Origin of the sequence: Sulfitobacter sp. M85, assembly GCF_029285915.1 — a bacterium.
Taxonomy (GTDB): domain Bacteria; phylum Pseudomonadota; class Alphaproteobacteria; order Rhodobacterales; family Rhodobacteraceae; genus Sulfitobacter; species Sulfitobacter faviae.
The window spans coordinates 332,489-418,566 of sequence record NZ_JABECQ010000004.1; the positions used below are offsets into that span (position 1 = coordinate 332,489).

General features: G+C 63.7%; 84 protein-coding genes, 1 tRNA gene, 1 pseudogene and 1 riboswitch (1 of these 87 cut by a window edge). Of the genes and pseudogenes, 48 read left to right on the forward strand and 38 right to left on the reverse strand.

Annotated elements, in window-relative coordinates; genetic code table 11:
* Positions 1 to 333: the end of a UTRA domain-containing protein gene (locus HKX24_RS10325; protein WP_271691885.1), read on the forward strand. Its footprint begins 357 nt before the window's first position; 333 of the gene's 690 nt are visible here — the last part of the coding sequence; its start codon lies beyond the left edge, outside the window; its stop codon occupies positions 331 to 333.
* A gap of 37 nt (positions 334 to 370) precedes the next feature.
* Here the strand turns inward: HKX24_RS10325 and hutU are convergent, their stop codons facing one another.
* From hutU to hutI, 4 genes are read right to left on the reverse strand one after another with little or no spacing between them, the layout of a single operon-like run.
* A complete protein-coding gene (gene hutU / locus HKX24_RS10330; protein WP_271691883.1) occupies positions 371 to 2,038 on the reverse strand; it encodes a urocanate hydratase in 1,668 nt (555 codons plus the stop codon).
* Positions 2,035 to 2,835, reverse strand: coding sequence for an N-formylglutamate deformylase (gene hutG / locus HKX24_RS10335; RefSeq protein WP_271693843.1), 801 nt, complete (start codon positions 2,833 to 2,835; stop codon positions 2,035 to 2,037). Before hutG ends, hutU begins: the two co-directional genes overlap by 4 nt.
* A gap of 11 nt (positions 2,836 to 2,846) precedes the next feature.
* On the reverse strand, positions 2,847 to 4,385 hold the full coding sequence (hutH, locus tag HKX24_RS10340) for a histidine ammonia-lyase (protein ID WP_271691882.1): 1,539 nt from the start codon (positions 4,383 to 4,385) through the stop codon (positions 2,847 to 2,849).
* A complete protein-coding gene (hutI, locus tag HKX24_RS10345; RefSeq protein ID WP_271691881.1) occupies positions 4,382 to 5,590 on the reverse strand; it encodes an imidazolonepropionase in 1,209 nt (402 codons plus the stop codon). The genes hutH and hutI overlap by 4 nt, the downstream gene beginning before the upstream one ends.
* A gap of 85 nt (positions 5,591 to 5,675) precedes the next feature.
* On the opposite strand from hutI, the gene HKX24_RS10350 reads away from it, so the two are divergent.
* The 4 genes from HKX24_RS10350 (at position 5,676) to HKX24_RS10365 (ending at position 9,791) form a co-directional block, all read left to right on the forward strand.
* Positions 5,676 to 7,034: a formimidoylglutamate deiminase gene (locus tag HKX24_RS10350; RefSeq protein WP_271691880.1), complete on the forward strand. Its 1,359-nt coding sequence runs from the start codon at positions 5,676 to 5,678 to the stop codon at positions 7,032 to 7,034.
* Between the two features lie 109 nt (positions 7,035 to 7,143).
* Positions 7,144 to 7,362 (forward strand): hypothetical protein, encoded by a 219-nt coding sequence (locus tag HKX24_RS10355; protein WP_271691879.1) that lies wholly within the window; start codon positions 7,144 to 7,146, stop codon positions 7,360 to 7,362.
* A 120-nt stretch (positions 7,363 to 7,482) separates the two neighbouring features.
* Complete coding sequence (locus HKX24_RS10360; RefSeq protein WP_271691878.1) at positions 7,483 to 8,472, forward strand: ROK family protein; 990 nt, start codon at positions 7,483 to 7,485, stop codon at positions 8,470 to 8,472.
* 47 nt (positions 8,473 to 8,519) lie between these two features.
* Positions 8,520 to 9,791 (forward strand): glycerate kinase, encoded by a 1,272-nt coding sequence (locus HKX24_RS10365; RefSeq protein WP_271691877.1) that lies wholly within the window; start codon positions 8,520 to 8,522, stop codon positions 9,789 to 9,791.
* Positions 9,792 to 9,814: 23 nt separating this feature from the next.
* Here the strand turns inward: HKX24_RS10365 and HKX24_RS10370 are convergent, their stop codons facing one another.
* The 6 genes from HKX24_RS10370 to HKX24_RS10395 all read right to left on the reverse strand — a co-directional run bounded on the left by HKX24_RS10370 (position 9,815) and on the right by HKX24_RS10395 (position 15,766).
* Positions 9,815 to 10,903 carry an alcohol dehydrogenase catalytic domain-containing protein gene (locus tag HKX24_RS10370; RefSeq protein WP_271691876.1) on the reverse strand — a complete coding sequence of 363 codons (1,089 nt, stop codon included), beginning with the start codon at positions 10,901 to 10,903 and terminating at the stop codon, positions 9,815 to 9,817.
* Between the two features lie 72 nt (positions 10,904 to 10,975).
* Positions 10,976 to 12,196 (reverse strand): TCR/Tet family MFS transporter, encoded by a 1,221-nt coding sequence (locus HKX24_RS10375; RefSeq protein ID WP_271691875.1) that lies wholly within the window; start codon positions 12,194 to 12,196, stop codon positions 10,976 to 10,978.
* Positions 12,197 to 12,316: 120 nt separating this feature from the next.
* Positions 12,317 to 13,120 carry a 3-oxoadipate enol-lactonase gene (gene pcaD, locus HKX24_RS10380; protein WP_271691874.1) on the reverse strand — a complete coding sequence of 268 codons (804 nt, stop codon included), beginning with the start codon at positions 13,118 to 13,120 and terminating at the stop codon, positions 12,317 to 12,319.
* A gap of 170 nt (positions 13,121 to 13,290) precedes the next feature.
* Complete coding sequence (locus HKX24_RS10385; RefSeq protein ID WP_271691873.1) at positions 13,291 to 14,262, reverse strand: threonine/serine dehydratase; 972 nt, start codon at positions 14,260 to 14,262, stop codon at positions 13,291 to 13,293.
* Complete coding sequence (locus tag HKX24_RS10390) at positions 14,259 to 15,080, reverse strand: alpha/beta hydrolase (protein WP_271691872.1); 822 nt, start codon at positions 15,078 to 15,080, stop codon at positions 14,259 to 14,261. The genes HKX24_RS10385 and HKX24_RS10390 overlap by 4 nt, the downstream gene beginning before the upstream one ends.
* The gene (locus HKX24_RS10395; RefSeq protein WP_271691871.1) at positions 15,080 to 15,766 is read right to left on the reverse strand and encodes a haloacid dehalogenase type II; all 687 of its coding nucleotides are present in this window, start codon (positions 15,764 to 15,766) and stop codon (positions 15,080 to 15,082) included. Before HKX24_RS10395 ends, HKX24_RS10390 begins: the two co-directional genes overlap by 1 nt.
* 195 nt (positions 15,767 to 15,961) lie before the next feature.
* Between HKX24_RS10395 and HKX24_RS10400 the strand changes: the two genes are divergently transcribed.
* The gene (locus HKX24_RS10400) at positions 15,962 to 16,399 is read left to right on the forward strand and encodes a peptidylprolyl isomerase (protein ID WP_271691870.1); all 438 of its coding nucleotides are present in this window, start codon (positions 15,962 to 15,964) and stop codon (positions 16,397 to 16,399) included.
* A gap of 97 nt (positions 16,400 to 16,496) precedes the next feature.
* Entirely contained in the window at positions 16,497 to 17,612 is a 1,116-nt protein-coding gene (locus HKX24_RS10405) for a class I SAM-dependent RNA methyltransferase (RefSeq protein ID WP_271691869.1), read from the forward strand.
* A gap of 184 nt (positions 17,613 to 17,796) precedes the next feature.
* On the opposite strand, the gene HKX24_RS10410 is transcribed toward HKX24_RS10405, so the two are convergent.
* A complete protein-coding gene (locus HKX24_RS10410) occupies positions 17,797 to 18,588 on the reverse strand; it encodes an enoyl-ACP reductase (protein ID WP_271691868.1) in 792 nt (263 codons plus the stop codon).
* A gap of 9 nt (positions 18,589 to 18,597) precedes the next feature.
* Positions 18,598 to 19,827 carry a beta-ketoacyl-ACP synthase I gene (gene fabB / locus HKX24_RS10415; RefSeq protein WP_271691867.1) on the reverse strand — a complete coding sequence of 410 codons (1,230 nt, stop codon included), beginning with the start codon at positions 19,825 to 19,827 and terminating at the stop codon, positions 18,598 to 18,600.
* 163 nt (positions 19,828 to 19,990) lie between these two features.
* Between fabB and HKX24_RS10420 the strand changes: the two genes are divergently transcribed.
* Both HKX24_RS10420 and HKX24_RS10425 read left to right on the forward strand, forming a co-directional pair.
* A complete protein-coding gene (locus HKX24_RS10420; protein WP_271691866.1) occupies positions 19,991 to 21,370 on the forward strand; it encodes an NAD-dependent succinate-semialdehyde dehydrogenase in 1,380 nt (459 codons plus the stop codon).
* 72 nt (positions 21,371 to 21,442) lie between these two features.
* Entirely contained in the window at positions 21,443 to 22,039 is a 597-nt protein-coding gene (locus HKX24_RS10425) for an SDR family oxidoreductase (RefSeq protein ID WP_271693842.1), read from the forward strand.
* 59 nt (positions 22,040 to 22,098) lie between these two features.
* Here HKX24_RS10425 and fabA read toward each other — a convergent pair whose 3' ends face one another.
* Entirely contained in the window at positions 22,099 to 22,608 is a 510-nt protein-coding gene (gene fabA / locus HKX24_RS10430) for a bifunctional 3-hydroxydecanoyl-ACP dehydratase/trans-2-decenoyl-ACP isomerase (protein ID WP_067261401.1), read from the reverse strand.
* 163 nt (positions 22,609 to 22,771) lie between these two features.
* Between fabA and irrA the strand changes: the two genes are divergently transcribed.
* Entirely contained in the window at positions 22,772 to 23,191 is a 420-nt protein-coding gene (gene irrA / locus HKX24_RS10435; RefSeq protein WP_271691865.1) for an iron response transcriptional regulator IrrA, read from the forward strand.
* Positions 23,192 to 23,222: 31 nt separating this feature from the next.
* On the opposite strand, the gene HKX24_RS10440 is transcribed toward irrA, so the two are convergent.
* The 4 genes from HKX24_RS10440 to HKX24_RS10455 form a co-directional block, all read right to left on the reverse strand.
* On the reverse strand, positions 23,223 to 23,840 hold the full coding sequence (locus tag HKX24_RS10440) for a class I SAM-dependent methyltransferase (protein ID WP_271691864.1): 618 nt from the start codon (positions 23,838 to 23,840) through the stop codon (positions 23,223 to 23,225).
* A 1-nt stretch (position 23,841) separates the two neighbouring features.
* Positions 23,842 to 24,621 carry a CDP-diacylglycerol--serine O-phosphatidyltransferase gene (pssA, locus tag HKX24_RS10445; RefSeq protein WP_271691863.1) on the reverse strand — a complete coding sequence of 260 codons (780 nt, stop codon included), beginning with the start codon at positions 24,619 to 24,621 and terminating at the stop codon, positions 23,842 to 23,844.
* Positions 24,622 to 24,631: 10 nt separating this feature from the next.
* Positions 24,632 to 25,324 (reverse strand): phosphatidylserine decarboxylase, encoded by a 693-nt coding sequence (locus HKX24_RS10450; protein WP_209217358.1) that lies wholly within the window; start codon positions 25,322 to 25,324, stop codon positions 24,632 to 24,634.
* Positions 25,325 to 25,648: 324 nt separating this feature from the next.
* Positions 25,649 to 26,518 carry a hypothetical protein gene (locus tag HKX24_RS10455; RefSeq protein ID WP_271691862.1) on the reverse strand — a complete coding sequence of 290 codons (870 nt, stop codon included), beginning with the start codon at positions 26,516 to 26,518 and terminating at the stop codon, positions 25,649 to 25,651.
* Between the two features lie 122 nt (positions 26,519 to 26,640).
* On the opposite strand from HKX24_RS10455, the gene miaB reads away from it, so the two are divergent.
* Positions 26,641 to 27,945 carry a tRNA (N6-isopentenyl adenosine(37)-C2)-methylthiotransferase MiaB gene (miaB, locus tag HKX24_RS10460; protein WP_276154002.1) on the forward strand — a complete coding sequence of 435 codons (1,305 nt, stop codon included), beginning with the start codon at positions 26,641 to 26,643 and terminating at the stop codon, positions 27,943 to 27,945.
* A 53-nt stretch (positions 27,946 to 27,998) separates the two neighbouring features.
* Here the strand turns inward: miaB and HKX24_RS10465 are convergent, their stop codons facing one another.
* On the reverse strand, positions 27,999 to 28,340 hold the full coding sequence (locus HKX24_RS10465; RefSeq protein WP_271691860.1) for a hypothetical protein: 342 nt from the start codon (positions 28,338 to 28,340) through the stop codon (positions 27,999 to 28,001).
* Positions 28,341 to 28,767: 427 nt separating this feature from the next.
* Between HKX24_RS10465 and HKX24_RS10470 the strand changes: the two genes are divergently transcribed.
* The 7 genes from HKX24_RS10470 to metK all read left to right on the forward strand — a co-directional run bounded on the left by HKX24_RS10470 (position 28,768) and on the right by metK (position 35,029).
* The gene (locus tag HKX24_RS10470; protein WP_136720426.1) at positions 28,768 to 29,343 is read left to right on the forward strand and encodes an OmpA family protein; all 576 of its coding nucleotides are present in this window, start codon (positions 28,768 to 28,770) and stop codon (positions 29,341 to 29,343) included.
* A 13-nt stretch (positions 29,344 to 29,356) separates the two neighbouring features.
* Entirely contained in the window at positions 29,357 to 29,680 is a 324-nt protein-coding gene (locus HKX24_RS10475) for a hypothetical protein (RefSeq protein ID WP_197470808.1), read from the forward strand.
* A gap of 147 nt (positions 29,681 to 29,827) precedes the next feature.
* Complete coding sequence (locus tag HKX24_RS10480) at positions 29,828 to 30,817, forward strand: PhoH family protein (protein ID WP_067261409.1); 990 nt, start codon at positions 29,828 to 29,830, stop codon at positions 30,815 to 30,817.
* The gene (gene ybeY, locus HKX24_RS10485; protein ID WP_271691859.1) at positions 30,792 to 31,337 is read left to right on the forward strand and encodes an rRNA maturation RNase YbeY; all 546 of its coding nucleotides are present in this window, start codon (positions 30,792 to 30,794) and stop codon (positions 31,335 to 31,337) included. Before HKX24_RS10480 ends, ybeY begins: the two co-directional genes overlap by 26 nt.
* A 27-nt stretch (positions 31,338 to 31,364) precedes the next feature.
* Positions 31,365 to 32,267, forward strand: coding sequence for a hemolysin family protein (locus HKX24_RS10490; RefSeq protein WP_271691858.1), 903 nt, complete (start codon positions 31,365 to 31,367; stop codon positions 32,265 to 32,267).
* Entirely contained in the window at positions 32,264 to 33,763 is a 1,500-nt protein-coding gene (gene lnt, locus HKX24_RS10495; protein WP_271691857.1) for an apolipoprotein N-acyltransferase, read from the forward strand. Before HKX24_RS10490 ends, lnt begins: the two co-directional genes overlap by 4 nt.
* A gap of 31 nt (positions 33,764 to 33,794) precedes the next feature.
* Positions 33,795 to 33,843, forward strand: a riboswitch (SAM-SAH riboswitch).
* Between the two features lie 4 nt (positions 33,844 to 33,847).
* The gene (gene metK, locus HKX24_RS10500) at positions 33,848 to 35,029 is read left to right on the forward strand and encodes a methionine adenosyltransferase (RefSeq protein ID WP_271691856.1); all 1,182 of its coding nucleotides are present in this window, start codon (positions 33,848 to 33,850) and stop codon (positions 35,027 to 35,029) included.
* Between the two features lie 46 nt (positions 35,030 to 35,075).
* Here metK and HKX24_RS10505 read toward each other — a convergent pair whose 3' ends face one another.
* The 4 genes from HKX24_RS10505 to trmB all read right to left on the reverse strand — a co-directional run bounded on the left by HKX24_RS10505 (position 35,076) and on the right by trmB (position 38,347).
* A complete protein-coding gene (locus HKX24_RS10505) occupies positions 35,076 to 35,702 on the reverse strand; it encodes a d(CMP) kinase (RefSeq protein WP_271689435.1) in 627 nt (208 codons plus the stop codon).
* Positions 35,699 to 36,202 carry a hypothetical protein gene (locus HKX24_RS10510; protein WP_271691855.1) on the reverse strand — a complete coding sequence of 168 codons (504 nt, stop codon included), beginning with the start codon at positions 36,200 to 36,202 and terminating at the stop codon, positions 35,699 to 35,701. The genes HKX24_RS10505 and HKX24_RS10510 overlap by 4 nt, the downstream gene beginning before the upstream one ends.
* Entirely contained in the window at positions 36,199 to 37,551 is a 1,353-nt protein-coding gene (gene aroA, locus HKX24_RS10515; RefSeq protein ID WP_209217349.1) for a 3-phosphoshikimate 1-carboxyvinyltransferase, read from the reverse strand. The genes HKX24_RS10510 and aroA overlap by 4 nt, the downstream gene beginning before the upstream one ends.
* 94 nt (positions 37,552 to 37,645) lie before the next feature.
* Positions 37,646 to 38,347, reverse strand: a complete 702-nt coding sequence (gene trmB, locus HKX24_RS10520; RefSeq protein ID WP_067261420.1) for a tRNA (guanosine(46)-N7)-methyltransferase TrmB — start codon at positions 38,345 to 38,347, stop codon at positions 37,646 to 37,648.
* A gap of 130 nt (positions 38,348 to 38,477) precedes the next feature.
* On the opposite strand from trmB, the gene HKX24_RS10525 reads away from it, so the two are divergent.
* The 5 genes and pseudogenes from HKX24_RS10525 to HKX24_RS10545 all read left to right on the forward strand — a co-directional run bounded on the left by HKX24_RS10525 (position 38,478) and on the right by HKX24_RS10545 (position 42,898).
* Complete coding sequence (locus tag HKX24_RS10525) at positions 38,478 to 39,230, forward strand: response regulator (RefSeq protein ID WP_271691854.1); 753 nt, start codon at positions 38,478 to 38,480, stop codon at positions 39,228 to 39,230.
* 397 nt (positions 39,231 to 39,627) lie between these two features.
* Positions 39,628 to 41,322: pseudogene (gene rpsA, locus HKX24_RS10530) on the forward strand (30S ribosomal protein S1); the annotation flags it as partial.
* 284 nt (positions 41,323 to 41,606) lie between these two features.
* Complete coding sequence (gene ihfB / locus HKX24_RS10535; RefSeq protein WP_067261426.1) at positions 41,607 to 41,891, forward strand: integration host factor subunit beta; 285 nt, start codon at positions 41,607 to 41,609, stop codon at positions 41,889 to 41,891.
* Complete coding sequence (locus tag HKX24_RS10540) at positions 41,891 to 42,241, forward strand: lipopolysaccharide assembly protein LapA domain-containing protein (protein ID WP_271691852.1); 351 nt, start codon at positions 41,891 to 41,893, stop codon at positions 42,239 to 42,241. The genes ihfB and HKX24_RS10540 overlap by 1 nt, the downstream gene beginning before the upstream one ends.
* 9 nt (positions 42,242 to 42,250) lie before the next feature.
* Positions 42,251 to 42,898: a phosphoribosylanthranilate isomerase gene (locus HKX24_RS10545; RefSeq protein WP_271691849.1), complete on the forward strand. Its 648-nt coding sequence runs from the start codon at positions 42,251 to 42,253 to the stop codon at positions 42,896 to 42,898.
* 75 nt (positions 42,899 to 42,973) lie between these two features.
* On the opposite strand, the gene HKX24_RS10550 is transcribed toward HKX24_RS10545, so the two are convergent.
* The 5 genes from HKX24_RS10550 to HKX24_RS10570 form a co-directional block, all read right to left on the reverse strand.
* Positions 42,974 to 44,470, reverse strand: coding sequence for a phosphomannomutase/phosphoglucomutase (locus HKX24_RS10550; RefSeq protein ID WP_271691848.1), 1,497 nt, complete (start codon positions 44,468 to 44,470; stop codon positions 42,974 to 42,976).
* Between the two features lie 27 nt (positions 44,471 to 44,497).
* Positions 44,498 to 45,331, reverse strand: coding sequence for a 3-deoxy-8-phosphooctulonate synthase (kdsA, locus tag HKX24_RS10555; protein WP_271691846.1), 834 nt, complete (start codon positions 45,329 to 45,331; stop codon positions 44,498 to 44,500).
* A complete protein-coding gene (locus HKX24_RS10560; RefSeq protein WP_271691844.1) occupies positions 45,328 to 47,064 on the reverse strand; it encodes a capsule biosynthesis protein in 1,737 nt (578 codons plus the stop codon). The genes kdsA and HKX24_RS10560 overlap by 4 nt, the downstream gene beginning before the upstream one ends.
* Entirely contained in the window at positions 47,042 to 47,701 is a 660-nt protein-coding gene (locus HKX24_RS10565; RefSeq protein WP_067261436.1) for an ATP-binding cassette domain-containing protein, read from the reverse strand. The genes HKX24_RS10560 and HKX24_RS10565 overlap by 23 nt, the downstream gene beginning before the upstream one ends.
* A gap of 231 nt (positions 47,702 to 47,932) precedes the next feature.
* The gene (locus HKX24_RS10570; RefSeq protein WP_067261478.1) at positions 47,933 to 48,556 is read right to left on the reverse strand and encodes an acyl-homoserine-lactone synthase; all 624 of its coding nucleotides are present in this window, start codon (positions 48,554 to 48,556) and stop codon (positions 47,933 to 47,935) included.
* A 393-nt stretch (positions 48,557 to 48,949) separates the two neighbouring features.
* Here HKX24_RS10570 and HKX24_RS10575 point away from each other — a divergent pair, with 393 nt between their 5' ends.
* Positions 48,950 to 50,425 carry an ATP-binding protein gene (locus HKX24_RS10575; protein WP_276154003.1) on the forward strand — a complete coding sequence of 492 codons (1,476 nt, stop codon included), beginning with the start codon at positions 48,950 to 48,952 and terminating at the stop codon, positions 50,423 to 50,425.
* A gap of 128 nt (positions 50,426 to 50,553) precedes the next feature.
* Here HKX24_RS10575 and HKX24_RS10580 read toward each other — a convergent pair whose 3' ends face one another.
* Positions 50,554 to 51,585 carry a permease gene (locus HKX24_RS10580; protein WP_271691842.1) on the reverse strand — a complete coding sequence of 344 codons (1,032 nt, stop codon included), beginning with the start codon at positions 51,583 to 51,585 and terminating at the stop codon, positions 50,554 to 50,556.
* Positions 51,578 to 51,919 carry a metalloregulator ArsR/SmtB family transcription factor gene (locus HKX24_RS10585; RefSeq protein ID WP_271691840.1) on the reverse strand — a complete coding sequence of 114 codons (342 nt, stop codon included), beginning with the start codon at positions 51,917 to 51,919 and terminating at the stop codon, positions 51,578 to 51,580. The genes HKX24_RS10580 and HKX24_RS10585 overlap by 8 nt, the downstream gene beginning before the upstream one ends.
* A gap of 109 nt (positions 51,920 to 52,028) precedes the next feature.
* Here HKX24_RS10585 and HKX24_RS10590 point away from each other — a divergent pair, with 109 nt between their 5' ends.
* Entirely contained in the window at positions 52,029 to 52,628 is a 600-nt protein-coding gene (locus HKX24_RS10590) for a uracil-DNA glycosylase family protein (protein WP_271691839.1), read from the forward strand.
* Positions 52,609 to 53,415: an SseB family protein gene (locus HKX24_RS10595; protein WP_271691838.1), complete on the forward strand. Its 807-nt coding sequence runs from the start codon at positions 52,609 to 52,611 to the stop codon at positions 53,413 to 53,415. The genes HKX24_RS10590 and HKX24_RS10595 overlap by 20 nt, the downstream gene beginning before the upstream one ends.
* A gap of 75 nt (positions 53,416 to 53,490) precedes the next feature.
* On the opposite strand, the gene HKX24_RS10600 is transcribed toward HKX24_RS10595, so the two are convergent.
* Entirely contained in the window at positions 53,491 to 54,111 is a 621-nt protein-coding gene (locus tag HKX24_RS10600) for a GcrA family cell cycle regulator (protein WP_067261447.1), read from the reverse strand.
* Between the two features lie 361 nt (positions 54,112 to 54,472).
* Here HKX24_RS10600 and HKX24_RS10605 point away from each other — a divergent pair, with 361 nt between their 5' ends.
* From HKX24_RS10605 to HKX24_RS10615, 3 genes are all read left to right on the forward strand, one after another.
* Positions 54,473 to 55,648 carry an aspartate aminotransferase family protein gene (locus HKX24_RS10605; RefSeq protein ID WP_271691837.1) on the forward strand — a complete coding sequence of 392 codons (1,176 nt, stop codon included), beginning with the start codon at positions 54,473 to 54,475 and terminating at the stop codon, positions 55,646 to 55,648.
* A gap of 73 nt (positions 55,649 to 55,721) precedes the next feature.
* Positions 55,722 to 56,627: an ornithine carbamoyltransferase gene (argF, locus tag HKX24_RS10610; RefSeq protein WP_271691836.1), complete on the forward strand. Its 906-nt coding sequence runs from the start codon at positions 55,722 to 55,724 to the stop codon at positions 56,625 to 56,627.
* Positions 56,624 to 57,658 carry a 2-dehydropantoate 2-reductase gene (locus HKX24_RS10615; protein ID WP_271691835.1) on the forward strand — a complete coding sequence of 345 codons (1,035 nt, stop codon included), beginning with the start codon at positions 56,624 to 56,626 and terminating at the stop codon, positions 57,656 to 57,658. The genes argF and HKX24_RS10615 overlap by 4 nt, the downstream gene beginning before the upstream one ends.
* Before the next feature lie 18 nt (positions 57,659 to 57,676).
* On the opposite strand, the gene HKX24_RS10620 is transcribed toward HKX24_RS10615, so the two are convergent.
* Positions 57,677 to 59,158, reverse strand: coding sequence for an inorganic phosphate transporter (locus tag HKX24_RS10620; protein WP_271691834.1), 1,482 nt, complete (start codon positions 59,156 to 59,158; stop codon positions 57,677 to 57,679).
* 160 nt (positions 59,159 to 59,318) lie between these two features.
* Positions 59,319 to 59,747: an NUDIX hydrolase gene (locus HKX24_RS10625; RefSeq protein ID WP_271691833.1), complete on the reverse strand. Its 429-nt coding sequence runs from the start codon at positions 59,745 to 59,747 to the stop codon at positions 59,319 to 59,321.
* A gap of 169 nt (positions 59,748 to 59,916) precedes the next feature.
* Here HKX24_RS10625 and gndA point away from each other — a divergent pair, with 169 nt between their 5' ends.
* Positions 59,917 to 61,365, forward strand: a complete 1,449-nt coding sequence (gene gndA, locus HKX24_RS10630) for an NADP-dependent phosphogluconate dehydrogenase (protein WP_271693840.1) — start codon at positions 59,917 to 59,919, stop codon at positions 61,363 to 61,365.
* Positions 61,366 to 61,541: 176 nt separating this feature from the next.
* On the opposite strand, the gene truA is transcribed toward gndA, so the two are convergent.
* On the reverse strand, positions 61,542 to 62,315 hold the full coding sequence (truA, locus tag HKX24_RS10635; RefSeq protein ID WP_271691832.1) for a tRNA pseudouridine(38-40) synthase TruA: 774 nt from the start codon (positions 62,313 to 62,315) through the stop codon (positions 61,542 to 61,544).
* A gap of 88 nt (positions 62,316 to 62,403) precedes the next feature.
* Between truA and HKX24_RS10640 the strand changes: the two genes are divergently transcribed.
* From HKX24_RS10640 to HKX24_RS10650, 3 genes are read left to right on the forward strand one after another with little or no spacing between them, the layout of a single operon-like run.
* Entirely contained in the window at positions 62,404 to 63,831 is a 1,428-nt protein-coding gene (locus HKX24_RS10640) for a YcjX family protein (RefSeq protein WP_271691831.1), read from the forward strand.
* Positions 63,828 to 64,292, forward strand: coding sequence for a GNAT family N-acetyltransferase (locus HKX24_RS10645; RefSeq protein ID WP_231886446.1), 465 nt, complete (start codon positions 63,828 to 63,830; stop codon positions 64,290 to 64,292). The genes HKX24_RS10640 and HKX24_RS10645 overlap by 4 nt, the downstream gene beginning before the upstream one ends.
* Positions 64,292 to 65,296 carry a TIGR01620 family protein gene (locus HKX24_RS10650; RefSeq protein WP_271691830.1) on the forward strand — a complete coding sequence of 335 codons (1,005 nt, stop codon included), beginning with the start codon at positions 64,292 to 64,294 and terminating at the stop codon, positions 65,294 to 65,296. Before HKX24_RS10645 ends, HKX24_RS10650 begins: the two co-directional genes overlap by 1 nt.
* Before the next feature lie 4 nt (positions 65,297 to 65,300).
* Here the strand turns inward: HKX24_RS10650 and HKX24_RS10655 are convergent, their stop codons facing one another.
* Positions 65,301 to 66,080, reverse strand: a complete 780-nt coding sequence (locus tag HKX24_RS10655; RefSeq protein ID WP_271691828.1) for a sulfotransferase — start codon at positions 66,078 to 66,080, stop codon at positions 65,301 to 65,303.
* Positions 66,081 to 66,232: 152 nt separating this feature from the next.
* On the opposite strand from HKX24_RS10655, the gene HKX24_RS10660 reads away from it, so the two are divergent.
* From HKX24_RS10660 to HKX24_RS10675, 4 genes are read left to right on the forward strand one after another with little or no spacing between them, the layout of a single operon-like run.
* Positions 66,233 to 68,284, forward strand: a complete 2,052-nt coding sequence (locus HKX24_RS10660) for an HAD-IIB family hydrolase (protein WP_271691827.1) — start codon at positions 66,233 to 66,235, stop codon at positions 68,282 to 68,284.
* Positions 68,281 to 69,438 carry a glycosyltransferase gene (locus HKX24_RS10665; protein WP_271691825.1) on the forward strand — a complete coding sequence of 386 codons (1,158 nt, stop codon included), beginning with the start codon at positions 68,281 to 68,283 and terminating at the stop codon, positions 69,436 to 69,438. Before HKX24_RS10660 ends, HKX24_RS10665 begins: the two co-directional genes overlap by 4 nt.
* On the forward strand, positions 69,410 to 70,354 hold the full coding sequence (locus HKX24_RS10670; protein WP_271691824.1) for a galactosyltransferase-related protein: 945 nt from the start codon (positions 69,410 to 69,412) through the stop codon (positions 70,352 to 70,354). The genes HKX24_RS10665 and HKX24_RS10670 overlap by 29 nt, the downstream gene beginning before the upstream one ends.
* The gene (locus tag HKX24_RS10675) at positions 70,351 to 71,508 is read left to right on the forward strand and encodes a glycosyltransferase (RefSeq protein ID WP_271691823.1); all 1,158 of its coding nucleotides are present in this window, start codon (positions 70,351 to 70,353) and stop codon (positions 71,506 to 71,508) included. The genes HKX24_RS10670 and HKX24_RS10675 overlap by 4 nt, the downstream gene beginning before the upstream one ends.
* On the opposite strand, the gene HKX24_RS10680 is transcribed toward HKX24_RS10675, so the two are convergent.
* Positions 71,505 to 72,254 (reverse strand): Crp/Fnr family transcriptional regulator, encoded by a 750-nt coding sequence (locus HKX24_RS10680; protein WP_271691822.1) that lies wholly within the window; start codon positions 72,252 to 72,254, stop codon positions 71,505 to 71,507. The two genes, HKX24_RS10675 and HKX24_RS10680, sit on opposite strands and share 4 nt — an antisense overlap.
* 372 nt (positions 72,255 to 72,626) lie before the next feature.
* Here HKX24_RS10680 and ileS point away from each other — a divergent pair, with 372 nt between their 5' ends.
* Positions 72,627 to 75,614: an isoleucine--tRNA ligase gene (gene ileS, locus HKX24_RS10685; RefSeq protein WP_271691821.1), complete on the forward strand. Its 2,988-nt coding sequence runs from the start codon at positions 72,627 to 72,629 to the stop codon at positions 75,612 to 75,614.
* A 260-nt stretch (positions 75,615 to 75,874) separates the two neighbouring features.
* Positions 75,875 to 76,330 carry a methylated-DNA--[protein]-cysteine S-methyltransferase gene (locus tag HKX24_RS10690; protein ID WP_271691819.1) on the forward strand — a complete coding sequence of 152 codons (456 nt, stop codon included), beginning with the start codon at positions 75,875 to 75,877 and terminating at the stop codon, positions 76,328 to 76,330.
* 15 nt (positions 76,331 to 76,345) lie between these two features.
* On the opposite strand, the gene HKX24_RS10695 is transcribed toward HKX24_RS10690, so the two are convergent.
* Positions 76,346 to 77,041, reverse strand: a complete 696-nt coding sequence (locus tag HKX24_RS10695) for a CDP-alcohol phosphatidyltransferase family protein (RefSeq protein WP_271691817.1) — start codon at positions 77,039 to 77,041, stop codon at positions 76,346 to 76,348.
* Between the two features lie 269 nt (positions 77,042 to 77,310).
* Here HKX24_RS10695 and rpmB point away from each other — a divergent pair, with 269 nt between their 5' ends.
* Positions 77,311 to 77,610, forward strand: a complete 300-nt coding sequence (rpmB, locus tag HKX24_RS10700) for a 50S ribosomal protein L28 (protein WP_067268014.1) — start codon at positions 77,311 to 77,313, stop codon at positions 77,608 to 77,610.
* Positions 77,611 to 77,865: 255 nt separating this feature from the next.
* Positions 77,866 to 79,506, forward strand: coding sequence for a BCCT family transporter (locus HKX24_RS10705; protein WP_271691815.1), 1,641 nt, complete (start codon positions 77,866 to 77,868; stop codon positions 79,504 to 79,506).
* A gap of 21 nt (positions 79,507 to 79,527) precedes the next feature.
* Here the strand turns inward: HKX24_RS10705 and HKX24_RS10710 are convergent, their stop codons facing one another.
* Together HKX24_RS10710 and HKX24_RS10715 are read right to left on the reverse strand one after the other, a co-directional pair.
* Positions 79,528 to 80,226: an NAD-dependent deacylase gene (locus HKX24_RS10710; protein ID WP_276154004.1), complete on the reverse strand. Its 699-nt coding sequence runs from the start codon at positions 80,224 to 80,226 to the stop codon at positions 79,528 to 79,530.
* 6 nt (positions 80,227 to 80,232) lie between these two features.
* The gene (locus HKX24_RS10715) at positions 80,233 to 81,228 is read right to left on the reverse strand and encodes a LysR family transcriptional regulator (protein WP_271691812.1); all 996 of its coding nucleotides are present in this window, start codon (positions 81,226 to 81,228) and stop codon (positions 80,233 to 80,235) included.
* A 163-nt stretch (positions 81,229 to 81,391) separates the two neighbouring features.
* On the opposite strand from HKX24_RS10715, the gene HKX24_RS10720 reads away from it, so the two are divergent.
* The 7 genes from HKX24_RS10720 (at position 81,392) to HKX24_RS10750 (ending at position 85,884) form a co-directional block, all read left to right on the forward strand.
* Positions 81,392 to 82,267: a carbon-nitrogen hydrolase family protein gene (locus HKX24_RS10720; protein ID WP_271691811.1), complete on the forward strand. Its 876-nt coding sequence runs from the start codon at positions 81,392 to 81,394 to the stop codon at positions 82,265 to 82,267.
* Between the two features lie 81 nt (positions 82,268 to 82,348).
* Positions 82,349 to 82,567 carry a translation initiation factor IF-1 gene (infA, locus tag HKX24_RS10725; protein ID WP_005978431.1) on the forward strand — a complete coding sequence of 73 codons (219 nt, stop codon included), beginning with the start codon at positions 82,349 to 82,351 and terminating at the stop codon, positions 82,565 to 82,567.
* An 89-nt stretch (positions 82,568 to 82,656) separates the two neighbouring features.
* Complete coding sequence (locus HKX24_RS10730) at positions 82,657 to 83,235, forward strand: Maf family protein (protein WP_271691809.1); 579 nt, start codon at positions 82,657 to 82,659, stop codon at positions 83,233 to 83,235.
* Positions 83,232 to 84,266 carry a ribonuclease E/G gene (locus HKX24_RS10735; RefSeq protein WP_271691807.1) on the forward strand — a complete coding sequence of 345 codons (1,035 nt, stop codon included), beginning with the start codon at positions 83,232 to 83,234 and terminating at the stop codon, positions 84,264 to 84,266. The genes HKX24_RS10730 and HKX24_RS10735 overlap by 4 nt, the downstream gene beginning before the upstream one ends.
* The gene (gene yacG, locus HKX24_RS10740) at positions 84,263 to 84,454 is read left to right on the forward strand and encodes a DNA gyrase inhibitor YacG (RefSeq protein ID WP_067268003.1); all 192 of its coding nucleotides are present in this window, start codon (positions 84,263 to 84,265) and stop codon (positions 84,452 to 84,454) included. The genes HKX24_RS10735 and yacG overlap by 4 nt, the downstream gene beginning before the upstream one ends.
* A gap of 115 nt (positions 84,455 to 84,569) precedes the next feature.
* Positions 84,570 to 84,644 (forward strand) — tRNA-Phe (locus tag HKX24_RS10745).
* A gap of 61 nt (positions 84,645 to 84,705) precedes the next feature.
* Positions 84,706 to 85,884: a DUF6538 domain-containing protein gene (locus tag HKX24_RS10750; protein ID WP_271691804.1), complete on the forward strand. Its 1,179-nt coding sequence runs from the start codon at positions 84,706 to 84,708 to the stop codon at positions 85,882 to 85,884.
* The last annotated feature ends 194 nt before the right edge of the window (positions 85,885 to 86,078 follow it).

Consider the following 86,078-nt stretch of genomic DNA (forward strand, 5'->3'; position numbering starts at 1 on the left):
GAGGCATTGCATCTGGTTTGCATGCATTACGCCGATGGCGACCCCTATCAATTTGAGGACCGTTGGATCAACCTCGCCACCCTGCCGCAGGCGCGGGAGGAGAGTTTCACCGAGGTCGGACCGAACGAATGGCTGATCTCGGCCATTCCCTTTTCGGATGTGGAGATCAGCCTCTCCGCCGGACTGGCCGATCAGCGGCTGAGCGAATACCTCGCCTGCGGCTTGGGCGATCCGGTTTTTACCGTCGAGCGGTCGACGTGGTGGGAGGGGCAGGCGGTGACCTATGTGCGGCTGTCCTACCGTCCCGGCCACCGCCTGACCACGCGCTATTAAACTGCCGCCGCCGCGGGTGGGCGGCGGCGCTCAGCGCTTAAAGGATACCCGGCAGGTTCAGCCCGTGTTCGCGGGCGCAATCGCGCGCTTCGTCATAGCCCGCATCCGCATGGCGCATCACGCCCGTCGCCGGGTCGTTCCAGAGCACCCGCTCGATCCGGCGGTCGGCGTCTTCGGACCCGTCACAGCAGATCACCATGCCGGAGTGCTGTGAGAAGCCCATGCCAACCCCGCCGCCGTGGTGCAGCGAGACCCATGTGGCCCCCGAAGCGGTGTTGAGCAGTGCGTTCAGCAGCGGCCAATCCGACACGGCGTCGGAGCCGTCTTTCATCGCCTCCGTCTCGCGGTTGGGCGAGGCGACGGAGCCGCTGTCGAGGTGGTCGCGGCCAATGACCACCGGCGCGCTTAACTCGCCAGTACGGACCATTTCATTGAAGGCTAGCCCCAGCTTGTGGCGCACGCCCAGACCCACCCAGCAGATCCGTGCAGGCAGACCTTGGAAGGAAATACGCTCCCGCGCCATGTCGAGCCAGTTGAGCAGGTGTGTATCTTCGGAGAGGATCTCCTTCACCTTGGCATCGGTCTTGTAGATGTCTTCAGGATCGCCCGACAGCGCCGCCCAGCGGAAGGGGCCGATGCCGCGGCAGAACAGCGGGCGGATATAGGCGGGCACGAAACCGGGGAAGTCGAAAGCGTTCTGCAACCCTTCCTCCAGCGCCATTTGGCGGATGTTGTTGCCATAGTCGACCGTTGGGATGCCCGCGGTGTGGAAATCGACCATCGCTTGCACCTGCACCTTCATCGAGGCGCGGGCGGCTTTTTCGACCGCTTTGGGATCGCTCTCACGTTTCTCGCGCCATTCGCCCATCGTCCAGCCCTGCGGCAGGTAGCCGTTCACCGGGTCATGGGCCGAGGTCTGGTCGGTCACGATATCGGGGCGGACCCCGCGTTTCACCAGTTCGGGAAAGACATCTGCCGCATTGCCCAGAAGCGCCACGGACTTCGCTTCGCCCGCGGCAGTCCAGCGGTCGATCATCGCCAGCGCCTCATCAAGGCTGTCGGTCTTTTCATCGACGTAGCGGGTGCGCAGGCGGAAATCGATGCTGTCGGGATTGCACTCCACCGCCAGACAACAGGCACCGGCCATGACCGCCGCCAAAGGCTGCGCGCCGCCCATGCCGCCAAGGCCCCCGGTGAGGATCCATTTGCCTTTGAGGTCACCGTCATAATGCTGGCGGCCTGCTTCGACAAAGGTCTCATAGGTGCCCTGCACGATGCCCTGGCTGCCGATGTAAATCCACGATCCGGCGGTCATCTGGCCGTACATCGCCAGACCCTTCTTATCGAGTTCGTTGAAATGGTCCCAATTGGCCCAATGCGGCACGAGGTTGGAGTTGGCGATCAACACGCGCGGGGCGTCCTTATGGGTTTGGAAAACCCCCACGGGCTTGCCCGATTGCACCAGCAGCGTTTGGTCCTCTTCCAGCGCGCGCAGGGAGGCGACGATCTGGTCATAGTCCTCCCACGTCCGCGCCGCGCGCCCGATGCCGCCGTAGACGACCAGCTCATGCGGGTTCTCGGCCACGTCGGGGTGCAGGTTGTTCATCAGCATCCGCAGCGGCGCTTCGGTCAGCCAGCTTTTCGCAGAAAGCTCGGTGCCGGTGGCGGGATAGACGTCACGGGTGTTCTTGCGCGGATCGCTCATGCTGTGCCTTTCAGGGTAGGGGCCATCGCGGCCAGAGTTGTCAGGATATCGGTCAGATGCACGCGCAGCCGCGCGGCCTTGTCGGGGTCATAGGGCCAAGGCGGCGCCTCGGCGCCGAGGTAGCTGCTTTGTGCCAGTTCCATCTGGATCGCGTGGAGCCCTTCGGCGGGGCGGCCATAGTGGCGCGTGGTCCAGCCGCCTTTGAAGCGCCCGTTGCTGACGGCGGTGTAGCCGGGTGCGGCGGCGCAGATCTCGGCGACGGCGGCTTCGATCTCCGGCGCGGAGGTGGTGCCGAGGTTCGTGCCGATGTTGAAATCGGGCAGCGGGCCGTCAAAGAGGAAGGGGATCAGCGAGCGGATCGAGTGGCAGTCATAGAGGATCGCGACCCCATGCAGGTCGCGGACGCGGGCCAGTTCGGCCTCAAGCGCGGCATGATAGGGCGCGTGGTATGCCACGCGGCGGGCCTCAACCTCGGCTGCGTCGGGCGGGGTGGTCCAGATGTCCTGCCCGTCGAAATCCGTCAACGGCACCAGCCCAGTGGTGTTCTGCCCGGGGTAGAGCGATGCGCCCGAAGGGTCGCGGTTGGCGTCGATCACATAGCGGTGGAAGGTCGCGCGCACCGTGGTCGCGCCGGGCAGCAGCCCGTCGTAGAGCCGGTCGATATGCCAATCGGTATCCGCCAATTCCCGCCCGCGCGGGTTCAGGTCGCGCCGGATGGCCTCGGGCAGGTCAGTCCCGGTATGAGGCAGGCCGAGCACGATGGGGCTGTCGCCGCGGGTGATCTCGACGGGTGTGATCTCAGCGGGGGTCATGTGGAAAGCCCCGGCATCTCGCAGGCGGCGGCACGGGTGATCTCACCGCGCGCTACCATCCGTGCCGCGCGTTCCAGATCGGGGGCGAGGTAGCGGTCGTCTTCCAGCGTGGCGACCTCTTCGCGGACCCGCGCGACCACCCGCTGCAACGTCTCGCTGGTGGCAAGCGGCGCGCGAAAGTCGATGCCCTGCGCGGCGCAGAGCAGTTCCACCCCAAGGATGCGGTTCAGGTTCTCGACCATCTGCCCCAGCCGCCTTGCGCCATGGGCGGCCATGCTGACGTGATCTTCTTGGTTGGCCGAGGTCGGCGTGCTGTCGGTGACGCAGGGGTTGGCGAGGTGCTTGTTCTCGCTCATCAACGCGGCGGTTGTGACTTCGGCGATCATATAGCCGCTGTTGAGGCCGGGGGTCGGCGTCAGGAAGGGCGGCAGGTTGAAGCTGAGCACCGGATCGACGATCAGCGCCACGCGGCGCTGCGCGATGGCGCCGATCTCGGCCACGGCGAGGGCGATCATATCGGCGGCGAAACCCACCGGCTCGGCATGGAAATTCCCGCCCGAGACGATGAGGTCTGCCCCCGTCAGCACCAGCGGGTTATCGGTGGCGGCATTGGCTTCGACCTCCAGCGTGGCGGCGGCCATGCGCAGCACGTCCATCGCCGCCCCCGTCACCTGCGGTTGGCAGCGGATGCAATAAGGGTCTTGGACGCGGGCATCATTCGCCACATGGCTCTCCCGGATTTCTGAGCCATTGAGCAGGGCGCGCATGGTCTCGCCCGCCTCGATCTGGCCGCGATGGCCGCGCAGGACGTGGATCTCGGGCTGTAGCGGCGCGGTGGAGCCCATGATCGCATCCGTCGACAGGGCTGAGATCACCAGCGCCGAGTTCGCGGCCTGCCATGCGTCGAAGAGCCCCGCCAGCGCGAAAGCGGTGGAGAATTGTGTGCCATTGATCAGCGCCAGCCCTTCCTTCGGGCCGAACTCCAACGGGGTGAGACCCGCAGCAGTCAGCGCCGCGCCGCCCGTCATGACGCGGCCCTCCAACTCCGCCTCGCCATGGCCCATCATCACGGCGGCCATATGCGCTAAGGGGGCCAGATCGCCCGAGGCGCCGACCGAGCCTTGCGCCGGGATCACCGGGGTCACGCCCCGCTCAAGCATGGCTTCGATCAGGTCCACGACCGCCAGCCGCACGCCCGAGGCACCGCGCCCGAGGCTCAGCAGTTTCAGCGCCATCAGCAGCCGCGCATGGCCGCGCGTGATCGCGGGGCCAACACCGCAGCAGTGCGACAGGATCAGGTTGCGTTGCAGCGCCGCCGTATCCTCCGCCGCGATCTTGACCGAGGCGAGCTTGCCGAAACCGGTGTTCACGCCGTAAACGGCATCTTCGCCCGCCACGGCCCGAGCGATGCGGGCATGGGCGTCTTCGATTGCGGGGCGGCAGGCGGGGTCGAGCCGCACAGATGCCTCTTCGCGGTAGATGCGGGCCAGATCGTCCAACGTGGCCGCGCCGGGGGTGAGGGTCAGGGTGGTCACGATTGGCCTCCGAAAATGCGGGAATTAAGCGGGTTGAAGCCGATGCGATAGGCAAGTTCGGCCGGGTGTTTAATGTCCCAAACGGCGAGGTCGGCGCGCAGGCCGCGGCGGATCATGCCGCAATCGTCCAGCCCGAGCGCGCGGGCGGCATGTTGCGTGGCGCCGCGCAGCGCCTCTTCGGGCGTTATGCGGAACAGGGTGCAGCCCATGTTAAGCGTCAAGAGGAGGGAGTTGAGCGGCGAAGACCCGGGGTTGATATCCGTCGCCAGCGCCATCGGCACGCTGTGTTTGCGCAGCAGGTCGATGGGCGGCGCTTGGGTCTCGCGCAATGTATAGAAGGCACCGGGCAGTAGAACGGCCACGCTGCCCGCTTCGGCCATCGCGCTCACGCCGCTCTCATCAAGGTATTCGATATGATCCGCCGAGAGCGCGCCATAGGAGGCCGCCAGCCGCGCGCCGCCCAAGTTCGACAATTGCTCGGCATGGAGTTTCACCGGCAGGCCCAATTCCCGCGCCACGTCAAAGACCCGCGCGATTTGGGCGGGCTGAAAGGCGATGCCCTCGCAGAACCCGTCGACCGCATCTACCAGCCCTTCGGCATGAGCCGCACGCAGGGCGGGGAGGCAAACATCGTCGATATAGGCATCCGCGCGGCCTGTGTATTCGGCAGGCACCGCATGGGCGCCCAGGAAGGTGGTGGAGACGCGGATCGGGCGCTGCTGGCCAATGGCGCGGGCGGTGCGCAACATGCGCAGCTCGGTCTCGATATCCAGACCGTAGCCGGATTTGACTTCGATGGCCGTGACCCCTTCGGCGATCAGCACGTCGACGCGGCGCAGGGCATCGGCCAGCAACTCTGCCTCATCGGCGGCGCGGGTGGCGGTGACGGTTGAGACGATGCCGCCCCCGGCGCGGGCGATTTCCTCATAGCTGGCGCCCTCGAGCCGCATCTCGAACTCTCGCGCGCGGTCGCCGCCGTGCACGATATGGGTGTGGCAATCGATCAGCCCGGGGGTGACGAGGCGCTGACCCAGCGATTCGGCGGGCAGGTCGCGGTAGCCTTGCGGCAGATCATCGCGCGGGCCGACCCATGCGATCTGGCCCTCGGCAATCGCGATCGCCGCATCTTTGATCAAACCATAGGGCTGTGGGCCATCCATCGTCGCCGCCGTGAGGTCGACCAAGACCCGATCCTGCGCTGTCATCCTATCGCCTCCTCCTCAGGTTTCGCTTTTCTACATCGGTTTTATTTGCTATATGTCTATACATAAAGAAGCAAAGGGCCGTCAAATGATTTTCGCTACACATGCAAAACTGCCGCAGGGATGGGCGCGTGACGTTCGGATCACGGTTGCCGATGGGCGGGTGACGCAGGTTGAGACCGGGCAGGCACCCAAGGCCGATGACACCCGTGTCGACACCCTGCTGCCCGCGCTGGCCAATCTGCACTGCCACAGCTTCCAACGCGCCATGGCCGGGATGACCGAGACGCGCTTGGCCGGGAAGGACAGTTTCTGGACATGGCGCGATTTGATGTATCGCTTCACCGCCCATCTGACGCCCGCGCATATCGAAGCCATCGCGGCCTTCGTCTTCCTAGAGATGCAAGAGGCCGGTTTCGCCAGCGTGGGAGAGTTTCACTACCTCCACCACCAACCCGACGGCACGCCCTATGACAATCTGGGGGAGCTATCGGCCCGGATCGCGGCGGCGGCAGCACAGACGGGGATCGGGCTGACCCATCTGCCGGTGCTCTATACCTATGGCGAGGCGGGGCAGCAGCCCTTGCAGGCGGGGCAGGCGCGTTTTGGCAATGGGGTGGCGCGCTTCGGCGCGCTGGTTGAGCAGGCGCAGCGGGCGGTGCGGGACCTGTCCCCCGATTGCCGCGTCGGCATCGCGCCCCATTCGCTGCGCGCCACCGCACCGGCGGAATTGGCCGAGGTGCTGGCCGACCATCCCGATGTGCCGGTCCATATCCACCTCGCCGAACAGCCCAAAGAGGTCGCGGATGTCTCCGCTTGGCTTGGCGCACGCCCGGTCGAGTGGTTGCTGGCCAATGCCGAGGTGGCCGAGAATTGGTGCCTGATCCACGCCACCCATATGACGGAAGGTGAGACCGCTGCCATGGCCCGCAGCGGCGCGGTGGCAGGGCTTTGCCCGGTGACGGAGGCCAATTTGGGCGATGGGCCGTTCAACGGGCCGGGCTACCTTGCCGCCGGGGGGCGGTTTGGCATCGGGTCTGATTCCAATGTGTTGATTTCGCTGACCGAGGAATTGCGCACGCTGGAATATTCACAGCGTCTGCGGGATTTGGCGCGCAATGTGATGGTGGCGGGGGAAGGTTCGGTCGGGGCGGCGCTTTACACGGGCGCGGCGCGTGGCGGGGCGCAGGCGCTTGGCCGGGGTCGGGGCGAGATTGCCGTGGGCGAGTGGGCCGATCTTGTGGCGATCGACAGCCAAGACCCGGCGCTCTGCGCGCTGCGGCCTGACCAATTGCTCGACGGTCTGGCCTTTGCCGCCAAGGATCGGGTGGTGACCGATCTGTGGTCGGCGGGCCGCCATGCGGTGACGGGCGGGCGGCACCGGCAGCGGGATCGGATCGTGGCGGGTTACCGTCGCGCCATGGCAGAGGTGATGGCGCTTTTGTGAAACCTTCCCTTTTCGGGAACTTTGGCGCGGCCTGCCGGGTTGGCCCGGTAACGAGGACCGCGCGAAGTGCTGCGCGGCACAGCCCGAAGACAGTGAAAGGGAGCGGATCATGAGTCCACCAGACACGAACCTCAAAAAACAGGAAAGCCGTCACAAATGGCCCCTGATCGGCATGGCGCTTGTGGTAATCTTTGGCGTCGGGATCATCGTCTATTGGACGGGCGAGGAAGTCGCCACCGCGCCCGAGACGGAAGAGGAAGTGATCGTCGACGAGGAAAACGTCATTGAGGGCGACAATGAAGCATCCGTGCCGATCGCCCCTGATTGATCCAAACGGACAGCACCCAAATGCGAAACCCGGAAGCCTCGGCTTTCGGGTTTTGTTGTTTGACCTTGGCCGCGCAGGCGGGCCATCTTGCATCGGTATCGAGGGCAGCGGGGCAGGCACATGTGGTATTTGGTAGGGGACATCGGCGGCACCAATCTGCGCCTCGCAGCGGTAGAGCCGGCGGGGGCGGTGGTAGAACGCCGCAGCCATCCCACTGACGGGCTGACCACTTTGCCTGATGCCTGCGCGACGCTTTGTGCCGAGATGGGCCGCCCGCCCGAAGGGGTCGCCATGGCGGTGGCCGGGGTGGTTGTCGACGGGCAGGTGCGGATGACCAATGCGGCGCGCAGCATCTCGCGGGATGATCTGGCACGGGCCTGCGGTTTGGACCCCGCCAAGGTGCTGTTGCTCAATGATTTCGAGGCGGCGGCTTGGTCCTTGGCCACGCTGGATGCAGACAATGTGACCTATCTTCAGGGCGGGCCCGACCCGCGACCGGGGGCGCGGGTGATCATCGGCCCGGGGACGGGCCTCGGCGTTGGGTCTCTGGTCTGGCAGGGCGCGCGGCCCACGGCGGTGCCGGGCGAAGGAGGGCATCTGCGGCTCACCCCCCATAGCGCCGAGGAAGTGGCCTATTTCGAAGCCCTGATCGCGCTTTGGCCCGAGGTGCAGATGGGCGAAGCGCTGGCGGTCGAGGCCGAGGCGATCCTGTCGGGCACCGGTATGCCCTATTGGTATCGTGCCATCGCCTCCGCACGGGGCGAGGCGGCGCATTCGGAGGGGGCGGCGGCGATTTTCGCGGCGGCTAGGGCTGGGGAGGACGCGAGTGCCTGTCGCGCAGTTGCTTTGATGGTGCAGTATCTTGGCGGGGTCGCGGGGGATCTGGGCTTGGTCATGGGCGCGCGCGGCGGGGTCTTCATCACGGGGGGCGTGGCGCAGCAGAACCCGTGGATGCTGGATGACGACTTCCGCGCCGCCTTCAACGCAGGGGGGCGGCACAGCAAATGGCGCGCGGCAATGCCCTTGGGCCTGTGCAGCGACCCCGACTTTGGCCTGCTCGGCGCGCGCAACTGCCTGTTTGTCCAGCACGAACACCCCCTGCCGGATTGACAGCAGGCAACGGGCCGCCATGATTGCCGCAGCAGTCGGAGTGCCCTATGTCCAACCTCAATGACCCGAAACGCCAGTTCTTGGCCGAACTGTTCGACACCGCCGTCGCCGCCGCCGATCCGCATTTGATCCTGAAAGACCAGCTGCCGCCGCCGCCCAAAGGGCGCACGGTGGTGATCGGTGCGGGCAAGGGGGCCGCGCAGTTGGCGCAGGCGTTCGAGGCCATCTGGCCGCATCCCTATGACGGTATCGTGGTCACCCGTTACGGCTATGGCGCGCCATGCAAGCGGATCAAGGTGCTGGAGGCTGCCCATCCCGTGCCCGATCAGGCCGGGATCGAGGCTGCCCACGCCTTGCAGGAAGCGGTGCAAGGTCTGGGGCCAGAGGATCAGGTGATCGCGCTGGTCTGCGGCGGCGGCTCATCGCTTTTGCCCGCCCCGCCCGAGGGGCTGACGTTGGAGGATTTGCAGGCGTTGAATTCGGCGCTCTTGGCCTCGGGCGCGCCGATTTCGGTCATGAACGACATCCGCAAGCAGTTCAGCACGGTCAACGGCGGACGTCTGGCGGAACTGGCCCATCCCGCGCGGGTGGTGAGCTTTGTCGTCTCGGATGTGCCGGGGGATGATCCGGGGGCCGTGGCCTCTGGCCCCACGGTGCCGGGGCGGCGTACTGCGGCGGCGGTTTTGGAAGAGGTGGCCGCGCGGGGGTTGGAACTGCCGGGGCGCTGCATGGCGTTTCTGGAAAAGGCGGCAACGCAGCCTCAGCAGGACGCGCCGAGCACGACGCAGACCCATGTCATCGCCTCTGCCGGTCTGTCGCTTGCCGCCGCGGCCAAAGCCGCGCAGGCGCGGGGGGTGAACGCGTGGATCCTGTCGGACGCGATCGAGGGCGAGGCACGGGAGGTGGCGCTGGTGCATGCGGCTCTCGCGCGGCAGGCGCAAGAGAGCGGCTTTCCGCATCCCGCGCCGCTGGTGCTGCTCTCGGGTGGTGAGACGACGGTGACCCTGCGCCACAAAGGGCGCGGCGGGCGGAATAGTGAGTTTGCGCTGTCCCTCGCGCTGGCGCTCGAAGGGCAGGAGGGGATCACGGCCTTGGCCGCGGATACCGATGGTATCGACGGGTCAGAGGATAACGCGGGCGCTTTCGTGGAGGCAGGCACAGCGGCTGCCATGCGCGCGGCGGGGGTGGACCCGCGCGGCGCTTTGCAGCGCAACGATGCTTTCGGGGCCTTCGAGGCGATAGATGCACTGTTTCACACCGGCCCCACCGGGACCAATGTGAATGATTTTCGCGCCCTTCTGATCGGCGATCTGCCGTAGCGTCCGCCCGCCTCGGGGCCGATTTAGGACCGGTCGAAGACGATCACATTGCGCCGCGCGGCCCCGGTCTTGGTGTCGGCAATCGCCTCGTTGATCTGATCCAGCCGCCAGCGGCCAGAGATTAGGCTGTCGAGTTGCAGGCGGCCCTGAAGATAGAGGTCGACCATCCACGGAATGTCGCGCTGGATCACCACATCGCCCATTTTGGAGCCGACCATGCCTTGCCCTAGGGCGGCGAGGACCACCGGTTCATAGCTGGCCTCGGCCCCGCTGTGGGGCATGCCGACCATGATCACCCGGCCTCCGGCGGCAAGGTAGCGCGGCGCGGTTTCATAGGCGGGGATCGCGCCCACGGTGACGATCACGGCATCCGCCCCGCGCCCCATGGCCTTGAAGGCCGCGCGCCACGGCTTCGCCTCGGTTGCGAGCACAGTGTCGGTCGCGCCGAATTCGCGGGCGATGGCGAGTTTGTCTTCGGTCATGTCGACCGCCACGATTCGCCGTGCGCCTGCGATGCGCGCGCCTTGGATGGCGTTGAGGCCGACCCCTCCCGCACCGATGACCACCACGTCTTGTCCCGCCCGCAGGCCCGCCGCGTTGACCACGGCGCCGACGCCGGTGATCACGCCGCAGGCGATCAGGCAGGCGGCGTCTTTGGGAATGTCATGCGAGATTTTCACGACCTGCGACCGGTCGACGACGACCATCTCGGCGAAACCGCCGGTGTTCATCGCCTGAACGAGCGGTGCGCCCTCCGCCGTTTGCAGCGGCCCTTCGGGCGCTTGCGGGGTTTCGCAGATCGTCGGCTGACCCGAGGCGCAGTTGGGGCAGCTGCCACAGGCGCGGATCAGGGTGACCACCACGCTGTCGCCCTCGGCCAGACCCTGCACATTCGGCCCCACCGCGCTGACCCGGCCTGCGGCCTCATGCCCATAGACGGCGGGCAGGGTGCCGCCCCAGCTGCCTTCGGCAAACAGAATGTCGGAATGGCAGATCGCCACGGCATCCAAGGTCACCTCGACCTCGCCCGATTGGGGTGCCTTGATGCGGATGTCTTCGACGCTCAGCGGTGTGTCAAAGGCATGGCAGACGGCGGCTTTGATGGTTTGCAATGGCCTGTCCCTTTCTTTCAATTTTCGCCAGCCTGACGCGGATGGGCCGTTGGTGCAAGACGGGGAATGGGCCTACTGCGGCGAAGTTTCACCTTGTGACGTGGGGGTAGGGCGGCTGGCAAAGATCGCCAAGCCGCCAAGGGTCAGCAAGAGCGCCAGTAGGAAGGGCGCGCCGGGCAGGTAAAGCGCAGCTTCCGGCGCGGTGAAATAGGCAAAGACCGCCGTCATCGTCAGCGGTGAGAGGATCATCGCCAGCGCGGTGGAGGAACTGAGCGCGCCGTGCAGTTCCCCTTGGGCATCGGCGCTGACGCGGGCCGACATGATGCCTTGAAGCGCGGGCGGGATCACCCCGGCCAGCGCGGCGAGCGGGGTCATGATCAGCGCCCAAGTGCCCGAGGTCAGCACGGTCAGCGCGGCAAAGGCGGCAAGGGCAAAGACATGGCCCAAGATCACCGTGGCGCGCGCGCCCAGGCGGCGGATCACGGGGCCGATCAAGGCGCCTTGGACAAGCGCCATCAGCACGCCGAAAAGGCCCAGAGACAGGCCGATCATCGTCGGCGACCAGCCAAAACGCTCGACCCCGAAATAGGCCCAGACCGCCGGATAGGCGGCAAAGCCCACATGGTAGATGAAATAGACCGCGAGCAGCCTGCCAACCTCGGGCAGGCGGCCAAGGGCGCGCAGGGCGCCCAGCGGATTGGCCCGCCGCCAGTCGAAGGCGCGGCGTTGCGTCGGGGGCAGGGTTTCGCGCAGCACGGCCCAGCCGAGCGCCGCGTTGCCCGCCGCCAGTACCGCTGCCGCCCAAAAGGGCGCGCGGGTGCCATATTCGCCCAAGACGCCGCCCATCAGCGGCCCCAGAACAAAGCCCGCGCCAAAGGCCGCGCCGATCAGCCCGAAACGCGCCGCGCGGTCCTGCGCCGGAGAGATATCGGCCATATAGGCCGAGGCCGTGGCATGGGTTGCCGCCGTGATGCCCCCCACGAGCCGCCCGATCAGCAGCAGCCAAATGCTGCCCGCGAGTGCCATCACGCCATAGTCCACCGTCATCACGATCAGCGCCAGCAGCAGGACCGGGCGGCGGCCAAAACGGTCGGAGAGCCCCCCCAGCACCGGGCCGAAGAGGAATTGCATCGCGGCAAAGCCCGTGGCCAGCACCCCGCCCCAAAGGGCTGCATCGCTCAGCCCGCCGCCGCGAACTTCGCGGATCAGGTCAGGCATGACGGGCAGGATCAGGCCGACGCCCATGGCATCGATCATCACCGTCACAAGGATAAAGATCAGTGGCAGCGGCATTCGGTCAGATGTGGTCCGCGCGGGGGCCAAAGGCAAGGGCCGACGTCACGATAGGGCGCGAATGCGGCGCGCGTTGCAGGCGTTTGACCCGCTCGCTGCCAGAGACACCTGCCGCCACGCTCAGCCCTGCGCCTTCGGGATATGTCCGACACTGGCGAGGAAATCGTTCAGCGTTTCGGCGTATTCCTGCGGTTGCTCGACACAGGGCAGATGGCCCGCGCGGCGGATCAATTTGAATTTCGAGGCAGGGATCAGGTCCATCAACTCGCGCACCAGATCGGACGGGGTTGAGCCGTCTTCCGTCCCTGCGATGCCAAGTGCGGGCAGGCGTAGGCCGGAGGTCGGGGTCATGAAATCACTGTGCGAAATCGCCGCCGAACAGCCCGCATAGCCCGCGTCGGGCTGCCGCGTCAGCATGTTGCGCCAGAGCGCCAGTTCCGGCGTGGCGCGGAACCCGGTCGAAAACCAACGCTCCATCACCGCATCGGCAAGGCTTTCGATGCCGCCCTTTTCGACCTCCGCGATCCGCGCATCCCAGATGTCGCGGTTGCCGATTTTGGTGGCGGTGTTGCTCAGCACCAGCGCGCGGATCATGTCGAGCCGTTTGACCGCCAGCCCCTGCGCGATCATGCCGCCGATCGAGAGGCCGATGAAGACGCAGTCGCGCACCTGAAGGTGGTCGAGCAGGCGTTCGGTGTCGGTGATGAGCGACCCCATAGAATAAGGCGCGGGCGGGCAGGACGACAGGCCGTGGCCGCGTTTGTCGAAGCGGATGATGCGCAGGCCGGGCGCGAGCAGCGGCAGGATCGGGTCCCACAGGCGCATGTCGGTGCCGAGCGAGTTGGCGAAGACCACGGGCGCGCCGTCCTCGGGGCCGTCGACGCGGTAGTGCAGTTGCACCTCGCCGGTGTCGAAAATCTGCATGGGGGTCTCCTTTGGGCGGCGTTCAGGGTGCAGCATATCGTGCGAACGCGGGAGGTCAAAGACGGGACAGTTCGAATAGGTACCGCCCGGTGGCACACCGGGCAGCGCCGACCCGCCCCCCTGGGGCGGCGCTTTCAGCACCACCCCGCGGGTCGGCGCTGCCCTAATCGTTACCCCAGTGTCTGTAAGGCGCGGGCAAACATATCCGCATCAACGTTCCCGCCGGAGATGGTGACGATCACAGCGTCGCCCTCGATCTCCCCGCCCCGGAACAACGCCGCGGCAAGCGCCACGGCACCGCCCGGCTCGGCCACGAGTTTCAACCGGTTGAAGGCATGACCCATAGCCTGCAACGCCTCCTCGTCGCTCACCACCAGTCCCGGACCCACCAATCGCTGCATGATCGGGAAGGTCAGCTCCCCCGGCGCAGGCGTGACGATGGCATCGCAGATCGAGCCCAAGGCGCTCGGGTTCTGCTCGATCTGGCCGGAAACCAGCGAGCGGGCGGCATCGTCGAAGCCTTCCGGTTCCGCCGGGCGCACACGGAACCCCGGCGCCTCAGCCTCCAGCGCCAGCGCGATGCCGGAGGTCAGCCCGCCGCCGCCGCAGCAGACGATCACCTCGGCCGCTTCGATCCCGGCCTCGGCGGCCTGCTGGGCGATTTCCAGCCCCGTGGTGCCTTGGCCCGCGATCACCTGCGGCTCGTCATAGGGCTTGATCAGCGTAAGGCCGCGTTCTTCGGCCAGCGCGGCGCCGATCTCCTCGCGGCTTTCGTTCGCGCGGTCGTAGAGCACCACCTCGGCGCCATAGGCGCGGGTGTTGGCGATCTTCAGCCGCGGGCTGTCCTCGGGCATGACGATCACGGCAGGCGCGCCTTGCATCTTGGCTGCCAGTGCCACGCCTTGGGCATGGTTGCCGCTGGAATAGGCGATGACGCCCTTAGCGCGCTGCGCGCTTGGCAGGGCCGAAAGGGCCGACCACGCGCCGCGGAACTTGAAGCTGCCGGTATGCTGCAAGCACTCGGGTTTGACCCAGACCCGGCGGCCCGCGATCTCGTCCAGAAAGGGGGAGTTCAAGAGCGGCGTGCGCCGCACATGGCCCTTGGCGCGGTCGACAGCGGCGCGGATCATGTCGATGTTCATTTGATTTGTCCTATCCATTCGTGCAGCGCGGCAAGCGCTTGGGGTTCGTCGAGAAAGGGCACATGGCCGCGATCCGGCACTTCGGCCACGATCATATCGGGGCGGCGGGCCTGCATCTGCATCAGTGTCTCGCGGCTGAACAAGGTGGAATTGGCCCCGCGGATCGTGACCAGCGGCAACCCTTGCAGCGCATCGAAGAACGGCCACAGGTCAACAGCCTGCTGGCCTGCGGCGGCCACGGCATCGCGCAGATGCGGATCATAGGTGATTTTCAGCCCATCGTCGGTCGCCCTGTAGTGACGCTTGACCTCCTCAAGCCAGCGGCTCTCGGGCACGCCGTGAAACTCGGGGAAGGCGCGGGCCATGGCGGCGGCGGCTTCTTCATAGGTTTTGGCGGCGGGGTTGCGACCGAGATAGCCCATGATGAACTCGACGCCCTTGGGGTCAAGCTCGGGGCCCACGTCATTCAGCGCCACGCCCAAAAGGTGATCATGGGCGATCATCGCCAGCGCCATGGCGTTGAGCCCGCCGCGCGACGTGCCGATGATGGCGACCTGTTCCAACCCCAGATGCGCCAGCAGTTCCAACACGTCGCGGCATTCCACAGAGAGCGTATAGTTGCGCCAGTTCTTGTCGAAGTCCGAGCGGCCTCGGCCACGGTAGTCCATGCGGATCAGCCGGTGGTCGGCCAGATGCGGGGCGAGATAGTCGAAATCCGCGCCGGTGCGGGTGAGACCGGCAAGACAGAGGATCGGCAGACCGCTGCCCTCATCCGTGTAATGCAGCGACAGCCCGTCGGAGGTGGTGAAACGCGCCATTACAGCCCCGCCAACGCCGGGATACCGCTCAGCTCGCGCAGCTGATGCGCGGGTTTCCACGGCAGCCGGTCCACCGGATCGCCGTTCCGGTTCACCCATGCGGTGGTGAACCCATAGCCCGTCGCCGCTGCCGCGTCCCAGCCGTTGGAGGACACGAACAGCACCTCGTCCTTGGCACAGCCGAAGTGTGCCCCGACAAGGTCATAGACCGACGCATGCGGTTTGAAGACGCCGACGCTTTCGACCGAAAGCGAGACATCCAAAAGTTCACCGATTCCCGCCGATTGCACCGCCCCGTCCAGCATCGCGGGGGCGCCGTTGGACAGGATCGCAGTGTTCAGGCCCCCGTCTTTCAGCGCGCGCAGCATGGCGGGCACCTCGTCATAGGCGCGAAGCTCCCAGTAAAGCGCCAGCAGGCGCGCGCGCAGGGCAGGGTCATCGGCGAGGTTCATCTTCTCCAGCGTCCAATCCAGCCCCTCTTGGGTGACTTGCCAGAAATCGTCATGCGCCCCGGTTACCGCCCGCAGCCATGAATACTGCAACTGCTTGAGACGCCAGTGTTCTGCCAGTTCCGGCCAAGTCTCGGCGATGGCGGCGAAAGCGGGTTCGGCTGCGGCCTCACGGGCGGCGGCGGCCACGTCGAAGAGGGTTCCATAGGCGTCGAAAACGCAGGTCGTGATGGGCATCTGACAGGCTCTCCCTTTCCGTGTAGCGGCAGAGTGGCACGCAGGCGCGGCGGCGAAAAGGGGCGAATTCCGCGATCGACCCGGACGGGGGGTTTACTCTCGGGGTCACAATCTTCATGCTGTCGCGGAATTTGGAGCACCCGCGCAGATACGCGGCCTCCTTCCCTTTTTTCCCCTACAGATTGGAGACACCCGATGGCTGAGGTCAAATCCGGCGACACAGTACAGATTCACTATACCGGCACGTTGAAAGACGGCACCACATTCGACAGCTCCGAGGGCCGTGACCCGCTGGAGTTCGTCGTGGGCTCGGGCCAGATCATCCCCGGTCTCGACAGCGCGCTGCCCGGCATGACCGAGGGCGACAAGAAGGTCGTTCAGGTGCCCAGCGACGAAGCTTACGGCCCCGTGAACCCCGAGATGCGTCAGGCCGTGCCGCGCGAAGGCATCCCGGCGGACATCCCGCTCGATCCCGGCACGCAGCTGCAGATGCAGACCCCCGAAGGTCAGGCCCTGCCGGTGACCGTGGTCGAGGTTGACGAGACCACCGTCACGCTCGACGCCAACCACCCGCTGGCGGGCAAAGACCTGCGGTTCGACATCGAACTGGTCAAGATCGCTCCGGCGGCATGATATCGGTGGCCGGGGGGCTTCCCCCCGGCACGCCCCAAAGACGTCTCCGGCGTCTTTTCCCCTCGCACGCCCGCGCATTGGCGCTTATGCAGGGGCCATGGATACCCCGGATACATTCGAGATTTTCCTTGTCTGCCCGCCCGGGCTTGAGGATTTGCTCTGCGCCGAAGCGCAGGAAAAAGGTTTTGCAGCAGCGCAGGCCCAGCCCGGTGGCGTGAGCGTGCAGGGCGGCTGGCCCGAGGTCTGGCGCGCCAATCTGGAGCTGCGCGGCGCCGCGCGGGTGCTGGCGCGGATCGGCGGTTTCATGGCCTTCCATCTGGCGCAGTTGGACAAACGCTGTCGTAAATTTCCCTTTACCGATGTGCTGCGCACCGATGTGCCGGTGAAGGTGCAGGTGACGACGAAGGCATCCAAGATTTACCACGCCGGGGCGGCGCAGCAGCGGGTCGAAACGGCGCTGCGCGAAAGCCATGGCATCACGGTGGATGCCGAGGCGGCGCTGGTGCTGAAGGTCCGCATCCACGACAATCAGGTGACCTTCAGCCTCGATACCTCTGGCGAGGCGCTGCACAAGCGCGGCCACAAGGAGGCCGTGGGCAAGGCGCCGATGCGCGAGAACATGGCGGCGCTGATGCTGCGGTCCTGCGGCTATGCGCCCGGCGAGCCGGTGGTCGACCCGATGTGCGGTTCGGGCACGTTCCTGATTGAGGCGGCCGAGATCGCGGCGGGGCTGAAGCCCGGGCGCTCGCGGCGCTTCGCCTTCGAGGACCTGGCGAGTTTCGATGCCGGGGCGTGGGACGAAATGCGCGCTGCGGGGGCGGAGGCCGAGCCTGCCCTGCGGTTCCACGGCTCCGACCGGGACGCGGGCGCGATCCGCATGAGCACGGCCAATGCCGACCGGGCCGGGGTGGGGGCGTGGTGCCACTTCGCCTGCCATGGGGCAGGGGAGGTGCAGCCGCCCGAAGGCCCGCCTGGGCTGGTGATCGTGAACCCGCCCTACGGCGGGCGGATCGGCAACAAGAAGCTGCTTTATCCGCTCTATGGGACGCTGGGCGAGACGCTGAAGGCGCGGTTCCGCGGCTGGCGGGTGGGGCTGGTGACCTCGGAGCCGCCGCTTGCGAAGGCGACCGGGCTGCCGTGGAAGGGGCAGGGGCCGGCGATTGCGCATGGCGGGATGAAGGTGTGGCTCTGGCAGACCGAGGCGTTGCGGTAGAGGCTGCCACTTGGCCCGGAATCAAGCCGCAGGCGCCGGGCCATCGCCTGCCCGCCCGGACGGGTAGGCGATTTGGTGAGGCGTGACGCGACTTGGCGAAGTCACGTCACGGCTGAACCATAAAGTGGCATGAAACACCCTAGGATCGCCCACCCGCGGGCAGGCGATGGCCCTCAGTCTCTGGTTAAAGATGCTCCGCCTGCGGCATTCCCAGCACGTGGAAACCGCCATCCACGCGGATGATTTCGCCGGTCGTGCAGGCGCCTGCGTCGGATGCCAGATAGACCGCCGTGCCGCCCACAGCCTCCAGCGTCGCATTGGACCGCAGCGGCGCGTTCTGATCCGTGTGTTTGTAGGTCTTGCGCGCGCCGCCGATGGCAGCCCCCGCGAGCGTCTTCATTGGACCCGGCGAGATCGCGTTCACCCGGATGCCTTCCGGCCCCAGATCATTCGCCAGATAGCGCGTCGCGCTTTCCAGCGCCGCCTTGGCCACGCCCATCACGTTGTAATTCGGCGTCACCCGGTTCGAGCCCATGTAGGTCAGCGTCATCAGCGTGCCGCCGTTCTCCTTCATCAGCGGATGCGCGCGGCGCGCCACGTCGATGAAGGAATAGGCCGAGATATCCATCGAGTTCTTGAAGTTCGCCCGGCTGGTGTTCAAAAACCGCCCCGTCAGTTCGGATTTGTCCGAAAAGGCAATGGCATGTACGACGAAGTCGATGGTTGGCCAACGCGCGCCAAGCTCCTCGAAGGCGCGGTCGAGCGAGGCGTCGTCGGTCACGTCCACATCGACCATGAAGTTCGAGCCAACGCTCTGCGCCAGCGGCTCCAGCCGCTTGCCAAAGGCTTCGCCCTGGTAGGTGAAGGCCAGTTCCGCCCCGGCCTCGGCCATCGCCTTGGCGATGCCCCAAGCGATGGAGCGTTCATTGGCCACACCCATGACGAGGCCGCGTTTTCCTGCAAGCAATCCAGACATCCCGCGCCCTCAGCCTTGGTATTTCGACAGGATCATCGACCCGTTGGTGCCGCCGAACCCGAAGGAGTTCGTCATCACCGAGTCGAGGCCCGCGTTGTCGACACGCTCCAGCGCGATCTCGGAGGGATCGAGCGCGGGGTCGAGGTTTTGCACGTTGATCGACTTGGCGATGAAATCGTTGTCGAGCATCAGCAGCGAGAAGATCGCCTCGAGCGCGCCGGCAGCGCCTTGTGCGTGGCCGGTCATCGACTTGGTGGAGCTGACGGGCGGGGTGTTGCCCTCACCGAAGACACGGCGCACGGCCTCGATCTCGCCCACGTCGCCCACCGGGGTCGAGGTGCCATGGGCGTTGATGTAGCCCACCTTGCGGCCCTCGGGCAGGGTCTCCAGCGCAAGACGCATCGCGCGCTCGCCGCCTTCACCGGAAGGGGCAACCATGTCGTGGCCGTCGCTGGTGGCGGCATAGCCGGTCACCTCGGCGTAGATTTTCGCGCCGCGCGCCAGCGCGTGGTCGAGGTCTTCCAGCACCAGCATGCCGCCGCCGCCGGAGATCACGAAACCGTCGCGGTCCGCGTCGAAGGCGCGGCTCGCCGTCTCAGGCGCGTCGTTGTATTTGGAGGACATCGCCCCCATCGCGTCGAAGAGGCAGCTCAGCGTCCAGTCCAACTCCTCGCCGCCGCCGGCGAACATCACGTCCTGCTTGCCCAGCATGATCTGCTCGGCCGCGTTGCCGATACAATGCAGCGAGGTGGAGCAGGCGGAAGTGATCGAATAGTTGATGCCCTTGATCTTGAAGGCGGTCGAGAGGTTCGCGCTGACGGTCGAAGACATGCACTTGGGCACGGCGAAGGGCCCGATGCGCTTGGTCGCCCCGGTGTCCTTCACGATGTTATGTGCGGCGAACATGGCGGAGGTCGACGGCCCGCCCGAGCCTGCCACCAGACCGGTGCGCGGGTTGCTGATCTGCGCCTCGTCGAGACCCGCATCCTTGATCGCCTGATCCATGGCGACATAGGCATAGCCCGCGCCCGGCCCCATGAAACGCAAGGTGCGTTTGTCGATGTGATCGGCCAGATTGATCTTAAGCGTCCCTGCCACGCGGCTGCGGAACCCGTGTTCGGCCATCTCCGGGCTGGCTTCGATCCCGGAGGTGCCGTTTTTCAGTGCTTCGAGCACTTCTTCGGCGTTGTTTCCGATGGATGAGACAATCCCCAACCCTGTGACGACGACGCGGCGCATGCGCAGCACTCCTTTGTTTTGGCAGCCCCGGTGTATGCCAGCACGCCCATACGGCGCAAGCGGTTTGCCGATCCTCTGCGCGCGAAGGTCGCGGTCAAGGTTCTGTGATGGAACGGTGCAGTGGCAGGTGGTGTTGGCTTCACGAGACATAAAGGAGATTAGAATGCCCAAGATCAGTACGGTAAATCCCGCCACCGAAGAGGTGCTCCACACCTATAACGTGATGTCCGAAACCGAAGCGACCCAAGCGGTCGAGGCCACGCATGAGGCGTTTAAGGAATGGCGCAAGCTGACCCATGCCGAACGCGCGCCCTATCTGAAAAAGATCGCCGAGAAGCTGCGCGAAAATAAGGAAAGCCTGTCGGAACTGATGACCCGCGAGGTCGGCAAGCTCTACAAAGACGGGCTGACCGAGGTCGAACTCTGCGCCCAGATCTTCGAATATACCGCTGAGAACGGCCCCGACATGCTGAAGGATGAAGAGCGTAAACACGCGGGCGGCAAGAAGCGCGGTGTGGTGACCTATCAGCCCATCGGCGTGATCTATCAGATCCAGCCGTGGAACTTCCCCCTCTACCAGCCCGTGCGCGTGCTGGCCGCGAACCTGATGACCGGCAATGGCTGCGTTCTGAAACACGCGGAAATCTGCACCGGCAGCGGCTTGCGTCTGAAAGAGATCTGCGAAGAAGCGGGCCTGCCCAAAGACCTGTTCAACGTTATCATCATTGACCACGATACCTCCGACAAGCTGATCGGCCATAAGCTGGTGCGCGGCGTGACCATGACCGGTTCTGACAGCGCGGGCAGCCATATCGGGGCCGAGGCCGCGAAACATCTGAAGAAGTCCGTGCTCGAACTGGGCTCGAACGACGCCTACCTCGTGCTGGACGACGCCGATATCGAAACGGCGGTGAAATTCTCGACCATGGGGCGGCTTTATAACAACGGCCAGACCTGCGTCTCGGCCAAGCGTTTCATCGTGACCGAGAAGAATTACGACGCTTTCGTGAGCGCCTATGTCGATGCGATGAAGGCGATCCCGATGGGCGATCCGATGGACGAAGACACCAAGCTCGGGCCGCTGTCGAGCCAAGAGCAGTTCGAATCCGTCCGCGATCAGGTGAAAGAGAGTGTCGAGAAGGGCGCCAAGGTGCTCTGCGGTGGCGAAGTGCCCGACCGCACGGGTGCCTATTATCCCGCGACCGTTCTGGCCGAGGTCAAGCCGGGCATGCCAGCCTATGACGATGAGATCTTCGGACCCGTCGCCTCGGTCATCCGGGCAAAGGATGACGAAGACGCGATGCGGATTGCCAATGACAGCCGCTATGGTCTGGGCGGCGGCATCTTCTGCACGGATGAAGAGCACGCCCTGCGCCTTGCGCGGGATGAGTTCGACACCGGCATGGTGCGGATCAACAACTTTGGCGCCGCCGATCCGAATATGCCCTTCGGCGGGGTGAAGAATTCCGGCTATGGGCGCGAACACGGCGGCTTTGGCATGAAAGAGTTCGTCAACGCCAAGTCGATTTTCCTGCCGTCGTAACCGGCAAAGGGTGGGCGGCGCGAAACGCCGCTCGCCGGTATCAAACTAAATTCCGAGAGGTTCCATATGACCATGAAAGTACTTGTCGCCGGTGCGACCGGCAAAACCGGGCGTCTGCTCGTCAGTGAATTGAAAGATCGCGGGGCCGAGCCCATCGCACTGGTGCGCGACGGTTCTGATACCTCTGTGCTGCCCGAGGGCACCGAAGAGCGGAAGGGTGATCTGACCAACCTGCAAGCGGGTATGTGCGACGGTGTAGACGCCGTTGTTTTCGCCGCCGGGTCGGGCGGCAGCACGGGGCCGGAGATGACTGAGAAGGTCGACCGCGAAGGCGCGCAGCGTCTGGTCGATCTGGCCCGCGAGGCCGAGGTCGACCGCTTTGTGATGCTGAGTTCGGTGGGCGCCGATAATCCGCCGGAGGATCATGAGATGACCCATTACCTGAAGGCGAAGCAGGCGGCGGATGAACATCTGCAAGCATCCGGCCTGACCCATTCGATCCTGCGGCCCGTGGCGCTGACCGATGACCCCAAGACCAATGCGGTCAATCTGGGCGAGGGTGTCGATCAGAAGGGCGAGGCGCGTCGTGCCGATGTGGCAGCCGTATTGGCCGAGGCCGCTGTGACCGGACGTCATGACGGTAAGGTGCAGGAAATGCAGACGCTTTGAGCGACAATGCAAAAGGGGGCCGTGCGGCCCCCTTTTCATATCCGTAAAGTCGCAGCGCTTCAGCTCTCGCTGAGGGCGACTTTCATGTCTTTTACCTGATAGATCACCTCGCCGTCCGCCTCGACGATGCCATCGGCCACGCCCATGGTCAGGCGGCGGGTTTGGATCGCCTTGGTGAAATCAATCTTATAGGTCAGCATCTTGCGGTCCGGGCGTACCATCCCGGTGAGCTTCACCTCACCCACGCCAAGCGCATAGCCGCGCCCCTGCCAGCCACGCCAGCCGAGGTTGAAGCCCGTGAGCTGCCACAGGCCGTCAAGGCCAAGGCAGCCGGGCATGATCGGATTGCCGGGGAAGTGGCACTCAAAGAACCACAGGTCCGGGGTGATATCGAATTCGGCGGTGATATGGCCCTTGCCATGAGCGCCGCCATCGGCCGAGACATCGGTGATCCGGTCCATCATGAGCATCGGCGGGGCGGGAAGCTGTGCGTTGCCGGGGCCGAAAAGCTCACCGCGGGCGCATTTCAGCAGATCTTCCTTGTCGAAACTCGTGGGGTAGTCGGCCATCCTGCGGCTCTCCTGCTGCTCTGTTATAACATCCGGCCCCGTTTAGCACCCCGCCGCCGCGTGCCGCAAGGGCGCGGCAGGGACGCTGCGACGATTGGTGCAAGGTTTTCAATTGAAAACCGGGGATTTCCTCCTTTATATGACCCTGAAAGGCAGGGAACTGATGTGCGCAGAGGTACAAGAGGTCGGAACGCGCTGGTTGGCTCAGGCCGGGCTGCGCCCCACGCGCCAACGTGTCACGCTGGCGAACCTTCTGGTGGGCGATGGGCAAGACCGCCACGTCACCGCCGAAAGCCTGTTTGAGGCTGCGAAGGGGCAGGGCGAGGCTGTCTCGCTGGCCACGGTCTATAACACGCTGCGGGCGTTCTGCGATGCCGGGCTGTTGCAGGAGGTGACCGTGGATGGCTCGAAAAGCTATTTCGACACCAACACCCACGACCACCCGCATTTCTTTTGGGAAGACGACAGCAAGCTGACCGATGCGCCCTCGGAAGAGTTGGTGATCGCGCAGCTTCCCGATGCCCCCGAGGGGGCCGAGATTGCCTCGGTCGATGTGGTGATCCGGCTGCGCCGGAAGACCTGAACCGGCGGGGCAGGCCCCGCCGCCTGCGTGATCAGCCGCGTTTGCGCAACACTAGGAAGGTCATCATGCCCATGGGCGGCAGGGCGCGTTCGTCTTCGACCTCCAGCGCGTCTTGTTGCAGCACGGTTTCCATCTCGAAATCAGAATGCCAGCCGAGCGTATTTGCGAAGGGGGCCGAGACTTTTTCCAGAAAGCCCAGAACCCCCGTGGTGCGCATGAAATGGTTGGCAATAACCACCTGACCGCCGGGCTTCAGCACGCGGGCGATTTCCTCCATCACGCGCTCAGGCTCGGGCACCACGGAGAGCACATGCATCGCAGCGATCGTGTCGAAAGTGGCATCGGGGAAGTCGAGGTGGCGCGCGTCCATCTGGCGCAGGTCAGCTACATGTTGCAGCCCTTCACGGGTGACGCGCTGGCGGGCCTTGGCGAGCATCTCGTCGCTGAAATCAATGCCTGTGACGGAGAGGTGCGGCGCGTAGTGGGGCAGGGACAGGCCGGTGCCGACACCCACTTCGAGGACAGAGCCGCTGCCCTTGTTGATATGGGCCACGACATGGCGGCGACCGCCGCTGGTCAGCGCGCCGAAGGTCTTGTCGTAGATCGGTGCCCAACGGGCATAGGATGTCTCGACCGCCTTGATGTCCATTTCAATTCCTTTTGGTTAAACTCGTTTTCCGTGCTCTCAAAAGCCCCCAGATCACCATGCCGATATAGGCCACGCAGAGCACGACCAGAGTGGTCCATGCATAGGTGGCAAGGGCGGCGGCGAAAATTGCCACGCCCACCAGCAGGTATTTCACATGGCGTCGGGAGACTTTGGTGGTTTTGAAAGACCATGTGGGGATGCGGCTGATCATCAGAAATCCGATCAGCACCATATGCAGGCAGATCATCCAATCCGGCAGAATGGGCCGGTTGTGAAAGGCAAAAGACAGGGTCATCGGCAAGAGCACCAGCAGCGCGCCTGCGGGCGAGGGGATGCCGGTGAAAAAGGAACCGGATTCGCCCACCGCATCGCCATTCTTGGCCTTGGCCGCTTCGGCCTTGTCGTTGACGTTGAACCGCGCCAGCCGCACCACGCAGCAGACCGCGTAGACGAGCACGGAAATCCACGCCGCGCTGCGCATGTCTTGCAGCGCCCAGAAATAGAGGATCAGCGGCGGGGCCACGCCGAAGTTCAAAAAATCGGCCAGCGAGTCCAATTCCGCCCCCATCGGGCTGGAAGACCGCAAGAGCCGCGCAAGCCGCCCGTCCAACCCATCCAGCACGCAGGCCAAAAGGATCAGTTGCACCGCCAGCACATAGTTGCCCTGCACCCCAAAGCGGATCGCTGAAAGCCCTGCGCAAATCGCGGTGATCGTCAGCGCATTGGGCAGAAGCTGGATCAGCGCAAGGTCCGCGCCGGTCTTTTCAGAAGGGGGGCGCATGGGGTGTTTCCTAAAGCGGGGCGGTCTCTATGACCGGCTGTTTCAACTCGGCCAGCACGGTTTCCCCGGCGACCATGGTCTGCCCGATGCGCACCATCGGGTCGACGCCTTCGGGCAGGTAAACATCTAGCCGGGAGCCGAAGCGGATCAAGCCGAAGCGTTCGCCGGTCTCAAGCCCGTCGCCGGATTTCACGAAACAGACGATGCGCCGCGCCACGAGGCCCGCGATCTGCACCACGGCGATGTCGCGCCCGTCGTCCATGCGGATGCACAGGCTGTTGCGCTCATTGTCGGCGCTGGCCTTGTCGAGCGAGGCGTTGAAGAATTTGCCCGGACGGTAGGCCACGGCCTGCACCTTGCCCGCGACGGGGGCGCGGTTGATGTGGCAGTTAAAGACGCTCATGAAGACGCTGACGCGGGTCAGCGGCACATCCGGCATCCCCAGTTCGGCGGGCGGCACCGCAGGCTCGATGAGTGAGACGATGCCGTCGGCGGGGCTGACGATCAGGTCGGGCCGGTCGGGGGTCACGCGCTCGGGATCGCGGAAGAAGTAGTAGCACCAGATCGTCAGGCCGACGCCGATCCAGCCGAGGACTTCTTCGATGGCGAAGAGCACAAGCGTGACAGCGGCGAAGATCGCCACGAATTTGATGCCCTCGCGGTGCATCGGTTTGATGAATGTGTCGAGCAAGTTGACGGCCATCGGACCCTCCCGTTCAGGCTGTCTTCCGTCATAGGTGCATAGCGGGTGAGTGCAAGGAGGTTTTAGGTGGGCGCGTTTTTTGGGCGGTTGCGGGCTGAGTGTAGCGGATACCGGCGGCGTCTTTTCCGGGCATCGAAAATGTTAGCCGCCATGCGCTGAGGGTGTCGCCCTCCCTGGGGGGCGATGAGCGCTTGCGTGATGTAGGGACAGTCATTCTGGACCCTGACTGGCCCGTCCACCGAAACGTTGCAAGATCGCCCTCCGGGGGGAGGGAGGGCGATGCCCGGTGTGCCACCGGGCGGGTCAGTTAAAAGGGGGAGCCTGTCAAAACCACTGCCCCGGCTCCATCAAACCCAGATCCATCAGCTGCCGGGAATGCCACTCGAACGGCTCGGAGTTGTGCCACTGGAATGTGGGGATGTCATAGCGGCTGCCGGGATTGCGCTTCAGCGCCTTGGCCGTGCGGAACGAGCAGATCGCCGACGTGACGTTGTGATGCCATTCGCAGGCGTAGGTGTTGTATTCCTCGTCGTTGAACGTGTGGTCGCCGCGCAGCTTCAGCCCCGGTTTGGCGCGAAACAGCGGAATACGGTCGATCTTGCGGCTGTGCGGCGGCACATGTTCCTCGAACCGCCAGCGCAGCCCACCAAAGAAATCAAGCTGCCGTTCCTTGGGGTGCCCCTGCCGGGCCGCATCCTTGCGCGCCAGCGCGTAATAGCCCGAGCGGTCCAAATGCGCCTGATCCAGTGAGACGGCATTGGGGTGTTGCTTGAGGTCCAGCGCATAGAGGTCCACCACATAGGCCAGCATGGCATCGCGCCGCTCTTCGCTGTGAAAGGCCAGCAATTCTTTGACGTTGCGTGTCTCGCTGAAGGGGTGGAACAGGTATTCGGCGTTGTAGCAGTAATAAAGCCATTGCCCCGGCACCGCCGCGATCATGCGGTTCACGGCCCGCTCCAACGCGGCTTCGGCAGTGGTGTCATAGTCGACCCGCAGCACGCTTTCTTGCAAGTCGCGGGGCAGCTCGAAACCGGGGGGCATCAGCGCTACGACGCTGTCGAACCCCGCCTGCTGGTGGTGGCGCAGGGTGGTGTCGACCTCAACCTCATCCTCGACCAAGATCATGGCGATAGGGCCTGCGTTCAGCGCCGTGCGGGCCTCTTTGATAAGCTGGTCGAGATCGCGATACCGCATAGGCCCCCGCTGGAATTTGCCGCCGGTAAAGTCGGCCAATTCCGGGTGCATTGCAAGACGCGGCCACCGCTGTTAGACGACGCCATCTGCCCGAAATCCGTCAAAACCCTTGGATGCCCGCCATGACCCAACCGAAAAAGCTGTTCATCAAGACCTATGGTTGCCAGATGAACGTCTATGACAGCGAACGCATGGCCGAGAGCCTGGGCGGGCAGGGCTATGTCACCACCGACCGCGCCGATGACGCGGATATGATCCTGCTCAACACCTGCCACATTCGCGAGAAGGCGGCGGAGAAGGTCTATTCCGAACTGGGCCGTCTGAAGCCGCTGAAAGACGCGCGGCCCGATCTGAAGATCGGCGTGGCGGGCTGTGTGGCCCAAGCCGAGGGCGAAGAGATCATGCGCCGCCAGCCCGCCGTCGATCTGGTGGTCGGCCCGCAAAGCTATCACCGCCTGCCGGAGATGGAGGCGAAGGTGCAGGGCGGGCAAAGCGCGCTCGACACTGATTTCCCGGCAGAAGACAAATTCGACCACCTCAAGGGCCGCCCCAAGGCGAAACGCGCCCCCGCCGCCTTTCTGACCGTGCAAGAGGGCTGCGACAAGTTCTGCGCCTTCTGCGTGGTGCCCTATACCCGCGGCGCCGAAGTCTCCCGCCCCGCCGAGAAGGTGTTAGAGGAGGCCCGTAATTTGGTCGAGCGCGGCGTGCGCGAGGTCACCTTGCTGGGCCAGAACGTCAACGCCTACCACGGCGGCGTGACGCTGGCCGGGTTGATCCGGGCGCTGGCCAAGATCGACGGGCTGGAGCGTATCCGCTACACCACCAGCCACCCCAACGACATGGGCGATGATCTGATCGCGGCCCATGGCGAAGTGCCTGAACTGATGCCCTATCTGCATCTGCCGGTGCAGTCGGGCAGCGACCATATCCTGAAACGGATGAACCGCAGCCACACCGCCGAGAGCTACCTCAAACTGCTCGAGCGCATCCGCGAAGCGCGGCCCGACATCGTGCTGTCAGGCGACTTCATCGTCGGTTTCCCGGAAGAGACCGAAGCGGATTTCGAGGCCACGATGGAACTCGTTCGGCAGGTGCGCTACGGATATGCCTATTCCTTCAAATACTCCACCCGCCCCGGCACGCCCGCCGCCGAACGCCCGCTGGTCGATGCAGCCGTGGCCGATGACCGTTTGCAGCGTCTGCAAGGGCTGATCACCCAGCACCAGCAGGAAATCCAGCAGTCGATGGTGGGGCGCGAAGTCTCGGTTCTGGTTGAGAAAAAGGGCCGTCTACCCGGTCAGATGCTGGGCAAGTCGGAGTATCTGCATGCGGTGCATATCGAGGATAGCACGGCACAGATCGGTGATATCCAGCGCGTGCGGGTGACCGAGGCCAAGACGAACTCTCTGGCCGCTGTTCTGGTCTGATCGGCATCCCCTAAAGCTGCATCGGGTGCGCGTCGCCGCGCACCCTTGGCTTGTCAGTAGTTGTGTTTGCGGTGCGATGCGGCGTCCGCAAAGATCCGTTTCATCGTCGCTTTCAGCCCCTCGGGGTTGCCGACGAGTGTGTGATCCCGGCAGACCCGTTCTGCCACGGCATGGGCGGTGGCAAAGTCATAGCCCACGGCCACGAGGCTATCCACAAAAACCGAGTTTGGCCGGTCCCAGATTACGTCGTTCCACGGGCCGCGGTAGCAGCTGACGTGGATCACATTGCCCGTGGGATGGGCCACACCTTGGTTGTGATAGGCGTATTTCACACCCCCCGCGAAAGCGGGCAGGGCAAGCAGGCCGGTGACGGCGGTGGCGAGTAGCGTTTTCATCATAAGTTGGTCCCCCAGTTTTTATTGCAGAAATCAAGATCGGCAAAGCCGCGCGAAGTCCCACCCTCGCGATCCGATGGAAAGAGGTTTAGGTCTAAAGGTGCGGTTTTCAAGAAGATTCAATGGCAGGGGCTGCTCTTTGCGAACAATCCCAAGGGCTTGCGCGGGATTGTCGCCAAGCCATCTCCAATGGCCTGTTTTCGGCGGTTCGGGGCAGGGAGAAATGGCCGCGCTCCGAAGCCGTTTCGCCGCTACCCCGCGGTGGATTCGTTGTAAGCCGCCAAGGTTCGGCCACAAAATGTTGATTTCACAGCTTCACAGCGAGACCGTTTTTACCTAACCTGACCCTATGCTCAAAAGGCGCGGGTCCGGGGAGGGGTCGCATTTGCCAAAGATAAGAACCAGAAATTAGAATAGGACAAACGCTGTGGGACCCACTATTTCCAAAGCACTGCGCGCCATGGCCAGCCTGACGATGGCGGCGGCGCTGACCGTGGCCAGCACCTCGGTCGATGCGCAGACACCCTCGCAACAGGGCCGTGACAAGGGCGTTTACACGCCGACCATCTGGGTTGACCCGGATGGCTGTGAACATTGGGTTATGGATGACGGGGCCGAGGGCTATATGACCCCCCATGTCACCCGGCAGGGCATTCCGGTGTGCCGCCGCGGCGATGTCTGCGGCGTGATGGAGGCGGATCAGTTCTTCGCCACCGACAAATACAGCATCTCGCCGCAAGGCCGGGCGCGTCTGGCGAATTTTTTCCAATCGACCGGGGCGGTATCCTACATCATCACCGGCCATACCGACAGCCGCGCGTCGGACGCCTATAACATGCGCCTGTCCTACAACCGGGCCAATGCCGTGGCGCGCATCGCCAATCAAGTGGGTGCCAAGATCGCCGATGTGCGGGGCTATGGCGAACGGATGCCCGCCGTGCCGAACAATTCCGCTGCGAACATGGCCAAGAACCGCCGTGTCGAAATCATCTGCATTCGCTGAAGGGACCGTAAAAGTGATTAAGACAAAACTTCTCATGGTCACAGCCTGTGCCGTCGGCCTGTCGGCCTGTACCGATTACGAAGGCGGTCTGGGCCGGGGCTACCCTTCGGACAAGACCTTTGACCGGGGCATCGACAAAAAGCACCTGAGCAACCTTCAGGCGGGCATCTGGGTCGATCCCAACGGTTGCGACCACTGGATCATCGACGACGGGGTCGAGGGCTATCTTTCGGCACGGCTCGATAAATTCGGGAAGCCGGTCTGCTCGGGCGTGGCGCCACCGACACATACCGCGGGCCACTTCAAGGGTGGCTCCAACATCAAAGACCCGAACTGACCTTGGCGGGCCATATCACAGACCCCGGGCCGGAGCGCGTTGCGCTTCGGCCCTTTTTGTCGCGACGGGTTGGTAATTCGGTCCGGTCTGACTATTTCAACATTTAGTGCTTCACAAAGGATACGCGCATTGCCTTCAACTGATCTGATGACACCGGAAACCGCGGCCGAACGGGTGGTGGAATTTCCCGACAACCGCCTTTTGATCGACCTCTGCGGCGCCTATGACGCGCATCTGGCTGCCATCGAGAAATCGCTTGAGGTGCAGATCATCCGGCGCGGCAATCACCTGCAAATTCTGGGCGAGGGCGAGGCCGTGGAGAAGGCCGAGAGCCTGCTCAATGCACTCTATGTCCGGCTTGAAAGTGGCCGCGCGGTTGAACCTGCGGATGTGGACGGTCTGCTGCGTATGGGCAACTCCGGCGCAGGCACCGGCGTGCGTCAGGGTGACCAGCTTGAAATGCCGATCTCGGATGCGATCGAAATCCAGACCCGCAAGAAACGGGTGGAGCCGCGCACCGATGCGCAGAAAGCCTATGTGCAATCGCTCTTCGACAACGAGCTGGCCTTTGGTATCGGCCCTGCGGGCACTGGCAAGACCTATCTGGCCGTGGCAGTGGGCGTGTCGATGTTCATTGGCGGCCATGTGGACCGGATCATCCTCAGCCGCCCTGCGGTCGAAGCGGGCGAGAAGCTGGGCTACCTGCCCGGCGACATGAAGGACAAGGTCGACCCCTATATGCAGCCGCTTTATGACGCGCTGAACGACTTTTTGCCGAGCAAGCAACTGGCCAAACTGCTGGAGGAAAAACGCATTGAGATCGCGCCGTTGGCTTTCATGCGGGGCCGCACGCTGTCGAACGCTTTCGTGGTGCTGGACGAGGCGCAAAACGCCACTTCGATGCAGATGAAGATGTTCCTGACACGTCTGGGGCAGAACTCGCGCATGGTGATCACCGGAGACCGGACCCAGATCGACCTGCCGCGCGGGGTGCAGTCGGGGCTTCAGGATGCGGAGCGCTTGCTCAAGCAAATCCCCAGCATCAGCTTCAACTACTTCTCGTCCAAAGACGTGGTGCGCCATCCGTTGGTCGCCGCGATTATCGAAGCTTATGAGGCCGATAGCGGTGCCGCTTGACGTGATGCTGGAAGATTTCGACATCGTGATCGAAGACGACCGTTGGGCGGCGGTCGACCTTGAAGCGCGCGCTCATGCCGCGGCGCGGGCTACCCTGGGCCATCTCGGCCTTGATGCCGAAGCCGCTGAGATGACCCTGCTGGCCTGCGACGACAGCCGCATCGCCGCGCTAAACGAAGACTTTCGCGGCAAAGCGCGGGCGACCAATGTGCTAAGCTGGCCTGCCGAGGAACGCGGGGCGGTCACCCCGGGCGGCGATCCGCTGCCTGTCGCCCCCGGCATTGACGGGATGCTCGAACTGGGCGACATCGCCTTGGCTTATGAGACCTCCGCCGCCGAAGCCGCGGCGGCGGAGAAGCCATTAGATGCCCATGTGACCCATTTAATCGTGCACGGGCTGTTGCATCTTCTGGGCTATGACCATGAAAATGACCCCGACGCGACGTTGATGGAGGGGTTGGAGCGCGAAATACTTGGCAAAATGGGTTATGATGACCCATATAAGGAAAATGGGCCTTGAGGGGCTTTGTAACACAGACGGGACCCAATGGGCGATACAGACGGATCATCTGACGCGGCGCAGAGCGCGCTGACAGATGAAGACAGACATGAGCAGCCGGACGATGGCGCGATGCGCACCGGCAATTTCTTCTCTCGGGTGTTCGAGGCATTAAGCCCATCGGACAGCGAGGAGGACACGCCAGAGACCTCGGCAGAGGCCGAGCGGCCCACGGGCCATGGCATGATGAACCTGCGCCGGATGCGGGTCGATGACGTGGCGATCCCAAAGGCGGATATCACCGCCGTGCCGGTCAGCGCCACGCTGGATGAGCTGGTCTCGGTCTTCAAGGAAAGCGGGATGACCCGCCTGCCGGTCTATGATGGCACGCTCGACACGCCCGTGGGCATGGTCCACCTCAAAGACCTTGCGCTAAACCACGGTTTCAACGGCAAAAACACCAAGTTCGATCTGCGCACCCTGCTGCGGCCACTGGTCTATGTGCCGCCGTCGATGACCATCGGCGTTCTGCTCACCAAGATGCAGGCCGAGCGGCGGCATATGGCGCTGGTGATCGACGAATATGGCGGTGTCGACGGGCTGGTGACCATCGAAGATCTGATCGAGCAGGTCATAGGTGAGATCGAAGACGAACATGACGTCGATGAGGGCACCTATTGGACGGTCGAAAAGCCCGGCACTTATCTCGCGCTCGCCAAGACCCCACTGGGGGATTTCGAGGCTGAGATTGGCCATTCCCTGACCGACCATGAAACCGTCGACGAAGAAGAGATCGATACGCTTGGGGGCTTGGTCTTTATGCTGTCGGGCCGCGTGCCTGCGCGGGGCGAGGTGGTCTTGCACCCTGATGGTCCGGAGTTCGAGGTGATTGACGCCGATCCGCGCCGCATCAAACGGTTGCGGGTCCGCACCCAAGGGGCCGGGGGATGAGGCAACGGCTGGCGATGCGGGGCCGGTTGCTGCTGGCCCCCCTCGCCGGGGCCATCGCAGCCTTCGGGCAAGCGCCTTATGAACTGCCACTTTTGCTCTTCGCCGGGCTGGTGGCGGCGTTTTGGCTTTTTCGCGCGCAATCCGGCGGGCCAATGCGCCCGGCGCTTTTAGGCTGGGGCTTTGGTTTTGGCTATTTCCTGCATGCGCTGCAATGGATCGTTTCGCCCTTCATGGTCGATGTGGCGCAGCATGGGTGGATGGCGCCTTTTGCGCTGATCCTTCTGGCCGCTGGCATGGCGCTGTTCTGGGGGCTGGCCTTTGGCCTCGCCCGTTGGATCGCGCCGAAGCGTGGGCTGGCGCTGGCGCTGACTTGGGCGGCGGTGGAACTGCTGCGCGCCTATATTTTCACCGGCTTCCCATGGGCCATGCCCGCTCAAGGACTGGTTGGCGTGATGGCGGGGCAGGGCCTCGCCTGGGTCGGCCCCTATGCGCTGAACCTCTGGCTATTCGCCATTGCCGCGATCTTGCTGCTGCGCGGCCCTTTGAGCCTGCGGTTGGGGCAGGGGGCGCTGGCCTTGTCGACGGTGCTGCTGTTGCTGTTGCCCCCGCAAGCGCCGCCCGCGGTGCTGACCGAGAACGTGGTCCGTTTGGTGCAGCCTAATGCTGCGCAACGCGATAAGTGGAACCCCGATACCTTTGAATTCTATTTCTCCCGCCAGCTCGACTACACTGCCGCCGCACCGCCAGACGAAGGCACGGCCCCCGATCTGGTGATCTGGCCCGAGACCGCGATCCCATGGTCGTTGGACATGGCAGGCAGCGCTTTGGATGAGATCGGCGCGGCCTCGGACGTGCCGGTGGCGCTGGGCGTGCAGCGCCGGTCGAACATGCGCTACTACAACTCGCTCGTCCTGCTCGACGAAGGCGGCGCGGTCGATCAGCTTTATGACAAACATCACCTCGTGCCCTTTGGCGAATACATGCCCTTGGGGGATCTGATGGCGCGTTTCGGGATCCACGGCCTCGCCGCGCAGGAGGGGAACGGCTTTTCCAGCGGGCCGGGGGCGCAGGTGTTGGATATGGGATCGCTCGGCGCCGCATTGCCGTTGATTTGCTACGAGGCCGTCTTTGCCCATGATGTGAACGCCGCGCCAGCGCGGCCCGCCTTCCTGATGCAGGTGACCAATGACGCATGGTTCGGCAAGGCCGCAGGCCCGCGTCAGCATCTGGCCCAAGCGCGGATGCGCGCGATCGAGCAGGGGCTGCCCATGGCCCGGGCGGCCAATACTGGCATCTCGGCGATGATCGACCCGCAGGGGAGGGTGATCGCTTCGCTGCCGCTCAATTCCGCAGGCTTCATCGACGCGCCGCTGCCAGCGCCACTGGCGCCCACGCTCTATAGCCGCAGCGGTGATTTGCCTTTAATCCTGCTTCTGACCCTCTGCCTTGCCGGGCTTGCCGTGGCCCGCCGTCGCAGCCCGGGGAATGCCGATTGACCATCCACCAGCGGTTGTCTAAGCCGTTGGGAGAGCACCACAACGGCTTCCTGACGTGGTGCGTAATTTTTATTGGAGCACTACATGTCCCGTCAGAACTATACTTTCACTTCGGAATCCGTTTCCGAGGGGCACCCGGATAAGGTCTGCGACCGGATTTCCGATGCCATCCTCGACGCTTTCATCAGCGAGGAACCCGAAGCGCGGGTCGCCGCCGAAACCTTTGCCACCACCAACCGCGTCGTGATCGGGGGCGAGGTCGGGCTGGCCAACAAGACCAAGCTCGATGAATATCTGGCGGGTGTCGAGGATATCGCCCGCGCCTGCATCAAAGACATCGGTTACGAGCAGGATGAGTTCCACCACGCGACATGTGAGATCACCAATCTGCTGCACCCGCAGTCGGCGCATATCGCCCAAGGCGTCGATGCCGCCGATGGCAAGGAAGAGGGCGCAGGCGATCAGGGTATCATGTTCGGTTTCGCCACCGATGAGACGCCCGAGTTGATGCCCGCGCCGATCCACTACGCCCATGCGATCCTGCGCCGTCTGGCCGAGGTGCGCAAAGACGGGACCGAGCCGACCCTGCGGCCCGATGCGAAAAGCCAACTTTCGGTGCGTTACGAGAACGGCAAACCGGTGGGCGTAAGCTCCATCGTGCTGTCGACCCAGCATGAGAGCGAAAGCCAGACCAGCGCCGATATCCGCGAGATCGTGGAGCCCTATATCCGAGAGGTTCTGCCCGAGGGGTGGATCGATGCCGACACCGTTTGGCATGTGAACCCCACCGGCGTTTTCGTGATCGGCGGGCCGGATGGCGACGCGGGGCTCACGGGCCGCAAGATCATCGTGGACACCTATGGCGGGGCCGCACCGCATGGCGGCGGGGCGTTTTCGGGCAAAGACCCGACCAAGGTCGACCGTTCGGCGGCCTATGTGGCGCGCTATCTGGCGAAAAACGTCGTGGCGGCGGGGCTGGCGAACAAATGCACCATCCAGCTGAGCTATGCGATTGGCGTGAGCGAGCCGCTGTCGATCTATTGCGACACCCATGGCACCGGTGACGTGCATGACGCTGCGATCGAAAAAGCGATCCGCCAGATCATTGACCTGACCCCGCGCGGCATTCGTGAGCATTTGCAGTTGAACAAGCCGATCTATCAGCGCACGGCGGCCTATGGCCACTTTGGCCGCGCGCCCGACGCGGATGGCGGTTTCAGCTGGGAGCGCCGCGATCTGGTCGATCAGTTGAAGGCGGCTGTGTAAGTATTCAGGGGGTGGGCGACAGCGCCCCCCACTTTCGCGGCGGAGGTCAGCCCCGTTTCGCCTCGACCAAGGCCACGGCGGCGGCCACTGCATCTTCAATCGCCATTTCCGTCGTGTCGATCTGTTTCGCATCCTCGGCGGGTTTCAGCGGCGCTTGGTCCCGGCTCATGTCGCGTAGATCGCGCTGGCGCACGTCTTCCAACACATCTTCATAGCTGGTCTCGATCCCCTTGCCCGACAGTTCGGCGAAACGGCGCTGTGCGCGCACTTCGGGGCTGGCGGTGATGAAGAGTTTGACCGGCGCGTCGGGGCAGATCACCGTGCCGATGTCGCGCCCGTCAAGCACCGCACCACCTGCGCGGGTGGCAAAGCTGCGCTGGAACCGCACTAGGGCGGCACGCACCGCGGGGATCACCGCCACTTTGCTGGCCTCTTGGGCAACCTCGGGGCTGCGCAGAGTAGGGTCTTCCAGATCGACGGGGGCGAGGGTCTGGGCCGCTTCTTCCGGGTCCATCCCGGTGAGGGTCTTGGCCGCGACCGCGCGGTATAAAAGCCCGGTGTCGAGATGCGCAAAGCCGAAATGTGCCGCCACCGCCTTGGCCACGGTGCCTTTGCCCGCCGCGGCGGGGCCGTCGATGGCAACGGTGATGCCGTTGGTTTTGTTATCCGTCATCGCAAATTCCTTTTGTTCCGGGCCCGCAGGCCAAGCAGCAGGGCCGCCGTGAAACAGCCCGCCAGTATCAACCATTTCGCCTTTGTGAACAGGCTCGCCGTTGCGACGGCCTGTGCGGTGATCCGGTCCGGCCCCAATTCGACCAGCCGCCCGATCAGCATGTTTTCAGTGTAATCCGCCCCCAGATACAGCGCTACGGCCAGCGTCAGCCCCAGCCGCAGCCCGCCCGATGACCAGCGACGGAACCACAGCAGCAGGGCCAGCGCCAAGAGGGCGGGGAAGGCGGTGTCGGCCAGCCGGAACTGGCCCAGATACAGCGCCGTCTGCTCGGGACTGAGTGCTGACAGATAGGCGCGCACCTCGGGCAGATCATAGCCCAGAAGCCGCCCGTCCAAGACGCCGATGCCCGCCGCGCGCAGATGTGTCTCGGCAAAGCCCGCAAGGGCTGCAAAGGCCAGTGCAGCGCAAAGGCTGAGCCAGATCAGCCGGTCGCCTGTCACGCAGGCAACCGTTCGACCTGCGCACCCAAAGAGGCCATCAGCGGCTCGAAAATTGGAAAGGAGGTGGCGATGGGGCCGCCATCGTCCACCTGCACCGGCTGTTGCGCGACCATGCCAAGGATCAGGAACGACATGGCGATACGGTGGTCGAGATGGCTTTGGCAGGTCGCACCCCCGGGGATATTGCCGTGGCCCAGCCCTTTGACAGTCCACCAATCCGGCCCGTCTTCGACCGCGACCCCATTGGCGCGCAGCCCGCTGGCCATGGCCTCGATCCGGTCGCTTTCCTTGACGCGGAGTTCCTTGACGCCGCGCATCACGGTCTCGCCGGTGGCACAGGCTGCCACGACCGAGAGCACGGGGTATTCGTCGATCATGCTCGCCGCACGTTCGGGGGGGACTTCGATGCCCCTGAGGTTGGGCGAGAACTTTGCGCGCAGGTCGGCCACAGGCTCGCCGCCCTCGGTACGTTCGTTTTCATAGGTCAGGTCCGCGCCCATCTCGCGCAGGGTGGTGAACAGCCCCGCGCGGGTCGGGTTCAACCCGATGCCCGGTACCAGCACGTCCGAGCCGGGCACGATCAGCGCGGCACATACGGGGAAGGCGGCGGAGGAGGGGTCGCGCGGCACGTCGATATGCTGCGGCTTCAACTCGGGCTGGCCGGTCAGGGTGATGACGCGGCCCTCGTCGGTCTCTTCAACCGTGATCTCGGCGCCAAAGCCCGCCAGCATCCGCTCGGTATGGTCGCGGGTGGCTTCGGCCTCGATCACCACGGTTTTGCCCGGCGCATTCAGCCCCGCCAGCAGCACCGCGGATTTCACCTGCGCCGAAGGCACGGGCACGGTGTAGCGCACCGGCACAGGCTCGGCGGCACCCACGAGCGTCATCGGCAGGCGGCCCCCGGCGCGGCCCACGGATTGCGTGCCGAACAGCGCCAGCGGATCGGTCACCCGCGCCATCGGGCGGCTGTTGAGGCTGGCATCGCCCGTGAAGGTGACCGAGATCGGAGAGGTCGCCATCGCCCCCATCAACAGCCGCACGCCGGTGCCGGAATTGCCGCAGTCGATCACATTGTCCGGCTCGGCAAAGCCGCCGACACCCACCCCGTGCACGGAATAGGAGCCGCCGCCGTGGTCGACGACCTCGGCCCCGAAAGCGCGCATGGCTTTGGCGGTGTCGAGCACGTCTTGCCCCTCCAAAAGCCCGGTGATCGTGGTCTCGCCCACGGCCATGGCGCCAAGGATCAGGCTGCGGTGCGAGATCGACTTGTCGCCGGGCACTTCGGCGGTGCCGCTAAGCGGCCCGCAGGCGCGCGATGACATAGGAATGGGGCTGCCGTGACTGGACATGAGGTACCTCTGATCTGCTCAAGGTTCCTATTATCGCAGGCGGGCGGCAGCGTCCATCGCCGCGCGTGCGATGGGCGCGATCAGGCGGCGCGGTTCAGCGTTTGCGGAAGGTCAGGTAATGCGGGGTGCGGCCTTCGCGCAGCGCTTTTTGCTCATAGCGGGTCGAAATCCAGTCATCCCAAGGCGCGCGCCAATCGTCCGGCCCTTCGGCCAGCCAATCAAACCCATGCTGCGGCACCTGTTCGAGCGTCTGGCGGACGTAATCCTCGATATCCGTCGCCACGCGGAAGATCGCGCCGGGTTTCAACACGCGGGCCAAGGGCTCCAGATGCTCGGGCGTGACAAAACGGCGGCGGTGGTGGCGGGTTTTCGGCCAAGGATCGGGATAGAGCAGGAACGCCCGGTCGATTGAGGCTTCGGGCAACACGTCGAACATATCGCGCACGTCACCGGGGTGAATGGCGAGGTTGTCCACGCCCGCGCGCCGGATTTTGCCCAGCAACATGGCGACGCCGTTGATGTAAGGCTCGCAGCCGATGATGCCTACATCCGGGTTTTGCCCGGCCTGATGCACCAGATGCTCACCGCCGCCAAAGCCGATTTCCAGCCAGACCTTGCGCCCGCCAAACAGCGTATCAAGGTCAAGGGGCCTACGGTCGGGATTGCTCTCCCAATCGACGGCCCCCGGCGACAATGCGTCGAGGTCTTCGTCGATATAGGTCTTTTGCGACTTCTTCAGCGCTTTGCCTTTGAGGCGGCCATAGAAGTTGCGGCGGGGGCGTGTTGTATCACTCATGGCGGCTCATGTAGCGGCCTCGCCGCGCCACCGCAACATTCCTCTGCAACGCTGGCGGCGAATAGGGGCGGGTTAACCATTTGTTAGGCTCCGTGGGTCTAAATGCCGAGGCAAAGCAGGGGGACGGCTGATGAACGTGGCAAGGCGCGGAAGCGGTGCAGGCGATAGGGCGGATGGCGCGGCGGGGCCTTTGGCGGCGGCGCGTATCCTGATCGTCGATGACCAGCGCTTTGACCGGATGCGGATCAAACGGCTCTGCGGCGGGCTGGACTTTCCTGTCTCTTTGACAGAGGCGGAGAGCCTCGCCGCCCTCGGCCAGCAGTTGGATGAGGGGGCGTTCGACCTGATCTTGCTGGACTACAACCTGCCCGACGGGGATGGCCTGCGCGGCTTGCAGATGATCCGTGCCCACCCGCGCAACGGTGGTGTGGCCACGGTGATGGTCACCGGGACGGAGCAGAGCGACGTCGCAATCGAAGCGCTGCGCGGCGGTTGTAGTGACTACATCGCCAAGGATGAACTCTCGCAAAGCACGCTCAGGCGTTCCGCCTTTCACGCGCTTCACAAGACCGCGCTGCAACTGGGCGTGGCCACGCAGGAGCAAAAACGGTCTGAGCTGCAAAGCGTTCTACGGCGGTTCACCGAGGAATGCGCGCAGGATATTAAGCCGATGGTGAATGAAAGCATGCGCGCGCTATGCGCCTTGGACAGGTCGAACCCCGCCGCCGTGGCGGAGGCGTTAGGAAAGGTTGATTACACTTTCTTGCGTCTGTGGGAGTTTGTTGAGGACCTTGCCAGCTATCAAGGCAGTGACCTTGCCGAAGGCGATCTTGCTGATCCGCCGAAACCCGCGCCGGGGCTGGGCGCGGGCTGGGGCGGGTGAGCGGGAGGCTTGCCGCGGCGAAGGCCGTGCAGATCGCTATGAAGAAGTTGCAGCGCCGCGATGGCTCTGATCAGTTGTGGTGCCCTCTATCCCCGGGCGCACTACGGAACCCTCGCCCGGCAGAACCCCGCATATCCCCCGGCCAGCACGCCATAGCCCTTGCAGGAGCGCCAAAATTCGCCTATACGCGCCTTGTCTAAGGGGCGGTTACAGCTTCGGACGCGATATAGCGGGCAGGGTCGGTACTAACCGGCCCTCTTTTGTTTGCGTTCGGCTGCGGGTCAACCGCTGTGCTATTATGTCGGAGCTTCTCTGACAAGATCGGCACGGTGCCACCACAACGACCAATTGCAACTCCAGACCGGCGGAGACAACCGCGCGGCCAGAAACATTTGATAAGGATACGAAAAGCTACATGACCAAAGCAATGGACGAATTCGAAGCGCTTCTTAACGAAAGCTTTGAAATGGACACGCCCCAAGAGGGCACAGTCGTCAAAGGCAAGGTGATCGCTGTCGAAGCGGGCCAAGCCATCATCGACGTCGGCTACAAAATGGAAGGCCGCGTTGAGCTGAAAGAATTTGCTGATCCCGGCGAATCCCCCAAAATCGAAGTTGGCGACGAAGTCGAAGTTTTCCTTCGCCAAGTCGAAAACGCGCGTGGCGAAGCCGTCATCAGCCGCGAAATGGCCCGCCGTGAGGAAGCCTGGGATCGTCTGGAAAAAGCCTATGCCGCAGAAGAGCGTGTCGAAGGCGCGATCTTTGGCCGTGTCAAAGGTGGCTTCACCGTCGACCTCGGCGGCGCAGTTGCGTTCCTGCCCGGTTCGCAGGTCGACGTGCGCCCCGTGCGCGACGCAGGCCCGCTCATGGGTCTCAAGCAGCCGTTCCAAATCCTCAAGATGGACCGCCGTCGTGGTAACATCGTTGTATCGCGCCGTGCGATCCTCGAAGAGTCCCGCGCCGAACAGCGTGCCGAAGTCATTGGCAACCTGACCGAAGGTCAGACCGTCGATGGTGTGGTCAAGAACATCACCGAATACGGTGCGTTTGTTGACCTTGGCGGTGTCGACGGCTTGCTGCACGTCACCGACATGGCATGGCGTCGCGTGAACCACCCGTCCGAGATCCTGTCGATCGGCGAGACCATCAAGGTTCAGGTCATCAAGATCAACAAAGAGACCCACCGCATCAGCCTCGGCATGAAGCAGCTGCAGGAAGATCCATGGGATTTGGTTGGCGCGAAATACCCGCTGGGTTCCGTGCACAGCGGCCGCGTTACCAACATCACCGATTACGGCGCATTTGTTGAGCTGGAGCCGGGCGTTGAAGGTCTGGTTCACGTGTCCGAGATGTCTTGGACCAAGAAGAACGTGCACCCCGGCAAGATCGTGTCCACCAGCCAAGAAGTCGAAGTCATGGTTCTGGAAATCGACAGCGCCAAGCGTCGTGTTTCCCTTGGTCTCAAGCAGACCATGCGCAACCCATGGGAAGTGTTCGCTGAAACACACCCCGAGGGCACCGAAGTCGAAGGCGAAGTCAAGAACATCACCGAATTCGGTCTGTTCGTTGGCCTGCCCGGCGACATCGACGGCATGGTTCACCTCTCCGACCTCAGCTGGGACCAGCGCGGCGAAGAAGCGATCCAAGACTACCGCAAAGGTGACGTGGTTCAGGCCGTTGTCTCCGAAGTCGACGTTGAGAAAGAGCGCATCTCGCTCTCGATCAAGAACGTTGGCGGTGACAAGTTCGCCGAAGCCGTGGGCGGCGTGAAGCGCGGCTCGATCGTGACCGTGACCGTGACCTCCATCGAAGATGGCGGCATCGAAGTCGAATACGAAGGCATGAAGAGCTTCATCCGTCGTTCCGACCTCAGCCGTGACCGTGCCGAACAGCGCCCCGAGCGTTTCTCGGTCGGTGACAAGGTCGACGTGCGCATCACCAACGTTGATGCGAAAGCACACCGTCTGGGCGTCTCCATCAAGGCGCGTGAAATCGCAGAAGAGAAAGAGGCGGTACAGCAGTACGGTTCCTCCGACTCCGGCGCGAGCTTGGGCGACATCCTTGGCGCGGCGCTGAAAGGCGACGACGAGTAAGCATATTCCACGTTGAATATGTAATCTTAGCGAAGGCCCCGCATGGCGATATGCGGGGCCTTTTGCTGTTCCGGGGGCGGGGTCGAATCGCGAAGCGGGTTTTGGCCCTTATACCCAATCCCTACGCGCCATGGCCTCCAGCGGCGGCAGGCGGCGGAAAAGGGCCGAAATAACAGGGGTTTCGCTGCGAAAAATCTATCGCGGCGCTGGTGGAACACCTTCCCGTGTGGGGCGTTATTTCCTATAGTCGGGTAAGACATCAATAAATTCTCGGGGGACGTGCCATGATCCGGTCGGAACTGATCCAGAAGATCGCTGACGACAATCCGCATCTTTATCAACGTGATGTTGAGCGGATCGTAAACACGGTCTTTGATGAGATCACGGGCGCCATGGCGCGTGGGGACCGGGTCGAATTGCGAGGCTTCGGTGCTTTTTCTGTCAAGAAACGCGATGCCCGTGTGGGGCGCAACCCGCGCACCGGTGAGACGGTGAATGTCGAAGAAAAGCATGTGCCCTTCTTCAAGACGGGCAAACTCTTGCGTGACCGGCTGAACGGGAAAAGCTGATGCGTTACATTCGTTATGCCTGCATCGCGCTTTTCGCGATTGCGCTGGTTTCCGTTGCTCTGGCGAACCGGAATATCGTGACACTTCAAGTGCTTCCGACCGAGATTTCAGGTTGGTTTGCCGTGAACCCCTCTATTGAACTGCCGCTCTTTGTCGTGATCCTTGGCGGGATCATCGCAGGGCTTTTGGTGGGCTTCGTTTGGGAATGGATCCGCGAACACGGCCACCGGGCCGAACTGGCGCGGCAAGCGCGTGAACGTCGTCGGTTGGAGCGGGAGGTGATCCGCCTCAAGGAAGAGAAGCATCAGGGCAAGGATGAGGTGCTGGCGCTGCTCGACGAAGCAGGCTAGACCCCACCCATGCCTGAGAACGTTAACGTAAAAATCTGCGGTCTGACCGACCCTGCCGATGTGCCCGCTGCCCTCTTGGCGGGCGCACGGACACTGGGATTTGTCTTTTTCGAAAAATCCCCGCGCCATCTGTCACTGGAGGCCGCGGCGCATATGACCGAGGCCGTGCCGGACGGCATTTGCAAAGTCGCGCTGACCGTCAATGCGGATGATGCGGCGCTGGATGCGCTGCTGGCCGCGGTGCCCTTTTTGGACATGCTACAGCTGCACGGCAGCGAAAGCCCGGCGCGGGTGGCCGAGGTCAAGGCGCGCTATGGGCTGCCGGTGATGAAGGCCATCGGCGTGGCGGATCGCGATGATCTGGCGCTGCTGAACGACTATGTCACCGTCGCGGATCAGCTTTTGGTCGATGCCAAGCCGCCCAAGGATGCGGTGCTGCCGGGCGGCAATGGGCTGGCCTTTGACTGGCGGCTGATCGCCGGGCGGCGCTGGCCGAAGCCTTGGATGCTCGCCGGGGGGCTGAACGCCGAGAATGTGGGGGAGGCGATTGCCCTCACCGGGGCGCGACAGGTTGATGTCTCTTCGGGTGTCGAGAGCGCGCCGGGGGTGAAGGATGCCGAGCGCATTCGCGCCTTCTGCGAAGCGGCGCTGAAGTAAGCTCTTTTAGTTCAAAGAAAAAGGGCCCGATGGCGATGTCCCGGGCCATTGTCGTTCTGGTGCCGTAAATGGCGATCAGATCGATTGATCGTAATCGCCCACGCCCGGCTCGGTGCGGATCACCGCATCGATATCGGCGAAGATCGCACGCATTTCAGCGTCAGATTCGGGGCTTTCACACACCACGACAAGGTTCGGCGTGTTGGAGGAGGCCCGCACGAGGCCCCAGCCGCCGTTGTCGAGCATGACGCGTGCGCCGTTGACGGTGATGACCTCGGCAATCGCGCGGCCGCCGATCTTGTCCCCGGCTTCGGCCTTGGCGGTGAGCTTCTCCACGATCCGGTCGAGGATGTCGTATTTCTCGGTGTCCGAGGCATAGGGCGACATGGTGGGCGTCGAATAGGTCTGGGGCAGGGCGCGGCGCAGGTCCGACATGGATTTGTCGGGGTTGCGGTCCATCAGCTTGCAGATTTCCACCGCAACGCGCATGCCGCAGTCATAGCCACGGCCAATCGGCTCGGCCAAGAAATAGTGGCCGGACTTTTCGAACCCCGCCAGCGCGCCCAGTTCTTTAACACGGCGTTTCATGTGGCTGTGGCCGGTTTTCCAATAGTCCGCCTTGGCCCCGTGTTTCTGCAACTCAGGGTCCGAGGCAAAGAGGCCGGTGGATTTCACATCCGCGACGAAGGTGCTGTTTGGGTGCAGTTTGGCCAGATCGCGGGCCATGATGACGCCCATCTTGTCGGCGAAGATCTCTTCGCCTTCGTCATCCACCACGCCGCAGCGGTCCCCGTCACCGTCGAAACCGAGCGCCAGATCAGCGCCGGAGGCGCGGACGCTGTCGGCCATGTCGTGCAGCATCTCCATGGCTTCGGGGTTTGGGTTGTAATGGGGGAAGGTGTAGTCGAGCGTGTTGTGGCTATCGACGACCTCGACCCCCAAGCGGCGGAACAATTCGGGCGCGAAGGCCGATGCGGTGCCATTGCCGGTGGCGCAGACGACCTTCAGTTTGCGGGTCATTTTGAAGTCACCGACGAGGTCATCCAGATAGGCTTCGCGCACGCCGTCGACGAACTCGTAAGCCCCGCCCGGACGCCGTTCGCCGCGGCCATTCAACACGATGTCGCGCAGCTCGGCCATCTCGTCCGGGCCGTGGGTGAGGGGGCGCTGAAAGCCCATTTTGACGCCGGTCCAGCCGTTCGGGTTGTGGCTCGCCGTGACCATGGCAACGGCAGGGGCATCGAGGTGGAACTGAGCGAAATAGGCCATGGGAGAAAGCGCCGGGCCGATATCCTTGACCGTGATCCCGGCCTGCATCAGCCCCAGCATCAGCGCGTTTTTGATCGAGAGCGAATAGTCGCGATAGTCATTGCCCACGGCGATGACAGGCTCAATCCCACGCGCATGCATCTGCGTGCCAAGCCCAAGGCCGAGGGCGGTGATGCCGGGCAGATTGATATCGTCGGGGTATTTCCAACGCGCGTCATATTCGCGAAAGCCCGTCGGGGTGATCATCGCATCGCGCAGGAATTCCCAAGTGTTCGGGGTCACGGTGGAGGCCGGTTTACTCACGTCAAATACTCGCTTTTTGGGATAAATTTAGAAAGTCAGCGGATGGCTTTTGGCCAGCGCGTCGAATTGCATCAACAGGTTGATCAGCCCCGGCATCTGGTCGAGGTAGATCATATTGGGCCCATCGCTGGGCGCGCGGTCTGGGTCTTCGTGGGTTTCCATGAAGATCGCGGCCACGCCAATCGCCGCCGCCGCGCGCGCCATGACGGGAGCAAACTCACGCTGGCCGCCCGAAGAGCCGCCCTTGCCGCCGGGCTGGGCGACGGAATGGGTCGCGTCCATCACCACCGGGTAGCCGGTTTGGGCCATCTGCGGCAGGCTGCGCATGTCGGCGACCAGCGTGTTGTAGCCGAAGGTGGTGCCGCGTTCGGTCAGCAGGATGTTGCGGTTCCCGGTGCTTTCGATCTTATCGACGATGTTCTGCATCTCCCAAGGGGCGAGGAACTGCCCCTTCTTCACATTAACCGCCTTTCCGGTCTCCCCGGCGGCGAGCAGCAGGTCGGTTTGGCGGCAGAGGAAGGCGGGGATTTGCAGCACGTCGACCACGTCACCGGCCTGTGCGCATTGCGCTTCATTATGCACATCCGTCAGCACCGGCACGTCATTGGCGCGGGCCACAGATTGCAGGACTTGCAGCCCCTTTTCGATGCCCAAACCGCGCTTGCCCGAGAGGGAGGTGCGGTTGGCCTTGTCATAGCTGCCCTTGAAGATGAACTGCGCGCCGGCGGCGTCACATGCCTCTTTCAACACCCCCGCGACCATCTGCGCGTGGTCTTCGCTCTCCAACTGGCAGGGGCCAGCGATCACGGTGAGGGGACGATCATTGCCGACGGTCAGATTGCCAATGCGCAGCTGGGTCATGAAGTTACCTGTTCTCTTAGAATGGACGCTGTCAGAGACAACATCAGGTAGATGCCTGCAAAGATAAGGAAAGCCAATATCGTGTTTTCGAACTTGCGAGGGTAGGTCGCCTCGTCCGGGGCCACGGGGTTGACCGCCACGGTGAGGTAGCGAACCTGCCGCCCGGCCTCGGTTCGGGCCTGTTCCATGGCGGTTTGCGCGCTTTGCAGCACCATGTCGGCAGAGGCCAGATCGGCCTGCGCAAGCTGTGCGGCGACGGCCTGTTGCGCCAGCGAGTTTTCGCCTTCGTTGGCGGCGGTCATCCGCTCGCGCAGTTTGGTGAGCTGCTCGCGTAGCCGTCGCACATCCCCGCGCGCGCCATCGACCTTGGCTTGGTTCGGGCGCTGGTTGTCGAGCAGGGCGGCGAGTTCGAGTTCCTTTTCGATCAACAGGGTCTCGTAATTGGTGATCTGCGTGCGGATCGAGGCGATCATCGCCTCAGGGTCGACGTTGTTGTCGACCTGCAGTTTGATCAGCGCCTCTTGCGCCGCCCGGCGGTTTTCCAATGCGGTTTCATAGCCCTCGAGCGCGTCGCGCATCCCGTCTTCGCGCTTTTGCTTGCTTAGGTCATTCACCCGCTCTTCGGCATAGGTGAGCAGACGTTTAGAGAATTCTTCCGAGACCTCGGGATCGGCGGCAATCACCTCCATCCGGATCACGCCTTCGGTCGGGTCGTAGCCGATTTTGACGTTCTTCTTGTAGGTCTTATAGGCTTCTTCGTTGCTGGGGTCTTCGGAAAGCCGTTGAATCGCGTCAATCTCAGGATCGGCGAAATGGGCGCGAAACCCTGCGTCTTCGTCGAGCCGCAGCATCGCGTCTTTCGATTGCAGATAGGCCTGCGTGGCGATGCTGTCGGCGCTATTGGCGAATTGGGTGGGCAGAAGCCCGCCAAAGGGGCTGGAGCCGCCGCCACCTTCGTTCTGAATGATCAGAAACTGGCTTTCGGTGGCATACATCGGTGTGGCGATTTTGTAGAAATAGTAACCCGCGGCGATGGTGGGCAGCATGACGAAAAAGGCCAGCCGGACCAGCAGCATGGCCGCTTTGCGGCGGCGGCGGCGGGTGATGTCACGCTGAATGTCCGAGATCTCGCGCTGGCGACGTTCGGCGGGGCTGACATCGGTCGAGGGCAGGCCGCGCGGGCCGCGGGGCGTGGTCTGGGGCAGTTGCACCTTCGGGTCGCCGGGCTGGCCGCGGGTGGCGGGCAGGCCGCTGTCCGCCGGATCACCCGCCTGCGGCACCACGAGTTCCAGCATGTTGGACCGCTGAAACGGGTCGATCCCCTTGGCCCGCAAAAGGCGCACCGCGTCGAAATCCGAGGTCGGCGCCAGCCCGTGTTTCTGCGCCACCCGCCGCGCCATGCGCAATTGGCGGCCTGTCAGCCCCTCGCGGCGGATCGCGTCGATGTCCTGCTCGGCCGAGACTTCATTGGGGGAAGACACCTCGCCCGAGCGGGCGCTTTCGGAATGGGGCGCTTTGCCGCTGCGGGCGGCATGTTCCAAGGCTTCCTTGCTGTGCGAGGGTTCCACCTCGGTCGCATCCGCGACGGCGCGCAGCTTGGCCTTGCGCGCAGCCTTTTCGGCATCGCTTTGGCCCGCCTGCGCCTTCTCGGCGCTGCTCGGCGCGGTGCTGCTGCCCGAGGGGGGCGGCGCCTTGCGGATGCGGAATTTTCTAGCCTTGGGTTTCGTAGTCATAGAGCTGTTTCGCTTCTTCCAAGGTGTCGAACATATGTAGCTTGCCGTCCAAAAGGACAGCGGCGGAGCGGGCAAATTTCTCAAGCGTATGGGCCTGATGCGAGACGATGATGATCGTCGTGGTGCGCAGCCGTTCTTTCAGAATATCGCCCGCCTTGCGGTTGAATTCCACGTCTGTCGTGCCGGGCATGCCTTCGTCAATCAGATAGATATCAAAATCCAGCGCCAACATCAGCGCGAAAGAGAAGCGCGCCCGCATCCCGGCGGAATAGGTGCCGAGCGGCTGATCGAAATACTCCCCCAGACCGCAGAGCCAGCGGCAAAAGCTTTCCACGTAATCGGGGTCGAGCCCATAGAGCCGCGCGATATAGCGGGCGTTCTCCATGGCCGAGACCTTATTGACCACGCCGCCCATAAATCCCAATGGAAACGAGATGTTACAGCCGCGCCTGATCTCTCCTTCGTCGGGTTTTTCCAGCCCCGCCATCATGTTGATCAGGGTCGTTTTGCCGGTGCCGTTGGGGGCCAGAATGCCCAAAGAATTGCCAAGCTCCACGCGAAAAGACACCCGGTCAAGAATGACCTTGTGCTGCGATCCCGTCCAAAAGGACTTGGACACATTTTCAAATTCCAGCATTCGCTGCTCCGGTTGGTGCTAAGCGGGGCGTCGCGGCGCCTCTGGTATCAGAGGTATCATAACCGTTTATTCACGGAATTTGACCACAATATGTCGAAACGCAGGCGTTCACTGGGACAGGCTGGCGCGCGGGGGCCGTGCAGCGGCGGCAAAAACTGTTGCCCGCAGGACGGGAATCCTGCGGGGGTAGGGGCATGGCGCCAGGGCATGTCGCCCCGCGCCCGCGCGGGGTCAGTGCAGCGTATGGGTGCTCTCGGTCGGGGCCATCTCGCCGATGTAGCTGACGTTCATCAAGGCCGCCTGCGTGCGGTCACCGTCGATGTTTTGCACCGGGCCGACGGGCACGGCGCTCATCAGCCCAAGCCGTGTCATCCAGCGGCTGAAGGTGGCGGGCACGATGCCCAGAACATGGCTTGCGCCCATGGCATAGGCGGCACCGGCCATCTGGTTCATCAGCATACGCTGCACGGCGATGCGGCGCTGCGCGGGGACCGCGCTGGTCAGGAAAAGACGCGTCGCTTCCCAGATGTCGTCGCGCACGGGGGCTTTGAAGAACAGCACATCCTGCGGAATGTCCGGCAGCATCCCCAATTGGGCATCGCGCAGCATATAGCTGTATTGCGCGCAGGTCGAAGTGGTGGGCATCAGGCGCACGCCGCCCATGACCTCGCCATATTCGTGCAGAACGATCCAGCGGGCGCGGGGCGTGTCGTATTGGTCAAACTCCATCCCATCAACCTGAGGGAGATCCCATTGCTTGTCGTCGATGAAGATTCGGCGCCGCGCCCGGAGGAAATTAACGAACAATTCCCCATGCTGGTGCATGTTCAAAAATGACAAAGTTGTGGCGCGCATATAGGGGTTGGCCCGCGCAAGGGCTTCGGGGCTATAGGGGTCAGTCTCTGTCGATTTGCTGCCAAGCAGCTTTCGCGGAAAGCGGTTGTTCTTTACTTCCAACGCCTTAGCGTCCTGTGGGGTCAGTTCGGGAAGAACATCCTGCCAAGATTTTCCACTGAAGCTCCGTCCTTGCAGACTCATGTTGGACCTCAAAAATTCGCTGTAAAAATACCTCTTATCAAGAGGCTAACCTCTAGTTGCATGAAATGGCCATACTTATGTCCCATTTCCGGGTGTAGAAAGGAAGATGATCGCGTCTAACATGTGCTTCGATGCCGAAATGCAACATGTTAAGAGCGTTTGTCGGCAGAATGCCGGCATTCGAGCAGCCGACCGAAGAAAACGAGAGCGATGTCGCAGGAAAAAGTAACATACGGCCCGATTCATACGCCGCATCTGGCAGACGCGACAAAGGTGCAGCAGATGCGGGACTACTCCCAAGTCGGCGTCAACCTGTTTTGGCAGCGGCAGATGATCTTTGCGGCGGCCATTTGCCTATCTGCGTTCTACTATGATCTGTGGCTGTCGATCTCGACCGTGATCCTGATCGCGATTTCCGAGACTTTCGACTATCTGCTTTTCCTGCGCATCACCCGCTGGCGGGGGCGCAGCCCACGTTTGGCGCGTTTGTTCATGAACCGGATCTATATCGGCACGGTGCTGAGCGCCGGGGTGATCAGCTATTTCGCTCTTGGGATTGCGCTGCAGCAGGGGGCGACGACGCATTTCCTGCCGCTGTTCTTCCTTTTCGCGGCGGCGCTCTTCGCCTCGATGAACAACCATCATATCCTGCCGGTGTTGATGCTGCGGCTTGCGATCTATGGTGTGACATTCCTTTTCATCCCGATCTGGGACATCGTGCGCACGGGGGCAAGCATCGAATCCGAGCTTTGGACCCAGTTGTTCACCGTGGTCTTCGTGCTCTATTTCATCGTCGATTGCTCTCGCATCTTTTTGAAGATGTACCGCACCAACCTGCGCCAACTCGAAGAGTTGAAGGTCGAGCATGAGAAAACTAAAATCGCCTTTAAGGTGAAGACCGAATTCGTCTCGACCATCAGCCATGAGCTGCGCACGCCGATGACCTCGATCAAAGGGTCGCTCGACATGGCCTGCGCCGGAGTTTTGGGCGAGATGACCCCACAGATGGAGAAGGTTCTGAAGATCGCGCAGCGCAATTCGGCGCGGCTGACGTCGATCATTAACGAGATCCTCGACCTGCAGAAGTTTGAGGCGGGCAAGGTCAGCTTTGATATCGAGCCGCTTGAGGTGCAGACCATCATCGAAGACGCGATCGAGCTGAACCAGTCCTTTGCGGGCAACCTTGGCGTGACGTTGCGCTATGCCAAACCGTCGGAGCCTGCGGGGATCGCCACCGACGAAAAGCGGCTGCAACAGGTGATGTCCAACCTTCTGTCGAACGCGGCCAAATTCTCGCCCGCGGGGTCGACGGTCAAGGTGACCTCGGTCAACCTCGGCGACAAGGTGCGGATTAGCGTGATCGACGAGGGGATCGGCCTTGCCGAATCCGAGCGCGAGAAAGTCTTTGACGAATTCTCGCAGATCGATTCCTCTGACCAGCGGGCCGTGGGCGGCACCGGGCTGGGGATGAACATCTCCAAACGGATCATCGAAGCCTTGGGTGGGCAGATCGACTATTTCAAGAACGACGGCCCCGGCACGACCTTCTATATCGATATGCCCTTGGGCAACGGTACGGGGAAGGAACTGGCCCATGGGATGCACGTCAAGGACATGGTGAATGGTGAGGGGCCGATTGGGGATGAGACCTCTGAGAAGCCACGCGGGGAGCGCGCGGCGGCCTAAGTCAGGCGCGTTTCGCTGCCCGGCCTCTCGGCGCGGGCGACATCGGCCTTCGCCCCAGTGACAATCTCAAACGGAAAAGGGGGCGGCATTTCTACCGCCCCCGCATTCGGATCGTCCGTCCGACGCGGTCACGCCACCAATTGCCAGATCACACCCGCAAAGATCGCCCCGACGAAGGCAAAGCCGATATAGGCGGCGAAAACATGCGGTTTCACCAGTGCCCAGACCGCGACGGCCGCTGGAATGCAGCTTACCCCGCCCGCCACGACAAAGGACATGGCCGCGCCTTGGGTCATCCCTTGCGCCAGCAGCGCGTCGATCAGGGGCACGGCGGCATAGCCATTCAGGTAGGCCGGTGCGCCCACGAATGCGCCCAGAATGATCGGCATGATCCCGGTGCCGCCCAAGACATTGGCGATCCATTCGGCGGGCACATAGGTCAGCATGAGGGCTTCGACCACATAGGCGAGGGTCAGCCATTTGACGAGGAACAGCGCATTGGTCAGCGCCGTGTCGGCAAAGCTCGCGCGGCGCTCGGCCTCTTGCCAGAACTTCCAGACCGGCGCGCCGGAGAAGGGTTTGGCCGAAGAACAGCAGCTGCTTTTCGCGGGCTGGGGGCGCAGGGGGTCATTGAAAATCGGCGTGCGGGACAGGGCCATGACGGTGAAGCCCCCGAACATGCCCACGCCAAGCGCCGCGATGGTTTTCGCCAAGGCGAAGTCGAAGCCGAGCGTGCCCGAGGTGATCGCGAACATCGCCGGGTCCATCAGCGGGGAGGCCAGCCAAAAGGCCATCACCGCGCCGAGCGGGGCACCCACCGCCAGCAGCGCGGCGATGAAGGGGATCACCTCGCAACTGCAAAAGGGGGACAGGCCGCCAAGCGCCGCCGCCATTATCACCATCCGCGCCGGGTTGCCCTCAAACGCGCGGGCAAGCAGGCTCTCCGCCCCGCTGGCTTTGAGATAGGCCACCGCCAGCACCGCGAAGGCGATGAAGGGGGCGGTGTGCAAAAGCGCCTCGGACGCGAAGATGACCGTCGGCACGACCTGCGGTGGATCCAGCAGCGCGATCAGCGCCAAGAGCGCCAGCGTGATGCCCCAAGCGCCTTTCAGAAAGGCCAAGCGGTGCAGCGCGGGGAGGGTTTGTGTGGTATCAGTCATGGTTATGCTCCGTGCAGCCGTCGATTGCATCCGCGCAGCATTCGGTCAGCAAGAAATTCGCCAAGGCTTGAACTTCTTCATAGGCGACGGCGGCGCAGATGGTGCTGCGGCCTTGTTTTTCCTGTTTCACCAGACCGGCAGAGGCCAAGAGTTTCAGATGATGTGTCAGGGTCGAGCCGGTCACGCCGGTGCGTTCGCCCAGCGTGCCGATGTTCAGCCCCTCTGATCCGGCGCGCACCAGCGTGCGCAGCACCAGGAGGCGTTGTTCCGATCCAAGCGCCGCAAAGCTGCTGGCGGCGAGGGTGAGGGCGGGGGTTGCGGATTCTTGTTTCATGATTCTAGAAATATCGAAACGTCAGCGCGATGCAAGGTTTATTTCGATAATTCTCGAAGTGATGGCCCGCCGCCCTTTATCTTTTGGTCCTATCGCTTATCTCCTGCTCATGAAGGATATCCGAGATGATCTGGCGGCCTGCCGCCTTTGTGCCGAGCGTTTCGCCGTGACCGCCACCCAGCATCGCCCGCGGCCCATCGTCTGGTTCAAACCCGGCGCACGGCTGCTGATCGCCAGCCAAGCGCCCGGCAAGCGGGTGCATGAGGCGGGCAAGCCGTTCTGGGATGTGTCCGGCACCCGCCTGCGCGACTGGCTGGGGCTGGATGAGGCGACATTCTATGATCGCGACAGGGTCGCCATCGTGCCGATGGGCTTTTGCTTTCCGGGCTATGACGCCAAGGGCAGTGACCTGCCACCGCCGCGTATCTGTGCGCAGACTTGGCGCAAACCGGTGCTGGAGATGCTGCCCGATCTGCGGCTAACGGTGTTGATTGGGGCCTATGCGATGAAATATCACCTCCCCGGATTTCGCAATGTGACCGAGGCCGTGGCGGGCTGGCGGGATCATCCGCCGGGGGTCTTTGCCTTGCCTCATCCGTCGTGGCGCAATACCGGATGGTTGAACAAGAATCCCTGGTTCGCGGAAGAGGTCTTGCCCCGTCTGCGCGCCGCCGTGTCCGAGGTGATGAATGACCGACCGCCAAACTGACCCCAAGACCGAGCTGACCCCGCTCGACCAAGCCCATACTGCGATGACCTCCGCCCCCGACGACGACGCGGCGCGTCTGCGTTTTTACGAGCGTATCGCGGATGTCGAGCTGTTCATGCTGCTTGAGGATGAGCCGCAGGGCGATCAGATCAGCCCGGTGCTGCTTGATGATAGCTATGTCATGGTCTTCGACCGCGCGGCGCGGCTTTCGGCCCATGTGGGGGAGGCGTCTCCTTATGTGGCGCTCTCGGGGCGTGCGATTGCCGCGATGTTGGCGGGGCAGCCCTTGGGCATGGCGGTGAATATCGGTGTGGCCCCGTCCGAGATCCTGCTGCCTGCCGAGGCGATGGACTGGCTGCGCAGCACATTGGCCCATGCGCCGGGCGAGGTCGAGGCGGGGATCGACCGCGTTTTCCCGCCGCAGGGGTTGCCCGAGACGTTGATCGCCGCGATTGACGCGAAGCTTGCCACGGCCACGGGCATGGCGGCGGGGGCCTTCCTTGTCGGTGTCGAATACAGCGGCGGCGGGCGCGGGCATCTGCTGGCCTTCGTCGGTGCGATCCCCCGGGCGCAAGACGCGCTGGTGCGGGCGGCGTCCGAGGCGTTGACCTTTTCGGGGATCGAGGCGGGGGCGATGGATGTGGGCTTCTTCGGTCCCAATGACGCGGTGGTCGAGAAGCTGGCCCGCGTCGGCCTGCGCTTTGATCTGCCTCAGATGGAGCCTTTGCAGAACACGCCCCGGATGGCCCCCGGCAGCGATCCGGCGAAACCGCCGAAACTGCGCTGATCTTGACCTCAGGCAAAGAAAAAGGCGGGCAGGGCACTCAAGCCCGCCCGCCTTTTTCGTTTCATCGCGCCGGTCTTAGCGGCGGCGGTCGCGCCGCGCGCTCATTGGTTGGAAGGCGACGCCAACATGGGCTTCGCAATAGGGTTTGCCCTGTTGCACCGGCAAGCCGCAGAACCAGAAATCATCGGTCGCCGGGTCGCCCACAGGCCATTTGCAGGTGCGTTCGGTCAGTTCCATCAGGCCGATCTTCTTGGCCTTCTTCTCAACTTCGCTGACCTTGGCCAGCGCCTCTGGGCTGATCTCATTCGCCGACGGCTGCGGCGGCAGGGGTTGGCCTGCGGGGATGATCTGTTTGCGCGCGGGCAGGTTGGGCTTGGGCGCCGGGGCTGCGGCGGGCTCTTCGGCTTCGGGCGCGGGGGCGGCTTCGGCCTCCGGCTCGGGCGCGGCTTTGGCGGCGGGCTTTGCCTTGGCCTCGGCCTTGGGGGCTGCGGGCTTGGCCTTGGGCTCCGGCTTGGCAGTCGCCGCCGCCGCGGCGGCGGGCGCCCCGGCGGTGCGGTTCGACAGGCCCAGACGGTGCACCTTGCCGATCACGGCATTGCGCGTCACCCCACCCAGTTCCTTCGCGATCTGGCTGGCGGACTGGCCTTCGCCCCACATCTTTTTCAGTGTCTCTACGCGCTCATCAGTCCAGGACATACGGGGTTCCCCAGTTAAAAAGCGGCCCCCTAGCCCGGACCGCTTTGTCAGTGTATCGGCCCCCATTTTATCTTCTGGGGCCGCAGGTGCAAGCGCCGATGCCCTCTGGGCACGGGGCGCTGCGATTGGGGCTTTACGTGGGGGATGAAGGGCGGCTATGCAAGAGCCATGATCAAATCTGCCGCATATTCCATCCGACGACGCTTCGTCCGATAACATGGTGCCCCTTTGGGGCGGCGTGATGGCCTGATCTCGCAGCATGCGTGCTGCATCCTTTCAAAAACAAGCAAATCCCATTGACCCTGCGCCAGCCCCATGCCCTTTTACCGGCGTGACACGGCCCTCTTTCAAGGACAAACAGATGATCCCTTCCGTTCTGCCAACCTATAATCGCGCTCCTTTGACCTTCGTCAAAGGCGAAGGCACTTGGCTGATCGAGGCGGATGGGCGACGTTTTCTTGATCTGGGCGCGGGGATCGCGGTGAACGCGCTTGGCCATGCGCATCCGGCGCTGGTGAAGGCGCTGACCGATCAGGCGCAGGCGCTGTGGCATACGTCGAACCTCTACCACATTCCGCAGCAAGAGGCGCTGGCCGACCGGCTGGTGGCCGAGACCTTTGCCGACACCGCCTTCTTTTGCAATTCGGGGACCGAGGCCTGCGAATTGGCGGTGAAGATGGCGCGCAAGTATTTCTATGAGGCGGGCCAGCCCGAGCGGGTCGAGATCATCGCCTTCAACGGGGCCTTTCACGGCCGCTCTTCCGCCGGGATCGCGGCGGCGGGGTCTGAGAAGATGACCAAAGGCTTCGGCCCGCAACTGCCGGGTTTCGTGCATCTCGACCTCGGCGACAGCGCCGCACTTGAGGCTGCCATCACCGACAAGACCGCCGCCATCATGGTCGAGCCGGTACAGGGCGAAGGCGGTATCCGCGCCGTGCCGGATGCCGAGTTGCAACAGATGCGCGCGCTTTGCGACGCCCACGGGCTCTTGCTGATTTGCGATGAGGTGCAATGCGGCGTGGGCCGGACCGGGCGGCTTTTTGCCCATGAATGGGCAGGGGTAGCTCCCGACATCATGATGGTGGCCAAGGGCATCGGCGGGGGCTTCCCGCTGGGCGCCGTACTGGCCACGGAAAAGGCGGCCTCGGGCATGACGGCAGGCACCCATGGTTCAACCTATGGGGGCAACCCGCTGGGCTGTGCCGTGGGCTGCGCGGTGCTGGATGTGGTGGCCGACGCGGCCTTTCTGGCCGAGGTGAGCCGCAAGGCGGGGCTGCTGCGTCAGCGTCTCGAAGGGCTGGTGGCTGAGCATCCGGAGGTTTTTGAAGAGGTGCGCGGCGCGGGGCTGATGTTGGGGCTGAAATGCAAAGTGGCGAATGCCGATGTGGTCGCCTCGGGCTATGCTCATGAGCTGATCACCGTGCCCGCCGCCGACAATGTGATCCGCCTGCTGCCGCCGCTGACCATTTCCGACGATGAGATTGCCGAGGCGGTGACCCGCCTTGACGCTATCGCGCGTGACCTGACCCCGGCCTAAGCGCCATTCACCCCAAAACATTCCTCGGGCTTTCAAGGCCGTGGCCTTCGACCCCGCAAGACAGAGACGACAGATGAACCATTTCCTCGATATCCACCAAACCGACCCCGCCGATCTGCGGCAGATCATCGACAATGCCGCCGCCATGAAAGCCGCGCGCAATGGCCGCCCGCGCGGCGCGCCGGATGATGACCAGCCGTTGAAGGATCACATGGTCGCGCTGATTTTCGAGAAGCCCTCGACCCGGACACGTGTCTCCTTCGACGTGGGCGTGCGTCAGATGGGCGGGCAGACCATGGTGCTTTCGGGCGCCGATATGCAGCTTGGCCATGGTGAGACCATCGCCGACACCGCCCGCGTGCTGTCGCGCTACGTCGATATGATCATGATCCGCACTTTTGAGGAGCAGACCCTGCTGGAGATGGCGGAATATGCCACCGTTCCGGTGATCAACGGGCTGACCAACCGCACGCATCCCTGTCAGATCATGGCCGACATTCAGACCTTTGAGGAACACCGCGGCCCGATCAAAGGGCGCAAGGTGGTCTGGTCGGGCGATGGCAACAATGTCTTTGCAAGCTTCGCCCATGCGGCCAAGCAGTTCGACTTCGATCTTGTCTTCACCGGGCCGGAGCCGCTCGACCCCGAGCGCGCGCTCGACGGGCTTTATACCACCGAGCGCGACCCCCAGAAGGCCGTGGAGGGTGCCGATCTGGTGGTCACGGACACGTGGGTCAGCATGCATGATCCGCAATCGGCGCGGGAGCGGCGGCACAATCAGCTGCGCGGCTATCAGGTGAACGATGCGCTGATGGCGCTGGCCAAGCCCGACGCGCTCTTCATGCACTGCCTGCCTGCGCACCGCGATGACGAGGCGACAAGCTCGGTCATGGACGGGCCGCATTCGGTGATCTTTGACGAGGCCGAAAACCGTCTGCATGCACAGAAAGCCGTCATGCGCTGGTGTCTGGGCGCATGAGCGACGGCCCCCGCATCGTTGTTGCGGGCGCGGGGGCGGTGGGCTGCTTTGTCGGCGGGCTGCTGGCCAGTGCGGGGCATGCTGTGACCCTGCTGGCGCGGCCCCGCATTCAAGCCGAAATCCGCACCCATGGGCTGACCCTGACGGATTTCGGCGGCATGGCGCGCTACCTGTCGGCCGATGATCTGAGTCTTGCGGGCGATGAGACCTGTCTGCGCGATGCGGATATCGTGTTGGTCACGGTCAAGTCGCGCGACACCGAAGACATGGCCCGTCTGATCGCCCGCCACAGCGCGCCCGGCGTGCAGGTCATCAGCCTGCAAAACGGCATGGGCAATCGCGCGGTTCTGGCGCAGCACCTGCCGCAGCATGACCTGCGCGCGGGGCTGGTGCCGTTCAATGTCGTGGCCATGGGGCAGGGTTGCTACCACAGGGCAAGTTCGGGCGATCTGGTGATCGAGGGTGGCCCCGCCGATCTGGCCGCGCGGTTGTCGCTGCCGGATCTGAAGGTTGTGGAGCACGCCGATATCACCGCCTTGCAATGGGGCAAGTTTCTGATGAACCTCAATAACGCGCTGAATGCGCTGAGCGGCCTGCCGTTGCAGGCCCAGTTGCAGGATCGCGCATGGCGCCGTCTGATGGCTGATCAATGGGCCGAGGCGCTGGCGGTCCTGCGCGCAGGCAAGATCCGCCCCGCCATGACCACACCGATCCCGGCGCGACTGGTCCCGATGCTCTTGCGCCTGCCGACGCCGATATTCACCCGCGTCGCTGCAGCCATGTTGCAGATCGACCCGCAGGCGCGGACCTCCATGGCGCAAGACCTTGCCGCCCGCCGCCCGACCGAGATCGACGCGCTTCAGGGCGAGGTGCAGCGCCGCGCAAGGGCGCTTGGCCGGGCGACGCCGGTGACGGATATGGTGCTGCGGGTGATGGGCTGGGCAGAGCTTGCAGGCGAAGGGTTGCCGCATTTGCCGGTCGCCGCGCTGCGGGCCGAAATGGCGGCAGGGCAGGACCGGCAAGAAGGGTAAGGCGCGCCCGCGCCTGACCTAGTTCACAAAGGCGTTGAGCACCCAAAAGACGATGCCAGAGAGCAGCGCCGCAGCAGGCACGGTGATCACCCAAGCCGCAACGATGGTCATGAAATGCGAGCGGCGTACGAGCTTGCGGCGGCGGCGTTCTTCCTTGGCGATGCGCTTGACCTCACCGCTCTTGGCTCCGATCCGGCGCAGGCGCCGTTCCATGTGCCATTCACGGTAAAAGCCCACGCCAAAGACCCCGCCCACGGCGATATGGGTCGAAGACACGGGCAGGCCCAGCCAGCTTGCCACGATTACGGTGATGGCGGCTGAGAGTGCTACGCAATAGGCGCGCATCGGGTTCAGCTTGGTGATCTGGCTGCCGACCATGCGGATCAGTTTCGGCCCGAATAGGAACAGACCGAAGGAGATGCCGAAGGCCCCGATGATCATCACCCATGTGGGGATGCTCACCTTATCCTCGAAACCGCCGAACTCAGTCGCATGGACGATCGCCGCCAGCGGGCCGACCGCATTGGCCACGTCATTGGCCCCATGGGCAAAGCTGAGCAGCGCGGCGGAGAGGACCAGCGGCAGGCCAAAGAGCGTTTTGACTGAGCGGTTGCGGTTCTCCATCCCTTCCGAGGCGCGGCGGATCAGCGGGGCGGAGATGGCATAGACCACCAGCCCCGTCACCAGCCCAATGATCAGGGCGACCGGCATGTCGATGCTGATGATCTTTTTCAGCCCCTTGAGCGCCAGATAGGCGGCAAAGACCCCGGCCATCAGCCCCACCAGCACCGGCACCCAGGTGCGCGAAGCGGCGATCTTGTCGTCTTGGTAGAGGATGCGCGCCTTGATGAAGGCCAAGAACATCGCCGCCACCGCACCGCCCAGCACGGGCGAGATCACCCAGCTTGCGGCGATCATGCTCATTGAACTCCAGTTGACCGCGCCAAGGCCCGCAGCCGCGATGCCCGCGCCCATGACCCCGCCGACGACCGAATGGGTGGTCGAGACCGGCGCGCCGACCCATGTGGCAAGGTTGACCCAGAGCGCGGAGGAGACCAGCGCCGCCATCATCGCCCAGATGAAGATGCGCGTGTCCGCGACACTCGCCGGGTCGATGATGCCCTTGGAAATGGTCGAGACGACATCGCCCCCCGCCAGCAAGGCCCCGGCGGATTCGCACAAGGCCGCGATGACGATGGCGCCGCCCATGGTCAGCGCATTGGCGCCCACGGCGGGGCCCATGTTGTTGGCCACGTCATTCGCGCCGATGTTCACCGCCATATAGGCGCCAAAGACCGCCGCGGCGATCACGACAAAGCTGGAGGGCTGTTGCCCGAAGATTACCGCCGCAACGGCACCTGCCACCACGATAAAGGCCAGCGCGATGCCCGGCGCCACAAGGGGGCGGGCGACATAGGTCGCGGCCAGTTCGACTTGCGAAATACGGTTGAGGTCCTTGTCCAGTGTCTTCCACTGGCTGCCCTGCGGTTCCGTTGCCATTCCTGTATGATCTCCGATCCTAACGTTCAGCGGGGGGTGACATAAGGCTACCGAGGGCGCAAGTCACCCTGTCACAAAATTGTAACATCCCGAAACGGGCAGGGGCGGCAATGGGGCAGGGGGGAAATGGCACCGGACAGCGGCCCGGCGCCGAAGGGGCTTAATGGAAGGCAGATAAGATTGCTTTAAGATCAGGCTCATCCACGAGTTCCGATGCCTCTTGCGGGGTGAACCACGCGCGTTTGCGCATGCCCGCTTCGGGGTATTCCTCGCTCAGATCGCGGACGCGGGTGAGGTAGACCTGTGTGGTCACGGGCACGGTCAGGCCTTCGCCGAGACCCTTGTCATAGTCGAAAATACCCATTGGATCGGATTCGATATCCGCTTTGGTCACCCCGGCCTCTTCCCATGCTTCCTGCAAGGCGGCTCCGGCACCGTCCAACCCGTCGATCGGCCAGCCCTTGGGCAAAATCCAGCGGCCCGTGTCGCGGCTGGTGATCAGCAGGACCTTTTTGCCCGTCTCGGTGTCGCGGTAGCACAGGGCGGCAACCTGCACACGGCGGGGACGTTTGAAAATAGGAAGGACCATATCCTCCCATGCGCGTCTAAATACTTGTGTCATTACAGAACTATGCCTCGGTCGGGTGTTTTTCTTGTTATCCGCACATTATATAGTCTTCCCGAACGCAAATCAAACTGCGGCCTGCCGGATAGGCGGGCTAGGCAGTATGACAGGCTAGAAATGAGGCATGATCGTTATGGCAACTGGCACGCAGGCGGACGGGGGCGCGGCACGGGGCGCGGGCGCCGATATCGGGGTATACGGTCTGGGCACCATGGGCTCGGCACTGGCGCTGAACTTGGCCGACAGTGGCTTTACCGTCGCCGTCAGCAACCGAGAGACCGACTGGATCGCGCCGTTCCTTGACGAGGCCGGGCCGCTGGCCGAGCGCCTGATCGGGACCGCGCAGTTGGAGGATTTCGTCGCCGCCATTGCCCGCCCGCGCAGCATTCTTTTCATGATCCCCTCCGGCGCGCCGGTCGATGCGATGATCGAGGCCATCAAACCGCTGCTGGACGAGGGCGACACTTTGATCGACGGCGGCAACGCCGATTTCCACGATACCCGCCGCCGCAGTGCCGAACTCGAAGGCACGGGGCTGCATTTCGTCGGCATGGGCGTGTCGGGTGGCGAGGCCGGGGCGCGCAATGGCCCGTCGATGATGGTCGGCGGCAACGCGCATTCCTGGACCCAGTTCAAACCGATGGCCGAGAAGATTGCCGCGCAATTCGAGGGCACGCCTTGCGTGGCGCATCTCGGCCCCGACGGGGCGGGGCATTTTGTCAAAACGGTGCATAACGGCATCGAATATGCCGACATGCAGATGATCGCCGAAGTCTACGGCCTGCTGCGCGATGCGGGCGGGCAGGGCGCGGTGGAAATTGGCAATCTCTTTGCCGACTGGCGTAAGGGACCGCTGAACTCCTATCTGATCGAAGTCTCGGCCGCGGCGCTCTTGTCGGTCGACACCCAGACCGGGACGCCGATGGTCGATGTGATCCGCGATCAGGCTGGGCAAAAGGGCACCGGGCGCTGGACCTTGATCGAAGCGCTCAAGATGGGGCAATCGGCCAATACCATCGAAGCCGCCGTCGGCGCGCGCGGTTGGTCGAGCGAGAAGTCTGTGCGCGAAATGGCCGAGCCGCTGTTGTCCGAAGGCGTGCAGGACGCGCCGCTGCCCGAAGAGGCGGATCTTGAGATGGCGCTTTTGGCGGGACGGATCATCGGCCACGCGCAGGGCTTTCGCATCCTTTCCGCCGCGTCGGAGGAGTTTGGCTGGTCTCTCGACATGGCGCGGATCTCCGAGATTTGGCGGGCAGGCTGCATCATCCGCTCGGCGCTGCTGGACGAGTTTGCCGATGCCTTCCGGGGCGAATTGCCCGGTGGGCATCTGATTCTCGCCCCCGCCATGCGCAAACGCTTGGAAGGGAGCATTCCGGCGCTGCGCCGGGTGGTGGCAGCGGGTGCATTGCTCGGTGTCGCGCTGCCCGCGCTGTCGGCGGCGCTGGCGTGGTATGACAGCATGCGCCGGGCGCGGGGCACGGCGAATATGATCCAAGCGCAGCGCGATTTCTTTGGTGCGCATGGGTTTGAGCGGATCAGCGAAGAGGGGAAATTCCACGGGACGTGGACGCCTCTGCCGTAAGAGGGCTTATAGGTCCGCAAACAAGCTGAAGACGCCGGACCATCGCCTGCCCGCCCGGTCGGGGAGGCGATTTCGCCAAGGGCGGTGTCCTCTAGGTAACGCGCCCCTAGGCTGCAGGATAAAGTGGCATGAACCGACTGAAGCATCGCCACCCCGCGGGCAGGCGATGGTCCGCGTCACGCCTTAGCGAACGGGTCCACCGGATAGCTCACATGCGCCAAGTATAACCCCTGCGGCGGGCAGACTGGCCCGCAGGCGGCCCGATCCTTCGCCGCAAGTGCTGCACCCATATCCGCCACGCTCCATGACCCCGCGCCGACCCGCTCCAGCGAACCGACGAAACTGCGCACCTGATTGTGCAGAAAGGACCGCGCGCGCACGTCGAAGTGATACTCCGTCCCGGTCATGGTCTCGACCTGCGAGACCTGTAACCGGTCGAGCGTTTTCACCGGGCTTTCCGCCTGACAAACGGTCGAGCGGAAGGTGGTGAAATCATGCTTGCCCACCAAAAGATCCGCCGCCGCCTGCATCGCCTCTACATCCAGCCGATGTTTGATCTGCCAGACCAGCCCCGCTTGATGCACCGCCGGGGCGCGGCGGCTGAGGATGCGGAAGTGGTAGCGCCGCTCAAGCGCCGAAAAGCGGGCGTGAAAATCCTCGGGCGCCAGCACGCAATCGGTGATCGCGATGGGCTGCGGCTTGAGGTGATAGTTCAGCGCCTCGCCCAGCCGAAAGGGCGACCAATCGCGGGCCATGTCGCAATGCGCAACCTGCGCCAGCCCATGCACCCCTGTATCGGTGCGCCCGGCGGCGGCGATGGTGTGGTCACCGGGTTCCAGCTTAGCCAAAGCGGCCTCGATCGCGCCTTGCACCGTGGGTTGGTCAACCTGACGCTGCCACCCGTTGAAGGGCGCGCCGTGGTATTCGATTTTCAGGGCATATCTGGGCATGACCGGGCCTTAGCGCGGGCGGGCGCTTCTGGCAATCCCTGCCTGCCGGCCCTATGTTGAGGCCAAAGAAAGAAGGACGGGCGCAGCTTTGGGTATCACAGGCATTGCCGACGGGATTTGGCGGCAGTTTGAGAATGTCACCGACACGGTGGGCGAGACGTTTTTCGAGCCGGTGATCCGGCTTGGGGTCACGGGGCTTGCGCGCTCGGGCAAGACGGTTTTCATAACCTCGCTGGTGGCCAACCTGCTGGACCGAGGCCGGATGCCGGGGCTGCTCGCGGCCTCTGAGGGGCGGATCGAGGCGGCGTTTCTGCAGCCCCAGCCCGACGATACCGTGCCCCGGTTCGAGTATGAGACCCACCTCGCCGCGCTGACCGGAAAGACGCCCCATTGGCCCGAAAGCACGCGCGCGATTTCGGAACTGCGGCTCTCGCTCAAGGTGCGGCCCAATGGGTTGCTGGCAGGTCTGCAAGGGTCGCGCACCTTGCATCTGGATATCGTGGATTACCCCGGCGAATGGCTGCTGGATCTGGCGCTGATGGATGTCACCTATGCCGAATGGTCGGCGCAAGTCATTGAACGCATCGCGTCGCGTGAAGAGGCGGCGGGCTACCGCGCACTGGCCGAGCAGACCGATCCTCATGCCGAGTTGGAGGAGACCACCGCCCGCAGGCTTGCCGATAGCTTTGCCGACTATCTGCAAACCGCCCGCGCCAATGGCTATTCCGACTGCACGCCGGGGCGCTTCCTGCTGCCGGGCGATCTCGCCGGATCGCCGGTGCTGACCTTCGCGCCGCTGCCCCGCTCGGACGGCGCGCCGCGCAAATCGCTGATCCGCGAAATGGCGCGGCGGTTCGAGGCCTATAAGAAACAGGTGGTGCAGCCCTTCTTCCGCGATCACTTTTCGCGGATCGATCGGCAGGTGGTGCTGGTTGACGCGCTTGGCGCGATCCACCAAGGGCCGCAGGCGGTCGAAGACCTGCGCGGCGCCATGGCCGATATTCTGGGCGCGTTCCGGCCGGGAACGAACAACTTTCTGACCACCCTCCTGCGGGGCAAACGGGTCGAGAAAATCCTCTTTGCCGCGACCAAGGCCGACCATCTGCACCACAGCCAGCATCCCCGACTGAGCGGTATCATGCAGGCGCTGATCCGCGAGGCGCGGGATCGGGCGCAATATGCGGGGGCGGGCACGCGGGCCATGGCCATCGCGAGCCTGCGCGCCACGACCGAAGACGTAATGACCCATGGGGGAGAGCCGCTCGACGTGGTGCGCGGCACCCTTTTGAACGAGGATGAGACGCGCGGGCGGCAGGCGGCATTCTATCCCGGTGAACTGCCCGAAGACCCGGCCCATCTGCTGACCCCCGCACGGCAGGGTGCGCAGGAGTGGCTGGGGGCGGACTATCAGATTATGCGCTTCGCCCCGGCGGTGCTGGACCTGCGCCCCGGCGACGGGCCGCCACATATCCGGCTTGACCGCGCGGCGGAATTCCTGATCGGGGACCGGCTGTGAGCGCGGTTGTGACAGGCCCGGCCACCCTGCGCCCGGCCCAGCCCCTCGACGCAGGCGCTGTGGGCGGCATCATGAGCGATTTCGCCCGTGACACCGCTTGGTTGCCGCGCATTCATACCGGTGCCGAGGATATCGCCCATGCGGATGCGATGATCGCCCGGGGCTGGGTCACGGTGGCCGAGCGGGAGGGCCGCGTGGCTGGTTTCGCGGCCTGCGAGGGCGGCGCGTTGGATGCGCTATTTGTGGCCCAATCGGCGCGGGGGCAGGGCATCGGCTCGGCCCTTCTGGGAGCGTTAAAGACACGGCATAAGTCGCTGACCTGCTGGACCTTTCAGGCCAATGCGCGGGCCATCGCATTCTACCGCCAACACGGGTTCGCCGAGACCGCGCGCAGCGATGGCAGCGCCAATGACGAAGGGCTGCCCGATTTGACATTGCACTGGCAAAGGGAGGCCGCCTGATGGCCCGCGGACCGATCCTGTTCGACCTTGAAGAAGACGCCAAGCCGCAGCCCTCGGTCGCCGATGCGCCCGCCGTGCCCGAGTTGGACGTCGAGGCTCCGCCGCCCAAGGGCCAAGCGATGCAGATCGCCGCCCGGCTTGCGGCGCGCAAACCGTCGCGCTTGGTGCGGCTGTTCTGGGCGCTGGCGGGGGCATTGGTCACGGCGCTGGTGTCGATCGCGGCTTGGACTTTTGTCACAGACCTGATGGCGCGCTACCCGCTGCTGGGCTGGGCGATGACGCTGCTGATCGGGGCGTTTCTGCTGGTCCTCTTGTTGCTGTCGCTGCGCGAGATGGCGGCCTTTGGACGGCTCGCGCGGCTCGACGGGCTGCGCCATGACGCGGGCGAGGCGCTGGCGCAGCGGGATCTGACCGCCGCGCGCAGCGTCACGAACCGGCTTGAGGCGCTTTACAAACACCGTGAGGATACCCGCTGGGGCCGCGACCGGCTGACGGAGCTGCGGGGCGATCAATTCGATGCCGAAGCGCTGTTAGGGCTGGCCGAGAGCGAGGTTCTGGCCCCGCTGGACCGTGCCGCCACCCGCGAGGTCGAAGCCGCGGCCCGGCAGGTCGCCGCCGTGACCGCATTGGTGCCTCTGGCGCTGGCCGATGTTGCCGCCGCCCTCAGCAGCAACCTGCGGATGATCCGACGCATCGCGGAAATCTACGGCGGGCGCTCGGGCTTTTTCGGCTCGTGGCGGCTGACCCGCGCGGTGCTGTCGCATCTGGTGGCGACGGGCGCCGTGGCCGTGGGGGATGATCTGATCGAGCCGCTCTTGGGCGGGTCCATCGTCGCCAAGCTGAGCCGCCGTTTCGGCGAGGGGCTGGTGAACGGGGCGCTGACCGCGCGCGTTGGCGTGGCCGCGATCGAGGTTTGTCGCCCGCTGCCCTTTGCCCGCGGAAAACGCCCCGGCGTGCGGGGCATCATCAAACGCGCGCTGACCGGGGTGCTCGGCGAGGGCTGACCGATCAGGCTGCCTCGACCGCTTCGCGCACGGCGCGCAGCGGGTGCCGGATCAGGCCGGGCCAAGGCGAGACCTGCAACCCGGGGGCATAGCCCCACCGCGCGGCCTCGGCCGCCTGTGCCTTCGTCATCTGCGTGGCCCCGGCGTAGGTTTGATTTCCATCCGCAATGCCTTCGGGCAATGCCGCCTCGGGCAGATCGGTGAAACGCGCGATGCGGCGCAAGGCGCGGGGGGCGTCGGCGACGATATCCTCGTAGCGCAGAACCATCACCGCATGCAGATAGGGCAGGTCATCCAGCATCTGCGCCTGCGCCGCGATCCAATGATCGATCAACGCCTGCGCCGGCGCATCTACCCATGACGCGACCGAGGCGGCGACGGCCTCGGGGTGGCGCAGGACGACGATGAATTGCGACATGGGAAAGAGGTGTTGCATCAGCCGCATGCGGGTCAGGTTCAGCGGTGACTTCTCAACCCGCCACTGCAGGTCCGGAGCAAACCACGGCGCCCAGTCCTGCGCCAGCCGGGTCTTCGTCTCCAAACTGTTGAGCGGATGCGCCTCGGTCAGATGTTCCTCAGGGTTGGTCGCGAAATGCATGGGCCGCCCGGATTGCGCCGTATGGGGAATGGCCCCTTGCAGGTAGACCCCCTCATTCTCGGGCGCCGCCGATCCGGTAATGCCGCCCGCGCCGGGCAGGGCATTGGCCAAGCGGTTGACCAGCGAGGTGCCAGAGCGGTGCAGCCCGCCGATGAACAGGTAGCGCGGGGGGATTTCTGAGGGCATCACGACGGCTCTGATTGGGGGAGAGAGAGGCGGGGTTCAATGGCAGGCAGCTAGGACGTCCAACCGCGCTGTCCAGCGATGTATGCATTAACATTTGTTATCGGAACGGATGGGCCGTGAGAGGGGTCACCCCCCCATAAGGAGACCCATTCATGTTCATTTGCCACATTGCCCTCGGGGGCTGCCTCACGGCGCCGTCTGTCAACTATGGCGTGACCGAAGATACCGGCGGTCACATCGCCTATATCTTGGGGGCGGCCCGCGCGCAGGCGGCGCGGGGCGACGTGGATGCGGTGCAGATCGTGACCCGTGCTTTCGATGAACCAAGCCTTGGCGCTGTGCATGCCCAGACCGAGCAGCAGGTCAGCCGCAGCCTGTCGATCCGGCGTCTTTGGACGGCGGAGCGGGGGTATCTGAGTAAGGAAAACCTCGCCGCGGAAATCCCCGCACTGGTCGAGGCGTTTCTTGAGGATCTGGCGCAGGCCAAACGGCTGCCGGATGTGATCCACGCGCATTTCGCCGATGCGGCGCAATTGGCGCTGGCGGCGCGTGCGCGGTTCGGCATTCCGGTGATCTATACCCCCCATTCGCTGGCCTTGAGCAAGTCAGGGGCTAAGGTGGATGCCGCGCGCGTGTCGGCGGAGCGGCGCGCGCTGTTGGAGGCCGATGCGGTGGTGCTTTCCTCGCGCGATGAGGCCGAGGTGCAGGTCGCGGCCTATGGGGCGGATGCGCAGGCGCGGGTGCACCGCGTCTCTCCGGGCGTATCGCTGCGCCGCCCGGCTGAGGCCGGGGCGGGCCGTGCGCTCTTGGCCGGTCAGTTGAGCGACCCCGACCGCCCCACGCTGCTCGCCGTGGCGCGCCCCGTGGCCCGCAAGAACCTTGCGACCTTGGCGCGGGTCTATGCGCAAAGCCCCGCTTTGCAGGCGCGGGCGAACCTTGTGATCCTCGCCGGCCAGCATGGCGATGCGCTACAGGCGAATGCAGAAGCCCGTGCGGAGCTGATCCGCCTGCGGGAGACGTTGGAGGTGCCGGAATTGCGCGGCAAAGTAGCGCTGCCGCCGAGGCATACGCAGGGCGATGTGGCGGCCCTCTACGACCGCGCAGCGCAGACCGGTGGGGTTTTTGTTAACCTCGCACTGCATGAGCCCTTTGGCCTCACCATGTTGGAGGCGGCATCGCATGGCCTGCCGGTGGTGGCCACGCGTGAAGGCGGGCCTGCCGATATCGTGGCGGACCTCGGTCATGGGCTCTGTGTGCCGCCCTGCGATGGCGCGGCCATCGAGGCGGCGCTGTTGAAGCTGTTGGACGATCGCGCATTCTGGACTGAGGCATCGGAAGCCGGGCGTGCCAATGTTGGGCGCTACGACTGGTCGAAATGGGCCGAAGAGGTGCAGCATATCTGCGAAGATATCCGCCACGTCGCGCCACTGCCGACGCAAGCGCCCGTCCTGTTGGCGAGCGATATCGACAACACGCTCACGGGCTGCGCGCCATCCGCCGCCCTGTTCAACGCTTGGATCGCCCGGGACCGACCGCTTTTTGCCGTGGCCACGGGGCGCAGCCTGCCGGAAGCCCGCCGCATCCTGCGCGATTGGAACCTGCCCAGCCCGCGCGTCTTTATCACCTCTGTCGGCACCGAGGTCTATCTGCCCGATGCCGAAGGGCGGCTGTGTCTGGATGAGCGTTTCGCCCAAAAGCTTGACGCCGGATGGGACCGGGCCCGGGTGGAGCGCGCCCTGAAGGACTTTGGCTTTAACTGGCAAGCGCCGGTCGAGCAGCGGCGGTGGAAGCTCAGCGGTTTTGGTGACATGCGCACCGCGCGCCGGTTGGAGCGGCATCTGGCCCGGCGCGGTGCTGCAGCGCAGATCGTGGCCTCGCATGGGCGGCTGATCGATGTTCTACCCTTGGCGGCGGGCAAGGGGCCTGCGGTCTGTGCCGCCGCGCGGCGGTTGGGCATGCCGATGGACCGGGTTGTCGTGGCCGGGGACAGCGGCAATGATTTCGACATGTTGCAGGCGGTGGAGGATGGCCCGGGCCGGGGCATCTTGGTGGGCAATGCGATGGACGGGCTGCGCGAACGCCTGAGCGGCAGACGGCTCTACCACGCCCGCGCGGCCCATGCGGCTGGGGTCTTGGAGGGGTTGGAAACCTTCGGCTTCGCCCTCAACGCGATGGAGTCGCCGGTGAAGATGGTGGCGCAATGACACGGCCCATCGGTTACTTCGTCCATCATCAGGGGCGCGGCCATGCGGAGCGCTGCGCGGCGGTCGTCAACGCGCTGCCCGAGAGCCAGCCGGTGACCGTCTTCTGCGCGAAACCGGACATTTTCCCCGCCTTCACCCGGGCGGTGGAAGTCATCACCCTGCCATCGCTTTTCGAGGCGACGGGGGCCGAGGACATCAACGACACCACCAGCGCGCCGGATATGGTGCATTGCGCGCCGCTTGGCTGGCCCGGCATCCGGCAGGCCATGGCGCAACTTGCCGCTTGGTTCGCCAGCGCCAATCCGGTGTTGATGATCAGCGACGTCTCGGCTGAGGTGGCGCAGCTTGCCCGGCTTTGTTCGGTGCCGCATGTGAAAGTGCTGCAACATGGTCAGCGCGGTGATCCGGGGCATCAGGCGGCCTATGACGGGGCGGTCGGGTTGCTTTGTCCCGCCGCCAAGGCGCTGGCGCAGCCGGACTGGCCCGCGCGGCATATGGCCAAGACGCATTTCGCCGGGGGCTTGGGCGTCGATGTGAAACGCCCCGATCCCGCGCGGCGGGACAGGTTGCGCGAGAGGCTTGGCGTCGGGCCAGAGCAGCGCATGGTGCTGGTCATGTCGGGCGGGGGCGGCACGGGTTTCGCCTCCGCCCCCTTCGGCATCGCGGCGCGGGCGATGCCCGAGACGGCTTTCATCACCATCGGGCGCATGGCACGCGATTGGCATGCCACCGAGCCTGCCAACCTGCGCCATCACGGCTGGGTCGAAAACGCGGCGGATTATCTGGCGGCGGCGGATATGGTCGTGGCCTCGACCGGGAACACCACCTGCCACCAGATCCTAGCGGCAGAGACCCCGTGGCTCGCCGTGCCGGAGTGGCGCTATTTCGACGAACAGGTCGAAAAGGCCGAGGCGCTGGCGCGGGCGGGGGCAGCGCATCACCTGCCGCATTTCCCGTCTTCCGCCGCAGCATGGCGCCGCGCGATCCAAGATACCTTCGATGCCCATGACCCCGTCCTGCAGCGGGCCTTGGTCAACGAGGATGCCGCCGTAGAGACGGCCAATTGGCTGATCGGCCTCACCGATCAGTTGCTATCTGAAACACCCAGAATTACCGGAGAGTTACATGACGTCGTTCACCCCATCCGTGCCTGAAAATACCACAGTTAGCGCGCTGACGCTCGCGCGGGGGCGGGCGGCGCATCTGCGCAATGTGATCCTTGGCCTGACCCGACAGACCCGGCAGCCGGATGAGCTGGTGATCGGGGTCATGCAGGACACGCTTTACGACGACCTGCCGCAGACCGATTTCCCGATCCGGCAGGTTCAGGTGACGGGCAGCGAATTGCCCCTCTCACGCGCGCGCAATACCGTCGCGGCAGAGGCCAAGGGCGACTGTCTGGTCTTTCTCGACGTGGATTGCATCCCGGCGCCGGAACTGATCGCCGACTATATGGGCTATGCGGTGCCGGGCAACGGGTTGATCATGGGCGAGGTCAACTACCTCCCCGCAGGCACGGCCACCGAAGGTTGGAGCTATCCGAAGTTGGAAGCCGTCGCCGTGCGCCATTCCGACCGTCAGGGGCCGCCCGCCGAGGGGCTGAAACGCTGCAACGATTACCGCTGCTTCTGGTCGCTCAACTTTGCCATCCACCGCGAAGATTGGGACCGCTCCGGCGGGTTTGACGAGCGTTTCACCGGCTACGGAGGTGAGGATACCGACTTTGGCCGAGAGTTAGACGAACGCGGCGTGCCGATCCACTGGGCGAAGGGGGCGAAGGTCTTTCACCAGCATCACCCGCATTGCATGCCGCCGATCCACCACATCCCATCGATCCTGCGCAATACCGAGATTTTTGCTGACAAATGGGGGCACCGCACCATGAACCACTGGCTCACCGCCTTTCGCCTGATGGGGCTGGTGGGGAGCGACGGCGACGCGCTGGTGCAGCTGCGCGAGCCGGATGCAGATGATTTCGCGCTTTGCGAGCAGCAGTCGGACCAGCCTTACGCCAATACCGCGCGGGTGCTGCGCTATCTGCGCGGCGAAGAGCGGATCGCGGCGGAATGACCCTGCGCATCGCCATCGTCGGCCATATTCGCCACCCCATCGCCGCCCCCTTCAAGGGCGGGATGGAGGCTTTTACCCACGGTCTTGCCCGGATCTTGGCCGAACGCGGCCATGAGGTGACCCTATTGGCCAGCGGGGACAGTGCTGCGAGCCTGCCGCCGGGGGTGAAGCTGCTGCCCATCTGTGACGCGCATTATGATGCGCGCTATCCTTGGCATGACTTTCACGGCACCGATGCGCTGAACGACCACCTCGACGCCTGCTATGCCCGCGCCGCGCGGCTCTTGCTGGAAGGTGGCTTTGACGTGGTGCACAACAACGCGCTGCACCGCTTCCTGCCGCGCCTGTCGCGGGCGGAGCGGCTGCCGATGGTGACCTCGCTGCACATCCCGCCCTTCAAAGTGTTGCGCGGCGCGCTGATGGATGGGGCGGCGCCTTGGCATCTGTCCTCCGTCGTCTCGGCCCGGCAACGCGGCATCTGGTGGCCCGAGGGCGCGCCCGACACGGCGCATGTGGTGCACAACGGGATCGACCTTGCCGAATGGCCCCAAGGCGGGCCGGGGGATGGCAGCGCCGTTTGGGCGGGGCGGATCACCCCGACCAAGGGCACCCATCTGGCGGCAGAGGCGGCGCAGATCGCAGGGGTGCCCCTGCGCATCTACGGCGTCGTCGAGCATCGGGATTACTTTAACGATCTGGTAAGACCGCATCTTTATGGCGATGTGGCCTATGTCGGGCATCTGGAAACGGCGGCGCTTGGGGCGGCCTATGGGCGGGCCTCGGTGGCGCTCTTCACCCCGCAGTGGGAGGAACCCTTTGGCCTTGCCGCGGTGGAGGCGATGGCAACGGGCCTACCTGTTGCCGCGACCCCGCATGGCGCAGTTGAGGAGGTGCTTGGCGAGGCGGGTGTCATCGCGGCTGAGGATAGCGCGGATGCCTTGGCGCAGGCCCTGCTACAGGCGCGCGATATCCACGCCGAAGTGCCCCGCGCCCGTGTGGCACGGCTCTTTGATGCGCAGGCAATGGTGACGAAGTTCGAACGGCTCTATCACGCGGCCCGGGCGCAGAGGGATGTCGCGCTGCCGCGTAAAACCTATCCGGCGATTGCTTTGCAGGTAGAGCGTGCGCCCGAGCCTCTGGCAGAGGCGGGCTAAAACGCTGCTTCGGGTTGGGGCATATAGAGGTAGGCAGGCTCGAACTGGCCCACTTTATGCAGCCCCGCGCGGTCGTGGATCAGCAGTTTGCCGCCCGTCACGGCGCAGCAGCCATGTTCGCGCAGCTCACGCAGGGTGCGGCTGACATGGACCGAGGTGAGGCCGGTGGCATCGGCGATATCGGTCTGGCGCAGGCTGAAGGGCAGGCTCTGACGCTCCATCCCATACGCAGCGGTCATGCGGGCATCGAATTCGCTCAGGAAATTCGCCACCCGGGCCAGCGCACGCATGGCGCTGTTGCGCATCACCCAATGGCGGTGGATGGAGGCATCGACCAAGGTCATCAGCCAGAGTTTCCGGGCCATCTCGACATCGCCATTGAGCAACTCGCGCAGCGGCTCATGCGAGATGATGGCGACATGGGTATCGGTCAGCGATATCACATCATGGTCGAGTTGCTTCAGCGGGAAGGCGTGCAGATCGACAAACTCACCGGGGAATTGGAGGGCGACGAAGGTGCTGCGGGCACGCTGTCCGCGCGGCACGCTGCGGGCGATCAACCCATCGAGCAGCAACAGGCTGTGATCCAGAAAATCACCCCTGCGGCTGATCACGGTTCCGGGCGTGAAACGCTTGTGATGGGTCATCAGCGGGGCAAGTTTGGCCCATTGCGCGCCGCTCAGATGGTCGACCATGCCCGACGGTTTTACGGCCATATCGTGATAAAAGGTGTCTTTGATGGTCACACGCAGGTCTTTCTGCCCATTAGAATTGTCGCGGGTTCCCCAAAACGGAGCCCGCGGAAATAAAGCTTTGTCGAATACCTTATGATGCTGTTTTCGCCGAAAAATTCAAGCGAAGGCCGGGGATCATAAAAAATGTTAAGTCCGGCGGGCGGCGTCTCTGGCAGTGTTTTCAGCCCGATTGTCGCGCGTCTTCCGGGGCTTGTCGGGGCAGGGGGGGCTGTTTATAAGCGGGCCCATGACACGCCCCACCGCGATCATTATTCGAATTATATTCCCGGCGCTCTAAGCAGTTGAGACGCCGGGCCGAGGTGCTTGAGCCATTCGCACCGACCGAGATTGAATAACCCCCCAAATGCCTAAAGGACGCCCCCCATGTGCGCCGAGACCCCCGACTACAAAGCCACGCTGAACCTGCCCAAGACCGATTTCCCCATGCGCGCCGGACTGCCCAAGCGCGAGCCCGGCTGGCTGGAGCGTTGGGAGAAAATCGGCGTCTATGACCGCCTGCGCGAGAAGGAGGGGCGGGAGCCTTTCACCCTGCATGACGGCCCGCCCTACGCCAATGGCAACCTGCACATCGGCCACGCGCTGAACAAGACGATCAAGGACATGATTGTCCGCTCCCACCAGATGATGGGCTATGACGCGCGCTACATCCCCGGTTGGGACTGCCACGGCCTGCCGATCGAGTGGAAGATCGAAGAGCAGTATCGCAAGAAGGGCCGCGACAAGGATCAGGTGCCGATCAACGAGTTCCGCGCCGAGTGCCGCGACTTCGCCGCCAAATGGGTCGACGTGCAGCGCGAGGAGTTCAAGCGTCTCGGGATCACCGGCAATTGGGAAAATCCCTATCTCACGATGGATTTCCATGCCGAGCGGGTGATCGCCGAGGAATTCATGAAGTTCCTGATGAACGGCACGCTCTACCAAGGCTCCAAGCCCGTGATGTGGTCGCCGGTCGAGAAGACCGCGCTCGCCGAGGCCGAGGTCGAGTATCACGACAAGGAAAGCCACACCATCTGGGTGAAGTTTAAGGTGGAGGGATACATGGCAATGGATGCCGGCCCACCCTCCTTTGGTGACGAAAAACTACCCGAGGTCGATAAAACCCCGTACGAAGACCTTGTGGGTGCATATGTAGTAATCTGGACCACGACACCTTGGACGATTCCGTCTAACAAGGCTGTCGTCTTTGGCGATGATATTTCCTACGGCCTCTACCGCGTGACCGATGTTCCGAATGAATGCTGGGCGAATGTCGGTGACCAGTACCTTCTAGCTGACGAATTGGCGGCTGAAGTTTTCGCTAAAGCTCGATTGAATGAGGGGCAGTGGGAACGAGTAAGGGATGTAAGTGCGCACGTTCTCAAGGGACTTTGTTTGAAGCACCCGCTGGCGGGGGTCGAGGGCGCGAATGGCGAATGGGACGATCTGCGCGATTTCCGTGCCGCCGATTTCGTCACCTCGGACGAGGGCACCGGCTTTGTGCATTGCGCGCCCTCCCACGGTCTGGAGGAATACGAGCTCTACCGTGATCTCGGCATGCTGCCGCAGGTCATCACCTACAACGTCATGGAAGACGGCCGTTTCCGCGACGATCTGCCGTTCTTCGGTGGCAAGGCGATCCTCAAGCCGAACGGCAAGGAGGGCAACGCCAACAGCGCCATCATCGACAAGCTCGTGGAGGTCGGCGGGTTGCTGGCGCGCGGCAAGATTAAGCACAGCTATCCGCACAGCTGGCGCTCCAAGGCGCCGGTGATCTATCGCAATACGCCGCAGTGGTTCGCCGCCATCGACAAGGAGGTGGGCGACGGTCTGGATCAGAACGGCACAACCATCCGTGAGCGTGCGCTCACTTGTATCGACAAGGTTAACTGGGTGCCGAAATCCGGCCGCAACCGCCTGCATTCGATGATGGAGGCGCGGCCCGACTGGGTGCTGAGCCGCCAGCGTGCCTGGGGCGTGCCGCTGACCTGCTTCGTGCGCAAGGGCGTGGCGCCCACGGACGAGAACTTCCTGCTGCGCAACGACGCGGTGAACCAGCGCATCGTGGAGGCTTTCGAGGCCGAGGGGGCTGACGCGTGGTATGCCGAGGGCGCGAAAGAGCGGTTCCTTTCGGGCATCGTCGACCCGGCGGAGTTCGATCAGGTGACAGACATCCTCGACGTCTGGTTCGACAGCGGCTCGACCCATGCCTTCACCCTGCGCGACCGCGAGGACGGCACCGAGGATGGCATCGCCGATGTCTACATGGAGGGCACTGACCAGCACCGCGGCTGGTTCCATTCCTCGCTCTTGCAATCCGTCGGCACCACGGGCCGCGCGCCCTATCGCAACGTGGTAACCCACGGCTTCACACTGGACGCCAAGGGCATGAAGATGTCCAAGTCCATCGGCAACACCATCGTGCCCGAAAAGATCGTGCAGCAGTATGGCGCCGATATCCTGCGGCTCTGGGTGGCGCAGACCGATTACACCGCCGACCAGCGCATCGGGGATGAGATCCTCAAGGGCGTCGCCGACAGCTATCGTCGCTTGCGCAACACCATGCGCTACATGCTGGGCGCGCTGAGTGACTTCTCCGAGGCAGACCGCGTGGACCCGGCGGAGATGCCGGAGCTTGAGCAGTGGGTGCTGCACCGGGTGGCGGAACTCGACAAGGTGGTGCGCGACGGTTTCGCGCGTTTCGACTTCCAAGGCGTGTTCCAAGCGGTCTTCACCTTTGCCACAGTCGATCTCTCGGCCTTTTACTTCGATATCCGCAAAGACGCGCTTTACTGCGACGGCGACACCCTGCGCCGCCGCGCCGCGCGCACGGTGCTGGATATCCTCTTCCACCGTCTGACCACATGGCTGGCCCCGGTGCTGGTCTTCACCATGGAAGAAGTCTGGCTGGAGCGCTTCCCGGGCGACGACTCCTCGGTGCATCTGGTCGACATGCCCGAGACGCCCGAAGCATGGTTGAACCCGGAACTGGCGGCGAAATGGGCCAAGGTCCGCGCCGCGCGCCGGGTGGTGACCGCAGCGCTTGAAGTGCAGCGGACCGAAAAGGTGATCGGTGCGTCGCTCGAGGCGGCCCCCGTGGTACATGTCGACGACGCGGCACAGCGGGAGGCGTTGGAGAGCGTGTCCTTCGAGGATGTCAGCATCACCTCCGACATCACCGTGACCGGCGATCCGGCACCTGCCGAGGCTTTCCGCATGCCCGAGACCGATGGCGTGGCCGTGGTTTTCGAAAAGGCCGAGGGCGCAAAATGCGGGCGCTGCTGGAAGGTGCTGCCGGATGTCGGCACGCATGAATATCCCGGCGTCTGCGGGCGCTGTGATGAGGCGGTGCGTGAGGCATTGGCGGAAGCCTGAGGCGTTTTCAGAGAGTGATCAAACGGGCGTCGGGAAAACCGGCGCCCGTTTTCGTTTGTCAGGTCGCCAATGCCTCGCCCGTGGAAACCACGGGCATCGCCCTCCCTCCCCCCGGAGGGCGATTTTGCAGCGTTTGCGCAATTCGCACCTTTAGCGTCTCTTGCAAGTCCACAACCGTCAGAAAAGGATGGACGCCCCCCAGGGAGGGCGATGCCCTCAACGCTCTTTCGCAGGCGTGATTTCTGGCGCAGAGTAGGGCGATGAAACAGGCCTCTCTCTCCACGCCCTTCGGCGATCTGATCGTCACCGAAGAGGATGGCGCGATCACGGCGCTCGGCTGGGGGCAGGCGGCGGGGCAAGACCGCTCGGAGCTGCTCGGCACCGCTTTGAGGCAGATTGACGAATACGCGACAGGCCAGCGTCAGCGCTTTGACCTGCCGCTGCGCGTCACCGGCAGTGACTTCCAACGCGCGGTCTGCGCCGCCATCGCGGCCATTCCCTTCGGTCACACCCGCACCTACGGCGAGATCGCCCGTGACCTGGGCGTGCCCGCGCAGGCCGTGGGTGGGGCCTGTGGCGGCAATCCGATCCCGATCCTTATCCCCTGCCACCGCGTCATGGGTGCCAAGGGGCTCACCGGTTTCAGCGGCGCGGGCGGGGTCGAGACCAAGGTCGCCCTGCTGCGCCATGAAGGCGCGGCAGGGCTGTTGATTTGAGGAGCAATGGCGGGTTTAATCGTCGCCCGACGGGATCAGCTGTTGCGCGGCGCCGGCGCAGATCAGGTAGACAGAGGTGATCACCAGACCCCAATGCGCCCAGCTTTCAGGGTGGAAGTTCACCCAAGCGGACCAGCCTGCAAAGAAGGTCCATGCCAGCGCCATGGGCAGCGTCACTGGACGCCAACGCTCGGTCCGGACGGGGTGGACGAATTTGATCGGCAGAAACATCGCTGCGGCAAGGATCGTGACCACGATCAGGCTGATCCACCACTCGGGCTGCAAGGCAAAGAGCACCAGCACCAGCATGTTCCAGCAGCCGGGGAAGCCCTTAAAGGAATTATCCTTTGTTTTCATGCGCGTGTCAGAGAAATACATGGCACTGGCGAAGGTGATGATAATGATCATCGCCCAACCGCTCCAGCCGTCCATCAGCCCCGAGGTAAAGAGCGCGAAGGCCGGGATGAAGACATAAGTCAGATAATCGATGATCAGATCCATCAAGACGCCATCGAACTCAGGCGCGTTGGTCTTTACATCATATTTGCGCGCCAGCGGCCCGTCGATGCCATCGACGAAAAAGGCGATCACCAGCCATAGAAACATGAGGTCCCATTTCTCTTCCACGGCGGCGAGCATGGCGAGCATGGCCAGCACTGCTCCGGTGGCAGTGAAAAGGTGAACGAAGAGGGCGCGCATCTGTATGGTCATGCGTCTGCATCGCAAATCCGCCGAGAGGATGCAAAGGAAACTCTGGCCCCGATGGCAAAAACCAGCGTAGCGGGGGCAGGGCGGGGCAGCTGCGCTTGACGCGATCGGCGGTGGGCGCAGGAAATATGGCCAAGTCCCGCGCACCGGGTTGACGGCTACCGCGATTCCCCTTAAAGCCAGCGAACCAATTCAGGGTCGGCTCTGCGCGGCCCCCACGTTATGTGTGTTTCCGGATCGCTGGAAGGACACAACAGCAAAAGGATGAACCCATGTCGCGCCGTTGCGAATTGACCGGAAAAGGCCCGATGACGGGCAACAACGTAAGCCACGCCAACAACCGTACACGCCGTCGGTTCCTGCCGAACCTCAACGACGTGTCGTTGCAGTCCGAAGCACTGGGCCGCGCGTTCAAGCTGCGCATCTCTGCCGCAGCCCTGCGCAGCGTTGACCACCGTGGTGGTCTGGACAAGTTCCTGGCAAAAGCCAAAGACGTTGAACTGTCCGACAACGCGCTGAAAATCAAAAAGGCCATCGCGAAATCCAGCGCGACTGCCGATGTGCTGAGCTAAGGCTTACCGCATAGAGATTGGGGCCTCGATCCGAAAGGATCGGGGCCTTTTTCGTTTTGGGCTTAGGGATTTGTTAGGGTTTCCTGCCTATCAGGGGCTAGGGCCACGGCGGCCCGGGGTAATTTTCTTGCGCAGGGGCATGTTTTAATTCGGGAAACCTTGGAAATGCGCGCTAATTGATCTGCCGACAATTGTTGTTCTGACCATGCTACCTGCCGAGCGGGGTTCAGACAGTGCATCAAGATCGGAGACTCCATGACCGACCCCACACCCGGCACGTCCAGTTCCACTACGCCACCCGATACGAATGAGATTGAGACTGATTTCGAGGTCGGCCAAGACAATATCGACGGAACCCTCGGCCCGTTGGGTTTTGACATTCACAACCCGGTTTTCATGGTGTCCGGTCTGACGGCGGTGGCCTTTGTGCTGCTAACCATGCTTTTCCCGGATCAGGCCGGTGTGCTCTTCCTCGCGGTTCGCGATTTTGCCACGACCAAGCTGGATTGGCTGTTCATGATCATCGTGAACATCTTCGTTCTGTTCTGCATCGCGCTAATTTTCATGCCGATTTCAAAGGTCAGGCTTGGCGGGCAAGAGGCCGTGCCGGAATATTCCTATCTGGCGTGGTTCGCCATGCTTTTTGCCGCGGGCATGGGGATTGGCCTGTTGTTCTTTGGCGTGCTCGAACCGGTGTACCATATGAACGTCTCCGGTCCGCTGGGGGTGCCCCTGCCGATTGCCGAGGATGGGTCGATCATTCCCGAGAATGTGGAGGCCGCCCGCGCCATGGGTCTTGCGGCGACCTTTTATCACTGGGGGCTGCACGGTTGGGCGGTCTATGCGATCATGGCGCTGGCCTTGGCGCTCTTCACCTATAACAAGGGGCTGCCTTTTTCGATCCGGTCGTGCTTCTACCCCCTGCTGGGGGATCGGGTCTGGGGCTGGCCGGGGCATATCATTGATATTCTGGCGGTTTTCGCGACGCTCTTTGGTCTTGCCACATCGCTTGGCCTTGGCGCGCAGCAGGCCAATGCAGGGTTCAACTTCGCCTTCGGGCTTGAGATTTCGACCAATGTGCAGGTGATCATCATTCTCTTGGTGACCGCCGTGGCGCTGGTGTCGGTCTGGCGCGGGCTGGATGGCGGGGTAAAGATCCTGTCCGAGGTGAACATGATCGTGGCGGTCCTATTCTTCCTCTTCGTGCTTTTCGTCGGCCCAACGCTGGTGGGGCTGGACGGGTTCTGGACCGGTCTTTTGGCCTATACGCAAGAGATCATCCCGCTCTCCAATCCCTTCGGTCGGGAGGATGATTCCTACCGTGAGGGTTGGACCGCGTTCTATTGGGCCTGGTGGGTCTCCTGGGCGCCTTTCGTGGGCATGTTTATCGCGCGCGTCTCGCGCGGGCGCACGGTGCGGGAGTTCATCATCTGCGTGTTGCTGATCCCGTCGCTGATCATCTTCATCTGGATGGGCGTCTTTGGCGGCATCGCGATCGATCAGATCCTTGCCAGCCCCGAGACATCGCTGGTCAAAGCCAATGTGATCGACAGCTATTCGCCGGAACTCTCGCTTTTCGGTATGCTGAATGAGCTTCCCTTTACCAAGATCGCCTCGACCATCGCGATTCTTCTGGCGCTGGTGTTTTTCGTTACCTCCTCGGATTCGGGCTCGCTGGTTGTCGATACGATCACGGCGGGTGGCAAGATTGATGCGCCGGTGCCGCAGCGCATCTTCTGGTGCATCGTCGAAGGGTTGATCGCCATCGTGCTGCTGATCGGCGGCGGGCTGTCGGCGCTGCAGGCCGGGGTCACCGCGACGGGGGTGCCCTTCGCGATCCTGATGCTGGTGATGTGCTACACGATCTACAAAGGGCTGCGCAGCGAACCGCGCTGACAGCCCGTGGCGCGCCGGTGATTAGCGGCGCGCCTCAAGCACTTCGGCCACCCATTCCGGCACTGTCTGGTTGGCGGGCCCGATGCGATGTTCGGCGAACTGATTGCCCACGGCGGAGCGTTCGAGGTTGAACTCAATCGTATGCGCCCCGGCGCGGCGGGCTTCGGCGACGAAACCGGCGGCGGGGTAGACATTGCCCGATGTGCCGATGGCGGCAAAGATATCCGCCTCGGCCAGATGATCGAAAAGCGCGTCCATCTCATAGGGCATTTCGCCGAACCAAACGATATCGGGTCGCGCGGCGGGGGCACCGCAGGCGGGGCAGGGATCGCCCGGCGCCATGACCATGGGCGCGGGCCAGCGGTGATCGCAAGCGGCGCAGAGCGCGCCTTTGAGCGCGCCATGCATATGCATGACCTGCAGCGAGCCGCCCTGTTCGTGCAGATCGTCGACGTTTTGAGTGATCACCACCACCTCGCCGTGCAACTCGGCCTCCAGCCGGGCAAGGGCGCGGTGCGCGGCGTTGGGGGCCACTTCGGCGGCCTGCGCGCGGCGCGCGTTGTAGAAGTCGACCACCAGTTTGGGGTTGCGGGCGAAACCTTCGGGCGTCGCCACGTCTTCGACCCGGTGCTGCGCCCAGAGGCCATCTGAGGCGCGGAAGGTCTCAAGCCCGCTTTCGGCAGAGATGCCCGCGCCGGTGAGGATCACGATCTTGGTCAAGGGGCATTATTCTCCGATAGGGTCCATGTATTCAAGCAGGTGAAAGCCGTCGGCCAGCCAAGGCAATTGCGCGATGGCGGGGGCGATCATATGGGTCTGCATCAACTGCCGCAGGGTCTGGGCGATGTCGCGCGGCACGGGGCCGGACCATTCCGCACCGGCGAAGAGAGAGATGGTGCGCGCAGGCGGTTGGGCCTGTGCCGCCGCGGGCAGGGGGTGCGCGGCGAGGCGGTCGTGAAAACGGGCGGCGCGCATGTATCCCAAGGGCGTGGTCATCGCCCAGCCGATGCCGCGGGCCACCATGGCCATCAGCGCCAGATGGCTGCCAATCTCGAAGCGGGCGGGCAGGCTATGGCCCTCAGATGCAAGATGCGCCTCAATCTGCCGCGCGATCAACTGATCGGCGGCATAGCGCAGGAAGGGCAGATCGGTGGCGCCGCGCAGCAGGGCGTCGGGATCGGCAGAGGTGCCCGCGGGGGTAACGAGGATAAACGGATCGCGGGCCAGCGGGTATTCCAGAACCCCCGCCATCGGCCCGTCAATCTGCGCCGAGAGTGCCATATGCAGGCTCTTGTCGCGCAGTGCTCCGGCCAGTTCATTGCTGCCTGCGGTGATCATCCGAAAGCGGCATCCGGTCAGGCTATCGCCAAGGATCGTGGCAAGGCGCGGGGTCAGGTCATCATCGAAATCGTCGATCACGCCGAGGTTCAGCGCCTCCAGATGGGCCAAATCCATCACCGTGACTTCGCTCTGCGCTTGGCGCAATTCGCTGAGCGCCTGTTCGGCCCGGCGCAGGAACATCTGCCCGGCTGGGGTCAGTCGCATGGGGCGGCGGGTGTGGTCGACCAGTTCCGCGCCGATGGCGGCTTCGAGGTTGCGCATCTGCTGGCTGACGGCGGGCTGGCTCAGCCCCGTGGCCTCGGCCGCCTGCGCCACCGATCCGCTCCGCGCCAGCGCCTCAAACACTTCGATGCCCCGCAGGGTGATGCCCTTGTTCAGCATATGGTCCCATCTCTTTCAGATCTTGTGAAACCATGGGCGGCTCGGGTCAAGCCTTTGCCCAAGCAAGCGGCAGCCCCTCGGACGGTTCCATGAAAGCGACGCCGCCCGTCTTGAAGCCACCGGTAAAGCCGCGCAGACTGCGCGAAAATGAGGAGCCTTTTGAATGAAAATCGCCACAGCCGCCTATCCGCTCGATGTTCTGACATCATGGGCGCAGTACGAAGACAAGCTGGCCCATTGGGTCGCCGAGGCGGCGGTGCAGGGGGCGGAACTGATGGTTTTTCCCGAGTATGCGGCGATGGAACTGGCGACGCTCGACGGGGCCGAGGTGGCGGGCGATTTGGAACGTTCGCTCTTTTCGGTGTCGGACAAGCTTGAGGAGGCGGACCGGTTGCATGTGAAGCTCGCCGCTGAGCATAATGTGCATATCGTGGCCGGCTCCGGCCCCGCAGCGACTGAGAGCCGCCCGGTCAACCGTGCCCGGCTGATCACGCCCACGGGGCAGATCGGCGTGCAGGACAAGCAGATCATGACCCGTTTTGAGCGTGAGGAATGGGGCGTGATCGGGGGCAATGCGCTTCAGGTCTTTGACACGGCGATTGGCAAGATCGGGATTCTCATTTGCTATGACAGCGAGTTTCCCTTGCTGGGCCGCGCGCTGGCGGAATGTGATGTGATCTGCGTGCCCAGTGTCACCGAAACGCTCGCGGGCTATTGGCGCGTGCGCATCGGCTCCATGGCGCGGGCGCTTGAGAATCAGTGTATCACTGCCATGTCCTCGGTCGTAGGCAAGGCCGATTGGTCCGAGGCTTTGGGACAATCCTATGGCGCGGGCGGGATTTTCTGCCCCCCGGATCGCGGCTTCCCGCCCACGGGGATTTTGGGTGTGCGCGAGGTCAACGCCCCCGGCTGGACCGTGGCGGACGCCGATTTGGCGCAGGTCGCCGAGGTGCGCGCGGATGGCATCGTGCTCAACCGAAGGGACTGGCAAGACCAGATTGGCCGCGACGGAAAGGCGATAAACGTCGCTTTGCGCTGAATCCCCCTTGAAAAAGCGCGAAAATGCGCCCATTTAAGCCTGCGCCCTCGTTTTGGAGGGTTTTGTGCTCAAGGAGAGACCATGGCCAAGGAAGATACGCTCGAATTTCCCGGTGTCGTGAAGGAACTCCTGCCTAACGCGACGTTTCGGGTCGAGCTGGAAAACGGCCATGAGATCATCGCGCATACGGCAGGCAAGATGCGGAAAAACCGCATCCGTGTTCTGGCTGGCGACAAGGTTCAGGTGGAAATGACACCCTATGATTTGACCAAGGGTCGGATCAACTATCGCTTCAAGTAAGCGGCACCGCGTTCGCGCGTTGCGCGGCGCAGGCGGGGCCGTGCGCGGCCCCGACCGGGCCGCCGGCCTCAGGCAAAGAGGCCCATAAGATGCAATTCATTCTTGGATCAGGATCGCCGCGCCGGTTGGAGCTTTTGGCCCAGATCGGCGTGACCCCCGATGCCATTCGCGCCCCCGACATCGACGAGAGCCCCCATAAGGCCGAGCTGCCACGCCCCTATTGCGCCCGTATGGCGCGCGAGAAAGTGGCGGCGGTGCCCGCGGGTGCGGATGACATCGTGCTCTGCGCCGATACCACCGTGGCGCTTGGCCGGCGCATCCTCGGCAAGCCCGAGGATGAGGCCGAGGCCGAAGCCTTTTTGCGGCTGATGTCGGGCCGTCGTCATAAAGTGGTCACCGCCGTCGCCGTCAAACGTGGCGACAAGCTGTGGCAGCGCGATGTGCAAAGCAGCGTGAAGATGAAATCCCTGTCCGAGCCCGAGATTCGCCGTTACCTCGCCACCGGCGATTGGCGCGGCAAGGCGGGCGGCTATGGCATTCAGGGCCCCGCTGGCGCGTTGATCCCTTGGATCAGCGGGTCATTCACTGCAATCGTCGGCCTGCCATTGGCTGAGGCTGCGAACCTGCTGCAAGCGGCAGGCTACCCATTTGACGGAAGGACGCCATGAAAGGCCGTACAATCATTCTTGACCATCTCGGTGATATCGAGGCCGCAGCCCTCATGGTGGACGGCAAGCTGGACGATTTTCTGATCGACAGCGACGCACCGCGTGTTGGCACGGTGTACCGCGCGATTGCGGATCGTCCGGTGAAGGGGCAGGGGGGCATGTTCCTCAAGACCCCCGATGGCGCGGCCTTTCTGCGTCAGATCAAGGGGCTGGCCCCCGGTCAGACGATTCTCGTGCAGGTCTCGGGCCATGCCGAGCCGGGCAAGGCGATCCCGGTGACCAATAAGCTGCTCTTCAAGTCGCGCTATGCCATCGTGACGCCGGATGCGCCGGGGCTGAACATCTCGCGCTCGATCAAGGACGAGGAAGAGCGCGACCGGCTGCTCGAAATCGCCCATGAGGTGGCGGACGGCGCCGATCTGGGCCTGATCCTGCGGTCCTCCTGCGCCGGGGCCGATGCCGAGGATATTGCCGAGGATATCGCCAATATGCTTAGCTTGGCGGATACCGTGGCCAATGATGACGCGCAACAGATGGAGGTGCTGAGCGAAGGCGATGGTCCGCACCTGCTCGCTTGGCGCGACTGGACCGCGCCCGCCGAGGTGGTGACCGAGGCCGGCGGCTTTGATGACCACGGCGTTCTGGAAGAGCTCGACCGCGTGGCCTCGGCGCAGGTGCCGCTCGGCGGCGGCGCATCGATCTTTGTTGAGCCGACACGCGCGCTGGTTGCGGTCGATGTGAACACCGGCAACGACGCCTCGCTCGCCGCCGGGGTGAAGGCCAATATGGCCTGCGCCAAAGCGCTGCCGCGTGCTTTGCGTCTGCGCGGACTTGGCGGGCAAATCACGCTCGACCTTGCGCCCATGCCCAAGAAGGACCGTCGGACGTTTGAAAGTGCCCTACGTGTTGCTTTCCGCGCCGACGATGTGGATACGACGCTGGTCGGCTGGACGCCTCTGGGCCATTACGAGCTGCAACGCAAACGTGCCCGCCCGGTGCTGGCGGAGGTGTTGGCAGGGGCAGGCCAATGAGCTGCCCGATCTGCAAAGCCGAAACCGTCAAGGCGCATCGCCCCTTCTGCTCGCGCCGCTGCGCCGACATCGATTTGGGCCGCTGGTTCAACGGCAGCTACGCCGTCCCCTCGCGCGACCCCGAAGACGTGGAAGCCGCCATCGACGCCGCCGAAGCAGCACAAGACCGCCCTGCAAAGCCCCATTAACACAGGAAAATTCGCGTTTTTTGAAAAGAAGTGGGTTTCAGGGAAAAATGGGGCTGGACACCCCGCGCCACAGGTCCTAGAACCCGCTCACCCGACCTCGAAAGAGGTGACCCGTGCCCGGGTAGCTCAGGGGTAGAGCAGTGGATTGAAAATCCTCGTGTCGGTGGTTCGATTCCGCCCCCGGGCACCATTCGTCCAGCTAACACACTGGTAACGCTTCAGCTTTTAGCCACTGCTAGGAGCCGTAGACCATGTCGGAGACCATTTCCCCCTCGTACACCTTCGTTAAGGATGGGGTCTATTACTTCAGCCGACGCATCCCAAAGGAGCTGAAGTCTCATTATTTATCGCCGCGCATCGCTTATTCGCTGCGTACAAGATCAGCAAAGGTTGCAGAAGCGAGAGCCAGACGTGCCGCCGATCAGCTTGATGAGTATTGGTATCACCTGAGATCACAAGAAGTGGCATTGCCCGGCAAACACATGCTGAGGCGGAAGCAAAAGCCTGGGACGACCCTGACCGATAACCCGGCCGCTGTATCTCCGTCAGCTGTATTGCTGTCTGAAGCCGTGGGCATCTATCTGCGTCACAAGGGCAAAGGTCGCCCTATCACCTTTCACAGAGCTGCCGAGAGGTCCTGCGGCTATGTCATCGACGCCTGTGGTGCCAAGCACCTTGACGCTTATACCAAGGCGGATGCCAACGCTTTTCGGGATGCTTTGGTCGCTCGCGGTTTGGCTGGCAGCAGTATGACGAGGATTTTCGGGACAGTTAGAGCAGTAACAAACTTTGCTGCCAGCGAACTGGGTCTTTCCATGATCAATCCATTTGCTGGGGTATACTATGATCGCTCGGCGGGTGTCTCAGATCGCCACTCGATTCCCGAAGAAGCGATTGACCTCATTCAAGTCAAATGCCGTGAGATGGACGATGACTTGCGTTGGCTAGTGGCGTTGGTCTCAGATACTGGAATGCGCTTAGCTGAAGCGGCGGGACTAACTCGTGACGACATCGTTCGCCATAATGATGGGTCTCTTTTCGTCCGCGTTCGCCCACACCCTTGGCGACGGCTTAAGACCAAGGGCAGCGAACGAGATATCCCGCTGGAAGGGGAGGCACGATGGGCTGCGGAGCGTATCCTTGACCAGCAGACCCCATCCCAGTTCGCATTTCCTCGCTACAACAGGAAGGATGCGACAAACGCGAATGCCGCAAGCGCAGCACTGAATAAATGGATGAAAGAGTATGCGCCGAAAGGATGCACCATGCACGGCTTCCGCCATGCCATGCGGGACCGTCTTAGGGCGGTGGAGTGTCCTGCTGATATTGTTGATCAGATTGGAGGATGGCAGACAAAGGGGGTGGGGCATGGATACGGTACAGGTTACCCGCTCGACGTCCTCAGGAAATGGATGAAGAAGGTCACTTAAGCCGACATGGTCTACGGCTCCTAGCAGTGGCTAAAAGCTGAAGCGTTACCAGTGTGTTAGCTGGAGGAATGGTGCCCGGGGGCGGAGGGTTTACTCCGTTGTGTTCCCGTTACAGGCATCCCTTCAGCTGGTAGCTCCAGCAAAACAAGGGCTATCGCCATGGACCACCCAGCGTCAATAGGCACCAGGTGGTC

Bases quoted from the DNA above. Each gene is read 5' to 3' on its own strand.
- hutU (WP_271691883.1), bottom strand. From the start codon at position 2,038: ATGAGCGATCCGCGCAAGAACACCCGTGACGTCTATCCCGCCACCGGC.
- hutI (WP_271691881.1), bottom strand. From the start codon at position 5,590: ATGACAGCGCAGGATCGGGTCTTGGTCGACCTCACGGCGGCGACGATG.
- HKX24_RS10350 (WP_271691880.1), top strand. From the start codon at position 5,676: ATGATTTTCGCTACACATGCAAAACTGCCGCAGGGATGGGCGCGTGAC.
- HKX24_RS10355 (WP_271691879.1), top strand. From the start codon at position 7,144: ATGAGTCCACCAGACACGAACCTCAAAAAACAGGAAAGCCGTCACAAA.
- HKX24_RS10360 (WP_271691878.1), top strand. From the start codon at position 7,483: ATGTGGTATTTGGTAGGGGACATCGGCGGCACCAATCTGCGCCTCGCA.
- HKX24_RS10365 (WP_271691877.1), top strand. From the start codon at position 8,520: ATGTCCAACCTCAATGACCCGAAACGCCAGTTCTTGGCCGAACTGTTC.
- HKX24_RS10375 (WP_271691875.1), bottom strand. From the start codon at position 12,196: ATGCCGCTGCCACTGATCTTTATCCTTGTGACGGTGATGATCGATGCC.
- pcaD (WP_271691874.1), bottom strand. From the start codon at position 13,120: ATGCAGATTTTCGACACCGGCGAGGTGCAACTGCACTACCGCGTCGAC.
- HKX24_RS10385 (WP_271691873.1), bottom strand. From the start codon at position 14,262: ATGAACATCGACATGATCCGCGCCGCTGTCGACCGCGCCAAGGGCCAT.
- HKX24_RS10390 (WP_271691872.1), bottom strand. From the start codon at position 15,080: ATGGCGCGTTTCACCACCTCCGACGGGCTGTCGCTGCATTACACGGAT.
- HKX24_RS10395 (WP_271691871.1), bottom strand. From the start codon at position 15,766: ATGCCCATCACGACCTGCGTTTTCGACGCCTATGGAACCCTCTTCGAC.
- HKX24_RS10400 (WP_271691870.1), top strand. From the start codon at position 15,962: ATGGCTGAGGTCAAATCCGGCGACACAGTACAGATTCACTATACCGGC.
- HKX24_RS10405 (WP_271691869.1), top strand. From the start codon at position 16,497: ATGGATACCCCGGATACATTCGAGATTTTCCTTGTCTGCCCGCCCGGG.
- HKX24_RS10410 (WP_271691868.1), bottom strand. From the start codon at position 18,588: ATGTCTGGATTGCTTGCAGGAAAACGCGGCCTCGTCATGGGTGTGGCC.
- fabB (WP_271691867.1), bottom strand. From the start codon at position 19,827: ATGCGCCGCGTCGTCGTCACAGGGTTGGGGATTGTCTCATCCATCGGA.
- HKX24_RS10420 (WP_271691866.1), top strand. From the start codon at position 19,991: ATGCCCAAGATCAGTACGGTAAATCCCGCCACCGAAGAGGTGCTCCAC.
- HKX24_RS10425 (WP_271693842.1), top strand. From the start codon at position 21,443: ATGAAAGTACTTGTCGCCGGTGCGACCGGCAAAACCGGGCGTCTGCTC.
- fabA (WP_067261401.1), bottom strand. From the start codon at position 22,608: ATGGCCGACTACCCCACGAGTTTCGACAAGGAAGATCTGCTGAAATGC.
- irrA (WP_271691865.1), top strand. From the start codon at position 22,772: ATGTGCGCAGAGGTACAAGAGGTCGGAACGCGCTGGTTGGCTCAGGCC.
- HKX24_RS10440 (WP_271691864.1), bottom strand. From the start codon at position 23,840: ATGGACATCAAGGCGGTCGAGACATCCTATGCCCGTTGGGCACCGATC.
- pssA (WP_271691863.1), bottom strand. From the start codon at position 24,621: ATGCGCCCCCCTTCTGAAAAGACCGGCGCGGACCTTGCGCTGATCCAG.
- HKX24_RS10450 (WP_209217358.1), bottom strand. From the start codon at position 25,324: ATGGCCGTCAACTTGCTCGACACATTCATCAAACCGATGCACCGCGAG.
- HKX24_RS10455 (WP_271691862.1), bottom strand. From the start codon at position 26,518: ATGCGGTATCGCGATCTCGACCAGCTTATCAAAGAGGCCCGCACGGCG.
- miaB (WP_276154002.1), top strand. From the start codon at position 26,641: ATGACCCAACCGAAAAAGCTGTTCATCAAGACCTATGGTTGCCAGATG.
- HKX24_RS10465 (WP_271691860.1), bottom strand. From the start codon at position 28,340: ATGAAAACGCTACTCGCCACCGCCGTCACCGGCCTGCTTGCCCTGCCC.
- HKX24_RS10480 (WP_067261409.1), top strand. From the start codon at position 29,828: ATGACACCGGAAACCGCGGCCGAACGGGTGGTGGAATTTCCCGACAAC.
- ybeY (WP_271691859.1), top strand. From the start codon at position 30,792: ATGAGGCCGATAGCGGTGCCGCTTGACGTGATGCTGGAAGATTTCGAC.
- HKX24_RS10490 (WP_271691858.1), top strand. From the start codon at position 31,365: ATGGGCGATACAGACGGATCATCTGACGCGGCGCAGAGCGCGCTGACA.
- lnt (WP_271691857.1), top strand. From the start codon at position 32,264: ATGAGGCAACGGCTGGCGATGCGGGGCCGGTTGCTGCTGGCCCCCCTC.
- metK (WP_271691856.1), top strand. From the start codon at position 33,848: ATGTCCCGTCAGAACTATACTTTCACTTCGGAATCCGTTTCCGAGGGG.
- HKX24_RS10505 (WP_271689435.1), bottom strand. From the start codon at position 35,702: ATGACGGATAACAAAACCAACGGCATCACCGTTGCCATCGACGGCCCC.
- aroA (WP_209217349.1), bottom strand. From the start codon at position 37,551: ATGTCCAGTCACGGCAGCCCCATTCCTATGTCATCGCGCGCCTGCGGG.
- trmB (WP_067261420.1), bottom strand. From the start codon at position 38,347: ATGAGTGATACAACACGCCCCCGCCGCAACTTCTATGGCCGCCTCAAA.
- HKX24_RS10525 (WP_271691854.1), top strand. From the start codon at position 38,478: ATGAACGTGGCAAGGCGCGGAAGCGGTGCAGGCGATAGGGCGGATGGC.
- ihfB (WP_067261426.1), top strand. From the start codon at position 41,607: ATGATCCGGTCGGAACTGATCCAGAAGATCGCTGACGACAATCCGCAT.
- HKX24_RS10540 (WP_271691852.1), top strand. From the start codon at position 41,891: ATGCGTTACATTCGTTATGCCTGCATCGCGCTTTTCGCGATTGCGCTG.
- HKX24_RS10545 (WP_271691849.1), top strand. From the start codon at position 42,251: ATGCCTGAGAACGTTAACGTAAAAATCTGCGGTCTGACCGACCCTGCC.
- kdsA (WP_271691846.1), bottom strand. From the start codon at position 45,331: ATGACCCAGCTGCGCATTGGCAATCTGACCGTCGGCAATGATCGTCCC.
- HKX24_RS10560 (WP_271691844.1), bottom strand. From the start codon at position 47,064: ATGACTACGAAACCCAAGGCTAGAAAATTCCGCATCCGCAAGGCGCCG.
- HKX24_RS10565 (WP_067261436.1), bottom strand. From the start codon at position 47,701: ATGCTGGAATTTGAAAATGTGTCCAAGTCCTTTTGGACGGGATCGCAG.
- HKX24_RS10570 (WP_067261478.1), bottom strand. From the start codon at position 48,556: ATGCGCGCCACAACTTTGTCATTTTTGAACATGCACCAGCATGGGGAA.
- HKX24_RS10575 (WP_276154003.1), top strand. From the start codon at position 48,950: ATGTCGCAGGAAAAAGTAACATACGGCCCGATTCATACGCCGCATCTG.
- HKX24_RS10580 (WP_271691842.1), bottom strand. From the start codon at position 51,585: ATGACTGATACCACACAAACCCTCCCCGCGCTGCACCGCTTGGCCTTT.
- HKX24_RS10585 (WP_271691840.1), bottom strand. From the start codon at position 51,919: ATGAAACAAGAATCCGCAACCCCCGCCCTCACCCTCGCCGCCAGCAGC.
- HKX24_RS10590 (WP_271691839.1), top strand. From the start codon at position 52,029: ATGAAGGATATCCGAGATGATCTGGCGGCCTGCCGCCTTTGTGCCGAG.
- HKX24_RS10595 (WP_271691838.1), top strand. From the start codon at position 52,609: ATGACCGACCGCCAAACTGACCCCAAGACCGAGCTGACCCCGCTCGAC.
- HKX24_RS10600 (WP_067261447.1), bottom strand. From the start codon at position 54,111: ATGTCCTGGACTGATGAGCGCGTAGAGACACTGAAAAAGATGTGGGGC.
- HKX24_RS10605 (WP_271691837.1), top strand. From the start codon at position 54,473: ATGATCCCTTCCGTTCTGCCAACCTATAATCGCGCTCCTTTGACCTTC.
- argF (WP_271691836.1), top strand. From the start codon at position 55,722: ATGAACCATTTCCTCGATATCCACCAAACCGACCCCGCCGATCTGCGG.
- HKX24_RS10615 (WP_271691835.1), top strand. From the start codon at position 56,624: ATGAGCGACGGCCCCCGCATCGTTGTTGCGGGCGCGGGGGCGGTGGGC.
- HKX24_RS10620 (WP_271691834.1), bottom strand. From the start codon at position 59,158: ATGGCAACGGAACCGCAGGGCAGCCAGTGGAAGACACTGGACAAGGAC.
- HKX24_RS10625 (WP_271691833.1), bottom strand. From the start codon at position 59,747: ATGGTCCTTCCTATTTTCAAACGTCCCCGCCGTGTGCAGGTTGCCGCC.
- gndA (WP_271693840.1), top strand. From the start codon at position 59,917: ATGGCAACTGGCACGCAGGCGGACGGGGGCGCGGCACGGGGCGCGGGC.
- truA (WP_271691832.1), bottom strand. From the start codon at position 62,315: ATGCCCAGATATGCCCTGAAAATCGAATACCACGGCGCGCCCTTCAAC.
- HKX24_RS10650 (WP_271691830.1), top strand. From the start codon at position 64,292: ATGGCCCGCGGACCGATCCTGTTCGACCTTGAAGAAGACGCCAAGCCG.
- HKX24_RS10655 (WP_271691828.1), bottom strand. From the start codon at position 66,080: ATGCCCTCAGAAATCCCCCCGCGCTACCTGTTCATCGGCGGGCTGCAC.
- HKX24_RS10660 (WP_271691827.1), top strand. From the start codon at position 66,233: ATGTTCATTTGCCACATTGCCCTCGGGGGCTGCCTCACGGCGCCGTCT.
- HKX24_RS10665 (WP_271691825.1), top strand. From the start codon at position 68,281: ATGACACGGCCCATCGGTTACTTCGTCCATCATCAGGGGCGCGGCCAT.
- HKX24_RS10670 (WP_271691824.1), top strand. From the start codon at position 69,410: ATGACGTCGTTCACCCCATCCGTGCCTGAAAATACCACAGTTAGCGCG.
- HKX24_RS10675 (WP_271691823.1), top strand. From the start codon at position 70,351: ATGACCCTGCGCATCGCCATCGTCGGCCATATTCGCCACCCCATCGCC.
- ileS (WP_271691821.1), top strand. From the start codon at position 72,627: ATGTGCGCCGAGACCCCCGACTACAAAGCCACGCTGAACCTGCCCAAG.
- HKX24_RS10690 (WP_271691819.1), top strand. From the start codon at position 75,875: ATGAAACAGGCCTCTCTCTCCACGCCCTTCGGCGATCTGATCGTCACC.
- HKX24_RS10695 (WP_271691817.1), bottom strand. From the start codon at position 77,041: ATGACCATACAGATGCGCGCCCTCTTCGTTCACCTTTTCACTGCCACC.
- rpmB (WP_067268014.1), top strand. From the start codon at position 77,311: ATGTCGCGCCGTTGCGAATTGACCGGAAAAGGCCCGATGACGGGCAAC.
- HKX24_RS10705 (WP_271691815.1), top strand. From the start codon at position 77,866: ATGACCGACCCCACACCCGGCACGTCCAGTTCCACTACGCCACCCGAT.
- HKX24_RS10715 (WP_271691812.1), bottom strand. From the start codon at position 81,228: ATGCTGAACAAGGGCATCACCCTGCGGGGCATCGAAGTGTTTGAGGCG.
- HKX24_RS10720 (WP_271691811.1), top strand. From the start codon at position 81,392: ATGAAAATCGCCACAGCCGCCTATCCGCTCGATGTTCTGACATCATGG.
- infA (WP_005978431.1), top strand. From the start codon at position 82,349: ATGGCCAAGGAAGATACGCTCGAATTTCCCGGTGTCGTGAAGGAACTC.
- HKX24_RS10730 (WP_271691809.1), top strand. From the start codon at position 82,657: ATGCAATTCATTCTTGGATCAGGATCGCCGCGCCGGTTGGAGCTTTTG.
- HKX24_RS10735 (WP_271691807.1), top strand. From the start codon at position 83,232: ATGAAAGGCCGTACAATCATTCTTGACCATCTCGGTGATATCGAGGCC.
- yacG (WP_067268003.1), top strand. From the start codon at position 84,263: ATGAGCTGCCCGATCTGCAAAGCCGAAACCGTCAAGGCGCATCGCCCC.
- HKX24_RS10750 (WP_271691804.1), top strand. From the start codon at position 84,706: ATGTCGGAGACCATTTCCCCCTCGTACACCTTCGTTAAGGATGGGGTC.